The organism is Nocardia sp. NBC_01329 (assembly GCF_035956715.1).
Taxonomy (GTDB): domain Bacteria; phylum Actinomycetota; class Actinomycetes; order Mycobacteriales; family Mycobacteriaceae; genus Nocardia.
This window is the reverse complement of sequence record NZ_CP108381.1, coordinates 1551888-1667230: the sequence shown is the minus strand read 5'-3', so window position 1 is coordinate 1667230 and position 115343 is coordinate 1551888. Positions and strand designations below refer to the sequence as shown.

The 115343-nt window shown below is 67.4% G+C and carries 103 protein-coding genes, 2 pseudogenes and 2 riboswitches (2 of these 107 cut by a window edge); of the genes and pseudogenes, 64 read left to right on the top strand and 41 right to left on the bottom strand.

Annotated features, from left to right (window positions below; all coding sequences use genetic code 11):
* The 5 genes from OG405_RS07735 to OG405_RS07715 form a co-directional block, all read right to left on the bottom strand.
* A protein-coding gene (locus OG405_RS07735) for a PP2C family protein-serine/threonine phosphatase (protein WP_327150928.1) crosses the window boundary here: on the bottom strand, positions 1–396 show its start. The gene continues 714 nt to the left of window position 1, outside the view; 396 of the gene's 1110 nt are visible here — the first part of the coding sequence; the start codon lies at positions 394–396; its stop codon lies off the left edge, out of view.
* Between the two features lie 133 nt (positions 397–529).
* Positions 530–1903: an FAD-dependent oxidoreductase gene (locus tag OG405_RS07730; RefSeq protein WP_327150927.1), complete on the bottom strand. Its 1374-nt coding sequence runs from the start codon at positions 1901–1903 to the stop codon at positions 530–532.
* A 133-nt stretch (positions 1904–2036) separates the two neighbouring features.
* Complete coding sequence (locus tag OG405_RS07725; protein WP_327150926.1) at positions 2037–3578, bottom strand: flavin-containing monooxygenase; 1542 nt, start codon at positions 3576–3578, stop codon at positions 2037–2039.
* Between the two features lie 294 nt (positions 3579–3872).
* A complete protein-coding gene (locus OG405_RS07720; protein ID WP_327150925.1) occupies positions 3873–4073 on the bottom strand; it encodes a hypothetical protein in 201 nt (66 codons plus the stop codon).
* A complete protein-coding gene (locus OG405_RS07715) occupies positions 4073–5164 on the bottom strand; it encodes an SDR family oxidoreductase (protein ID WP_327150924.1) in 1092 nt (363 codons plus the stop codon). The genes OG405_RS07720 and OG405_RS07715 overlap by 1 nt, the downstream gene beginning before the upstream one ends.
* Before the next feature lie 123 nt (positions 5165–5287).
* Between OG405_RS07715 and OG405_RS07710 the strand changes: the two genes are divergently transcribed.
* From OG405_RS07710 to OG405_RS07700, 3 genes are all read left to right on the top strand, one after another.
* Positions 5288–5926: a TetR/AcrR family transcriptional regulator gene (locus OG405_RS07710; protein ID WP_327150923.1), complete on the top strand. Its 639-nt coding sequence runs from the start codon at positions 5288–5290 to the stop codon at positions 5924–5926.
* A gap of 159 nt (positions 5927–6085) precedes the next feature.
* Positions 6086–6394, top strand: a complete 309-nt coding sequence (locus OG405_RS07705; protein WP_327150922.1) for a hypothetical protein — start codon at positions 6086–6088, stop codon at positions 6392–6394.
* Positions 6395–6688: 294 nt separating this feature from the next.
* Positions 6689–7129: a DUF779 domain-containing protein gene (locus OG405_RS07700; protein ID WP_327150921.1), complete on the top strand. Its 441-nt coding sequence runs from the start codon at positions 6689–6691 to the stop codon at positions 7127–7129.
* 11 nt (positions 7130–7140) lie between these two features.
* On the opposite strand, the pseudogene OG405_RS07695 reads toward OG405_RS07700, so the two are convergent.
* Positions 7141–7404 (bottom strand): annotated as a pseudogene (locus tag OG405_RS07695) (aldehyde dehydrogenase family protein); the annotation flags it as partial.
* A 116-nt stretch (positions 7405–7520) separates the two neighbouring features.
* On the opposite strand from OG405_RS07695, the gene OG405_RS07690 reads away from it, so the two are divergent.
* From OG405_RS07690 to OG405_RS07675, 4 genes are read left to right on the top strand one after another with little or no spacing between them, the layout of a single operon-like run.
* Entirely contained in the window at positions 7521–9899 is a 2379-nt protein-coding gene (locus OG405_RS07690; RefSeq protein ID WP_327150920.1) for a sensor histidine kinase, read from the top strand.
* Positions 9900–10313: a roadblock/LC7 domain-containing protein gene (locus OG405_RS07685; RefSeq protein ID WP_327150919.1), complete on the top strand. Its 414-nt coding sequence runs from the start codon at positions 9900–9902 to the stop codon at positions 10311–10313.
* Between the two features lie 39 nt (positions 10314–10352).
* Complete coding sequence (locus OG405_RS07680) at positions 10353–10727, top strand: DUF742 domain-containing protein (RefSeq protein ID WP_327150918.1); 375 nt, start codon at positions 10353–10355, stop codon at positions 10725–10727.
* A gap of 10 nt (positions 10728–10737) precedes the next feature.
* The gene (locus OG405_RS07675; RefSeq protein WP_036512093.1) at positions 10738–11322 is read left to right on the top strand and encodes a GTP-binding protein; all 585 of its coding nucleotides are present in this window, start codon (positions 10738–10740) and stop codon (positions 11320–11322) included.
* Between the two features lie 39 nt (positions 11323–11361).
* Here the strand turns inward: OG405_RS07675 and OG405_RS07670 are convergent, their stop codons facing one another.
* Positions 11362–11769 carry an NUDIX hydrolase gene (locus tag OG405_RS07670; RefSeq protein ID WP_327150917.1) on the bottom strand — a complete coding sequence of 136 codons (408 nt, stop codon included), beginning with the start codon at positions 11767–11769 and terminating at the stop codon, positions 11362–11364.
* Between the two features lie 253 nt (positions 11770–12022).
* Here OG405_RS07670 and OG405_RS07665 point away from each other — a divergent pair, with 253 nt between their 5' ends.
* The 15 genes and pseudogenes from OG405_RS07665 to nuoN all read left to right on the top strand — a co-directional run bounded on the left by OG405_RS07665 (position 12023) and on the right by nuoN (position 28394).
* A complete protein-coding gene (locus OG405_RS07665; protein ID WP_327152263.1) occupies positions 12023–12358 on the top strand; it encodes a hypothetical protein in 336 nt (111 codons plus the stop codon).
* Between the two features lie 281 nt (positions 12359–12639).
* Positions 12640–13020: an NADH-quinone oxidoreductase subunit A gene (locus OG405_RS07660; protein WP_058855812.1), complete on the top strand. Its 381-nt coding sequence runs from the start codon at positions 12640–12642 to the stop codon at positions 13018–13020.
* 65 nt (positions 13021–13085) lie between these two features.
* On the top strand, positions 13086–13640 hold the full coding sequence (locus OG405_RS07655; RefSeq protein ID WP_058855699.1) for a NuoB/complex I 20 kDa subunit family protein: 555 nt from the start codon (positions 13086–13088) through the stop codon (positions 13638–13640).
* Complete coding sequence (locus tag OG405_RS07650; RefSeq protein ID WP_327150916.1) at positions 13637–14362, top strand: NADH-quinone oxidoreductase subunit C; 726 nt, start codon at positions 13637–13639, stop codon at positions 14360–14362. Before OG405_RS07655 ends, OG405_RS07650 begins: the two co-directional genes overlap by 4 nt.
* Positions 14362–15747 carry an NADH-quinone oxidoreductase subunit D gene (locus OG405_RS07645; RefSeq protein WP_327150915.1) on the top strand — a complete coding sequence of 462 codons (1386 nt, stop codon included), beginning with the start codon at positions 14362–14364 and terminating at the stop codon, positions 15745–15747. The genes OG405_RS07650 and OG405_RS07645 overlap by 1 nt, the downstream gene beginning before the upstream one ends.
* Positions 15748–15811: 64 nt before the next feature.
* Positions 15812–16531: an NADH-quinone oxidoreductase subunit NuoE gene (gene nuoE / locus OG405_RS07640; RefSeq protein ID WP_327150914.1), complete on the top strand. Its 720-nt coding sequence runs from the start codon at positions 15812–15814 to the stop codon at positions 16529–16531.
* The gene (gene nuoF / locus OG405_RS07635) at positions 16528–17856 is read left to right on the top strand and encodes an NADH-quinone oxidoreductase subunit NuoF (protein ID WP_327150913.1); all 1329 of its coding nucleotides are present in this window, start codon (positions 16528–16530) and stop codon (positions 17854–17856) included. The genes nuoE and nuoF overlap by 4 nt, the downstream gene beginning before the upstream one ends.
* A complete protein-coding gene (locus OG405_RS07630) occupies positions 17853–20309 on the top strand; it encodes an NADH-quinone oxidoreductase subunit G (protein ID WP_327150912.1) in 2457 nt (818 codons plus the stop codon). Before nuoF ends, OG405_RS07630 begins: the two co-directional genes overlap by 4 nt.
* Positions 20302–21570, top strand: a pseudogene (gene nuoH, locus OG405_RS07625) (NADH-quinone oxidoreductase subunit NuoH); the annotation flags it as partial. The gene OG405_RS07630 and the pseudogene nuoH, both read left to right, overlap by 8 nt.
* A gap of 6 nt (positions 21571–21576) precedes the next feature.
* Entirely contained in the window at positions 21577–22137 is a 561-nt protein-coding gene (gene nuoI / locus OG405_RS07620; RefSeq protein ID WP_442790736.1) for an NADH-quinone oxidoreductase subunit NuoI, read from the top strand.
* Complete coding sequence (locus OG405_RS07615; protein WP_327150911.1) at positions 22134–22979, top strand: NADH-quinone oxidoreductase subunit J; 846 nt, start codon at positions 22134–22136, stop codon at positions 22977–22979. Before nuoI ends, OG405_RS07615 begins: the two co-directional genes overlap by 4 nt.
* Complete coding sequence (gene nuoK / locus OG405_RS07610) at positions 22976–23275, top strand: NADH-quinone oxidoreductase subunit NuoK (protein ID WP_030519458.1); 300 nt, start codon at positions 22976–22978, stop codon at positions 23273–23275. The genes OG405_RS07615 and nuoK overlap by 4 nt, the downstream gene beginning before the upstream one ends.
* A 1-nt stretch (position 23276) precedes the next feature.
* Positions 23277–25163, top strand: a complete 1887-nt coding sequence (gene nuoL, locus OG405_RS07605; protein WP_327150910.1) for an NADH-quinone oxidoreductase subunit L — start codon at positions 23277–23279, stop codon at positions 25161–25163.
* Positions 25160–26782, top strand: coding sequence for an NADH-quinone oxidoreductase subunit M (locus OG405_RS07600; RefSeq protein WP_327150909.1), 1623 nt, complete (start codon positions 25160–25162; stop codon positions 26780–26782). The genes nuoL and OG405_RS07600 overlap by 4 nt, the downstream gene beginning before the upstream one ends.
* Positions 26772–28394, top strand: coding sequence for an NADH-quinone oxidoreductase subunit NuoN (nuoN, locus tag OG405_RS07595; protein WP_327150908.1), 1623 nt, complete (start codon positions 26772–26774; stop codon positions 28392–28394). The genes OG405_RS07600 and nuoN overlap by 11 nt, the downstream gene beginning before the upstream one ends.
* Before the next feature lie 32 nt (positions 28395–28426).
* On the opposite strand, the gene OG405_RS07590 is transcribed toward nuoN, so the two are convergent.
* Positions 28427–29059 (bottom strand): TetR family transcriptional regulator, encoded by a 633-nt coding sequence (locus tag OG405_RS07590; protein ID WP_327150907.1) that lies wholly within the window; start codon positions 29057–29059, stop codon positions 28427–28429.
* A gap of 62 nt (positions 29060–29121) precedes the next feature.
* Here OG405_RS07590 and OG405_RS07585 point away from each other — a divergent pair, with 62 nt between their 5' ends.
* From OG405_RS07585 to OG405_RS07555, 7 genes are all read left to right on the top strand, one after another.
* The gene (locus tag OG405_RS07585) at positions 29122–30069 is read left to right on the top strand and encodes a TIGR03564 family F420-dependent LLM class oxidoreductase (protein ID WP_327150906.1); all 948 of its coding nucleotides are present in this window, start codon (positions 29122–29124) and stop codon (positions 30067–30069) included.
* Positions 30066–30236 carry a hypothetical protein gene (locus OG405_RS07580; protein ID WP_327150905.1) on the top strand — a complete coding sequence of 57 codons (171 nt, stop codon included), beginning with the start codon at positions 30066–30068 and terminating at the stop codon, positions 30234–30236. Before OG405_RS07585 ends, OG405_RS07580 begins: the two co-directional genes overlap by 4 nt.
* A 441-nt stretch (positions 30237–30677) precedes the next feature.
* Complete coding sequence (locus tag OG405_RS07575; RefSeq protein WP_327150904.1) at positions 30678–31235, top strand: MarR family winged helix-turn-helix transcriptional regulator; 558 nt, start codon at positions 30678–30680, stop codon at positions 31233–31235.
* The gene (locus tag OG405_RS07570) at positions 31228–32880 is read left to right on the top strand and encodes an MDR family MFS transporter (RefSeq protein WP_327150903.1); all 1653 of its coding nucleotides are present in this window, start codon (positions 31228–31230) and stop codon (positions 32878–32880) included. Before OG405_RS07575 ends, OG405_RS07570 begins: the two co-directional genes overlap by 8 nt.
* Positions 32881–33033: 153 nt before the next feature.
* Entirely contained in the window at positions 33034–33561 is a 528-nt protein-coding gene (locus OG405_RS07565) for a hypothetical protein (protein ID WP_327150902.1), read from the top strand.
* A 255-nt stretch (positions 33562–33816) separates the two neighbouring features.
* Entirely contained in the window at positions 33817–34323 is a 507-nt protein-coding gene (locus OG405_RS07560; protein ID WP_442790735.1) for a copper chaperone PCu(A)C, read from the top strand.
* Complete coding sequence (locus tag OG405_RS07555) at positions 34316–35500, top strand: Dyp-type peroxidase (protein ID WP_327150900.1); 1185 nt, start codon at positions 34316–34318, stop codon at positions 35498–35500. Before OG405_RS07560 ends, OG405_RS07555 begins: the two co-directional genes overlap by 8 nt.
* A gap of 43 nt (positions 35501–35543) precedes the next feature.
* Here the strand turns inward: OG405_RS07555 and OG405_RS07550 are convergent, their stop codons facing one another.
* Complete coding sequence (locus OG405_RS07550; protein WP_327152261.1) at positions 35544–35849, bottom strand: hypothetical protein; 306 nt, start codon at positions 35847–35849, stop codon at positions 35544–35546.
* Positions 35850–35990: 141 nt separating this feature from the next.
* Positions 35991–36644 carry a GntR family transcriptional regulator gene (locus OG405_RS07545; protein ID WP_327150899.1) on the bottom strand — a complete coding sequence of 218 codons (654 nt, stop codon included), beginning with the start codon at positions 36642–36644 and terminating at the stop codon, positions 35991–35993.
* 119 nt (positions 36645–36763) lie between these two features.
* Between OG405_RS07545 and OG405_RS07540 the strand changes: the two genes are divergently transcribed.
* The 8 genes from OG405_RS07540 to OG405_RS07505 all read left to right on the top strand — a co-directional run bounded on the left by OG405_RS07540 (position 36764) and on the right by OG405_RS07505 (position 42696).
* On the top strand, positions 36764–37204 hold the full coding sequence (locus OG405_RS07540; RefSeq protein WP_327150898.1) for a nuclear transport factor 2 family protein: 441 nt from the start codon (positions 36764–36766) through the stop codon (positions 37202–37204).
* Positions 37205–37218: 14 nt separating this feature from the next.
* Positions 37219–37986, top strand: coding sequence for an alpha/beta fold hydrolase (locus tag OG405_RS07535; RefSeq protein WP_327150897.1), 768 nt, complete (start codon positions 37219–37221; stop codon positions 37984–37986).
* 109 nt (positions 37987–38095) lie between these two features.
* On the top strand, positions 38096–38866 hold the full coding sequence (locus OG405_RS07530; RefSeq protein ID WP_327150896.1) for a carbon-nitrogen family hydrolase: 771 nt from the start codon (positions 38096–38098) through the stop codon (positions 38864–38866).
* Positions 38863–39540: a DUF2848 family protein gene (locus OG405_RS07525; protein WP_327150895.1), complete on the top strand. Its 678-nt coding sequence runs from the start codon at positions 38863–38865 to the stop codon at positions 39538–39540. The genes OG405_RS07530 and OG405_RS07525 overlap by 4 nt, the downstream gene beginning before the upstream one ends.
* On the top strand, positions 39540–41018 hold the full coding sequence (locus tag OG405_RS07520; RefSeq protein ID WP_327150894.1) for a 4-hydroxyphenylacetate 3-hydroxylase family protein: 1479 nt from the start codon (positions 39540–39542) through the stop codon (positions 41016–41018). The genes OG405_RS07525 and OG405_RS07520 overlap by 1 nt, the downstream gene beginning before the upstream one ends.
* Complete coding sequence (locus OG405_RS07515; RefSeq protein WP_327150893.1) at positions 41015–41377, top strand: cupin domain-containing protein; 363 nt, start codon at positions 41015–41017, stop codon at positions 41375–41377. The genes OG405_RS07520 and OG405_RS07515 overlap by 4 nt, the downstream gene beginning before the upstream one ends.
* Positions 41374–41892, top strand: a complete 519-nt coding sequence (locus OG405_RS07510) for a flavin reductase family protein (protein WP_327150892.1) — start codon at positions 41374–41376, stop codon at positions 41890–41892. Before OG405_RS07515 ends, OG405_RS07510 begins: the two co-directional genes overlap by 4 nt.
* Positions 41893–42138: 246 nt before the next feature.
* A complete protein-coding gene (locus OG405_RS07505) occupies positions 42139–42696 on the top strand; it encodes a hypothetical protein (RefSeq protein WP_327150891.1) in 558 nt (185 codons plus the stop codon).
* A 54-nt stretch (positions 42697–42750) separates the two neighbouring features.
* Here OG405_RS07505 and OG405_RS07500 read toward each other — a convergent pair whose 3' ends face one another.
* Complete coding sequence (locus OG405_RS07500; protein WP_327150890.1) at positions 42751–43848, bottom strand: winged helix DNA-binding domain-containing protein; 1098 nt, start codon at positions 43846–43848, stop codon at positions 42751–42753.
* A gap of 285 nt (positions 43849–44133) precedes the next feature.
* Here OG405_RS07500 and OG405_RS07495 point away from each other — a divergent pair, with 285 nt between their 5' ends.
* From OG405_RS07495 to OG405_RS07470, 6 genes are all read left to right on the top strand, one after another.
* Positions 44134–44832 carry a hypothetical protein gene (locus OG405_RS07495; RefSeq protein WP_327150889.1) on the top strand — a complete coding sequence of 233 codons (699 nt, stop codon included), beginning with the start codon at positions 44134–44136 and terminating at the stop codon, positions 44830–44832.
* A 175-nt stretch (positions 44833–45007) separates the two neighbouring features.
* Complete coding sequence (locus tag OG405_RS07490; RefSeq protein ID WP_327150888.1) at positions 45008–46219, top strand: phospholipase D-like domain-containing protein; 1212 nt, start codon at positions 45008–45010, stop codon at positions 46217–46219.
* A 64-nt stretch (positions 46220–46283) separates the two neighbouring features.
* Positions 46284–46450, top strand: a riboswitch (FMN riboswitch).
* Between the two features lie 76 nt (positions 46451–46526).
* A complete protein-coding gene (locus OG405_RS07485; RefSeq protein ID WP_327150887.1) occupies positions 46527–46973 on the top strand; it encodes a 6,7-dimethyl-8-ribityllumazine synthase in 447 nt (148 codons plus the stop codon).
* Between the two features lie 57 nt (positions 46974–47030).
* Entirely contained in the window at positions 47031–47198 is a 168-nt protein-coding gene (locus tag OG405_RS07480) for a hypothetical protein (protein WP_327150886.1), read from the top strand.
* 64 nt (positions 47199–47262) lie between these two features.
* A complete protein-coding gene (locus OG405_RS07475; protein WP_327150885.1) occupies positions 47263–47610 on the top strand; it encodes a rhodanese-like domain-containing protein in 348 nt (115 codons plus the stop codon).
* A 293-nt stretch (positions 47611–47903) separates the two neighbouring features.
* Entirely contained in the window at positions 47904–49112 is a 1209-nt protein-coding gene (locus tag OG405_RS07470) for a hypothetical protein (RefSeq protein WP_327150884.1), read from the top strand.
* 27 nt (positions 49113–49139) lie between these two features.
* On the opposite strand, the gene OG405_RS07465 is transcribed toward OG405_RS07470, so the two are convergent.
* Entirely contained in the window at positions 49140–49793 is a 654-nt protein-coding gene (locus OG405_RS07465; protein WP_327150883.1) for a hypothetical protein, read from the bottom strand.
* A 507-nt stretch (positions 49794–50300) separates the two neighbouring features.
* Here OG405_RS07465 and OG405_RS07460 point away from each other — a divergent pair.
* Positions 50301–51143, top strand: coding sequence for a MaoC/PaaZ C-terminal domain-containing protein (locus tag OG405_RS07460; RefSeq protein WP_327150882.1), 843 nt, complete (start codon positions 50301–50303; stop codon positions 51141–51143).
* A gap of 10 nt (positions 51144–51153) precedes the next feature.
* Here the strand turns inward: OG405_RS07460 and OG405_RS07455 are convergent, their stop codons facing one another.
* The 3 genes from OG405_RS07455 to OG405_RS07445 are packed head-to-tail and all read right to left on the bottom strand — an operon-like array spanning position 51154 to position 60316.
* Positions 51154–51990 carry an alpha/beta fold hydrolase gene (locus tag OG405_RS07455; protein ID WP_327150881.1) on the bottom strand — a complete coding sequence of 279 codons (837 nt, stop codon included), beginning with the start codon at positions 51988–51990 and terminating at the stop codon, positions 51154–51156.
* A gap of 5 nt (positions 51991–51995) precedes the next feature.
* Positions 51996–59378, bottom strand: a complete 7383-nt coding sequence (locus OG405_RS07450; protein WP_327150880.1) for an SDR family NAD(P)-dependent oxidoreductase — start codon at positions 59376–59378, stop codon at positions 51996–51998.
* Complete coding sequence (locus tag OG405_RS07445) at positions 59375–60316, bottom strand: prenyltransferase/squalene oxidase repeat-containing protein (protein WP_327150879.1); 942 nt, start codon at positions 60314–60316, stop codon at positions 59375–59377. Before OG405_RS07445 ends, OG405_RS07450 begins: the two co-directional genes overlap by 4 nt.
* A 396-nt stretch (positions 60317–60712) precedes the next feature.
* Here OG405_RS07445 and OG405_RS07440 point away from each other — a divergent pair, with 396 nt between their 5' ends.
* Together OG405_RS07440 and OG405_RS07435 are read left to right on the top strand one after the other, a co-directional pair.
* Positions 60713–62350, top strand: a complete 1638-nt coding sequence (locus OG405_RS07440) for a class I adenylate-forming enzyme family protein (RefSeq protein WP_327150878.1) — start codon at positions 60713–60715, stop codon at positions 62348–62350.
* Positions 62350–63624, top strand: coding sequence for a cytochrome P450 (locus OG405_RS07435; protein WP_327150877.1), 1275 nt, complete (start codon positions 62350–62352; stop codon positions 63622–63624). Before OG405_RS07440 ends, OG405_RS07435 begins: the two co-directional genes overlap by 1 nt.
* Before the next feature lie 69 nt (positions 63625–63693).
* On the opposite strand, the gene OG405_RS07430 is transcribed toward OG405_RS07435, so the two are convergent.
* The 5 genes from OG405_RS07430 to OG405_RS07410 form a co-directional block, all read right to left on the bottom strand.
* Complete coding sequence (locus tag OG405_RS07430) at positions 63694–64200, bottom strand: flavin reductase family protein (RefSeq protein ID WP_327150876.1); 507 nt, start codon at positions 64198–64200, stop codon at positions 63694–63696.
* Between the two features lie 167 nt (positions 64201–64367).
* On the bottom strand, positions 64368–65222 hold the full coding sequence (locus OG405_RS07425) for an RNA polymerase sigma factor SigF (protein WP_327152260.1): 855 nt from the start codon (positions 65220–65222) through the stop codon (positions 64368–64370).
* Positions 65223–65526: 304 nt separating this feature from the next.
* Positions 65527–65874, bottom strand: coding sequence for a hypothetical protein (locus tag OG405_RS07420; protein ID WP_327150875.1), 348 nt, complete (start codon positions 65872–65874; stop codon positions 65527–65529).
* A gap of 115 nt (positions 65875–65989) precedes the next feature.
* Positions 65990–67078: an IS630 family transposase gene (locus OG405_RS07415; RefSeq protein WP_327150874.1), complete on the bottom strand. Its 1089-nt coding sequence runs from the start codon at positions 67076–67078 to the stop codon at positions 65990–65992.
* Between the two features lie 91 nt (positions 67079–67169).
* The gene (locus tag OG405_RS07410; RefSeq protein ID WP_327150873.1) at positions 67170–67505 is read right to left on the bottom strand and encodes a hypothetical protein; all 336 of its coding nucleotides are present in this window, start codon (positions 67503–67505) and stop codon (positions 67170–67172) included.
* A gap of 429 nt (positions 67506–67934) precedes the next feature.
* On the opposite strand from OG405_RS07410, the gene OG405_RS07405 reads away from it, so the two are divergent.
* The 4 genes from OG405_RS07405 (at position 67935) to OG405_RS07390 (ending at position 70408) form a co-directional block, all read left to right on the top strand.
* Positions 67935–68951: a sterol desaturase family protein gene (locus OG405_RS07405; RefSeq protein WP_327150872.1), complete on the top strand. Its 1017-nt coding sequence runs from the start codon at positions 67935–67937 to the stop codon at positions 68949–68951.
* Between the two features lie 163 nt (positions 68952–69114).
* Positions 69115–69567, top strand: coding sequence for an SRPBCC domain-containing protein (locus OG405_RS07400; protein WP_327150871.1), 453 nt, complete (start codon positions 69115–69117; stop codon positions 69565–69567).
* Positions 69564–69917 carry an ArsR/SmtB family transcription factor gene (locus tag OG405_RS07395; protein ID WP_327150870.1) on the top strand — a complete coding sequence of 118 codons (354 nt, stop codon included), beginning with the start codon at positions 69564–69566 and terminating at the stop codon, positions 69915–69917. The genes OG405_RS07400 and OG405_RS07395 overlap by 4 nt, the downstream gene beginning before the upstream one ends.
* A 47-nt stretch (positions 69918–69964) precedes the next feature.
* Positions 69965–70408 carry an SRPBCC family protein gene (locus OG405_RS07390; RefSeq protein ID WP_327150869.1) on the top strand — a complete coding sequence of 148 codons (444 nt, stop codon included), beginning with the start codon at positions 69965–69967 and terminating at the stop codon, positions 70406–70408.
* A gap of 9 nt (positions 70409–70417) precedes the next feature.
* Here the strand turns inward: OG405_RS07390 and OG405_RS07385 are convergent, their stop codons facing one another.
* A complete protein-coding gene (locus tag OG405_RS07385) occupies positions 70418–71269 on the bottom strand; it encodes a hypothetical protein (protein ID WP_327150868.1) in 852 nt (283 codons plus the stop codon).
* Between the two features lie 193 nt (positions 71270–71462).
* Here OG405_RS07385 and OG405_RS07380 point away from each other — a divergent pair, with 193 nt between their 5' ends.
* Positions 71463–72437: a phosphatase PAP2 family protein gene (locus tag OG405_RS07380; protein WP_442790674.1), complete on the top strand. Its 975-nt coding sequence runs from the start codon at positions 71463–71465 to the stop codon at positions 72435–72437.
* An 11-nt stretch (positions 72438–72448) separates the two neighbouring features.
* On the opposite strand, the gene OG405_RS07375 is transcribed toward OG405_RS07380, so the two are convergent.
* Positions 72449–73039 (bottom strand): TetR family transcriptional regulator, encoded by a 591-nt coding sequence (locus OG405_RS07375; RefSeq protein ID WP_327150867.1) that lies wholly within the window; start codon positions 73037–73039, stop codon positions 72449–72451.
* A gap of 97 nt (positions 73040–73136) precedes the next feature.
* Between OG405_RS07375 and OG405_RS07370 the strand changes: the two genes are divergently transcribed.
* The 4 genes from OG405_RS07370 (at position 73137) to OG405_RS07355 (ending at position 76961) form a co-directional block, all read left to right on the top strand.
* Positions 73137–73949 carry an SDR family NAD(P)-dependent oxidoreductase gene (locus OG405_RS07370; RefSeq protein WP_327150866.1) on the top strand — a complete coding sequence of 271 codons (813 nt, stop codon included), beginning with the start codon at positions 73137–73139 and terminating at the stop codon, positions 73947–73949.
* A complete protein-coding gene (locus OG405_RS07365; RefSeq protein WP_327150865.1) occupies positions 73946–74773 on the top strand; it encodes a TIGR03619 family F420-dependent LLM class oxidoreductase in 828 nt (275 codons plus the stop codon). Before OG405_RS07370 ends, OG405_RS07365 begins: the two co-directional genes overlap by 4 nt.
* Positions 74774–74796: 23 nt before the next feature.
* A complete protein-coding gene (locus OG405_RS07360; RefSeq protein WP_327150864.1) occupies positions 74797–75282 on the top strand; it encodes a nuclear transport factor 2 family protein in 486 nt (161 codons plus the stop codon).
* A gap of 352 nt (positions 75283–75634) precedes the next feature.
* Positions 75635–75757: riboswitch (cobalamin riboswitch) on the bottom strand.
* Between the two features lie 226 nt (positions 75758–75983).
* The gene (locus OG405_RS07355; RefSeq protein ID WP_327150863.1) at positions 75984–76961 is read left to right on the top strand and encodes a glycosyltransferase family 9 protein; all 978 of its coding nucleotides are present in this window, start codon (positions 75984–75986) and stop codon (positions 76959–76961) included.
* Positions 76962–76984: 23 nt separating this feature from the next.
* Here the strand turns inward: OG405_RS07355 and OG405_RS07350 are convergent, their stop codons facing one another.
* A complete protein-coding gene (locus tag OG405_RS07350; protein ID WP_327150862.1) occupies positions 76985–77302 on the bottom strand; it encodes an ArsR/SmtB family transcription factor in 318 nt (105 codons plus the stop codon).
* A 184-nt stretch (positions 77303–77486) separates the two neighbouring features.
* Here OG405_RS07350 and OG405_RS07345 point away from each other — a divergent pair, with 184 nt between their 5' ends.
* On the top strand, positions 77487–78200 hold the full coding sequence (locus OG405_RS07345) for a M23 family metallopeptidase (RefSeq protein WP_327150861.1): 714 nt from the start codon (positions 77487–77489) through the stop codon (positions 78198–78200).
* Between the two features lie 108 nt (positions 78201–78308).
* Positions 78309–79424, top strand: coding sequence for a hypothetical protein (locus OG405_RS07340; protein ID WP_327150860.1), 1116 nt, complete (start codon positions 78309–78311; stop codon positions 79422–79424).
* Here OG405_RS07340 and OG405_RS07335 read toward each other — a convergent pair.
* The gene (locus OG405_RS07335; RefSeq protein ID WP_327150859.1) at positions 79375–79698 is read right to left on the bottom strand and encodes a hypothetical protein; all 324 of its coding nucleotides are present in this window, start codon (positions 79696–79698) and stop codon (positions 79375–79377) included. The genes OG405_RS07340 and OG405_RS07335 overlap by 50 nt on opposite strands.
* Positions 79699–80124: 426 nt before the next feature.
* Here OG405_RS07335 and OG405_RS07330 point away from each other — a divergent pair, with 426 nt between their 5' ends.
* Positions 80125–80460, top strand: coding sequence for an RNA polymerase-binding protein RbpA (locus tag OG405_RS07330; protein ID WP_058855637.1), 336 nt, complete (start codon positions 80125–80127; stop codon positions 80458–80460).
* Positions 80461–80561: 101 nt separating this feature from the next.
* On the opposite strand, the gene OG405_RS07325 is transcribed toward OG405_RS07330, so the two are convergent.
* From OG405_RS07325 to OG405_RS07305, 5 genes are all read right to left on the bottom strand, one after another.
* Positions 80562–81296, bottom strand: a complete 735-nt coding sequence (locus OG405_RS07325; protein WP_327152258.1) for an ABC transporter permease — start codon at positions 81294–81296, stop codon at positions 80562–80564.
* A 167-nt stretch (positions 81297–81463) separates the two neighbouring features.
* Positions 81464–82453 (bottom strand): ATP-binding cassette domain-containing protein, encoded by a 990-nt coding sequence (locus tag OG405_RS07320; RefSeq protein WP_327150858.1) that lies wholly within the window; start codon positions 82451–82453, stop codon positions 81464–81466.
* Positions 82450–95994 (bottom strand): non-ribosomal peptide synthetase, encoded by a 13545-nt coding sequence (locus tag OG405_RS07315; protein ID WP_327150857.1) that lies wholly within the window; start codon positions 95992–95994, stop codon positions 82450–82452. The genes OG405_RS07320 and OG405_RS07315 overlap by 4 nt, the downstream gene beginning before the upstream one ends.
* 375 nt (positions 95995–96369) lie before the next feature.
* Complete coding sequence (gene lnt / locus OG405_RS07310; RefSeq protein ID WP_442790673.1) at positions 96370–98010, bottom strand: apolipoprotein N-acyltransferase; 1641 nt, start codon at positions 98008–98010, stop codon at positions 96370–96372.
* 29 nt (positions 98011–98039) lie between these two features.
* Positions 98040–99638: an amidohydrolase gene (locus OG405_RS07305; protein ID WP_327150856.1), complete on the bottom strand. Its 1599-nt coding sequence runs from the start codon at positions 99636–99638 to the stop codon at positions 98040–98042.
* Between the two features lie 123 nt (positions 99639–99761).
* Between OG405_RS07305 and OG405_RS07300 the strand changes: the two genes are divergently transcribed.
* On the top strand, positions 99762–100163 hold the full coding sequence (locus tag OG405_RS07300; protein ID WP_327150855.1) for a PPOX class F420-dependent oxidoreductase: 402 nt from the start codon (positions 99762–99764) through the stop codon (positions 100161–100163).
* Between the two features lie 59 nt (positions 100164–100222).
* Here the strand turns inward: OG405_RS07300 and OG405_RS07295 are convergent, their stop codons facing one another.
* Positions 100223–100942 carry a glyoxalase gene (locus OG405_RS07295; RefSeq protein ID WP_327150854.1) on the bottom strand — a complete coding sequence of 240 codons (720 nt, stop codon included), beginning with the start codon at positions 100940–100942 and terminating at the stop codon, positions 100223–100225.
* Positions 100943–101046: 104 nt separating this feature from the next.
* Between OG405_RS07295 and OG405_RS07290 the strand changes: the two genes are divergently transcribed.
* Positions 101047–101601, top strand: coding sequence for a PadR family transcriptional regulator (locus OG405_RS07290; protein ID WP_327150853.1), 555 nt, complete (start codon positions 101047–101049; stop codon positions 101599–101601).
* A 28-nt stretch (positions 101602–101629) separates the two neighbouring features.
* Here the strand turns inward: OG405_RS07290 and OG405_RS07285 are convergent, their stop codons facing one another.
* The 3 genes from OG405_RS07285 to OG405_RS07275 form a co-directional block, all read right to left on the bottom strand.
* On the bottom strand, positions 101630–102148 hold the full coding sequence (locus OG405_RS07285; protein ID WP_327150852.1) for an FxsA family protein: 519 nt from the start codon (positions 102146–102148) through the stop codon (positions 101630–101632).
* 131 nt (positions 102149–102279) lie between these two features.
* Entirely contained in the window at positions 102280–102939 is a 660-nt protein-coding gene (locus OG405_RS07280; RefSeq protein ID WP_327150851.1) for a response regulator transcription factor, read from the bottom strand.
* 27 nt (positions 102940–102966) lie between these two features.
* Positions 102967–104136 carry a sensor histidine kinase gene (locus OG405_RS07275; RefSeq protein ID WP_327150850.1) on the bottom strand — a complete coding sequence of 390 codons (1170 nt, stop codon included), beginning with the start codon at positions 104134–104136 and terminating at the stop codon, positions 102967–102969.
* A 68-nt stretch (positions 104137–104204) separates the two neighbouring features.
* Between OG405_RS07275 and OG405_RS07270 the strand changes: the two genes are divergently transcribed.
* From OG405_RS07270 to OG405_RS07260, 3 genes are all read left to right on the top strand, one after another.
* The gene (locus OG405_RS07270; protein ID WP_327150849.1) at positions 104205–104972 is read left to right on the top strand and encodes a TSUP family transporter; all 768 of its coding nucleotides are present in this window, start codon (positions 104205–104207) and stop codon (positions 104970–104972) included.
* Positions 104973–105071: 99 nt separating this feature from the next.
* Positions 105072–106577, top strand: coding sequence for a TldD/PmbA family protein (locus OG405_RS07265; RefSeq protein ID WP_327152256.1), 1506 nt, complete (start codon positions 105072–105074; stop codon positions 106575–106577).
* A gap of 17 nt (positions 106578–106594) precedes the next feature.
* Positions 106595–107971 carry a TldD/PmbA family protein gene (locus tag OG405_RS07260; protein WP_442790734.1) on the top strand — a complete coding sequence of 459 codons (1377 nt, stop codon included), beginning with the start codon at positions 106595–106597 and terminating at the stop codon, positions 107969–107971.
* Positions 107972–108233: 262 nt separating this feature from the next.
* Here OG405_RS07260 and OG405_RS07255 read toward each other — a convergent pair whose 3' ends face one another.
* Positions 108234–109301 carry a hypothetical protein gene (locus tag OG405_RS07255; protein WP_327150847.1) on the bottom strand — a complete coding sequence of 356 codons (1068 nt, stop codon included), beginning with the start codon at positions 109299–109301 and terminating at the stop codon, positions 108234–108236.
* Between the two features lie 184 nt (positions 109302–109485).
* Complete coding sequence (map, locus tag OG405_RS07250; protein WP_327150846.1) at positions 109486–110253, bottom strand: type I methionyl aminopeptidase; 768 nt, start codon at positions 110251–110253, stop codon at positions 109486–109488.
* A 73-nt stretch (positions 110254–110326) separates the two neighbouring features.
* Between map and OG405_RS07245 the strand changes: the two genes are divergently transcribed.
* Positions 110327–110590, top strand: a complete 264-nt coding sequence (locus OG405_RS07245; RefSeq protein ID WP_327150845.1) for a helix-turn-helix domain-containing protein — start codon at positions 110327–110329, stop codon at positions 110588–110590.
* A 212-nt stretch (positions 110591–110802) separates the two neighbouring features.
* On the opposite strand, the gene OG405_RS07240 is transcribed toward OG405_RS07245, so the two are convergent.
* The 6 genes from OG405_RS07240 to OG405_RS07215 form a co-directional block, all read right to left on the bottom strand.
* Positions 110803–111603 (bottom strand): polysaccharide deacetylase family protein, encoded by an 801-nt coding sequence (locus OG405_RS07240; protein WP_327150844.1) that lies wholly within the window; start codon positions 111601–111603, stop codon positions 110803–110805.
* Positions 111604–111773: 170 nt separating this feature from the next.
* Positions 111774–111977 (bottom strand): DUF397 domain-containing protein, encoded by a 204-nt coding sequence (locus OG405_RS07235; RefSeq protein WP_442790672.1) that lies wholly within the window; start codon positions 111975–111977, stop codon positions 111774–111776.
* Complete coding sequence (locus tag OG405_RS07230; protein ID WP_327152254.1) at positions 111974–112846, bottom strand: helix-turn-helix domain-containing protein; 873 nt, start codon at positions 112844–112846, stop codon at positions 111974–111976. Before OG405_RS07230 ends, OG405_RS07235 begins: the two co-directional genes overlap by 4 nt.
* A 718-nt stretch (positions 112847–113564) precedes the next feature.
* Entirely contained in the window at positions 113565–113807 is a 243-nt protein-coding gene (locus tag OG405_RS07225) for a hypothetical protein (RefSeq protein WP_327150843.1), read from the bottom strand.
* Positions 113808–113851: 44 nt separating this feature from the next.
* Positions 113852–114799, bottom strand: a complete 948-nt coding sequence (locus tag OG405_RS07220; protein ID WP_327150842.1) for an endonuclease/exonuclease/phosphatase family protein — start codon at positions 114797–114799, stop codon at positions 113852–113854.
* Between the two features lie 68 nt (positions 114800–114867).
* Positions 114868–115343: the 3' portion of a mycofactocin-coupled SDR family oxidoreductase gene (locus OG405_RS07215; RefSeq protein ID WP_327150841.1), read on the bottom strand. 352 nt of this gene lie beyond the right edge of the window; only the last 476 of its 828 coding nucleotides appear in the window; the start codon falls outside the window, past its right edge; the stop codon is at positions 114868–114870.

Here is a 115343-nt window from a genome sequence, read left to right as displayed (position 1 = left end):
CACGATGATCTCCGGCTGCCCCTTGTCATCGGGTACGACCGCGGCTGCCACGGCGTCCTCGTTGCGCGCGTGCAGGATTCCACGATCGGTGACCAGGCCCACCACACCCAGATCGGCCTCGAACCGATCCTGGACACGATGCGGATGCTCGCAGGCGGGACAGCGTGGACCCCGGCTCTGCGTCCCGCAGTTCACACAGACCACCTCGGCGAATTCGTCGTCGGGCAGTGCGACCCGATGAATACCGGAGACCAGCGATTGCCGCGGCACCGTGGCCTCGGCGGCCGCGGCGCGGCGGCGGGTATCCATCGTTTCCCGTACCCGCGGGACCGGTTCGGTCACCGCATCGAGAAATTCCGCCGGGTCGGCGCCTCCGGCGTTCGCGTCAGGGTTCATCCGGCCGCCACATTCATGAGTAGTTTCCGGTGCTCGCGATTCCGGATATCCCGGGTCCGCACACCGTCCCCCTTCGTTCGACCCGTTCCGTACTGACGATCGAAGATAGTACGCGGCATGTCGGCGAGCGAGTTCACCCGCGTTCCCCCACCGCACGCACCGCTTTGCGCGCCGCTACCAGCACCGGATCCCATACCGGCGAGAAAGGTGGCGCGTACCCCAGATCCAGTGTGGTCATCTGCGCCACCGTCATTCTCGCGGTCAATGCCACCGCGGCGATGTCGACCCGCTTACCCGCGCCTTCGCGACCCACTATCTGCACCCCGAGCAGTCTGCCGGTGAACCGTTCGGCCAACATCTTGACCGTCATCAGCGGGGCATCAGGGAGATATCCGGCACGGCTGGTGGATTCGATCGTGGCCGTAACGTATTGCAGGCCCGCAGCATGCGCGTCCTTCTCCCGCAGGCCCGTTCGCGCCACCTCGAGATCGCATACCTTGCTGACCGCGGTGCCGACCACGCCGGGGAAGGTCGCATAACCGCCACCGATATTGGCGCCGATGATCTGACCGTGCTTGTTCGCGTGGGTCCCGAGTGCGATATGCCTGCGCATCCCGGACACCAGATCCAGCACTTCCACGCAGTCCCCGCCCGCCCAGATGTTCTCGTACCCGATCACTCGCAGGGCCGTATCCGTCAGCAAGCCGCCGTGGTCACCGAGCGGCAATCCGGCCGCCTCGGCGAGCGTCGTCTCGGGAACCACGCCGATCCCGAGAACAACCACATCCGCCGGATATTCGCGTCCGGCAGCGACCACCGCCCGGGCGTGGCCGTCATCCCCGGTACGGATCTCGGTGACCGCACTGTCGCCGATCACCGTCACGTCCAGACCGCGCAGCGCCTCGCGCACCAGCGCGCCCATATCCGGGTCCAGCGTCGACATCGGCTCACGGCCGCTGTGCACGATGGTGACCTGGTATCCGCGCCGGATCAGCGCCTCGGCCATCTCGACGCCGATATAACCGGCCCCCACCACGACGGCCCGGCGGCCGGTACCGGCCGATAGCGCCGCGATCAGCGTCTCGCCGTCGTCGAGCGTCTGCACCCCGTGGACTCCGGGTGCGTCGATCCCGGGCAGCGGGGGGCGGATCGGCCGCGCGCCTGTCCCCAGGACGAGGTGGTCGTAATCGGTCCAGGTCTCGATGCCGGTGGCCGAGTCGCGGCTCCGCAACCGCCCGCCGGCCACATCGAGTTCCACGACCTCATTGCGCAGCCGGACATCGATACCGCGGGCCCGGTGCTCCTCGGGCGTGCGGGCGATGAGGTCGTCACGCGCGCGCACATGGCCGCCCACCCAGTACGGGATACCGCAAGCCGAGTAGGAGGTGAAGTGCCCACGTTCGAACACTACGATCTCCAGATCCGAGGTCTCCCGGAAACGCCGCGCCTGGGCGGCAGCCGACATTCCCGTCGCATCACCGCCGACGATCACCAACCGCTCGGTCATGAGATCAAACTACCCAGCCGAGGGGCGGGTGATACCCGGACCGGCTCCCACCCCGTGGTGGCACCGGCGCCGGAGCCACCGATGCCCCACCCGGGAGCTCTCCGACATCGTCGAGCGAACCGAGTTACGCGTGTCAGGCGGACCGGGTGCCGATCAGCGGTAACCGGCCCAAGGCGCCACCGGATCGGTGCCCGGAGATGGCGGTTTCGGCGCCGTCGTTGTCGGTGAAGGTCATGACGCCGTCTTCGATCGGGCTCTTGCGCAGGTAGGCGCGGTCCCGGAAATAGCTGTTGACCACCTTCCACGGGCCCCCGGTACCCTGACGCGGCATTACCGCGTCGCCGCGCTGGATATAGCCGGAACTCAGCGCGCCGCCCATCACCGAGACTTCGGAACGATCGGAAGCCTCGGCTCGGACCACGAACCGCGTGTATCCCTTGTCGCGCATCCGGTTGAGCACTCGGCTGAAGTACTCGGCAGCCAGATCGGCTTTGAGGGTCCAGGAGGCATTGGTGTATCCGAGAACCATCAGCGCGTTGGGAACCCCGTCGAGCAGCGAACCCTTGTACATGACCCGGTCCCGGGTCACGACCGGTTCACCGTCGACTTCGAGGGTGACACCGCCGAGGATCTGGATGGTCAGTCCGGTGGCGGTCACGACGATATCGGCCTCGATCTCCTCACCTGAGGAAACCCGGATTCCGGTCTCGGTGAAGGTCTCGATGGTATCGGTGACCACCGAAGCGTCACCCCGCCGCAACGCCTTGAACAGATCGCCGTCCGGTACCACGCACAGGCGCTGGTCCCACGGTGCGTATTCAGGGGTGAAGTGGCGCATGTCCACGCCTGCACCCACCGCCATCCGCACCCATTTCAGGAACATCTGCCGGGCCAGCTTCGGTTGCCGGCGCGACAGCTGGTAGCTGGCCTGCTGGACCGCGATATTGCGGGCCCGGCCGACCCGGTAGGTGAGCCCGGCGGGCGAGCCGACCTTCGTCATCCCGAGCGCGACGGGGTCCTCGCCGGGGATGGAGGCGATATAGGTGGGCGAACGCTGCAACATGGTCACGTGCGCGGCCTCGCCGACCATCGACGGCACCAGGGTGATGGCGGTGGCACCGCTGCCGATCACGACCACCTTCTTGTCGCGGTAGTCCAGATCCTCGGGCCAGTGCTGTGGATGCACGATCCGGCCGGTGAACGCGTCCTCGCCGGGGAACGAGGGACGATGACCGTTGTCGTAGTCGTAGTAGCCGGTGGCGCCGACCAGGAAGGTGCCGGTCCAGGTTTCCTCGGCGCCGGTCGCTTCGTCGAGTACCCGCACGGTCCATCGGTTGTCCGGGGTGGACCAGTGTGCCGAGACGACCTTGCGACCGAAATGGATATTCGGTGTCACTCCGTATTCGTCGGCGGTTTCGCCGATGTAGCGGCGGATACCGGCGCCGTCGGCGAGCATGCGGGTACCGCGCCACGGCCGGAAACCGTAGCCGAAGGAGTACATATCGGAGTCGGAGCGGATGCCCGGGTAGCGGAACAGGTCCCAGGTCCCGCCGACGGCGGTGCGGCGCTCCAGCACCGCGTAACTGCGGCGGGTTTTCTCTTTCTCCAGGTGGCAGGCCACATCGATACCGGACAGACCGGCTCCGATGATCAATACGTCGACATGCCGCGTCATTGCGTTCCTCGTCTGCTCGTCCCGGGGTCGTCGCCAACCGCGGCAAACACACCTTTTAGGTGTAACCGCCATTAGGCGTAACCGAGAGTACATGACACTTTGTCGACCCCGAGTCCCGACGGAACCCCGCTATACCACCTTCCTATGATCTAAAACACAGCCTTCCGCTGCTGGAATCACTGCTCGCCGCATCGGCCCGCCAACTGATCGAAATGAACCGCGAGCACCGCGCGGGCCGCTGAACGACCAGCGTGCGGCGTACCCGGACAACCGGTCGCACGACATCACGGGGACTCAACTGCAGACGACCGCCGCAGTCGCCACACCGGCGAACGAGACGACCGCAGCCGATGCCGCCACCGATACACCTCGCCACCCGGCGAAACCCGCCGCCCGGTCACGCGACCGGATCGACTCACCACCCCGGGGCCGCCGACCGTTCCGGGCCCGGCGCCCGAGCGCGCCGAGGGTGATCAACACTGTCGCGATCAGCATTACGCGCTCCTCATGCCCCGGTCGCGGGGAACGCGACGCCCATCCGGAGCGGAAGCGACCTTCCCCGGCAGGGGCACGATCCGCTCTCGCAGCAAACTCTCCGCCGTATCCCGGACCGTCACCCCCACCGGCCGCATCGTCCACCCCAGTTCCCGGTGGGCCCGAGCGGCACTCACCCGTTCGATCTTCCCCAGCGCCGGGACCGTGAGCCGCAGCCCGCGGTCGAACACCGCCACCAGGCGCACCAGCGGGCTGGGCAGAGCACGGGTGGCGATCCGGAACCCACGCGGTCCGTACTCCGCGGCCAGCACTCGCGCCATATCCTGCATCCACACATGCTCACCGGCGCAGATGTATCGATTGCCGGCCGCGCCCGCTGTCTCCAGCGCCAGACGGTGCGCGACCGCGAGATCCCGGACATCCACCACCGACCATCCGACCCGCGGCGACCCCGGGACGGCGCCGGCCAACAGTCGGCGCACCGGCTCGTGCGATGTACTCGTCTCCGGTGCCAGCAGCGGCCCGAGAACCATTCCCGGATTCACCACCACCAGTTCGAGACCCCGCACCGTGGGCAGCGACTCGGCGAATTCCCAAGCGGCCCGCTCGGCCAGCGTCTTACTGCGCTGATAAGCGGGACTACGTTCGACGACGGTCCAATCGGCCTCGGTCCGGATCCCATCGTCCAGGTGACCGTGGGCGATTGCGGCGATGGAGGACGTCAAGACCACCCGCCGCACCGCGGGAGCGTCAGCCGCCGCCCGTAACACCCGCAGCGTTCCGTCCACTGCGGTGCGGATCAACTCGCCCTCATTGTCGGGCGGGGCCGACGGGAAAGGTGATGCCACATGCAACACCTGCGTACAGTCGGAAACGGCTTCGGACCAGCCGTCGTCGGCGTTCAGATCGGCCGCGACGAATTCGAGGTCGCCGCCCACCCGGGTGGCGTACTCCGCAAGGTGCGCGCGTTTGCCGGTATCGGCGAGGTCGCGCACGGTGCCACGGACCGCGTACCCGTGATCCAGAAGTTCGACGATGACATGACCGGCGACGAATCCCGTCGCGCCGGTAACGAGTACCCGTGTGTTCATTTCCACCTGTCCCGGTGTCGGAGGGCAAATTATCTAAACGGTGCTCAGTTAATCTAAGCATTGCATAGATCTGCTGTCCAGCCCCGATCCGGGCAACGAACGCAACTCGCTTACCCTCAGAAGGTGACCCGGACCTCCTACCACCACGGCGCCCTTCGCGAGGCCCTGCTGGCCGCTTGTCTGCGGCTCATCGAAACGGAGGGCATCGCGGCGGTGAGCCTGCGGAGGGTCGCCCGGGAAGCCGGGGTGAGTTCCGGCGCCCCCTATCACCATTTCGCCGATCGCGCCGCACTCCTGGCAGACCTCGCCACCCAGGGATTCCGGCTGCTCACCGACCAGCTCACCGCCGCCCGCGCCACAGCCGAGTCCCCCAGCTCGGCACTCGTCGCGCTGGAACAGGGCTATATCCGCTTCGCCAGAGACCAACCGGGCTATTTCCGGCTCATGTTCCGCCCGGAGCTGTCGCAGCCGGAGAAGCATCCCGATACCCGCGACGCCGGCGAAGCCGCGTTCGGCGTGCTGGCCGACGCCGTCGCTGCCTGCGTAGCCACCGGTGAACTCGCGCCGGAGCGCGCCGCGCCGACCACCGTCACGCTCTGGGCACTCGGACACGGCCTCGCATCACTGTGGCTCGACGGTCAACTCGACAAGCGCGGCAGCCTCTTCGACACCACGGCAACGGCCCTGGTCGATTCGGTTCTCGACGGCATCACCGGTTTCCTCGGCACCGAAGGGCCACCGCCGACCCGGCCGCCGCGGTGACCCGATCCGTCAGCGCGGCCTTCCCGGATCAGCCACAGCTCTTCGGCCCGATACGCCACCTCTGATACCGGCCCGGATGACGGGGTATGCCCGGAATAGAGTGGACCGGACCCGGGTCTGCCTGCTGCCGACCCGAGCCGACCAGGAGGATTGTTTTCGATGAACGCCACGAAAGCCCGCGCAGGCCTGATGATCGCGGCCGCCGTGCTCGCACTGGCCGGCTGTACCGAGATCGAGCGGGTGATGAACAAAGGCGGTGATACGCCGTGCCGCGAGTACGTCCAGCAGGACCAGAAGACTCAGCGCGTCACCATCACCAAGTTCCTGGAGGAGCAGCGGGGCGGGGAACCGACCGGTACGAACGTGGATCTGTCCATCGCGGCGGTCAATGCGTTGTGCAGCGTCCAGGCCAATGCCGACACTCCGATCGAGCGGGCCGACGTCGCCGGTATCTTCATTCGGAAATAGACTGCAGCACAGTAGATTCGAAATCGGTCACCGGCGCTGCGGGCAAACCACCGCGGCGCCGGACGGCACCGACCGGAACAGCGCCATACCACAGTCGTTTTCGGCGAACCATGGACACCCTCTCGCTCCGGCGCGCGCAATACGCAAGAATGTGTTCGCAAAAGTGCCGGCCGCCGTGAGCCGGCGTATCGGACAGCGGCGGACCGGATTACCGGGCCCTGTTCGACTCGGGGCCGGACGCGATGTGCAAGGGAGCGATATGTTTCATCGAATCTATTCGGTAGCGCCACCGCGGTGCCGCAGCACACGGGGCTGTTGATGGCATATCGCAGCGACCGGGTCGCGGTGACCGATCGCGCCCGCAACGCGCTACGCGAGTTGATCGAACAGCACGGACCGATCCTGCTGTACCTTCCGCACCGCGACCTCACCGAACCACAGCCGGCCTGGCTGCCGATCCGCGATTTCCGTGCCGCCGAGGGCGATACGCTCTTCGGCCGCCTGGCGTGGCATACCGAGCTGTGGATGAGCGCGGCCGCGTATACCCGCTTCGAACGCGAACACCTCACCGTGGATGTCCCCGCCGACGCCGGTCCGGCGCCGGGCAGCGAATCCACCGGCGGGCCGGATTCGGAAGGATCCGCGATCTTCCTGCTCCGCGCCCGCCGGCTCAGTGCCGCGGAAACCGCCGCCCTCGACGGCCGCAGAAGAGGCGGCCGCGGCACCACCGGCTGAACCGGCAGGCGCGCCCAGCGGGCCTTACCCGTTTCGGCCTGGATCACATCCATCAACGCCGCGCGCTGCGCCACGATCAGCGACCGGTACCGGTGCAGTACCCGGGCGCGTTCGGATACCGGACGCTCCGCCCAATGGATCTGCGCGGCGCGAGCCCGGGAACCGGCCGCGACGACGTCCTCGGCCGTACCGACCGGTACCGAACCCAGCGGGCGCCCGGTGAAAACCTCCTCGATCACACTGGGTGGCCGCGAGGTGAGGACTGATCTTCGCAGGGTGAACCGGCCGACTACCGCGACGCCACTCCATATATGCCGGATCGGTGTCAAAGTGAGTCCTGTTCAATGGGATTCGATGTGCAAGAAACCTGGTGAACGGCTACTTTGTGGCGATGTTCAGAGCGAGGCTCGGTGTCCGCGCCCGGATCCTGGCCATCGCACTCATCCCGAGTCTGACCCTGTTGGTGGCCGGTGTGGGTGCGACGGGCTATCTGATCGACCAGGGACAGCACAACCGGCAGGTGACCGAGGCGTTACGCGAGGTTTCGGGCCCCACTCGCGATGTCTACGAGGTGGTCCAGAACGAGCGCCGCCTCACTTTGGCGCAGCTGGCCGGTGACCCCAGTGCGGCCGCCGCACTCGCTGCCGTCCGGCCCGACACCGAACAGGCACTGCGTGAACTGGCCACGGGAGCACAGCGGATCCAGGAGCTACAGCCCGAGGAGATCACCGACGACGTCGGTTCCTTCACTACCCTCACTCAGCAGCTCGGCAATATCCGCAGCGCTGTCGACGCCCGCGCGGTGCCGACCGGCGACGCCTATACCTTCTATGTCCGGGTCCTCGACGCCTTCAGTATCGGCGCCCAGCTCTCGAACACCTTCGAACAGAATCCGGAGGCGGTCGGCCAGCTGAGCCTCGTCTCCCGCATCATGCACGCACTGGAGGCGGCCTCACGCAGCCACGCCCTGGCCGGCGCGGCACTGCGCACCGGTAATCCCGTGGCACTGCCCGAGGAATACATCCAGCAAACGGGCTTCTACCACGTCGAGACCACGCTACTGGCCACCCAACTGGAACCGGAGATCGGCGAACGGTTGCGTGCCCTGGTCGAAAGCCCGGAGTGGCGGCTCCTGGACCGCACGGAGAACACCCTCATCGCACGCAGCGTCCCTGGCGCCGATTCCGCGGCCACCACCACCGGGCTCACCCCGGGCCAGCTGACGGCCTGGCAGGCGGCGGCCGACCACGTCAACCAGGAAATGCTGAACCTCTGGGACGACCAGAACCGGCTCATGCAAGAGATCTCGCTGGACGCGGCGGCCCGGACCACCAATCAGTCGCTGCTGATCGGCCTCGCGGTGCTGGTGGTCTCCGCAGCGGTCTTCGGGGTCTCGCTGGTGCTGGCCAACCGGTTCATCCACCGCCTGGTCCGATTGCGCGACCATACGCTGGCACTGGCCGACGAGCGGCTACCCGATATGCTCGAACGCCTGCGCGCGGGAGAGGACATCGACGAAACCGAGGCCGCCGCGAAGCTCGACTTCGGCCGCGATGAACTCGGCGCCGTGGCCACCGCCTTCGAGCACGCCCACGCCGTGGCTGTCAACGCCGCGATCACCGAGGCCCGCACTCAGGAGGGTGTCCGGGCGATCTTCCTGAACATCGCCCATCGCAGCCAGATCGTGGTCCACAAACAGCTCGAGATACTCGACGACGCCGAACGGCGCGAAGAGGACCCGGCAATGCTGGACATCCTGTTCAAACTCGACCATCTGGCCACCCGCGAACGCCGCAACGCCGAGAACCTCACCATCCTCGGCGGCGGGAAGCCCGGTCGGCAGTGGCGTGCTCCGGTACCCCTGGTCGACCTGGTACGCAGCGCGGTCGGAGAAACGCAGGACTACACACGGGTGCGACTGGCCCGACTCCCCGAGCTCCGGATCGCCGGCAACGCTGTCGGCGACCTCATCCACCTGCTCGCCGAACTCGTCGACAACGCCACCTCGTTCTCCCCGCCGCAGTCCCGGGTCCAGGTCACCGGTTCGGTCATCGGCAAGGGTGTGGCCGTCGAGATCACCGATCAGGGCATGGGGATCCCCGAGGACAACCGCGACCGGCTCAACGAACTCTTGGAGAACCCGCCGAATTTCGAGGTCGCGTCCCTGCAGAAGGACTCGCGGCTGGGTATCTTCGTCGTCGCACAACTGGGGGCCCGCCACGGCGTCTCGGTGCGGCTGTGGGAATCGGAATACGGCGGTGTCCGGGCAGTGGTCATCGTGCCCGGTACGCTGCTGACCGATCCAGCCCAGGAAACGACCCCGCTGACCGGTTTGCGACCCGCGTCGACCGGTCCGGACGGCGGGCCGGAGAACCGAACCGAGCCCCTTCCCGAAACCTCCGCGATCGCGACACTGCTCGCCGACCGGCCCGGGGAATCGGACCCCGTCGACGAGCCGGCCGGTGCGGTGACCGCGGCGCCGGATACCCGGCCGGAAGCCGCGGAGACGACCGCCGAAACGGCCGTGCTGCCCGACGGTCGTCCGGCTTTACCCCGCCGCAGCAGGCAGGCTAAAGTCGCACCGCGACCAGAAGTTTCGGACGCCCCCCAGACCGCAACGGCGCGGGCCCGTTCGGCCGAACAGGCCCGGGATCTGATGGCGGCGATCGAAAACGGCACCCGGCAGGGTCGCAGGCCGTTGCCCGCCGCAGAATCCGGTGCCGGGAACCCGGTGTCGGACGGCGCATCCCCGGATGAACAGGAAGGCTAAGTGTCCACTTCCACACAAGGTGACCTGAACTGGCTGCTCGACGACCTCGTCGAGCGACTCGCGGGGGTCCGCCTCGCAGTCGTACTGTCCACCGACGGAATGCTGCTGGGCCACTCCTCGAAAATGGACCGCACCGAGGCGGAGCATTTCGCCGCGATGTCGTCCACCCTGCACGGTCTGGCGCGCAGCGCCGGCGCGCGGTTCGAAGGTGGTGCCGTGCGGCAGGCCGTGATCGAACTCGATCGCGCCGTCCTGTTCGTCACCTCGGCCGGTGACAACGCCTGCATCGCCGTACAGGCCGCTGCGGACGCCAATCTCGGCATGGTGGCCTACGAGATGAACCTCACCGTCCAGCGGGTCGGCAGCCATCTGTCGACCGGCTCCCGCGGTGGGGCCGGGGCCGAACCCAAGTAACCGCGGGAACAGCAAAGACGCGATGACGGGTATACGGGCATGACCGGGCAGCGGGAACCCTGGTTCGACGACGACGCGGGACCTCTGGTGCGGCCGTACGCCATCACCAAGGGTCGTACTGTGGGCGCGGGACACGACCTGGATATGCTCACTGTCGTGGTCGAAGCTCGTGGTGCCCCGCCGTTGCGCCGGACCGAACCCGAGTACATCGATATCGTGCACCTGTGCACGCGAGCACAAACCGTGGCGGAGGTGGCAGCCGCCTTGAAACTGCCGCTGGCGGTGACCAAGATTCTCGTCGGAGATCTGATCGGTGACGGCCATCTGATCTTCCGGGCTCCCGTGCAGATGGAGTCCGGTCCCGGCGACTTCAACATATTGCGAGCGGTACTGGATGGAATCCGAAAAATTTGACCCTGCCCGGATGGACCCCGGGGCACCGGCACTTGCTGCGTCGGTGAAGGTCCTCATCGCCGGTGGTTTCGGCGTGGGCAAGACCACTATGGTGGCCTCGATCAGCGAGATCCCACCGCTGCGTACCGAGGAGATGATCACCGAACTCAGTACCGGCATCGATGATCTGTCCGGTGTCGAGTCCAAGACCACCACCACGGTGGCGCTGGACTTCGGCCGGATCACCATCGACAAAGACCTGGTGCTGTACCTGTTCGGCACTCCCGGTCAGGACCGCTTCTGGTTCCTGTGGGACGAACTGGCCCGGGGAGCGCTGGGCGCGGTGGTCCTGGCCGATACCCGGCGGCTGGGTAATTCCTTCGCCGCCATCGACTATTTCGAACGGCGCGGCCTGCCCTTCCTGATCGCGGTGAACTGTTTCGACGGCGCGCCGCGATACACGATCGACGAGGTCCGCGACGCGCTCGATCTCGATCCGTCCATCCCGGTGATGCTGTGCGATGCGCGCGACCGAGTCTCGGCGAAGAATGTGCTGCTCAGCCTCATCGAGCATCTCATCGAACGGGCCACCCGCCCGAACCTCACGACCAAGTAGACCGGTACGGCGGAGCCACCCGGCTCCGCCCACCGGGGGTCAGTGTGACAGGTGCCCCGCCGCATGGAGTTCGTCGAAGAGCAGCTGATCCACCGGTGGTACCCGGGGCCGGTCACGGTAGCCGAACCAGTCGAGTTCGGCTATCTCGCTGCTCGCGGCGAGCGTGCCACGATAATCCGCGCGGTAGCAGCTCATCCGCACCCGCAACGCGCCGTCGACCGCTTCGTAGACCCCCACCGGCGCGACAGTTTCCGCAACCAGGGCGACCGTCAACTCTTCGGTGATCTCGCGCAGTAACGTCTGCTCGTCGGATTCCCCGGCTTCGCGTTTCCCGCCCGGAATGTAGAACACATCCTTGCCACGCGGACGCGCACACAGGATCCGCCCGTCCTCGATGAGGACCCAGGCGACCGTATCGATGAGTTTCCCGACCAGCTCGTCTGTCACGCGGTCAGCTTAGGCGGACTACCGCGTTCGTCCCAGCAGACCACCGCCTTCGTTCCGACCGGCCGCGGCCGCATGCCGGCGGCCGGGTGCCGTCGCCGAACCGCCTTCCTGAGCCGCTCGCAGGCCGATCTCGGCCAAGCTGCCACGGAACGCGTGGTCGCGGACGTACCATGCGGACGTGGCCGATGCGAATCCTCCCGCCGCGCTGCGGGTCCTGGTCTACAGCAACGACGCCGACACCCGGAGCCAGGTGATGCTGGCGCTCGGGCGCCGCCCGCATCCGGACCTACCGCCCCTCGAGTACCTCGAGGTGGCCACGGCCCCGGTGGTATTGCAGCGAATGGACGCCGGCGCCGCCGATCTGGCCGTGCTGGACGGAGAATCCGCCCCCGTGGGCGGGATGGGCCTGGCCAAACAGCTCAAAGACGAGATCCACGACTGCCCGCCGCTCATCGTGCTCACCGGGCGCGCCGACGATGCCTGGCTGGCGAACTGGTCCCGAGCCGAAGCCGTGGCCGCACATCCGATCGACCCGCTGCGACTCACCGAGATCGTGGTCGATCTACTCCGCCGGAGCCCTGCAGCCTGACGGCGATTAGGTTCTTTCGCTCATAAATCTCAGTCGCGAATTCGATCAAAGCGGTCGATGAATCCGTGTTCGCCCTGCCACAACGGTTGTAGGCTGTGCTGTAGCTCACATGAGCGCGGGAGATGACATATGACCCGCGCCGCCTAATCCTTCCCCCAGCCCACTCGCGAATTCGGGGACGATTCGGCGGCGCGGGCCAATCCATCGACCGCCCGACCCCGTTCGCGGAACCCGGTGGCACCACCGCGGGGTTCCAGTTCGCAAGGAGGGGAAGCGCAGTCGTGAACACCGAACTGCCGATACTGGTCCTCGGCGCGGTAGCCGCCGCGTTCGCGGTGATCTCGATCCTGATCGCCGGACTGATCGGCCCCAAACGCTACAACCGCGCCAAACTACAGGCCTACGAATGCGGTATCGAACCGACACCGCACGCCACCGCCGGTGGCGCGGGAAGTATTACCGGACAACGCTTTCCGGTGAAGTACTACCTCACCGCGATGCTGTTCATCATCTTCGATATCGAGATCGTGTTCCTCTACCCGTGGGCGGTCCATATCGATGCGCTCGGGGTGTTCGGCCTGGCCGCGATGGCGTTGTTCATCGTCAATGTCTCGGTCGCCTACGCCTACGAATGGCGGCGCGGCGGCCTCAGCTGGGACTGAGCCGCGAACCTCCGATCAGCCGCACCGCGCCCCGGCGCGGGCAGATACCCAGGGAGTAGTCGGACATGGGTTTGGAAGAGAAACTGCCCAGTGGTTTCGTGCTCAGCACAGTCGAAGCCATGGCGGGATATATGCGCAAGGGGTCGGTATGGCCGGCCACCTTCGGCTTGGCCTGCTGCGCCATCGAGATGATGGCCACCGGCGGTGGCAGATTCGATTCGGCGCGTTTCGGGATGGAGGTCTTCCGTGCCTCGCCGCGGCAGGCCGATCTGATGATCGTCGCCGGACGGGTCAGCCAGAAGATGGCGCCGGTCCTCCGCCAGGTCTACGACCAGATGACCGAGCCGAAATGGGTACTGGCAATGGGGGTGTGCGCATCCTCCGGCGGGATGTTCAACAACTACGCCATCGTCCAGGGCGTGGATCATGTGGTACCCGTCGACATCTACCTACCGGGTTGCCCGCCGCGGCCGGAGATGCTGCTCAACGCGATCCTCGCGCTGCACGAGAAGATCCAGGCGACACCGATGGGCGTGAACCGGACCGAGGCGATCCGGGCCGCGGAGCAGGCGGCCCTGGCGGCCACCCCGACCATCCGAATGGAAGGTCTGCTGCGATGAGCACCGACCACCCCGAGTCCACCGACAGCCGCGCTGTAGAACCCGAGCAGCCGATCGGTTCCACCGACGAGGTCATCGGAGAGCGCCGGGGCATGTTCGGGATCTCCGGCAGCGGCGACACCTCCGGCTACGGCCGCCTGGTGCACAAAGTAGCGTTGCCCGGCGGCAGCGCCCCTCCCTACGGCGCCTATTTCGATACGGTGGTCGAGCTGCTGCGCGGGGCGCTGGCCGGCGGCGCCGGGTTCGACGCCGCCGTCGAGAAGATCGTGGTGGACCGGGACGAACTCACCCTGCATATCGACCGCGACCATCTGGTGGCGGTGGCGCGGGCACTGCGCGACGATCCCGAGCTACGTTTCGAGCTGTGCCTCGGCGTCAGCGGTGTGCACTACCCGGACGAATCCGGCCGCGAACTGCACGCGGTGTACCACCTGATCTCGATCACACACGGCCGCCGCCTGCGCCTCGAGGTATCCGCGCCGGACGCCGACCCGCACATCCCATCGCTGTACCGCGTGTACCCCACCTGCGACTGGCACGAGCGGGAAACCTACGACTTCTTCGGTATCCGCTTCGACGGGCATCCCTCACTGACCCGCATCACCATGCCCGACGACTGGCGCGGCCATCCGCAACGCAAGGACTACCCGCTCGGCGGGATACCGGTCGAGTACAAGGGCGCGCGGATACCGCCGCCCGATGAGCGGAGGGCGTACAGCTGATGAGCGAGACCGACTACCGGCCCGGAGTATCCGGCGGGCCGGACAACGACAACTCCCGAACCGAGCACTCGCCGACCGACCCGACCGGCCCGGAAGGCACCGCGCAAGTGCTGACGGTCGCCGGACAGGACTGGGACGAGGTCGCCGACGCCCTGCGCGGTGCGGGTGAGGAACGCATCGTCGTCAATATGGGCCCGCAGCACCCGTCCACCCACGGTGTACTGCGGCTCATCCTCGAGATCGAGGGCGAAACCGTGATCGAGGCCCGCTGCGGTATCGGCTACCTCCACACCGGTATCGAGAAGAACCTCGAATTCCGGGCCTGGGCCCAGGGCCCCACCTTCGTCACCCGGATGGACTATCTGTCCCCGTTCTTCAACGAGACCGCGTTCTGCCTCGGTGTCGAGCGACTGCTGGGTATCACCGACGATATCCCCGAGCGCGCCACCGTGATCCGCGTGCTGCTCATGGAACTCAACCGCATCTCCTCACATCTGGTGGCCCTGGCGACCGGCGGTATGGAGCTCGGCGCCCTCACTCCGATGCTGTTCGGCTTCCGGGAACGCGAACTGATCCTCGACGTTTTCGAGAACATCACCGGCCTGCGGATGAACCACGCGTACATCCGGCCCGGCGGTATCGCCCAGGATCTGCCCGGCGACGCGGTGGCCAAGGTGCGCGACCTGCTGGCGCTGATGCCGAAACGCCTGCGCGATATGGAGCACCTGCTCACCCACAACCCGATCTTCAAGGCCCGCACCCAGAACATCGGCTACCTCGATCTGACCGGCTGCATCGCACTCGGCATCACCGGACCGGTCCTGCGGTCCACCGGGCTGCCTCACGATCTGCGCAAGGCCATGCCCTACTGCGGTTACGACACCTACGAATTCACCGTTCCCACCACCGATACCTGCGATTGCTACGGCCGTTACCTCATCCGGATCGAGGAGATGAAGCAGTCCCTGGCGATCGCGGAACAGTGCCTGGACCGATTGCGCCCGGGACCGGTCATGGTGGCGGACAAGAAAATCGCCTGGCCCGCCGATCTGGAACTGGGCCCCGACGGCCTGGGTAACTCCCCGCGGCATATCGGCAAGATCATGGGCACTTCGATGGAGGGGCTCATCCACCACTTCAAGCTCGTCACCGAGGGCATCCGAGTCCCGCCGGGACAGGTGTACACGGCGGTGGAGTCCCCGCGCGGGGAGCTCGGCGTCCATATGGTCAGCGACGGTGGCACCCGGCCCTATCGCGTGCACTATCGCGATCCCTCCTTCACCAATCTGCAAGCCGTGGCAGCGATGTGCGAGGGCGGCATGGTCGCCGACGTGATCGCGGCCGTCGCCAGTATCGATCCGGTCATGGGCGGTGTGGACCGATGATGCGATACCTCCGCCTTCGCTGCGGCCTCCGCGAATCGCATGTAACCGCTTCGAAGGAGTACTCGTGACCGAGATTTTGTTGCGGCTCGGCAGTCGGCCGCAGCCCTTTCCCGATGATGTCCGCGCTCGGCTCGAACCGGACGCGAAGGAGATCATCGCGCGGTATCCGCAGCCCCGGTCGGCGCTGCTGCCGCTCTTGCACTTGATGCAATCGGAAGAGGGCTACGTCAGCAGTACCGGGATCGAGTTCTGCGCGGAACTGCTCGGACTCACCGGCGCCGAGGTGACCGCGGTCGCGACCTTCTACTCCATGTACCGGCGCACCCCCACCGGCAACTACCACGTGGGAGTGTGCACGAATACCCTGTGCGCGGTTCTCGGCGGCGATGCCATCCTCGCGGAACTGCGCGAACATCTGGGGATCGCGCACGGCGAGACCACCGACGACGGAGCCGTCACCCTCGAGCACATCGAATGCAACGCGGCCTGCGACTACGCACCGGTGATCATGGTGAACTGGGAATTCTTCGACAACCAGACCCCGGAATCGGCCCGCGCACTCGTGGACGCGCTCCGCGACGGGCGGACGGTCACCCCGACCCGCGGGGCACCCCTGTGCACCTTCCGGGAAACCGCGCGCGTGCTGGCCGGTTTTCCGGACACCCGGCCGGGCGTGCTCGACGGCGACCCGGGCGCCCCGACGCTGACGGGTCTGAACACCGCACGTGAGCAGGGTATGCGCGCCCCTGAAGTGCCGGACGGTATCGAGGACGGTGCGCGATGACCCTCACACCGGTCCTCAGCAAGTACTGGGACCTCCCGAATTCCTGGACGCTGGACACCTACCGGGCCCACCAGGGCTACGAAGCGCTGCCGATCGCGCTCGCCATGACCCCCGACCAGGTGATCACCACCGTGAAGGACGCCGGACTCCGCGGCCGCGGCGGCGCCGGATTCCCGACCGGGATGAAATGGGGTTTCATCCCGCAGACGCCGGAACCCGACGGCACGATGAAGCCGCACTACCTGGTGGTCAACGCCGACGAGTCCGAACCGGGTACATGCAAGGACATCCCGCTGATGCTCGCGGACCCGCACTCGCTGATCGAGGGCGTGATCATCGCCGCCTACGCCATCCGGGCCGAGCACGCTTTCATCTATCTGCGCGGCGAGGTCGTTCCGGTGTTGCGCCGATTACAGGCCTCGGTCGCCGACGCCTACGCGGCCGGACTACTGGGTCGCGACATCCTCGGCTCCGGGTACGACCTGGAACTCACCGTGCACGCCGGTGCCGGTGCCTATATCTGCGGTGAGGAGACCGCACTGCTGGATTCACTGGAAGGGCGGCGCGGGCAACCGCGGTTGCGCCCGCCGTTCCCCGCAGTCGCGGGCCTCTACGCGAGCCCCACCGTGGTGAACAATGTCGAATCCATCGCCAGCGTGCCGCCGATCATCCGCAACGGCCCGGCCTGGTTCCGTTCCATGGGCAGTGAGAAATCGCCCGGCTTCACGCTGTATTCGCTGTCCGGGCATATCGCCCGGCCCGGCCAGTACGAGGCGCCGCTCGGTGTCACCCTGCGGGAACTGCTGGGCTGTGCCGGTGGCGTGCGCGCAGGACGATCGCTGAAGTTCTGGACCCCGGGAGGTTCCTCCACCCCGCTGCTCACCGCCGAACACCTCGATGTCCCGCTGGACTACGAGAACGTGATGGCGCAGGGGTCGATGCTGGGCACCAAAGCCCTGCAGATCTTCGACGACACCACCTGCGTGGTCCGTGCCGTCCTGCGCTGGACCGAGTTCTACGCCCACGAATCCTGCGGTAAGTGCACACCGTGCCGGGAAGGCACCTACTGGCTGGTGCAACTGCTCACCCGCCTCGAATCGGGTCAGGGCACGCCTACCGACCTCGACAAACTCCTGGATATCGCCGACAACATCAACGGCAAGTCCTTCTGCGCGCTCGGCGACGGCGCGGCCAGCCCCATCGTGTCCTCGCTGAAGTACTTCCGCGACGAGTACCTCGCGCATATGACACAGGGCGGCTGCCCCTTCGATCCGGCCCGCGCGACCGCCTGGGCCGGATCCGCGGCCGGAGAGGGGAACCGATGACAGCGACCGTCCGTTCCGATTCCGCCGATCTGCAACCGGCCGACCTGGTCACTGTGACGATCGACGGCACCACGGTCAGCGTTCCCACCGGAACACTGCTCATCCGCGCCGCCGAACTGATCGGTATCCAGATTCCGCGGTTCTGCGATCACCCGCTCCTCGCCCCGGTCGGCGCCTGCCGGCAATGCCTGGTGGAAGTGGAGGGCCAGCGTAAACCCGTCGCCTCCTGCACCATGACGGTCACCGAGGGCATGGTCGCGCATACCCAGCTCGATTCCGCGGCCGCCGAGAAGGCGCAGCAGGGCGTGATGGAGCTGCTGCTGATCAACCATCCGCTGGACTGCCCGGTCTGCGACAAGGGCGGGGAGTGTCCGCTGCAGAACCAGGCCATGTCCACCGGTCGCGCGGAGACCCGCTTCGACGGGGTGAAACGCACTTACCCGAAACCGATCCCGCTGTCGACCGCGGTCCTGCTGGATCGCGAACGGTGTGTGCTGTGCGCGCGGTGCACCCGTTTCTCCCAGGAGATCGCCGGTGATCCGTTCATCGAGCTGCTCGACCGGGGCGCGTTGCAGCAGGTCGGGATCGCCGAGAACGAGCCACTCGATTCCTACTTCTCCGGCAATACCGTGCAGATCTGCCCGGTCGGCGCTCTCACCGGCACCAGCTATCGTTTCCGGGCCCGCCCCTTCGATCTGGTCTCCAGCCCGAATGTCTGCGAACACTGTGCGTCGGGATGCGCCCAACGCACCGATCACCGTCGTGGCAAGGTCCTGCGACGTCTCGCCGGTGACGATCCCGCGGTCAACGAGGAATGGAACTGCGACAAGGGCCGCTGGGCATTCGCCTATGCCGGCGAACGGGACCGGATCACCGGTCCGCTGCTACGCGGCGCCGACGGGGCCCTGGCCCCGTGTTCCTGGTCCGAAGCGCTCGCGGCCGCTGCCCGTGGACTCCGCGCCGGTGTGGGGAACGCGGCGGTACTCACCGGTGGCCGGGTCACCGAGGAAGAGGCGTACGCGTACACCAAATTCGCGCGAACGGTACTGGGCACCAACGATATCGACTTCCGGTCCCGGGCCCATTCCGCGGAGGAGGCGGAATTCCTGGGAGCCTGGGTCGCCGGTCATATCGGGACCGTCACCTACGACAGCCTGGCCGCGGCACCGGTTGTACTACTGGCGGGATTCGAACCGGAAGAGGAATCGCCGATCGTCTATCTCCGACTGCGCAAGGCGGCGCGGACCCGGGGCGTCCCGATCTTCTCGCTCGCCGCCTACGCCTCGCGCGGCGTGGAACGGATGTCGGGCACCCTCCTCCCGGCGGTCCCCGGCAGCGAAGCCCGGATCCTCACCGAGTTGACCGAGCCCGGAGCGGAGACCGGCCCGGCGCGGCTGTTGCGTGAACCCGGCGCGGTGATCCTGGTCGGCGAACGGCTGGCGACCGCACCGGGCGCGCTCTCCGCGGCGATCCGGCTCGCGGCCGATACCGGCGCCGCACTGGCCTGGGTACCCCGGCGGGCCGGTGAACGCGGCGCGGTGGAGGCCGGCGCACTGCCGGGGCTGCTGCCGGGCGGCCGTCCGGTCACCGACCCCGAGGCCCGGCGGCAGGTGGGCGAGATCTGGGGCGTCACCGATCTCCCCGATATGCCCGGTCGCGATACCGGCGCGATTCTCGACGGGACCGCGACTGTGGGCACCCTGGTGATCGGCGGTATCGAACTCGCCGACCTCCCCGACCCGGCCGCGGCTCGGGACACGCTGCGCGCGGCCGATTTCGTGATCTCCCTGGAACAGCGGCACAGCGAGGTCACCGCCTACGCCGATGTCGTGTTCCCGGTGGCCACGGCGATGGAGAAGTCCGGCACCTTCCGCACCTGGGAGGGCCGCCCGCGGCCGTTCGCCGCAGCGCTCACCGACAGCACGGTGCGCCGCACCGCCGCGCCGCTGTCCGATCTACGGGTACTGCACAGCCTGGCAGCAGAACTGGGCGTACCACTCGCGCTCCCCGATACCGCCGCGGCCCGCGCCGAACTCGACCGGCTTGGTCCCTGGACCGGCTCCACTGTCACCCCGCCGTCATATCCGGCCGCGCCACCCGTCCATCCCGAACCCGGTACCGCGGTACTGGCGAGCTGGCGGATGCTGCTGGACCGGGGCCGGATGCAGGACGGCGAAGCGAACCTCGCCGGCATCGCGCGACCGCCCGCGGTCAGGGTGTCGGCGGCCACCGCCGTGGAAGTGGGCGCCGCCGAGGGTGATCCGATCATCGTCGCCACCCCGCGCGGCGCGGTGACCCTGCCCCTCGCCGTCACCGAGATGCCGGACCGGGTGGTGTGGCTGCCGATGAACTCACCCGGATGCTCGATCCACACCGATCTCGGCGCCCGACCGGGCGATGTCGTAACCCTACGGCGCGCCGACCAGCGGACGGAGGCATCCGACAATGACTGATCTGTCCCTCTTCGGTTACGACCCACTGTGGCTGGTCGCCGCCAAAGCCGTCGCCGTTTTCGTGTTCCTGCTGCTCACCGTGCTGTTCGGTGTGCTGATCGAACGCAAGGTCGTGGCCTGGATGCAGATGCGGGTGGGGCCCGACCGGGTCGGACCCAAGGGCCTGCTGCAGAGCGCCGCCGACGGTGTGAAGATGGCGTTCAAGGAAGATATCGTCCCCGCGATCGTGGACAAACCCATCTTCGTGCTCGCACCGATCATCTCCGTGGTCTCGGCCGTACTGGCGTTCGCCGTGATCCCCTTCGGGCCGGAGGTCTCCATACTCGGGCAGCGAACCGCCTTGCAGCTCACCGATCTCCACGTCGGTGTGCTGTACATCCTGGCGGTCACCTCCGTCGGCGTCTACGGGATCGTCCTGGCCGGCTGGGCATCGGGCTCCACCTATCCGCTGCTCGGCGGTCTGCGCTCCACTGCCCAGGTGATCTCCTACGAGATCTCCATGGCCCTCTGTTTCGCCGCGGTGTTCCTGCTCGGCGGCACCATGGCCACCTCCGGCATCATCGCCGCCCAGCAGCCCACCTGGTACGTCTTCCTGCTGCTGCCCTCGTTCCTCATCTACTGCATCTCCATGGTCGGTGAGACCAACCGGGCGCCGTTCGACCTCCCCGAGGCCGAAGGCGAACTCGTCGGCGGCTTCCACACCGAATACTCCTCGCTCAAGTTCGCGATGTTCATGCTCGCCGAATACGTGAACATGGCGACCGTCTCGGCGCTGGCCACCACCATGTTCCTGGGCGGCTGGCGGGCCCCGTTCCCGATCAACCTCTGGGAGGGCGCGAATTCGGGATGGTGGCCGCTGTTGTGGTTCACCGCCAAGGTGTGGATGTTCCTGTTCGTTTTCATCTGGCTGCGGGGCACCCTGCCTCGACTGCGCTACGACCAGTTCATGAATCTGGGCTGGAAACTGCTCATCCCGACCTCGCTCGCCTGGGTGATGGTGGTGGCGACCGCCCGCGTCCTCGATCTGGAGGGCTATCCCGTGCGTACCCCGATCCTGGTGATCGGCGGTTTACTGCTCACCGGGCTCCTGATCGGTCTGTTCCTGCGGGCCGGTAACGCTCCGGCCCTCGCGCCGGAGTTCGGTCCCGAAGACGACCTACCGGCCGGGAACGCCCCACCCGGGGTGCCCGGGGTGCCCGGGGTGCCCGGGGGATCCCAGGTCTTCCTGGGATTCCCGACTCCCCCACTACCTGAACAAACCTCGACCATCACCTCCTCCCCCGGCCTGCTCGAACCACTGGCGGGTTTCGCGGTCACCGCGCTCACCATGTTCAAGAAACCCAATACCGAGTTCTATCCCGAGGAGAAGGTTCCCACCGCACCCCGATACCACGGCCGCCATCAGCTCAATCGTCATCCCGACGGCCTGGAGAAATGCATCGGCTGCGAACTCTGTGCCTGGGCCTGCCCCGCCGACGCCATCTATGTCGAGGGCGCCGACAACACGGACGAGGAGCGCTTCTCGCCCGGTGAACGCTACGGGCGGGTGTATCAGATCAACTATCTGCGCTGTATCGGCTGCGGACTGTGCATCGAAGCCTGCCCGACCCGGGCACTGACGATGACCAACGAGTACGAACTCACCGATGACAACCGCGCCGACCTCATCTACGAGAAGGACCGGTTGCTCGCGCCGCTCGCCCCGGAGATGCAGGCCCCGCCGCACGAGATGCAGCCGGGCACCACCGAGGCCGACTACTACCTCGGGCGGGTGGACGCCGCGCCGGAACGGCCCACCGCCGGGACCGCGCAGGGAGGCACCCGATGATCGGCATCGAATCGTCGCTGCTCGCGGCCCCACCGCTGACCGAGGCCGGAACCGGTGAAACGGTCCAGTTCTGGATCCTGGCCCCGCTGGCGGTACTCGGCGCGCTCGGTATGGTGTTCGCCGCGAAGGCCGTCCATTCGGCGATCTGCCTGGCCGCCACCATGATCACGCTGGCGGTGTTCTATATCGCCCAGGACGCGCTGTTCCTCGGGGTGGTGCAGGTCGTGGTGTACACCGGCGCGGTCATGATGCTCTTCCTGTTCGTACTCATGCTGGTCGGTGTCGATTCGGCGGAGTCCTTGCGTGAGACTCTGCGCGGACAGCGGATCGCCGCGGCGGTGGTCGGTATCGGTTTCGGGGTCCTGCTGTGCACGGGTATCGCGCACGGGGTCCGCAAGTCCGGAATCGAGTTTCCCGCCTCGGGTTTCCCGGGCCGCGATGTGATCGGCGAACTGGCCGAGCTGATCTTCGTGCGCTACGTCTGGGCCTTCGAACTCACCGGTGCGTTGCTGATCGCCGCCACCATCGGCGCCATGCTGCTGGCGCACCGCGAGCACTTCGGCCCGAAACTCGGCCAGCGCGAACTGTCGCGCCGGCGGTTCCGCGACGCCGGGCACCGGCCCACTCCGTTGCCCACTCCCGGGGTGTACGCCCGGCACAACGCCGTGGATATCCCGGCCCGGCTCCCGGACGGATCCTTCGAGGAACTGTCGGTGTCGACCATTCTGCGCCACCGTCGGACCCAGGCGCTCGCCGATGCGGCCGTGCTCTCGGTCGGCACCCCGGCCGATACCGGATCCGGCAGCACCGCTCGCCCCGCCGACGAGGAAGGTACCCGGTGAATCCCGAGAACTATCTGTTCCTGTCCGCGTTACTGTTCACCATCGGTGCCGCGGGTGTACTGCTACGTCGTAACGCGATCATCGTGTTCATGTGCATCGAGCTCATGCTCAACGCGGTGAACCTGGCGTTCGTCACCTTCGCCCGGATGCACGCGAACCTCGACGGTCAGGTTTTCGCGTTCTTCACGATGGTGGTCGCCGCGGCCGAGGTCGTGGTCGGTTTGGCCATCATCGTCACCATCTTCCGCGCCCGCCGCTCGACTTCGGTCGACGACGCCAACCTGCTGAAGTTCTGACGTGGATACCGCAACGCTGTGGCTGCTGCCCGCCCTGCCCCTGGCCGGCGCCGCCGTATTGCTGCTCACCGGGCGTCGTTCCGACGCATGGGGCCATCTGCTCGCCACCGTGACCGCACTGGCCTCGTTCGTCGTGGCGGTGATCGCGTTCTTCGGGATGCTGGGGCGTTCCGGCCCCGATCGCGCGGTGGCATCGGACCTGTTCAGCTGGGTTCCGGTAGCCGGGCTCCAGGTCGATTTCGGGCTGGCTCTGGACCAGTTGTCGATCTGCTTCGCACTGTTGATCACCGGTGTCGGATCGCTCATCCACATCTACTCTGTCGGCTACATGCGCCACGACCCCGGGCGACGCCGGTTCTTCGCCTATCTGAACCTCTTCCTCGCGGCCATGCTGCTGCTGGTACTGGCGAACAACTACCTGGTGCTGTACCTGGGTTGGGAAGGTGTGGGCCTGGCCTCGTATCTGCTGATCGGGTTCTGGTACCACAAGCCCTCGGCGGCCACGGCCGCCAAGAAGGCATTCGTAGTCAACCGGGTCGGTGATATGGGCTTGGCGATAGCCATGATGATCATGTTCACCACCTTCGGATCCCTCGATTTCTCGGCGGTTTTCGCAGCCTCGCCCGGGGCGAGCGATGCCACGCTGACGGCGGTGGGCCTGTTCCTGCTACTGGCCGCGTGCGGTAAATCCGCTCAGGTACCGCTGCAATCGTGGCTCGGGGACGCCATGGAGGGTCCCACTCCGGTATCGGCACTCATCCACGCCGCCACCATGGTCACCGCCGGTGTTTACCTGATCGCCCGCTCCAACCCGATCTACGACCTCGCGCCCACCGCCCGGGTCGCGGTGGTGGTGGTGGGTGCGGTGACCCTGCTGTTCGGCGCGATCATCGGTTGCGCCAAGGACGACATCAAGAAGGCGCTCGCCGCCTCCACCATGAGCCAGATCGGCTATATGGTGCTGGCCGTCGGTCTCGGCCCCGCCGGTTACGCGGTGGCCATCATGCATCTGCTGACCCACGGTTTCTTCAAGGCGGGCCTGTTCCTGGGCGCCGGTTCGGTCATGCACGCCATGGACGACGAAACCGATATGCGGCGCTACGGAGGCTTGCGCACTCTGCTGCCGATCACCTACGTCACCTTCGGTCTCGGGTATCTCGCGATCATCGGTGTCCCGCCGTTCGCCGGGTTCTTCTCCAAGGACCGCATCATCGAGGCCGCTTTCGCCGCCGAAGGCGCCGCCGGTCCGATCCTGGGGACCGTCACCCTCCTCGGTGCCGGGCTCACCGCGTTCTACATGACGCGGGTGATGCTGTTGACCTTCTTCGGTGCGCGGCGCTGGAAACCCGACACCCACCCACACGAATCCTCGGCTGTGATGACAGGTCCGATGATCTTGCTGGCGCTCGGCTCGGTCGGCGCCGGAGCGGTTTTCGTCTGGGGGTCCTCGCTGCAGAACTGGCTCGCTCCGGTCGTCGGCGAACACCACGGGGAACCGATTCTGCCGGTCCCGGTGATCACCGGACTCGCGCTGGCGGTGGTCGCGGTGGGCGTAGCGGTCGCCTACCGGCAGTACGGGCGCAGCGAGGTACCCGACAGCGCACCGGAACAGGTGACCGCGCTGACCGTGGCCGCCCGGCACGATCTCTACGGTGACGCGGTCAACGAAGCCACCTTCATGCGGCCCGGACGTCACCTGACCCGTGCCCTGGTCTTCCTCGACAACCGCGGCATCGACGGCCTCGTCAACGGCACCGCCGCGGTCATCGGCGGACTGTCCGCGCGAGCCCGCCGGATCCAGACCGGTTTCGTTCGTTCGTATGCCCTGTCCATGTTCGCCGGCGCGGCCCTGGTGGCCGCAGCCCTGCTGGCCGTGAGGATCTGGTGAGCGCCGTGCCCTGGTTGTCCGTGCTCTGGCTGTTGCCCGTGGTGGGCGCGGCGGTCGTACTCCTGCTGCCGGCCGCGCAGCGACTACTGGCTCGCTGGGTCGGCCTGGTGGTCGCGATCGCGACCTTCGGGGTGGCACTGTGGGTGGCCGCCGCGTTCCAGCCCGGCGGCGATCAGTTCCAGTTCGTCGAATCCCATTCCTGGATACCGGCTTTCGGAGCCGGATACACCCTCGGGGTGGACGGGATCGCGCTGGTCCTGGTGCTGCTCACCGCCGGCCTGGTGCCACTGCTCATCGTCGCCGGCTGGCACGACGATCGCGAGGTGGGCACCGGAAAACGGGTGGCACACACCTATATCGCGCTGACTCTGCTGGTCGAGGCCATGGTGCTGGTGTCCTTCCTGTCCCTGGACATCCTGCTGTTCTATGTGTTCTTCGAGGCCATGCTCATCCCGATGTACTTCCTCATCGGCGGTTTCGGGCCGCGCACCGACGATGCGCAGGTCCGGCAGCAGCGCTCCCGCGCGGCGGTGAAATTCCTGCTGTACAACCTCTTCGGCGGCCTGATCATGCTCGCCGCGGTGATCGGCCTCTACGTGCTCACCGTTCAGCAGGACCTCGGCACCGACGGCGCCGGAACCTTCGATCTGCGCGCAGTGGTGGCGGCCGCCAACTCCGGGCAGCTCGGCGCCGGACCGGCGGTCCTCAATGCCCTGTTCCTCGGTTTCCTGTTCGCGTTCGCGGTGAAGGCTCCCCTGTGGCCGTTGCACACCTGGTTACCGGACGCGGCCGTCTCCGCCACTCCGGCGAGCGCGGTGCTGATGATGGCGGTGGTGGACAAGGTGGGCACCTTCGGCATGTTGCGGTACTGCCTGCTGCTCTTCCCCACCGCGGTCGATACCTATGCGCCGCTGGTGATCACCCTGGCCGTAATCGGCATCATCTACGGCGCTCTACTCGCCATCGGACAGACCGATGTGATGCGGCTCATCGCCTACACCTCGATCTCGCATTTCGGTTTCATCGTGCTCGGTATCTTCGCGATGACCAGTCAGGGTCAGACCGGCGCGACCCTGTACATGGTCAATCACGGCCTGTCCACGGCGGCACTGTTCCTGGTGGCCGGTTTCCTGGTCTCGCGGCGTGGTAGCCGGGTCATCGCCGACTACGGCGGTGTGCAGAAGGTGGCGCCGGTACTGGCCGGAAGCTTCTTCATCGCGGGCCTGGCCACCCTGTCGCTGCCCGGGCTGGCTCCGTTCGTCAGTGAATTCCTGGTTCTGATCGGCACTTTCAGCAGATATCAGGTGGCCGCGGTCATCGCGGCCGGCGCCCTGGTCCTGGCCGCCGTCTACGTGCTGTGGCTGTACCAGCGGATGATGACGGGCCCGGTGGCGGAGGGCAGCGAACGGATCCGGGATCTGGTCCCTCGCGAACTCGTGGTCGTCGTCCCGCTGCTCGGCGCGCTGATCTTCTTCGGCGTCTATCCGAAGCCGATGCTCGACTTCATCGACCCCGCGGTGACCCAGACTCTCACCACCGTCGGCAGTATCGATCCATCACCGCCGGTCCCGGCAAAGCCGGAGGCGGCGAACTCCGGAGGTGTGCGCCATGAGCGCTGAGCTGCCCGCGAGCGCGGTAATCGCCGCGTCCGTACCCGCGCCGAGTATCGAGTACCACGTGCTGGCACCCATTCTCATCGTCTTGGGGGCGGCCGTGGTCGGGGTTCTGGTCGATGCGTTCTTCCCACGACCGTGGCGGTACCCCGCGCAATTGATCCTGGCCCTGGGCGCATTGGTGGCCGCGCTGGTGTCCGTGCTGCTACTTGCGGGAACCGCGACCACGGCCGCGGTCGGGGCGGTCGCCGTGGACGGGGTCACCCTGTTCCTACAGGGCACACTGCTGCTCGTCGGCATTCTGTCGGTGCTGTTCGTCGCCGAGCGGGGCCCGCTGCCCCGGCCGCGATCCGGTCCGGGGACCTGGAGCCGCGCCACCGCGACCGCGGACTACGGGATGGACGCCTTCACACCGCAGGCCTCGGCGGTCCCGGGCAGCGGCGCCGAACGGTCCGCGGCCACCGCCGGTATCACCCCCACCGAAGTGTTCCCGCTTCTGCTGCTGGCGCTGGGCGGCCTACTGCTCTTCCCCGCCGCCAACGATCTGCTCACCATGTTCGTCGCCTTGGAAGTGCTCTCCCTGCCGCTGTATCTGCTGTGCGGTCTGGCCCGCCGGCGTCGGCTGCTCTCGCAAGAGGCGGCGCTGAAGTACTTCCTGCTCGGCGCGTTCTCCTCGGCTTTCTTCCTCTACGGGGTTGCGCTGCTGTACGGCCAGGCCGGAACAGTCCGCCTCGCAGGTATCGCCGACGCACTCGCCGCCGACTCCGGCGCGCCCACCCTGGCGCTGCTGGGAGTCGCGATGCTGTCCGTGGGGCTGCTGTTCAAGATCGGCGCGGTGCCGTTCCAGGCATGGGTCCCCGATGTGTACCAGGGCGCCCCCACCCCGATCACCGCGTTCATGGCGGCCGCGACCAAGATCGCCGCACTGGGCGCGCTGCTACGGGTGCTGTCGGTGGGTGTGCCGGGGATCGCCGACGACTGGCGACCGGTGCTCGCGGCGATCGCGGTCGCCACCATGCTGGTGGGCGCGATCCTCGCGATCACGCAGACCGATATGAAGCGGATGCTCGCGTATTCGTCCATCGCGCATACCGGGTTCCTGCTCACCGCCCTGGTCGCCGCCGATGATCGCGGTGTCGCCGCGACGCTGTTCTATCTGTTCGTCTACGGGCTCGGCACGCTCGGCGCCTTCGCGATCGTGAGTATGGTGCGCGAGCCCGACGGGACCGAGGCGACCGCGCTGGCGCGCTGGGCCGGCCTGGGCCGGCGCGCCCCTTGGCTCGCCGGCATGTTCGCGTTGCTGCTGCTGTCGTTCGCCGGGATCCCCGTCACCGCCGGTTTCGTCGCCAAATTCGCGGTCTTCCAGGCCGCCGCCGGTAGCGACGCCGGACTGCTGGTGATCGTCGGTGTCCTGGCCAGCGCGATCGCCGCGTTCTTCTATATCCGGGTGATCGTGCTGATGTTCTTCACCGACCCACCGGCCGACCCACCCGAAGTGGTCGGTCCGCCCGCCGCGACCACGGTCGCGGGAGTCGCCGCTCTCGCGAGCGTGGTCCTCGGCATCGCCCCGCAACCGCTCCTGGACCTGGCCGATCGCGCCGGCGAATTCGTCCGCTGACCGGCCTCCGGCTCGGCGCGGACAGAGCTGCATCAGGCAACTGGGAACCGATCACCGATACCCCTGACGAGTAGGTCGAAGGCACGTTCCGCCTCTGCGACTGCCACCGGATGCCGCTGTGCTGCCGTGCGGCCGCTGACCAGTGCGTGCCAGTTGGCCTCGCTGAGGTTGCGTTGCACCGCGATGATCACGCTGGCAGCGAGCCGTGCGTCCAGGTCTCCTGGCGGTCCGAGTGCCTGGGCGAGTGCACATTCTCCGCTGGTGAGAAACCGGGCGAGCCGTGCGGTCAACGCCGGGGTATCCAGTACCAGTCGGTAGCAGGCCAGCACCTCGGGCGCCTCGCACAGGCCGGTGCTGGGTTCGCGGTTGTCCAGGCCGGTGCGGAATGCGGTGCGCAGGGCAGTCAGGGGCGCCTGCCCGTGTGCCCGGTTTCGTACCGCGTGGGCAGCCTCATCCACGTGGTCGGCGAACCGGTGCACAACGAGGTCCTCTTTGGAGGGGAAGTATTTGAACAGTGTGCGCTTGGATACCTCGGCGGCGGCTGCGATATCCACAACCGACACCGCGTCGAACCCGTCAGCGAGAAACAGCCGGAGGGCGGCGTCGGAGATAGCTGCGTGAGTGTGCTGTCTCTTGCGCTCGCGCAGGCCCGGTTCGGGGGTCATATCGGCAGTATAGCCAAAATGTAAACCGGGTGAATAAGTAAACTTGGTGTACTTTTGTTGGCATGCGAATCGGCGTTGCCCTGCCAACCGACTACTACAACCAGCTCACCCCGGGTGTGAATCCCGTCGACTACCTGCTCGACCAGGCCCGCACAGTGGCTGGGCTCGGCGTGTCCGCAGTCTGGCTCACCCAGCGGTTCGACTACGACGCACTGACAGTTGCCGCGCTGATCGGGCGCGAGCTACCGGACATCACGGTCGGAACGGCGATCGTCCCGATCCACCCACGCCACCCCAACGCACTGGCCATGCAAGCGCAAACAGCGCAAGCGGCCAGCACCGGCCGCTTCGAACTCGGCCTCGGTTCGTCGCTGCCGGAGATCGCCGCCGGCTACGGCAACACCCACCCACGGATCCGCTACCTACGCGAATACCTCACCGCCCTACGCGATCTGCTCCACACCGGCGCGGTCGACCACATCGGCGACACACTGGTGGCCAAATCACCGACACGCAGCATGATGCCGACGGTCAACTCTCCGGTCCCCATACTGCTGGCCACTTCGGGACCGCTGACCCTGCAGGTCGCAGCCGAATTCGCCGACGGTGCCCTCCCGCTGCTCACCGGTCCCGACACCCTGGCCGAATTCACGATCCCCACACTCGCTCGACACGCTGCGGCAGCAGCTCGGCCGACGCCCCGCGTGATAGCCGTGGTGGGCGGAGTAGTCACCGCCGACGTCGCCGCCGCCCGCGATCGCGCGGCGCTGCAGATGGACAGATACGGCAAGATGCCGACATACCGGAGTTTGCTGGACCGTGAGAAAGTGTCCGATCCGGTGGAATTGGCGGTGATCGGCGACGAGCAGACCATGGCCGACGCGGTAGCCCGCTACGCCGAGGCCGGCGCCGACGAACTGATCTTCACACTGACCGCGATAGGGTCGGCGCGCGACGAGGAGCGAACTTGGGCATTGCTCGGTGAATTGAGCAGAACCGGAAGCGCATGAAGGCGGTCTCGACCCGGACCGCCCGGTCGCCGGTATCCATGCTCGACACCGACACCGACACCGGCGACGGCGACGGCGACGGCGACGGCGACGCTATGAGCCACCTTGCCGAGCCGGCGGGCGATCTGCGGCGGCAGTCCGGATCCGCCGGGTACTTCGCCGCGTAGGTCGTGCGGTGCAGCGACCCGACCACCCCCGTCCCGCGCACCCCAGCCATGGCAGCGCGCAGCCGGCCCGAGCCGGACCACCGGCCCCGGCCGCAAGTGTTGCGCGCCGTGTTCACGGCGTTACCTGCGGACCCCGGGCATCCGAGGTCCCGCCGTCCCGTCCGTGCCCCTCACAGGTCGGCGCCTACTCGTCGAGGGCTACTCGTCGAGGGCTGGAACAGCGGGACGCCCCTATCGACCAGCTCGGCAGCAGCATCGGTCGCTCCGATCGCCGCCCATCGTGTAGCGAGAGATCCCAGGGGACGCGATGCGCGGTCCGCCCCATCAGTGCATCTTCCCAGTTCAGATGTGGGAATACGCACACTTCAGATTTATTGATTAGCGAAAGCAACGAATTTATAGTTGATTACCGCAAGTAACTGAACGAGGTCAGGAGTACGTATGGGAATTCCCCCCGGCACAGCACAGGGCATACTCGACGAACTCTTCCTCATCAGCCGGGCGCTCCGGCGTTCCCTCGCTCAGCCCGAAGAGGGCCGGCTGCTGCCGGGCGGAATCAGTGTCCTGGTCAACCTCGAATCGGCCGGTCCGTGCCGGCAGGTCGACCTCGCCTGCCAGATAGGTATCAGCGCGTCGGCCATGAGCCGCCACATCACCGAACTTGTCGCCGACGGTTACGTCCTGCGCAATACCGACCCCAGTGACGGGCGCGCCATTCGCGTCGAGGTATCCCCCACCGGTCTGGAACTGCTCGGCCGGATCCGGGAATCCCGGATCCGCGGTCTGCAGGAGGTACTGGCGGACTGGACGGTGGAAGACGCCGAGCACGCCCACCAGATCCTGAACACCCTCCGCAGTCGTCTCATCGACCGGGACAGTCGCAGTGCCGCGCCCGAAAACCACAAGCATCCGCACAGCTCACCATCCGCGCCCACGCAGCGCAGCGTCACGGAAGGACCCGAGCCGGAATCGAAAGAGAGTCAGGAAATAGATGTCTAGTTCAGTCGAGGCGGTGACGCGGCAAGATCCCTACGCGATGAGTCACCGTGAGATTCTCGAATCGCTCACCGGGCTGCTGGCCGCGTTGTTCACCGCGCTGCTCAGCACCACGATCGTGGCCACCGCGCTGCCCACGATCATCGGTGACCTGCGGGCATCGCAGACCGCCTACGCCTGGGTGATCACGACCGCACTGCTGGCCAATGCGGCGTCCACTCCGATCTGGGGCAAGCTCGCCGACCTGTTCAACAAGAAATTGCTGGTCCAGACCTCTATCGTCATCTTCGTGGCGGGCTCGGTCATGGCGGGTTTCGCACACAATGTGACCCTGCTGCTGGCCGCCCGTGTCGTACAGGGCATCGGGATGGGCGGTCTGACCGCGCTCGTCGTCGCCATCATCGGCAGTATCGTCGCGCCGCGTGAACGCGGTCGCTACTCCGGGTATATGGGCGCGGTGATGGCCGTGTCGATGTCGGGCGGACCCATCCTCGGCGGTGTGATCGTCGACAGCCCGCTCGGCTGGCGCTGGTGCTTCTTCGTCTGCGTCCCGCTCGCGCTGATCGCTCTGTTCCTGCTGCAACGCACCTTGCGTCTGCCCACCGATCGCAAGGACGACGTCTCCATCGACTGGTTCGGTGCCGTCCTGATGACCGCGGGTGTATCGATCCTGCTGATCTGGGTCTCGTTCGCCGGTAAAGCCGGGTACTACGAGTGGTTCTCCCGCGAATCACTGCTCTATGTACTGGCGGGTGTCGCGCTGCTCGCGGCGACCGTATGGGTCGAGTCGCGCGCGAAATCGCCGATCATGCCATTGCGGATCGTCACCGAACGGACCACCGGGCTGGCGATCATCGCGTCCATCGCGGTGGGTATCGGTATGTTCGGCGCGACCACCTTCCTCGGGCAGTACTTCCAGACCGCGCGGGGATACTCACCGACCGTCGCCGGCATCCTGACAATCCCGATGGTCGCGGGCATGCTCGTCGCCTCGGTGGGTTCCGGTCAGCTGATCACTCGCTTCGGCAAGTGGAAGCCGTTCGTCGTCGGCGGCGCCGGTCTGCTGGTCGTGGGCTTCGGTCTGCTCAGCACCCTCGATCACGCCACGAATCTCTGGCTGGTCGGCGCGTTCATCGCAGTCGTCGGCCTGGGCGTCGGCATGATGATGCAGAACCTGGTGCTGGCCGTACAGAACACCGTGAGCGTGCACAATATCGGCGCTGCGTCCAGCAATGTCGCCTTCTTCCGCACCTTCGGTGGCGCTATCGGCGTCTCGGTCCTGGGTTCGGTCCTGGCGACCCGCGTAAGCGAACTGTCCGCCCAGGGTTTCCACCGGCTGGGCATCCGGACCTCCGGGAGCGGCGGCAGCAACCTGGACCTGGACAGCCTGCCGGCACCGATCGCCACTATCGTGCGCGCGTCCTACGGCGACGCCACCGGCCGGATCTTCCTGATCGCCGCGGCCGCCGCGGTGGTGGCACTCTTGGCTACCGCCCTGCTGCCCAACCGCCCGCTGCGTCGCACGATCGATATCGATCCCGGGCTCGATCCGATGCGCTCCGACGACGGAGACCGACCGGAACAGCCCGGCGCGGCGGCGGCCGGCGAATTCGACCGTGGTCGAAGGGAGCCCGCGCTACAGCGCTGATCGTGTGACGCCATCGATACAGGCCCCGGGTATCGCAGAGATATCCGGGGTCTTCCCGTCTCCGATGGACCGGCGATCGACTTCCGTACCGCCACTGCGGTTCTCCCGGCCGACATCTGGCCGAACAGCTACGACCGGACGTAGTATCAGGGAGTGCCTCCTCCCACCTCGACCCCCGCGCGAGTACGCGGCGCGTTCGTCGGGGCCGCCTCGGGAACGGTGAGTATCGCCGCCCACGCGTTCGCCGGTGGGACGATAACACTCGGATACTCGGCGACAGCCCTACTTCTCGCCGGTTGCGCACTGGCCGGTGTACTGGCGAGCGCATTGCGCCCCGGACGCGGGCCCTTACCGCTGATGACACTTCTCGCCCTCGGCCAGACGATCGGGCACAGCGCGCTCGCCGCCGCACCGGGGCACCGGCACGGTTCGGCAGCGACCGCGCCGATGTTGGTGGCACACCTGCTCGCGATTCCGGTGGGCGCGCTGCTGATCCACACCGCGGAACGCGCGGTCCGGTATGCCGTATCGCGACTGAAGAGGGCGGTGCGCGGACCGGCCGTCCGCGATGTCGCCTTCCCACGAACCGTCGCCGTCCCGGAGTCGAATCACCAGTCGGCCCGGCGCCTGCTCCTGTCCTCGGGTCCCGGCACACGCGGGCCACCACAACTGGCCGTCTAGTTCTTTCCGACCGCAGCGTGTGCCCCACCTCCGTATCCGAGGCGGTGCGCGCTCCGGAGCCGACCTCGCCGAGAAGTCGCTTCTTGCCTGGCCCCACGGCATCAGACCGCCGGAAGCGCCCGGCACCGTTGTCGCGCGCAGCAGTGAACCCTGCCCGCCACCGGACTTCGACCGCAGCGGCACACCCCACTCTTCGATCGGAGCAGACCCGTGTCACTTCGTCTTCCAACGCCCCGTACCGGCGCCACCAGAATTCTGCGCGTGGTCGCCGCGGCGGCCGCGGCACCACTTTTCGCCATCGCCTGTTCCTCCGGGAGCAGCGCACCGTCCACCGCCGCCGATTCGGTGACGATCACCGATCAGTGGGCCAAGGCCGCCGACGGCGGGATGTCGGCTGCATTCGGCCGGCTTCGCAACTCCGGTGAGCACGAGGTCACCGTCGCCTCGGCGAGCAGTCCCGTATCCGCCACCGTCGAATTACACGAAGTCGCCACCGACGGTGGCGGCGCGAAGTTCATGCGGCCGAAGACAGGCGGTTTCGTCATCCCTGCCCACGGCGAACTGGAACTGGCCCCCGGCGGGGAGCACATCATGTTCATCGACCTGCGTGATGCGCTGCGCACGGGAACGGACGCTCCGGTCACCCTGACCTTCTCGGACGGTTCCACCACCACTTTCACCGCGCAGGTGCGTGATTTCTCCGGTAACCAGGAGGACTATCGGCCCGACGGCGGGGCCCGACCGCCCGCGCACGGTGGCTGAACACGACAGGCCCCGCTTCGACCGGCGTCGCTTCCTGGGCGGTGGCGCCGCCGGCGCGGTGGGCCTCGGGGTCGGCGCGGCGACCTCGGCCGTGCTGCGTGATACCGATGCGGGCGGACCGGTAGCCGAACCGTTCTACGGCGCACACCAGGCCGGAATCGCAACCGCTCCGCAGGCCCGGGCGGTTTTCTTAGCCATGGACCTGCGTCCCGGGACGACTCGCGACGACCTCGTCGGAGCCCTTCGGATCTGGACCGGCGACGCCGCTCGCCTGACCCAGGGCCGCCCCGCGCTCGCCGATACCGAACCGGAACTGGCCTTGCGCCCCGCTCGGCTCACCGTCACGGTCGGCCTGGGGGCCGGTGTATTCGAACGTTGCGGGCTCGAAGCCGAACGCCCGCCGTGGCTGGCACCGTTGCCGCCGTTTCCGATCGACCGGCTCGACCCCGCCTTCTGTGGCGGGGATCTGCTGTTGCAGGTATGCGCCGGGGAATCGACGACGGTCGCACACGCGGTGCGGGTGTTGTGCCGGAGCGTGCGCTCGCTGCTGTCGGTGCGCTGGGTCCAGCGCGGATTCCGGGACGGGGCACCGGGAACACCGCGGAATCTGATGGGCCAACTGGACGGCACCGCCGATATCGCCGCCTCGGATTTCGATCGGCTGGTCTGGGACGACGGGGCCGCACGCCCCTGGCTCGCCGGCGGCACCTCGATGGTGCTGCGCAGGATAGCGATGACTCTGGACACCTGGGACGAAATCGATCCGGCGGCAAGGGAACTCACCGTCGGCCGCACCCTGGCCACCGGCGCGCCGTTGACCGGCGCCAGCGAGTTCGACGAACCGGATTTCGCGGCGGTGGATACCAACGGCATCGCGGTCATCCCGCCCTCGTCGCATATCGCTCGCGCCCACCACCGGCACGAGGGTGAACGATTCCACCGGCGCGGCTACAACTACGACGATGCCCCGGCGGCCGGTGCAATCTCGAACTCGGGTCTGCTCTTCACCGCCTACCAGCGCGATCTGCCGACCCAGTTCCTTCCGGTCCAGCGGCGGCTGGCCGAGTTCGACGCGTTGAACGTATGGACGACGCCGGTCGGCTCGGCGGTTTTCGTGATTCCGCCGGGAGCCGGGGGGCCCGGCGAGTACATCGGCCAGGCCTTGTTCGAATCCTGACCGCGTGGCCGATGCCGGTGCCGGGCACGGGCATCGGCCACGATCAGGTCCAGAGCACGGCAATCAGCACGTTCACGACCGCCAGCCCGCCCGCGGCGTCCGGCATCCACGCGGGATCCTTACCGCGCCTGGCGTCGGCCCGGCCCATCTCGGCGAATGCGGCGACCAGCACCGAGACGACGAGTTTCACGCCGATCTTCACCATGTTCAGGTCTTTGTCCAGGGAGGACAGCGATTCGGCCATACCCACCAGGGCGACACCGGTGATGAGCTGCGCGCGAGCACCCCAGACCATCACCTCGTTCACGGTGGGCCGCCCGGCGGCATATCCACCGACCACCGCCGCCATACCGAGCAGGTGAGTGACGACCACGACGTTGTAGACGAACTCTGACACGTTCACGTTGCTGGATCTTGCCAGTAGGTGTGTTCGTAGACCGCTTCGACCCGATGGCCGGCAGGCAGGATGCCGCAGCCTTCCGCGGGTCGGTCAGAGGGAAACGGCAGCGGTGTTCGCGAGGTGCTCGCGTGCCGCTTCGGCCGCACGTTCGGGATCGCCGGCTTCGATGGCATCGACGATGGCGCGATGCTCTGCCACGACTGCCGCGTAGCGGCGTGGAAGCTTTAGTGCCTCGAATCCGATGAGCCACATAGCCCCACGTAGGCCGACCATCGTCGAGTGGGTGCGTTCCAAGCCGAGTGTCGCGGACTGGAGAAGGTGGAATTGCTCGTCGAGCGCCAGGAACTCCGATTGCTGTCCCTCACCGAGGCCTTCTTGTGCGTCGACGAGCCCGCGCAGCCGCGAGATATCGTCGGCTGTGGCGTTGAGTGCCAGTCGGCTCGCCACGAAACTCTCGAGTAGTGATCGCAGGTCGAAGATCTCGCGGCGCTCGGCCTCGGACAATTCACGGAGCCGGAACCCGCGCTGGGACTCGACGGTGATGATTCCTTCACGATTGAGCGTGAGGAGTGCTTCCCGGACGGGCGTTCTCGACATGCCGAGCGATTCGGCCAGCTCGTTCTCGGAGTACTGCTCACCGTGGGTGAGGCTGCCATCCCTGATCGCTTGCTGGATCTGCAGGTAGGCGCGCCGACCAAGTGTCGGTGGCCGTTCAACCGCCGTGATGCCGCCCAATCTCGCCATGCTCACAGGCTACCAGCCCTGTATTCCAGATTCCACACGCCACACACTTGTATACCGAATACTAGTGTCGTAGTGTGGTGGGTGTCATACAGCAATCCCCGCGACATAGGAGCACTCAGATGTCCCTGCCCATTGCAGATGAATTGGCGATCATCAAGCTGTCGAACACGCAGATGAGGGCGCTCGACAACCACGATGTCGATGCCTGGGTGGGCGCATGGATCCCCGAAGGGGAGTTCGTCGCCACCTATGGCACTTTCGTCGGACACGAGGCCATCCGGGAGTTCATCAACGGCCATATCACCGCCGGCAAAGAAGACGGCGCCCGGCATTTGATGACGAACTACGTCGTCAACGGAGACGGCGATACCGCGACTGTCACCAGCGCGGTCACGAAACTGCAGGTCGAGAAGCCACCGTTCATCATCGCGTCCGGTATCTACACAGATATCGCCGTACGTACCAGCGAGGGGTGGAAGTTCAAGTCACGCCGACTGGACATCGATCGTGGTGTGTTCGCGCGGGCAGAGGCCGAGGCCGCCGCGGCCTCGCAGCAGTGAGAAGGGAGACGACGATGTCCGAACTTGCTGCAGAGCGGTGGGGTAGCTCCGGACCCCGCATCGTGATGGTGCACGGCAGCTTGAACTCGGCCGCTGCCGCGTTCGGTGAGCAGCGTGTGCTGGCCGACCGATTCCAGATCATCGCGCCGTATCGGCGTGGCTACAGTCCGAGTCCCGGTACGCCGAAAATCGATCCGGACCGGGACGCGGCCGAAATCGCCGAGCTGCTCGGCGACGGTGCCCACCTCGTCGGAACTTCGATGGGTGGTGTCGTGGCATTGCGGGCGGCCGCCCTCGCCCCGGACAAGGTCTGGTCGCTCACGGTGATCGAACCACCCGCCCTCCCCAACGGCGCGGGCCGGCCCGCGGCGGACCACCTGTCCGCCGCGCTACGTATGCACTGGGATACGGCCGATACAACCGACCTGGAGTCCTTCGGGCAAGGTTTCCTCCGGGTGCTCGGCGTCGATATGGCACTGCCGTCGCCGCTGCCGGCTCCTCTCGCCGAGGCACTGAGCAACCTGACCACCGAAAGGCCCTGGGATACAGGTGTTCCGCTGGAGAAACTGTCGAAGACGACGTTTCCCAAGCTCGTCGTCACCGGTGGCGGTACCCCCGGTTTCGAGGATGTCGCCGATGCCCTGGCCGAGGCACTGTCGGCAAAGCGTGTCGTCTTCGAGGGCAGCCCGCACGCGGTGCAGCGCATCGGGCAGCGATTCAACGACGAACTCGTTGCCCACCTGCGCAATGCCGGCACACCGCCCGGACGCGAGTTCCGGTGACCACCGCTTGTCACCGGCTCGCGTGCCGTCCTCGGTTGCCATCCAGAAAGGTCTGAGTTGCGCTATGCGCGTAGCACTGTTTCAAATCGCGAGTCCGGACGACGAGTCCGTGACCGCACGGCTGCATCGCGTCGACGCCGCGATCGGCCGTGAGTCCGGGTTGCGGGCGGTGGATCTGCTGGTCCTGCCCGAGCTGTGGAACGTCGGATACTTCGCGTTCGACGACTATCCCGCGATGTCCGAGTCGCTCACCGGACCGACTGTGACAGCCGCTCGGGATTGGGCGGCAGCTCTGCACGTATCCGTGCATCTCGGCAGCATCGTCGAGATCGACGAGCTCGGCCGGTTGTACAACACGTCCGTGGTCGTAGCCCCCGACGGCTCTGTCCGGAGCACATACCGCAAGGTGCACGTCTTCGGTTACGGCTCCCGTGAGCAAGAGTTGCTCACGCCGGGCACGACGGTGACCGTCGACCCTGTCGCCGGGCTACCCACAGGTATCACCACCTGCTACGACCTGCGGTTCCCGGAGTTGTTCCGCAGTCTCACCGATTCGGGTGCGGAGCTGCTGGCCGTATGTGCGGCCTGGCCTGCTGCCCGCCTGGACCACTGGCGCCTGTTCACCAGCGTCCGCGCCGTGGAACAGCAGTCGTGGATGCTGGCCTGTAACGCCGTGGGCGAACAACAGGGAGTGGCCCTCGGCGGCCACAGCCGGATCGTGGATCCCTGGGGGGAAGTGCTGGTCGAAGCCGGCGCCGACGAAGGTTTCACCTTCGCCGACCTCGACCCGACGCTGCCGCAGCGGGTGCGCGCCGAATTCCCGGCATTGGCGGACCGCCGATGGCCCGTCATCGGATCGCCATCAGTGGAGGGCTCATGACCACCAGTACCACTCGGCTCCACCTGCGGACCGACTCCGGGCAGCCACTGGCCTTCACCCCCACCAGATTCATCGTGGGAGGCTACACCGGACGAGATTCCGCCGCGGTCGAACACCATGTCGACGAGCTCGCTGCCATCGGGGTACCGCGGCCCGAGAGCATTCCCGCGTTCTACGAACTCGCTGTCGACCGGCTGACGACCGAGGCCGCGATCGAGGTCGACGGGGCATCGACGTCCGGCGAGGTAGAACCGGTCCTCCTGTACGCCGGCCACCGCTACTACCTCACCGTCGGCTCCGACCACACCGATCGCGAGATCGAAACCCGCAGCATCCAGCTCTCGAAAGCCGCATGCCCGAAGCCGATCGCATCCACACTCATCGACTTGGGGAGCGACCCGAGCATCGTCGAATGGGATGACATCCTGGCGCGCTGCTGGGTCGACGGTGACCTCTACCAGGAGGGAAACCTGGCTTCGGTGCTGCCGATCGGCCACCTCCTCACCGCATGGGGCCGACCGGCCGCGGACACATCCGAACTGGTCCTCTTCGGCGGAACCATGCCGTTGCTCGACGGGGCTTTCCGATACGGAGAACACTGGCGTATGAGCCTCGAAGTCCCCGGTCACGCGCCTATCGAATTCAACTACCACGTAACTGTCAGGAGCAGCTGATGCGCACCGGTACCGATTATCTATCCGCACTGGACGACGGCCGTCAGGTGATCGTCGACGGCGTGCCGGTGGGCAATGTCGCCGACCACCCGGCGTTCGCGCCGATCGCCCGAACGATCGGCGACCTGTTCGACCTCGCCGCCGACCCGTACAACGGGATGCAGGTCAGCGACGAGACGACCGGGCGCGCCGTCAACCGGCTGTTCCTGCCACCGCGCAGCGCGGCGGACCTCGAGGCATACCGCACCGCGGCCCAGGTCTGGGCCGACCACACTCACGGCTGGGTGGGCCGCTCGCCCGATCATGTCGGCGCCTTCGTCTCCGCGTTCTCGCTGCATCCCGAGGCGTTCTCGGCAGAACGCGGGCTCCGCGACAATGTTCTGGCCTTCCACCGCCGAGTCGTCGAGAACGACCTCTATGTCTCCTACGCGATCATCCCGCCACAAGTCTCGCGCGCTACCACCGCGCATGCTTGGGAAGGCGAGTTCATCCAGGTGGGAGTGAAGCAGGAGCGGGCGGACGGCATTGTGGTCCGCGGTGCTCAGATGCTCGCCACCGGAGGTGCGGTCGCCGACGAGATCCTGGTCTCCTGTATCAAACCCCTGCAGGACGAGGACTCCGACTTCGCGATCAGTTTCACGGTCCCCGTCGGTGCGACCGGGCTGAAGCTCTACTGCCGACGGCCGTATGCCCCGAATGTGACGAGTGAATTCGACTATCCGCTCAGTTCTCGCTACGACGAGACCGATGCCTTGCTGGTGTTCGACGACGTGTTCATCCCGTGGGAGAATGTCTTCGTCTACAAGGATGTGCCGGGGCTGCGGAAGCAGTTCTTCGACACCGGCGCCCACGTACTCGGTAACTGGCAGGCTCAGATCCGGTTCGCGACGAAGCTGAAGTTCCTGGCGGGGATCGCCCGTAAGATCGCCGCGGTCAACGGCGTCGACAAGTTCCCCGGCGTCGTCGAGAAACTCGGTGAACTCGCGGGACTGGTCTCCATCGTGGAATCCGGGGTACTCGCCGCCGAACATACCGCAGCACCGGACGAACAGGGGCTGTGGAGGCCGGGCGCCGGATCCCTGTACGGCGCGATGGGCCTGCAATCCGAGATCCACCCGCGGGTGATCGAAATCGTGCGCGACCTCGCAGGCGGTGGCGTGCTGCAGGTGCCGTCGAGTGTCAACGAGCTCATCGGCGAGCCGACTCGCGACGATATGGACCGATACGTGAGCAGCCCCGACATTTCAGCCGTCGAACGAGTGAAACTGTTCAAACTCGCCTGGGACGCCATCGGAAGCGAATTCGCAGGCCGCCATCAGCAGTACGAACTCTTCTACGCCGGTGCCCCATTCGTCGTGAAGGGCTACGCGTTCCGCAACTTCGACTACGCCGGCTCGTTACGCACGGTCGAACGGTTCCTGGCCTCCTATGGTGTCTCGGACCTGCCGGTAGCCGAACTGGGCGAGGTGTCGGCATGAGTAAACCGGAGTTCGAATTCTTTCCGGTCAGTGACATCGGATTCACCATCTGTCCGGGTGGCGACCCGCTGATCACCGAGCGGATTCTGAGTAAGGACCCGCAGACAGGCATCGCCACTCGGATCCTTCGCTACGCACCCGGCGCCGACTCCACCCCGATGGGCGTTCAGCGCCACGATTTCTGGGAGGAGGTCTATATCCTCGAGGGCTCATTCGTGGACCTGAGCCTCGATCGAACGTTCAGCGCGGGTCAGTACGCCTGCCGGCCACCGGGTATGCCGCACGGACCTTGGCGCTCCGACGAAGGCGTGCTGACCTTCGAAGTCCGCTATCCGGCGCCCGAGGAGCAGGAAGGATGACAATGACACCGCTGGCCGTCGACGCCTCCGCGATGCGCAGAACGATGGGCAGGTTCGCCACCGGCGTAGCCGTGGTCACCACCGAATCGGACGGCGTTCCGCACGGCATGACCATCAACTCGCTCACCTCCGTCTCCCTGGAGCCGGCCCTGCTGCTGGTCTGTTTCAACCGCGGAGCTCGCAGTGCCGACGCGGTGGTGGCGGCCGGGCGGTTCGCGGTCAACATCTTGTCGAGCCGCCAGCAGACCATCGCTCTACGCTTCGCTCAGCGCGGAGAGGACCACTTCGCCGGCCTCGGGCTCGAATACGACGGTCATCGAGTACCGGTCGTTCCGCATGCTCTCGCTCACCTGGACTGTGACGTCGAGCGGGTTGTCGAAGCCGGCGACCACACAGTCGTCTTCGGCGCCGTCCGAGATCTCTGCTCACGCGAAGGCGGAGCACTCGGATTCTTCCGCGGCAACTTCAGCAGCATCGTGCCACACGGAAGCGAACCCGAGCACTGGTTCTTCTGACCACCCGAGCCCGAACGGAGCGATCACCCAGCTCCCCGCCGGGCAGATTTCGTTCCGTCCTCCGCGACCGAGCACAGTGACGGAACAAACGGGAGCCGGCCCCACCGGGAAGGGGCGGTTCGCGGTTGCCTGCGGGACGCCTACCTCGTCCCACAGGCAACCATCGGACAGTCGGCGTCCCGGCAACGCGGCCCGCCTGTGTTGAGCCAACCGGATACCGTACGACGACCGATCGGAGCATCGGCGATGACCATCGCAACACCAGGGGCCCACACCGAGACCACAGCGAGGCGCGCGCCCGTCGGCGACGTCCAGCGCCGATGGCGCGGTGGAACCGACGCCACCGATGAGTGCCGGCCGATTCTCACACCGGAGGCGCTGATAGCCGCGGTCCAGGGACACACCGGGTCCGGCGCCCCGATGGCTGTGCTGGCACGGGAACTGTCCGGCCTGTACCTCAGATGGATCGAGGCACCACACGAGGCCCCCGAACTATATGAACAGATCGGTGATCGGATCAACGCGATCGATGGTTCGGTCCAGGGCCTCCTGCCGCGTCCACGGCCCGGCGTAACCCCTGGGACCGATTCCGTCGGCGGAGTCGTCGCGCGCGTCGCGGAGGCATGGGCGTGCGCGCATTGGACTCTGCACCACGGCGAGGACGAGACCGAGCGTCACCGCGCCTGGGACCACCTGGCAGAGATGCGTCAGGGCTACGAGGGGCTGATCTGCCTCGTACTCGAAGGGCGGATCGTCCTGCCGAAATCCTGGCGGGGGCTCCGACGGCCCGGGATCAACGGATGATCATGTCCGTGTCGGGCCGGATGTGGTTCGGCTGCGCCGATGGTCCGCCGCCGTTCAGGGTGCGGCCGATACCTGTACCGGGTGGTTGTCGTCGTCGGTGAGGAATGTCGCCAGTTCTCGACCTTCCTCAGTGGCCGCGGTGCGTTCGGCTCGGTCGAGTCGGCGCAACGGAGTGACGGTCAGCGCGTCGGCCCGGAGAGACCAGGTCGCGGCGACCCGGCCGCTGATCAGCACGGTGCGCTCACCGGCGACCGACAGTCCGCGATGGGCATCGTCGATGATCCGGCTACGGTCGTGATAGCCGAGGATCGCGTTGTCGAACGCCGGCAGGAACCGCACGGGGACAGGTGTATCAGGATCGGGGCGTGGCGCATCCGGCAGGTCGAGGAGCTCACGGCCGCTCTCGTCGCGGAAAGCGATCAGCTTGTCGCGGATCGCGGCCACTGCGGCGGGAAACCCGGAGAGGCCGCACCACGCGCGTAGATCGGCCACCGCGGCGGGCCCGAACGCGGCGAGGTAGCGCAGCACCAGCGCTTGCCCGACCGGATCGGAACCGTCCTCGACAGGCCTGTCGATATCGTGACCCAGCCACGAGGAGAGTGGCACGGTGCGGGCGCCGGACTTGCGGCGCCACAGCCCGCGCGGCGGCAGTTGCACCGTCGGGACGAGAGCCGCGACCACCATCTCGCCCAAGGGCCGCGGTCCGACGGCCGGTCGGCGCGCTGCGAGTTCCCGGCCGAGTTCGGGCATCGTGCGGGGCCGCCCGTCTGCCAGTATCGCCCTGGCCGCCGTCGCGAGTTCGTCCAGGTCCACGCCGGCCAACTCGCGACGATAGACCCCGAGTACTCGTTGCCGCAGCATCGCGTCGTGACGCGCCCGCCACGCCAGCGCATCACCAGCGGTGACGAGATGGATCGTGCGACGCATGAGATGGATGCGTACCACGCGCCGTGTCGTCAGCACATCGTCGAGGTCCGCCGGATCGAAGGTGCGCAACCGCGACCAGAGGCCGACGAACGGCTCCTGCGGTTCCTGCGCCTGCACACCGCACAGATGGGCGACGGCATCGAGAACGGGCAGCTCGGCTCGGCCGAGCAGCAGCTGCCGGGCCAGCGTCGCCCGATTGAGCGCGCGGGTGGACAGTACGGTCATCGGGGCGGACCACCGCCCGCTGGGTGACCGACCACGGTGAGTTCCCGGTGGGTGGTGGTAGGTGACACGATTGCTCCAGATTCGGCTCGATGGCTTACATGAGCAATATTCGCAGGGATAGTGGCCAGGTTGTGTCCTCTACTCCGGACGGGGATGTTCTCGGCTATGCCTTCGCTGCGGCCGACAGGACCGGACTCGGCTCGGCGTCTGTGGTGGCGACACGCTTTGCCGGGGCGTTCCCGACCCGCCGGTTCCTGGTGAGCGCGGACCTGCATGATGGGGCGCATGCTCCGCACCGACAATCTGGCACAGGCAGACCGTCGTCCACCTGTGATCGACACCCCCCTCGGCATTGTCGAATTCTCCGTCACGCTCGGTTCGGAGGCACTGCCGGCCAAGCCGAATACCGTGTGGCGTTTGGCGAACGGCTCTTGCCTATACCGGTGGCGGCACCGAACCGCAACAGTTGATCTGCTGCTCGGAAGCATCGACGTGCAGCCCTGGGACGGCGGCTCACCGGTCCCGATATGGGCCGGAATCTGGCAGGTTCAGGCCCGCGACGGGTTGTCCGGACTGGTCGTATCGGCCGAACTGACCGATGTGCCGGCCAACGCATACGGTGGACCGGACTCCGGTGAATGTCTCGCGGCGGTGAGTGTCGAGAACGAACACTTCATGGTGTCGATCGGCGGACCGGATTACGATCTGCTCGCCATGCATGCCGCGGATGGTCGGCTGATGCCCGCCGATTGGGCGGATCTGCTGCCGATCGGTGCGGATGAAACGACCACCGAATACGGTGTGCGGTACACAGATCCGATCCGAATTGCCTGGCACCTGCCCGGCCTGACCACCGCGGAAGTCGCCCGGCTGTGTATCGCGACCGCTTGGTGCCCCCGCGATGACGATCGACCCGCGGCCTGGTTCGCCGTCGATATCCCGCTCGACACCGCGTACCACCACCTCATCACCGATCCGACCTGACCGGCACCCGAAGGTGACATAGAGGCGCGGCTCACGAGCCGACCGGTCCGGGATGTGATCCCCCGATCTCCGGGGGTATATCCGGAACTGCCCAGCCCGGATCTCGCATCGTGGCAGATGCCGAGAGCCGCTACCGGCAGAGTTCCACGAGATGGCGAAGCACAGAGGAGTTGTCATGACCGTTACCCGAGATCTGCGGGAGTCCGGCGAATCGCCGCTGCCCACAGACGCCGACACCGCGACTGCGCGTATGCGCAGGCGGCTGGAGCGGCTTCTCGGAGTGGCCGCCACCGAGGGCAACAGGCTGGTCGCGCTCCGCAACGGTGACGAGATCTTCCCGGCGATGCTGAGCGCCGTCGACGCGGCCGAGCACACCATCGACATGATGACCTTCGTGTACTGGCAGGGCGAGATCGCGCGCCGGTTCGCCCGCGCGCTCGCCGAGCGCGCCGAAGCCGGCGTCCGCGTGCGCCTGTTACTCGACGGTTTCGGCAGCCGGTCGATCGAGAAGGAACTCCTGACGATGATGGAGCGGGCGGGTGTGCAGATCGCGTGGTTCCGGAAACCGCTGCACCTGTCACCGCTCCAGCAGAACCATCGCTGTCACCGCAAAGTTCTCGTCGTCGACGAACGTTGCGCGTTCACCGGTGGGGTGGGCATCGCCGAAGAATGGTGCGGTGACGCGCGCGACGAGCACGAATGGCGCGATACCCACGTCCAGGTCGAGGGCCCGGCGGTGGACGGAGTCGCGGCCGCCTTCGCCCAGAACTGGGCCGAATGCCATGACGAACTCTTCGACGACCGCGACCGCTTCACCGCACAGGCGCCTGCCGGTTCGGCGATCGTGCAGGTGGTTCGCGGTTCGGCCGGCGTCGGCTGGCAGGATATGCAGACACTGCTACGAGTGGTCATCGAATCGGCCGAGCAACGGCTGCGGCTGGCCACTGCCTACTTCGCACCGGACGAGTACTTCGTCGAACTGCTCTGCGCCGCCGCCCGGCGCGGGGTCGAAGTCGAGATCCTGCTGCCCGGCCCGTATACCGACAAACGCGTCTGCCAGTTGGCCGGTCAGCATTTCTACAGCGCCCTGCTCGCCTGTGGCGTGCGAATTCTGCAGTATCAGCCGACGATGATGCACGCCAAGGTCATCACTGTGGACGGGATCGCGGCCCTGATCGGTTCGACGAACTTCAACCGCCGCTCGCTGGACCACGACGAGGAGATCATGCTCGTAGCCCTGGACCGGCAGTTCACCGCGACCCTCGACGGGCAGTTCGACACCGACAAGAGAGTCAGCGAACCGATCGAGGAAAAGCGATGGCATCGTCGTTCGCCCTGGCAGCGTGTCAAGGAAGCCGCGGTCCGGCCGATTCGCCGCTATCTGTGAGGCCTTATCACCCACCCGGACGGCTGTTGCGGTGACTTCTCGGCATTGTTAATGTCCGTTCTGTACACGTTCTCAGGGCGGGGTGGAATTCCCCACCGGCGGTGATGGCACCCGGATCGATCCGGGTGCACGAGCCCGCGAGCGCCACCGCATCCTCGGATGGGGTGGGTCGAGCAGATCCCGGTGCGATCCCGGAGCCGACGGTCACAGTCCGGATGAAAGAGAACGCGGCATCGGAGGGCCCGTGTGCGGGCCGCTCCCGTTCGCGTTGCTATGCCCTGGGTGACACAGCGAACAGGAGAAACCGATGTCACCCACACCCGACCGTATCGCTCTCGTCGCCGCGCGCTGGCACGCCGATATCGTCGACCGGGCCGTGACGGCCTGCCGAACCGGTTTGGCCGGGCACGGATTCGCCGATATCGATGTGATCGAGGTTCCCGGGGCGTTCGAGATCCCGCTACAGGTCAAGCGGCTGGCGACCACCGGCCGGTACGCGGCTGTGGCCGGCTGCGCTCTGGTCGTCGACGGTGGTATCTACCGGCATGATTTCGTCGCCGGGGCGGTGGTCGACGCGCTCATGCGGGTCCAGCTCGACACCGATGTGCCGGTGTTCTCGGCGGTACTCACCCCGCATCACTTCCACGAGCACGGCGAGCACCTGGACTACTTCACCCGGCATTTCGAGGTCAAGGGTGCGGAACTGGCCGACGCCATCGCAGCCACCCTGGCCTTGGACGCGGTCCCCGCCTGACGGCCGGGCGACCGCGCAGCGAAGTCCGCCGCGGCCGACGGCACATCGTCACCCGATGTGCCGTCGGCATCCATCACCACCATCCACCCCATGCGGCGCCAAGCCCTCGATACACCCGACGACGGCCGACGGCTACGGACCCTGAGTATGCTCGCCGGTTGCTACGACACGCTGTGGCTGATCGTGGTGGTGCTCATGATCGTCCGGCCCGGCACATCCGCCTGATACCGGCGGCCCATGAAGCACGGCCGGACCGCGAGTCGTGCCCGACGCAGCGAGGACAACACCCATGGGCATCCGCCACTACCTGTACCGCGCACCCTCACTTTCCGCCCGGGAAGCGATCGGCGCCGTCGGCAACGGAGCACTGATCGTGGATGTGCGCCGGCAGTTCGAGTGGAGTCGCACCCATATCCCCGGCGCCATCCATCTCCCGCTCGAACAGCTGACAGCAGAATGCGAAGAACTGCCGGACGACCGGCTGCTGATCACCTTCTGCACCGGCGGCCTGCGATCCTACGGTGCCGCCAATCTGCTCATCGAGTACGGCTTCGACGCGAAGAACATGTCCGGCGGACTGGTCGACTGGCGAGCCGCAGGCGGAGAGCTGGAAGGGGGGCCACTTCGGGAGCGGTGACCCGCGCACCGATCGAAGGCCTCGGCAGTCCAAGTCGTCAGCAATCCGACGGCCACCTTTTTGTACCGCGTACGGGCGATATCGGTCCCTGCACAAAATCATGCGAGCCGGAATTATTCACCAATTCAGAGCACATCCCTGCCAACATTCCGCAACTATTCTGAGTACCCAATCTTTGTCAATAACGGTTAAGTTCTCGTTGATCGCTTCATCTCGCGGTCGAGTAAGTGATCGAATGTTCCGAGGGAGAAATGAAATATCGTCCGAGCCCCGGACCCAGGAGGTTGTCCCCCGTGACCGAGACCAGCGACTCCGCGCTGCGTCCGTCCGTGCTGGACCGGCTGATTCGGCTCGACGAGAGCGGCAAACTGTCCATCGACGATGTGCGGGCCGCGGCGCGGAAACTCGGAGTTCCGGAACAACAGGTACATCAATGGCTGACCGGACGGCAGGCTCAGCACGCACCGGCCGCGGGCAAGGCGGTGCCCGAACCCATGACGCTCAAGATGGGCTACCGGGAGGCCGGGGGGACAGCGGGGATCCCCGAGGTAACGATGACCACCGGAGACGATCTTCTGACCTGCATACCCGACAGCGATGTCCCCACCTTCCGGGCCGACGCGTACCGCAGCCTGACATCGGAGGAGTTCGCCCGGCTCGATGCCGTTTATGCCGAGGGTATCGACGCGACCTGCCGCTGGCTCACAGCCCGAACCGGGCGACCGTGCCGCCACGCGACCCACTCCGCGGCAGGACACAACGCGGCCGACTACCTGTGGGACCAGTACTTGCAAGCCCCGCCCGGGTTGCCCGAGGCGGGGAACACCGGCGAGCAACGCGAAATCCTGGGGCTGTACCGGTTCCTGGGCGAACTCGTCTGTGGCAGCCCGGGCCGGGGGCACACCATCGCCCGCCTCCGGGGCGCGCAGGCGGGGTTCCTGCTGCACGGTATGCGGTTGGACCTGCCCGCGGATCTCAACTACTCGGTGGGGCCGGGATTGACCACCGAACGTATCGACGACGAGTTGCTCGAACGGATCCGGGCGCACACCCCGAACCCGGTCGACGCGGCGGCCCTCGCCATGGTGCTCTGCACCGGCGCCACCATGGTGGAGCTGAGGTCGGTTCCGTGTACGGCGATCACCCGAGGCGCGCTCGTCTTCACCGGACCGATCGGTTACGGGCAGGCTGCCGATGTGTATGTCTGGGTCGTTCCGCCGCCGGTGTGGGAACTACTGCACGCCGCCCGGATCTATCAGGAAGCACACGCGGGCCTCACGGCGAAACTGTTCGCCGGGGCCATCGGCGGGGCGGGCGGCCGCCTGCGCCGGACCGCCGCCCGATGCGGCATCACCGTTCCCCACTCCCACCACTGGCACCACAGCTGGATCCGCCGGGCCGGACTCCTCCGTGGCGTCGACCAGCCGGAGCATGTACGCAACACCGATCTGCTTTTCGCGCTGCGGCTCTGTTCGAACCCCGGACCGGCGCGCGGCCGGTGAACCGGGATGGCGTGCGGTCGAGGATGCTCAACCCGACCACGTCCCCACCGGCGCCCGGGTCGGGCCTTCGGTTCGCGCAGGTGCGGGGATCCCGACCGGGCCACCGCTCGCGGTGAGGACGGTCGAGAGGGCACCGAGCACATCAGCGGTCTGATCCTCGGGACTGCCGGCAGTATGCGCGGCCACCGAGAAACCGGGGCCGAACGACGCCGACGCGACCTCTGGCGGTGCCGCATCCGACCACCCCCATTTGGTGCCCTGGACACCGGGTAACACAGCCGTTCCCCAGTTCTGTTCGGTACCGTCCGCGGCGCGGGGAGCCGCGGTCGCCATCCAGGTCAGAATCGGCGAGGCCGCGTCGGTGCGTTGTTTGGCATCGAGAAAGTCGGCCACATCGGCAGTACTGGTGGTGGAGCTGCCCCAATTCGCGCCCGGCCGGGTTTCCGCCAACCCGTATTCCATGGCGACGATCGCGATGGCCTGCGGATATTTCGCCTCCACCGCGTCAGCGGCGGCATCGTCGGAGAAGCGGATCATCCGCTCGCCCAGCGCGCGGTCGTCCGCCGAGCCGTCGCCGCGGCGCAGCGCGTAATCGGTGAGATAGAGCTTGGCCAGCGATAAGGCGCTGCGCACCTGATGCTCCTCGGCGGAACCCCAGTGCAGGCCACTCTGAGTCCGCACCGAGATGACCGTTCGAGACGCGGTGGATTCGCTCACCGCGGTGGGAGGTACCGGTGCGGGCACCGGGGCCGCGCTCGCGAGGGGCGGGGTGAGAGCGCAACATGCGACGAGAGTGGTGAGAGCGAGGGCACGACAGTCCATGTCATTCTCCCGGCGTCGGTGCGGGGCGCGGACGACCCGCGGACACTCGCGGCTTTCCCCGGGGCGCACGGCACAAACTTCGCGGGACGCAACGGCCGGCAACAGTCGGATCTCGTACCGGCCGCCGAAACGACCCGTGCCGGACACAATGATGTGACGCCCCGGGCTGCCGGTGGATGCCCGGGTGGGCGCCGCCGCGGTGCCGGCCACCCACTGCCGAACAGTTCCGAGGCGCCGCGAGCACTCATCGGCAAGCCCGGACTTCCCCGGTCGCGGGAACGTACTGCGAGCACCCGCCGGGTAAGTTGCCTTCGTGGCCGGGAATTGCAGCATCGAGCAGCAGAGCCGCCGACTATGCCCATAGATGTGCCGACCGCGACCGGGCTGGTGCTCCCGGAACAGGTGTTCAGCTGGTACGCAGCCGACACCCAGCGCTATCGGCACGCTGTCGGGCAGCGGGATCGGCAATCAGGAGTGCTGCCCACCTTCGCCATGACCGCGCCCGGAGCCTTCGGTGTCGCCTCCCCGGATTTCTATCACCGGCAGCCCCCGGAGATCCGCTTTCCCGGCATCCGATTGCATCTGACCACCCTGCTGCAGCAGGAGCAGGAACTATGGGTGCACGCCCCGATCGAGAAGTCGGGGATCGCCCGCTGCCACAGCCGGTTGCTGGAGATCGAAAACCAGGGTACCGCCGCCGTTCTGGTGCAGCGTACCGAGCTGGTCGGACCCGACGGCGCACTACTGGTATCCGGGGTCTCCCGGATCCACGCGCGCGGCGAGGGCACCGCCACCGGATCGGCCGCACGCCCGGCGGACGTACCCGTCCCGGCCCGGCCGGCAGACGCGGAGATCGTCGTGCGTACCGACGATCGACAGGCCGTGTGGTACCAGCGCTGCGGGAAGAAGAACTCGATGCACGACAATGTGCACACGGATGCCGCCTTCGCACGCGCGGCCGGTCTGGACGGGCCGATCATGCAGGGGATGTGCACCTACGGAATGGTCTGCACGGCGCTGGTCGATACCGTGCTCGATGCGGATATCGCACGGGTGCGCGCCTACTCCGGACGGTTCACCGGCATCGTGTTCCCCGGTGAATCACTGCGCACGCGGATCTGGACCGGCGACAGCGAACACCAGTACCACACCACAGTTCCCGAACGCGGGGACAGATCGGTGCTGATCGGTGTCTTGCGCGCCCGATGAGCACGACCCCTCAGCCAGAGAGCAGGAATGCGGCGATCTCCCGCGCCACGGCCTCGACGTTCTCGATGTGCAGATGGTGTCCGCCCGGGAGGGTGACCTGACGCAGCTTCGGGACGGTACCGATCCGAGCTGGGTAGTAGGGCTCGACAAGCGCGGTACGTTCGGCCGCCACCAGCAGTGTCGGTGCGGTGATCTCGGCCAGGAAGGCGAGGACCTGCGACTCGGCGAGAGTGGGGGTGATCCCCCGATTGAGCCGCACATCGTGGCGCCAGGAGAAGCCCTCCGCTGCCTCGATCAGATCTCGCTCCACCAGCAGTTCCGCCGTGTCGAGGAGAATATCGGCGAGCTGGACCCGCGTTTTCACCGCGTGCATCCGGCTGCGGTACACCGGGTGCCGGTCGCCACGGAGATAGGTGTCGAGATATCGGGCGATACCGGACACCGCGTGTTCCGGATCGGCGGACAGCGGTCCGATGGCGTCGATGAGCACCAGCCGATCGACCTTGTCCGGATGGATTCCGGCGACGAGCGAGGACACCGCACCGCCGAGCGAATGGCCGATCAGCCGGAACCGGTCCCAGCCCTGCGTATGCGCCAGTTCGAGTACACAAGCCGCGTAATCGAGGTAGCCGCAGGTGACCGACGGCACCGGATCGGACAGACCGTGGCCGGGTAGGTCGAGCGCGATCAGGTCGGCACCGGGGAGGTGTGCGGCCAGCGGATCGAAACCGGCGCAGTTGTCCAGGATGCCGTGCAGGCACAGCACAGGCAGTCCGCTACCGCCTCGGCTGCGCCGGCCACGCATGGTGATACCGGCTTTCGGTAGCGGGAAGGAGACCTCGTCCATCCCGGTCACCGGCGGTCGAGCCGTTCCAGCACCAGATCCGATAATTGCAGCACGCTCGGTCCCTTCATCAATTCCATGATCGTGACCTTGGTCGCCAGCTCCCGTTCCAACCAGGCGCTGATCTCCACCGCGAGCAAGGAATCCAGATAGTCCATCAGCGGCATGTTCTCGTCCAGCGTGTCGAGTGGGATACCCAGCACCGCGGCGAGCCGGGTCTTCAGCGCACCGCTCAGCAGTTCGGCGCGCTCACCCGCACCGCACGCGTCCAGCTGCTGGCGCAGCGAACCGCCCACGGCCGACGCCACCGTCCCGGAGGCGTGGGCGGCCAGCCGTTCGTAGCGCGGGTGGGTCTGCGGGGTGATGCCGTGGTGGCCGAAGAACTGCGGCCAATCCATCGGCAGAACCCCGACCTGCGCGGCGGTACCGGACCACAGTGTCGTCAGCGCCCGGTAGGCCGCGGCGGCGCTGAACCCACGCATCCCGGTCGCGGCGACGAAGCGGCCGATATCGTCGTGTCTGGCCACGTATCCGGCATCCGAGATCGCGCCCCAGTTGACCGAGAGCGCCACCTGGCCACGGGCCCGCCGCGTATGGGCCAACTGGTCGAGGAAAGCGTTGGCCACCGCGTAGTTGCCCTGCCCCCGGTTGCCCACCATCGATGTCGCCGACGAGAACAGCACGAAGGCCTCCAGCGGCAAGCCGGCGGTCAGCTCGTCCAGGTGCCGCGCGCCGAACGCCTTGGCCGCCAGCACCTTACGCACCCGTTCCGCATCCAGATCGGCCAGCAACGCGTCGTCCAGCACCATCGCGCAATGCAGCACCCCGCGCAGCGGCGGCAGCCGATCCGCGATGCGATCGAGTACCGCGGCCAGCTCGGCGCGAACAGAGACATCCGTTGCTTCGACCGCCACCTGGACGCCCTGTTCGCGCAGAGCGCCGACCCGCGCCGCCTGTTCCTCGCCACCGATTCCGGACCGGCCGAGCAGGACGAGGCTGCGCACGCCGGACGCGGCCAGCGCCTCCGCCATCGCGAGCCCGAAACCACCGAGACCGCCGGTGATCAGCCAGGTCCCGCCGAACGAGGGCGTCCGCGGCGGACGCACCACCGCGACCTCCCGTTCGTTCATCGCCAGGACCACCTTGCCCACATGCCGGGCGGCGGCCAGATGCCGGAAGGCCGCCTCGGTCTGCGCGGGATGAAAGACCCGATAGGGCAGCGGCCGCAGTTCCCCGGCAGCGAAGCGCGCCATCAATGTCCGGAACACCGTATTGGTCGCCTGCGGGCGGTCCACCAGCAGCTGTCGCAGATCGAAGGCGAAATAGGTGAGATTGCGCAGGAACGGACGCAACCCCATCCTGCGGTCCTGCAGCAGATCACGTTTGCCCAATTCGACAAAGCGCCCGTAGGGGGCCAGGCAGGCCAGGCTACGCGCGGCCCCTTCCCCGGCGATGGAGTTCAGCACCACATCCACGCCCGTGCCACCGGTAGCCGCGCGGATCCGGTCGGCGAAATCCAGTGACCGCGAATCGAACACCGCACGGACGCCGAGGGCGCGCAGCAGGTCACGTTTGGCGGGGCTACCGGCCGTCGCGAACACCTCGGCTCCGGCCGCGCGGGCGATCTGCACCGCGGCCAGGCCGGTGCCGCCGGTACCGGCGTGGATCAGGACCCGCTCCCCCGCGCCGATCCGCGCGAGTTCGTGTAGGGCGTACCAGGCGGTGAGGAAAACGATGGGAACCGATCCGGCCGCGTCGAAACCGAGTGTTTCCGGTTTCGGGACCACATGGGCCGCGGAGATAGTGAGATGGGTACCGAGGCTGCCCTGGGCGGGGCTGACCGCCACGACCGCCTCACCCACACGCAAATCGTCGACTCCACTGCCGACCCGGGTGATCACTCCCGCGCATTCGGCACCGAAACGCAGCTCGGTGGCCGATTCCAACGGTGGGATCTGGCCGAGCGCGGTCATCACATCCAGGAAATTCAAGCCCGCCGAGATTACCTCGATCTCGACCTCCCCGGCCGCGGGCGCGATACGGTCGCGCTGGTGGTAACACAGCGAATCCAACGCGCCGGGCGCTGCCGAGGTCAGTACGAAGCCGTGTTCCGTCGGCACCGTCGTCCCGGAGACGAGATCCGGGCGCGTCGTCCCGGATTCGAGTCGGCGGACGAACCGTTCACCGCCACGGACCAGGACTTCCCGTTCGCGGCCGTCGGCCGATATCTCCGCCAGGATCGCGTCGAGATCTCCGGGTGCGGGCTCGGAGTCCAGATCCACCGCGGTGAAACGCAACCGCGGCAGTTCCACGGCGACCACCGCGGCCAGACCCCACACCGCGGCGCCGGCGGGGTCGGTTTCCGCGCACCGGAACGCATGCGCTCCACGGGTCACCTCGACAATTCGCGGCCATTCTTCGCGATTGTCGCGGCAGACGCGGCGCAGGAGATCGAGGACGGCTCCGGTCGTCGCGATCAGCTCCTCCTCGAAGGGACCGCCTAGCCCACGACGCAGGTCGATGATCGCGTCGGGCGCCACCTCGTCGATATCGATATCGCCCGGTTCACGCACCACGATCGCGCGTCCGCCGTGCCGCTCCGATTCGCCGGCCAGTTCTTCGGCCAGTGGATCGCCGTCGGCGAGCACGAGCCAGGTGCCCAGCGGCTGCGCCGGGACCGAGCGGGCCGGCAGTAGCTGTTCGGCGGCCGTGCGGGCCACGATCACCGACTGTGATCCGGCGCCGCGGTGCGCCGGATCTCCGAGTGCGACCACGTCATCGAAGTCCAGTGACCGCAGCAGTTCTTCCCAACCCGCCGCCGCCAGCAGCGGGGTCTGGGGGCGCAACCGCTGGTCCCGGAACGACCACCAGCCTTCGGTGAGGCCGAAGGTCAGGTCCAGCCAGGGGTTACCCGGGGTGGCCTCCAGCAGCATGAGCATGCCGCCGGGTGCGAGCATGTCCTGCAGGAAGAGCAATGTCTTCTTGGCGTCGGCGGTCGCGTGTACCACATCGGAGGCGACCACGAGATCGAATGTCGCGGCGTCGATTCCCTGAGCAGCCGGATCGTGTTCGATGTCCAGCACCCGATAGTCCACGAAATCGTGCCCGGCGAAACGTTCCCGGGCCGAGGCGAGAAATGCCGGGGAGATATCGGTGAAGACGTATTCGCATCGGTCGGCGGGCAGCACGGGCAGCAGGCTCGCGGTGAGCCCGCCGGTGCCGCCACCGACTTCCAGCACGCGGATGGTGCGCCGCCGGTCGGCGGAATCGGCCAGGCGGCGCACCACCTCGCGACCCAGTACGTTGTAGAACCGGGCGATCGGCGAATTCTGATAGATCGCCTCGAGATCCACCAGGGATCCGTCGGCGAACAGCAATTCGAGGGGGTCGGCGGCACCGGTCAGTACCTCGTGCAGATGCGGGCCGGTTCGGCGCAGCAGCAGCAGTTCCCACGCACAGGCGGGATATGCGGCGAACAGCGCCGCCCACTGCGCCTCCGCGTCGTCCTCGGCCGCCGCGGCGAGCCGGTACTTCTCACCGTCCTCACCCAACATGCCGTAATCGACGAGCAGCCTCAGCAAGCCTTGCAGGGCGCGATGATATTTCGGGAGCAGGCCGACGAGCTCCGCCACCGTGAACTCGTCCGCGGGTCCGAACGCCTGCAGGCAGCGGGCCACATAGGTCGCACACAATCGGGCTATATCGCGCTGATACCCGGTGGCGTAGGCCGTGCTGTCGAATCGCTGTGACAGCAGCTCCGCCAGCGGGGCGATATCGGCGGCGACGGCGCCGGGATCCGCGGTGAACGCGCTGCGCTCGGGTGGGGCCACCAGACCGGCCGACTGCCATTCGAGGGTATAGAAATGCTCGTCGAGGCCGGCATCCGCGCGGTCGGTACGGGTACGCACCGCCTTACCGGACAACGAGGTGTATTCGGCGACCACGGCACCCGAATCGTCGAGCAGGTAGATATCGACGAGCAAGGTGTCGTCGTTCCTACGGGGCCGGGTGTAGCACCACACCGGCACTTCGACCCGGTTGTACACCCGGACTCGCTCGATACCGGTGGGCAGATAGCTGATCGGGAGCAGGCGGCCCGGATATTGCGGGACGGGATGCAGGATGGCGCTCTGGAAGCAGGCGTCGAGTACGGCGGGATGGAACAGATAGTTGTCGCCGCGGCGACGCAGCACCCGCGGGACCGTGATACGAGCGAGCGCCTCACCCCGTCCGATATCGATTCGATCGATACCGCAGAAGGCAGGCCCGTAGGCATAGCCGCACTCGGCGAACCGCCCGTACACATCGATGGCTTTCGCGGTTGCCGTGCACCGTTCGCGGATCGCGGCCAGGTCGAAGACCTCCGGGCACTCGGCGCCGGAGTCCAGGGCGTGGAAACGACCGCGGGCATTGCGCAACCAGGTGTCACCGCGCACCGAGCGCTGACCGAATTCGAAGGTCCCGTTCTCCGGGTCGAGTTCGAGGCGGCTGACCTGCGGTTCGTCCGAGAGCACACACGCGCGCTCGAATTCGACGAACTCCAGTGCGCACGATTGCCCTGTCGCCTCGGCCGCCGCGGCCAAGGCCGCCTCGATATAGGCCGCGCCCGGCACGATCACCGAACCGAACACATCGTGTTCCCGGACCCAGGACAGCCGGTGGTCGTCCCAGCTGATCTCCCAGGTCGGCCGGGCTCCGTCCACCGGTTTGAGCATCGGATGGCGCTGCCCGCCCGCCCGGTACCGCTGCGAGACCTCGCTCTCGTTCCAGAACGACTGCCGGATCCACGGATTCCCGGGCACCTCGATCACCGGGGCACCGGCCGGATAGCGGCGCTGCCAATCCACTGCGTGACCGCCGGTGTAGAGCCGGGCGAAGGTGTCGAGGAATACCGCCCAGTCGTCCTTCTTCCGCAGGAGCGACGGCACGACGACGGCGTCGGCGGAGATCTCGGTGACCGAGTTGGCCAGTACCGGATGCGGGCTCAGCTCGATGAACGTGTCGTAGCCGGCTGCCAGCATTGCCCGGATCGCCGATTCGAACAGCACCGGTTGCCGGAAATTGCGCCACCAGTATTCGGTGCCGAGTTCCGAACCTTCGATACGGGCGCCGGTGAGCGTCGAATACAGCGGGATATCGGTATCGGAATGCGCGATCTCCCCGAGCGCTTCGAGGAGCTCTTCCCGCAGCGGGTCCATATCGCGGCTGTGGCAGGCACAGTTCACCCGAAGCAGGCGAGCGAAGATCCCACGGTCGGCCAGATCGGTGGCCAATGCCTCGAGTACCGGGCGTCGCCCGGACAGAGTGCTCGCTTTCGGGCTGTTCAAGGCGGATACCCACACATCGTCGGGATGCCGCGCGGCCAGTTCCTCGGCCTGTGTCTCGGAAACCGCGACGAACATCATGCCGCCGGTCGGGTCCGCCTCGTCCTGGATCCGCGCCCGGTGACAGATGACCTTCAGCGCCTCGGACAGGCTCAGCGCCCCCGAGACGTGCGCGGCGGCGATCTCACCCATGCTGTGCCCGACCACAGCGTCCGGCTCGATACCCCGGGACCGCCACAGCGCGGCGAGCGCCACCTGGAGTGCGAACATGGTCGGCTGCAGGTAGCGGGTCTCCCCGATGCGCGACGATTCCTCGTCGGCGGTGAGCGCCTCGTGAATCGACCAATCAATGTACTGCCGAGCGACTCGGTCGCATTCGACGATCTTGTCCCGGTACACCTCGGAGGTTTCCAGCAGGGTGCGCCCCATGGCGTACCACTGTGGTCCCTGCCCGTTGAAGACGAACGCGATCTTCCCGCTGCCGCCGCGGCGGGCCTGCCCGGTGACCACCAGGCCCGCGCGCAGTTTCGCCGCGGCCTCCGCTGTATCGCCGGCGACGACGGCCCGGCGGAACTCGTGGTGGCCGCGCCGCAGCGCTGAGGCCGCACTGTAGGAGGCCAGATCACCGGCCTCGTCGAGAGCCGCCGCGTGCCGCGCACCCAGTTCGTCGAGAGCCGCCGCGCTGCGCGCGCTGAAGGTGAGTACGGTCGGCGCCGGGGCGGATTCGGGTCCGCCGGGTTCAGCAGCGGGCTCGGGTTCCATGATCGCTTCGCCCAGGACGACATTTGCGTTCGTACCGCCGAAACCGAAGGAGTTGACGCTGGCGTAGGCCACCGCATGCCCGGTGGGCCACTGCTGTCCGGTCGCGGCCACCGCGATGGGCAGCGTTTCGAAATCGATATCCGGGTTGCCCTCGCGGTAGTGCAGGCTCGGCGGCACTCGCCGATACCGCACACACAGGGCGGCCTTGATCAACCCGGCGATGCCCGCGGCGGCCTCGAGGTGACCGATATTCGTCTTGATCGACCCCAACAGCGCGGCACGGCCCGGTTCCCGTCCGGCACTCAAGACCCGGCCGAGCGCGTTCGCCTCGATCGGGTCGCCCACCGGTGTACCGGTCCCGTGCGCCTCCACGTAGCCGATCTCGGCGGGCGCCACCCCCGCCGCCGCGAGCGCGGCGCGGAAGTTGGCCTGCTGCGATTCGCCACTGGGCACCGTGATGCCCTGGGTGCGACCGTCCTGGTTGACGGCGCTGCCGTGGACCAGTGCGTAGATCCGGTCGCCGGCGGCGCGGGCGGCACTGAGCGGTTTCAGCAGCACCAGCCCGACCCCTTCGCCGCGGACATAGCCGTCGGCCGCGGCGTCGAACGCCCGGGACCGGCCGCCCGGGGACAGCATGGCGGCCTGGCTCAGCGCGATACCGAACTGTGGTGTCAGCATCAGGTTCACGCCACCGGCCAGGGCCAGCTCGCTCTCCCCGCGGCGCAGGCTCTCCACGGCCAGGTGCACGGCGACCAGCGAGGACGAGCACGCCGTATCGATGGTCATACTCGGCCCGCGCAGATCGAATGTGTAGGAAAGCCGATTGGAGACGATGCTCATGAAGGTGCCGGTCGCCGAATGCGGCCCGAGCCCCTCCACTTCACTCGGCGCGGACTGAAGCGCACCGTAGTCCTGGCTGCACGCACCGATGAACACACCGGTCCGAGTTCCTGCGCAGGCGCCGGGCACGATACCCGCGTCCTCGAAGGTCTCCCAGGTCACTTCCAGCAGCTGTCGCTGCTGCGGGTCCATCTGTTCGGCGATACGTCCCGAGATTCCGAAGAAGGCCGCGTCGAAGGTGTCGACCTCGTCGAGGTAGCCGCCGTGGCGCGCGCTGATCCGGCCCGGCTGCTGCGGTTTCGGTGAATAGAACCGGTCGACATCCCAGCGGTCTTCGGGTGTGGGCGTGATCGCGTCCACACCCTGTTCCAGGAGATCCCACAGTTCCCCGGGTCCGGAGACGCCGCCGGGTAGCCGGCACCCGATCCCGATGATGGCCACAGGCTCGCTACCGCTGTAGTTCATTGCTGCTCCAGATATTTGAAGGCGGCGAGCACCTGCGCCGTGGTGTAGACGTCCTGAGTGGCACGAAACGCGCTGTAGCTCTCGGTCTCCGGGTAGGGGTACCTGCCGCCGAACCAGGAGCCGTCGTCGCGCCGCCGGTCCAGTAGCCAGTCCACCGCGCGCCGCACCGGAGGTTCGCCGACTCCCATTCCGGTATGGGCGAGTGTCATCAGCGCGAGCGCGGTCTGTAATTCGGGCGCCGACGGCTCACCTCGGAACCCGGCGACCTCGGAGAACCAGCTGCCGTCCGGCCGTTGCTGTTTCAATACGAAATCACGCGCTCGGGCCGCGGCAGCGTAGTTGCCGAACTGCACGAGGGCCGCAACCGCGGGGCGCATCAGGTAGTAGTGCGTGCAGTAGTAGTACCAGTTGATTCCGAAATGACCTTCGTCATCCTGCCTACCGGCGAGATAATCGAGGGCTTCGTCGAGACGGTCCGGGTCGACCCCGGCCTCGTCCAGTGCACACAGGGCAAACCCGGTAACCGAGGACTCCAGTTGAAAAGCCCGCGGGATATGACTGTGTACTTCCGCCCACGGACCCTCTGGTAGTTGCCTGCTCCGCAGGAATTCCGCTTTCCGGCGGGCCTCCGCACCGGATCCGAGGAGCGCGAGCGATGAGATGTACTCGCTACTGGTTTCCGTACAGTACTCGGCGGGTCCGATCTCGGCCGCGCCCCAGCTGAGCATACCGGTCGGCCTCTCGCGACCGGCCAGGAAGGCGAGTACCCGGTCGGTTACGGAGTCGAATTCAGCGGGTAACTCTCTGTGCCACAGCGCGATAGCCTTCAGCGCGTTGACCGAGTCCCACTCCTGGAACACCACGATCGAGGGGTCCTCCGCGATCGATCCGTCGGGCTGCTGGGCCGCGCGGAAATACTCGCAGGCATCCGCTACCACCTGATGAACCGATAGCGAACGGCTTTCGAAATGAGCGGAAAGCATGTCGGCTAACGCCGAGTGTTTTCCGGGAGAGTACCGCGACCAAAAGTATTTCGATTGTTCACATTCGCTCCGCGCACCACCGGGGACATTCATACGGCGAAGAGACGCCGACACCGGCGAAGCTAACACAACGCAACCACCCATACGAACCCCCAGCATTGGGAAAGTGCAAACTTGCATCAGCACGCGCAAAAGGACATGGAGAAGCCGTTCCGCGCCCCGACAACCCCCTGTGATCCATGTCGGGATTGCCCCATTCCCGGCTTTCGAGCTACCGTTTGCGGCACCGCATTCGGTGCGGTACGTTCCCGCCTGCCGGAGGCGCTGTTCCGGTGGATTCGGAGTCATGAAATGAACCGTGGAGATCTCGCACCGCTGCGCTGGGTCGATGTCACGACAGTGGGCGATCTACTGGATCGGCGGGCCCACGAACATCCCGATCGCGCCGCGCTGGTCTTCCCGGATGTCGAAGTGACCTATGCGCAGCTCTCGGCCCGAGCCGACCTACTCGCCCGCGGACTACTCGCCATCGGCGTGACGGCCGGCGATACGGTCGGCATCCTGCTGCCCAACTGCCCCGATTCCATTGCTGCGCTTTTCGCGGTGACACGGCTCGGCGCGCTGCCGGTTCCGATCAACAGCCGGTTCAAGGAACACGAACTCGCCCAGGTGGTGAACCACTCCCGAATGCGGCTACTGTTCGTGCATTCCGACACGCCGGTTCCCGATACGGTTCGGCAGCAGGCCGCACGGCTACGCGAGGTGGTCCGGTTGGGACCGGGCGAGCCGTCCTCCGGTATCCGCAGTGAATGCGACTTCCTCGACGCCGCAACGGAACTGGATCCCGCGGTGCTCTACGAGCGCAGCCGCTACGTCCGCGTCCGTGATACCGCGGTGGTCATGTACACCTCCGGCACCTCCGCCAGCCCGAAGGGCGCCATGATCAGCCACGAGGCGCTGATCCGGTTCGCGGCGGGCGCGGCGCACACTCGTCTCGGACTCGACGCGAACGACCGCGTGTGGACTCCGCTCCCCCTGTTCCACATCGGTGCGGTCGCTTTCGCGATCGCCAGCATCTATGCGGGCTGCACCTATTGCCACGTCGGCTTCTTCCGGCCCGATACCGCGCTCGATCAGCTCGAATCGCAACGCGCCACGGTCGCTCTGCCCGGTTTCGAGACGGTCTGGCTGCCGGTGCTGAACCATCCGGATTTCGCCACCCGCGAGCTGTCGGCGCTGCGCCTGGTGATGACGGTCGGTGTCCCGGAGCGCGTCCGCGAGATGGCGAACCGGCTGCCGCACGCGGTACAGGTCTCTTGTTTCGGCATGACCGAGGCCTCGTCCTTCCTCTCGCTGAGCGAACAGAGCGATACCCAGGAGCAGCGGACCACCACCGGCGGCAGGCCGCTGCCCGGTATGGAATGCCGGGTCGTCGATCCCGAGACCGGGCTCGATCTACCGCCCGGTTCCGAAGGCGAACTGCTGTTCCGTGGGACCAATTGTTTCGACGGCTACCTGCACGATCCGGAACTCACCGCACGGTGCTTCGACGAGCAGGGCTGGTTTCACACGGGTGATGTGGCGGTCATGGATGCCGAGGGCCGGGTCACCTTCGTGAGCCGCCTCAAGGACATGCTCAAAGTGGGAGGGGAGAACGTCTCCGCGGTCGAGGTGGAGGACTTCCTGCTTCGTCATCCCGCTGTTCATATCGTGCAGGTGGTAGCCGCGCCGGATTCCTACTACGTCGAGGTGCCGGCCGCCTTCATCGAACTGGCCCCGGGCGCGACGGTGACCGAACAGGAGATCATCGACTACTGCCTCGGCAGTATCGCGACCTATCGGGCACCCCGCTACGTCCGGTTCGTCGACGAATGGCCGATGTCCGGCACCAAGATCAAGAAATACGTACTGCGCGAACGTATCCGGGACGAGCTCGCCGCACGCGGGATCGAACGGGCCCCGAAACTGCGCGCACCGCAGGAGACCTGATGAGCGGCGAACTACGCACGATCGCCCGGTTGTACCGGAACTCGCTACGACTGCGCACCTCCACTGTTATGGGAGATCCGGTCGCCTCGATCCTGAACCTGCCCCGGGGGGCCGACGGACACACCCACTACGAGCGGATCCGGTCCGGCGGAGATCTGGTCCGCGGGCGCAGCGGCCTGTGTATGTCGGCCTCGCACGCCGTATGCAACGAGCTGCTGCGCGACAACCGGTTCAAGGTCGCGCCCACCTCCGCCGTCCGGTTGAAACTGCGCCCCCTGCCCGAGCAGCGGACCGATTTTCTGGTGCATCCGCTCGACGACTCTCTGGCCTCGGCGAACCCACCTGAACACACCGCATTACGCAGACTTGTCGCCCCGCTCTTCGGCGCTGCGCAGATGCGGGCGCGTCGCTCATTCGTCGAAGAACTGGTCGAGCGGCAACTGGACGCGCTCGACAGCACCGAACCGGTCGACCTCATCGACGCCTTCGCCCTGCGCATCCCGAGTCTGGTCATCGCCGAACTGCTCGGCCTCCCGGCCACCGACCACGATCATTTCGCCCGCTGGGGAATCGAATTCGGCGCGACCGTCGACGGAGCACGCGGTGCGCGCGAACGCCGCCGCACCCAGGTGCTGCTGGCCGAGCTCACCGACTATTTCGCGGCAGCGGTCGCAGCTCGCCGCGCCGCGCCCGGCCCCGACCTGATCACCGCGCTCACCGCCGCGGTCGACGAGGGCGCTATGACCGAGGCCGGTCTGGTGTCCACCTGTCAGGCACTACTCATCGGCGGTTTCGTCACCACCGCCAATATCATCGGCAATGCGGTGATCGCGCTGTCGGAGAACCCCGATCAGCACGAACTGCTAGCCGCCGACCCCGATCTGGCGGGCGCCGTCGTGGAGGAAACACTGCGGTGGGAAGCACCCGCCCAGTACAGCGTCCGAGTGGTCGGCGAACCTCTCGAACTGGCCGGTCGGCAGCTGCCCCGGGGCACCCCGGTGGTGGCCCTGCTGGCTGCCGCCAACCGCGATCCGGCGGTGTTCGACGAACCTGGCCGTTTCGATATCACCCGACCGAACGCCCGGGAGCATCTGTCTTTCGCAGCAGGTGTCCACTACTGCCTGGGCGCGGGACTGGCCCGGATGGAGGGCGAGATCGCGCTGCGCGCCCTCTACCACCGTTTCCCGCGAGTACATGCGGTGGGCAGACCCGCGTACTGCCCGTCGCGGGTTATCCGCGGGCCCCGCCACCTGCTGGTCAGCACAGGCCGCTGAAGCCTGGCACCCCACCTACGCCAGGCACCCGCCCGGCCATCGGCGACATTTGACCCACCGGCCGCGGCATCAAGCCGGATGACCGGGCCGCATCGCGGCGACATGGTGGAAACGGAGCACCGCCGGAGCATCCGCCGGTGCCTCGCCGTCCACCGGTGCGAGCAGGAAGCCGACGTGATCACCGAAGTCGTATCGGGTGAGGATACGACCGGAGAACCAGGCCACGGCATCGATCAGCACGGGGACCCCGTGCGGTCCCGGCCGCCACCGGCACCGGTCGAACTTGTCGATCTCGTCGCCGGTTTCGGCCCCGAACAACTCGGCGAGGCCGGTATTCTTCGCACTCACCAGATGGACGGCCATGAACTCTGCCCGTGGCGCGACCCGATAGGTGTGGTTCGCTTTCGACAGGCAGACCAAGAACCGGGCGGGATCGATCCCGGTCTGGGACGCGAACCCGACCAAGCAGCCCGAACGCTCATCGTCCGCGGCGACGGTGACCAGGTAGACAGGCGCGTCGGCAGCGGCCGCCAGGTCGTCGAGGACGTAGGACTCGGATTCCGAGTTCGCCAGCATGCGCCCTGTATATCAGGCCCGGTCGCCCGCGCGGCAAGCCCCGTCGCCACCGCGTGTGCACGCGCACCTGGTTGATCAAGTCCCGAGCGCGGGCCATGGCCTGGTTGCGTGCGGGGGTCGGAACCGAACCGGTGGACACCTGGTGAAGCCGGTCCGATCGCCGTAATTCAGGCGGCCGTGGTGATCGAATCGGCGTCCTCGGGTTCGGCCAGCGCCTGTTCGCGCAGTGTCCGCAATGTTTTGGCGAGGATCCGCGACACCTGCATCTGCGAGATATCGAGCCGTTCGGCGATCTCGACCTGGGTCATGTTCGCGAAGTACCGCCACACCAGGATCTGCCGTTCCCGCTGCGGCAGTTCCGCGATCAGCGGACGCATCGTCATGGCGTCCTCGAGCAATCGGTAGCAGGGGTCCTCCCCGCCCAGCCGGGCCAGTACCGCCGGTGGCGAGGTCTCGTTGTCCTGATCGTCGGTGCCCGCGTCCAGCGACTTGCTGGTGTGGGCGTTACCGGCGATGAGCGCACGGGTGACATCGGTGAGGTCGGCACCGAGCTCGGTCGCGATCTCCCGTGCGGTGGGCATTCGGCCGAGCCGCTGATACAGGGTTTCGGTGGCCGGGCCGATCCGCTGATGCAGTTCCTTGGTCCCCCGCGGCACCCGCACCGCCCAGGTGTGATCGCGGAAGTGGCGACGCACCTCGCCCATGATGGTCGGGATGGCGAAGGACAGGAAAGAACTGCCCCGTTCCTGATCGAAGCGGTCGACCGCCTGCACCAGGCCGAGCCGGGAGATCTGGAGCAGATCGTCGAACGATTCGCCGCGGCCGGCGAAACGCCGCGCGATATGTTCGGCCAGCGGCAGGCAGCGATGCACGATCTGCTCGCGCAATGCGCGCCGACGCGGGTCCTCGGGCGCCAGCGCCCCGAGGTCGGCGAACAGCGGTTCGATGTTGTCGTAGCTGTCACCGTCTCCGGGCGCATGGCCGGTGCGCGCCGGCCGGTCCGCCGGGCGGTGGTCGGTCATGGGTTCGGTCGTTTCGTTCACCGGAGGCTCCTCGGGTTTTCCCCATCGTCTCGTTACACCCGGGATACCCGCATCGCACGGTAATCGAAACGTGATCTGAAAATCTCGCGAGTGCGAATCGCGCCACAGGGGGACGCCGGCGCTGCCACCTGCCCCGCAGCCCCGCATGTTTCGGACGCGCGAAAACGGTCATGCGTCCCGTGGCGGGCGCCGAGGACTCCGGTGACGAGGCGGCGGCGGCCCGGCGCAATAACGACCGTGAACAGGCGGGGGCACACCGTACGGGTGCGCCCCCGCCGCGCACTCACCGTCCCGGTGGTGCGACCGTGGTCGTGCAGAAGCCCTGGCACCCGCCCGGGGTCGGCGTCACCTCCGCCGGATCACTGCCGAAATCCGCTGTGCTCACCAGGATCATCACCAGGATCGCACCCCCGATCACCAGGCCGAAGATGATCAGCGTGGGCCACAACCAGGTGCGCATCGGTTGCTCCTCGGTCAGCGGGACCACGGGAACCGCCGTGCCCGCGGGGTTGAGCGCATCCTCGGGATCCAGCGGACTCGCCGGATTCACCGGGCTCGTCGGATCGAGCGGATCCGCCGGATTGAACGGGCTCACCGAACTCGGCGCGGCACTCTCGTCTTCGGCCTTCACACACCACCTCCAGGGGTCTCACCGGCCGAATACCCCGAATTCCACTCCGCTCACGGGCAGAATCCGCCGGGAGCGTCACCTCTGCGCTCAGCCCGGTTCGCAGGCTAGTGCCTCGTCAAGCAACGTTGGATAGGTAATCGGGGCGCCGGATTGTGGAGTTGACGGCGAAGTCTCGTTTGGGTCGGGCGTGCTGGTTGTGCCAGCGGATGTAGGCGCCGATCGCGGCGTCTTGTTCGTTGTGGCTGCGGTGGTCGGTGCCGTTGAGGGCGAAGTACCGCAACGCGGCGAATTCCGATTCGATCCAGTTCAGCCAGGACGAATAGGTCGGCAGGAACACCAACTCCACGTTGTTGGCCGCGGCCCAGTCCCGAACTTCGGCCCGTTTGTGCGGGGAGAAGTTGTCGGCGATGACGTACAGCTTCTCGCCGGGCCAGCGGGCCCGCAGTGTTTTCAGGAAGGCCAGAAACTCGATCCATCGTTTGCGGTCCCGGATCCGGTAGTGAATACGGCCGGTGGCCAGGTCCAACGCCCCGAGTAGATGCCGCACTCCGTGGTCGCGGTGGTAGGTCGCCCGCAGCCGGCGCGGCTTGCGGGCCGGGAACCAGCCGCGCCCGGGGCGGGGTTGCAGGTTCAACGGCCCGAACTCGTCGACACAGATCACTCGCCCGTCGGCGGGTGGGTGGTCGTAGAGGTCCAGGATGCGGTTCATCTTGGTGGTGAAGTCGGGGTCGGTGCCTGCTTTCCAGGTCTTGGTGGCCTGCCAGGACACGCCCTGCTCGCGCAGGATCGTGCGTAAGGTTTCGCGGCTGATATCAGCGATTTTGCTGGTGGCCAGCATGTCTCGGAGTTTCGACAGGCTCCACGTCGAGAACGGATAGCCGAGGTCGCGGGGGCAGCACCGGGCGATGCAGGCGATACGTTCACGCGTCGCCCGATCGGTCTTCGGCGGTCTGCCCCCGCTCCATTTTGGGTCCAATGCTTCGAACCCCCGTTCGTTGAAGTCGTGGATCACTTGCCGCACATAGGCTTCCGAGACCTGCATCAGCCTCGCTATCGCCGGAACGGGTTGATGTTGCGCTGAGGCCATCACCACGATCGCGCGTCGGGTCCTGATCGGCTGTTTGCTGGTTTTGGTGATCTTCTGCAGTCGGCGTCCCTCTTCCGGAGACACCTCCCGCACGAATACTTCTGGTTTCCGGGCCATCGACACCACCTCCACGGGCAGCATCGCCGTCGGCAAGCACACGATCAAACCGACACCCCGGAATACCGGCGCAACCTATCTGGACGAGGCACTAGGACGAGATGTAGATACTCCAGTCCGGATAACCCCACCGACCGTTGCGCTCGCCGTGCTCGATACCGCCGCCATAGGTCCCGCGGCAGCCGATACCGTTCCAGAGTTTGACCTTCCGGTCGGTGAGATTGCGGACCGACGCCCGGCCGATCACGCCCACGGCACTGAGATCGATACAGCCGCTGGGGTTGTCGATGACCTTGTGCACCCGGCTCCCGTCGACCGTCCACCGCAGCGCGACCTGCCCGGTCGCGGCATGCGCGGTATTGCCCACGGCCGAGGTCGTCACCACCGCGAACACCACCGCACCCAGAGCCAGCACAGAACGACGCATGCAAGAACCTTCCTGTCAGGGAGGACACCACACTCGTAAACCGATCGGGCGCCGACCATTACAGTCGAACCGCCCCGTGGTCTACCGCCGACGCGCCGGTGTCCCCTGCCGGAAAAAGCGCGCGCACTGTGTTTTCGGGCCGGGCACGGACGGGGGCCTCCGGAAGATTATTGGCCGGTAGGCCATCTGACCAGCAAGTATCGGTCTACGTGCGGACCGGGTCGATCGTCGCCCCGCGCAGGCGCGGCGAGCGGTCCGGCAATGACCCTTGCCGGCCCCACGCGACCGGCTCCCGGAGCGCGGGCGGACTTGCCGGGGGCGGCCACGGCCACTTCCTCAGAGACTCCTCATCATGGCCATATCGCCGCCCCACCCTCGCGCGGCATTCTTCTTCATGACCAGCAAGCTCACCGACGAAAGGTTCGGCAGATGCACGATCTACTCTTCGCGGTCCCCACTCTGATCGCCTTCGTGCTCCTGATGCTCGCGGAGTGGATCGCGAGCCGGATCGATCCGGACACCCGGCCCGGCTTGCACGGTTACGACGGCAAGGAGGTCGCGACCAATATCGCGACGTTTGTCCTGAGCCGCGTCACCAAACCGATCCTGACCGCGATCAGTGTCGTGGGTCCGCTCGCGCTGGCCGCCGCTCTCGCCCCCTTCCATCTGGATACCGGCACCTGGTGGGTGTGGCCGCTGGCCTTCGTAGTGGTGGACTTCTTCTACTACTGGGCCCATCGCGCGGATCACCGGGTGCGGCTGATGTGGACCTCGCATTCGGTGCACCACTCGTCGCAGTATTTCAACCTCTCCACCGCGATCCGATTGCCGTGGTTGAACCCGTCGATGCTGGTGCGCGGCATGTTCTTCGCGCCGGCGGCGCTGTTGGGGATCCCGGTGTGGATGGTGCTGCTGATGCAATCGTTGAATCTGTTGTTCCAGTTCCCGATTCATACCGAACGGGTGGGCAGAGTGTGGGGTCCGATCGAGTACCTGTTCAACACCCCGTCACATCACCGTGTACACCACGGTTCGAACAACCCGTACCTGGACAGGAACTACGGCGGTGTCTTCATCGTCTGGGACCGCCTGTTCGGCAGTTATGCCGACGAGGTCGAGCCGGCCCGGTACGGGTTGGTCCACAATATCGACACCCGGAATCCGATTCGGGTGAACTACGCCGAATTCGCCGCGATGCTTTGCGATATCGCGAACGCGAAGACCTGGGCGGGCCGGTTCGGCTATCTGCTCGCACCGCCCGGATACCGTGAAAAGGCGCCCGCCGGTTCACCGTCCCGCAGGGCCGGGGGCCCGCACATCGGCATATCACTCCCCGTCGCGGCACCCGTGGTTGCCGGGATCCCGCAGCCGCCCACCGGGCCGTTCCCACCGACCCCCACTGCCGACTCCAGCACCGAACCGGCACTGGAGCCGTTACTGCGGTGAGGGGCCGAGGTGGGCGATCGAGCAGGTCGTTTTCGGCCACCCGCGGAGACCGGCTCACCTGGGGCACAGGACATGAAACAAGAATGCGCAACCTATGGTTGCGCATTGAACTGTCGCACGCTACCGTAATACGCAACCAACAGTTGCATATAGGAGGAAGCGTATGGAGTACGGCAGTGTCGAACGCGAGATCCATGTGGAGGCCTCCCCCGAGGTGGTCTTCGAGGTGGTCAGCCGGCCCGAGCACATCGCTCAGTGGTGGACCGACGATGCCGGTTTCGAACCGGTACCCGGCGCGACCGGCGAGTTCGTCTGGGGTGACCGCAAACAGGTCGCGCCGATGTCGGTCGTGGACGTCGACCCACCGCGCCTGTTCTCCTTCCGCTGGTGCTACCCCGGCGGAGCCGTCGATGATTCCGCCGGCTCACTGCTGGTCACCTTCGAACTCGCGCCCGCCGGAACGGGAACCAGGATCCGGCTCACCGAGACCGGTTTCCGGGAAATGGGCTGGGCGGACGCGTTGGCGCAGGAAGAACACCGCGAACATATCGACGGCTGGGACTTCTACCTGCCCCGTCTGGGCGAATACGTCACCCGGCTGGTCTCCACGCCGTGACCACCGCAGTCGACGACCGCCTGTGGTCCGCCATAGGCGACCCGACCCGTCGCCGCATGCTCGACCTACTGCTCGCCGCGGGCGAGGGCACCGCCACCGGCCTCAGCGAGCGACTACCCGTGACGCGGCAGGCCGTCGCGAAACATCTCGGCGTACTCGACCGCGCCGGACTGGTGCACGCCACCGCCACCGGCCGGGAACGCCGATACCGGGTAGACGAGGCCCAACTCGCCCGGGCGGTCGCCCAGCTGTCGTCGGTGGGCGCGGCCTGGGATGCCCGGCTGCGCCGGATCAAGAGCATCGCCGAGGCGATCCAGCGGGTCCAGGACCAGCAGAGCGGCCAGCAGTAAATCCTTACCGCAGATCGAAATACATCCGGAGAGAAGAGGTATCGACCATGGTGAACATACTGCACAGAGTCGGCGTCGAAGCGGCTCCGGCCGAGATATATACCGCCTTGACCACACCCGAAGGGCTGGCCGGCTGGTGGGCTTCGGATACCCGAGGCAAGGGCAGCGATATCGGCGGCCTGCTGCAATTCCGGTTCGTCGCGGGCGGTTTCGATATGAAGGTGGTCGAACTGACCCCGGGCGAGCACGTCCGCTGGGAAGTGATCGAAGGTCCCGCCGAATGGATCGGCACCCATATCGACTGGAAAATCACCCGGGCCGACACCTACACCGTCGTACTGTTCGAACACGAGGGCTGGCGGGAGCCGGTGGAGTTCATGTATCACTGCAGTACCAAATGGGCGACCTTCCTCCTGAGCATGAAATCGCTGGTGGAAACGGGTAAGGGCGCGCCGGACCCGCACGATGTGAAGATCGACGACTGGAATTGACCCACCGGTTCACCGCAACCGGCGCCGCGCCCGCTCCCATTCGACCGTTGCCGCCCGGACGGCGTCCCGGGCGGCCCGATCGGCGTTACGGGCGAACCGGCGCCGGGCTTCCACTGCGGTGAGCTCGTCGCGTAGTTCCGCCAGCCGGGCCTCGGTGGCCCCGAGGTGCTCGGCGGCCTGTCGCGCCTCCAGTTCCGCACTGGTGAGAGCCTCCTGCGCGGCCGCCTCCGCCGCCCGTGCCCGCTCCTGCTCACGCTGACGTTGTGCTTCGACCCGCGCCTCCCGATCATCCTGGTCCGCGGCAGATTCGGCAGAATGTGTCGTTTTCCGTCGCGCACCGGAAACGGCGGGGTTCGCCCCGTCCCGGACCACGCTGAGGTCCGGTTCCACCGGTCCGAACCCCGCGTAAGTCTCTGCGGCCACCAGGGTGCCGGTCCGGACCCGTTCGGCGATCTCCGGATCGGCCAGCGCCGCGGTCAGCGTTTCGCTCACCTGCCGCAGAACCGCATCCGAGACGGGCCGGCCCTGCCCGGCGACCAACTCTCCCGCCCGACCGGTGAGCGCGTCCACCACCTGCCGCCGCTGCCGGGTCAGCTCACGCAACTGTTCACCGGACAATTGCCGCTGCGCGGTCCGCAGATCGGCACCGAGCCGGAGCAGGGCGTCGACCTCGCCGGGCGCGGCGCGCACCAGCATATTCACCGTCCATCCCGCAACGGTCGGTTTGCGCAGGGCAGAAATCGCCGCCGCCAGCTCCCGATCACCGGATTCCCTGGCTGCAGCCGCCCGAGCGTCGCGCGCGGCGACGAAGTCCCCGGGCGCCAGCCCGTACAGATCGGCGGCCACCTCGCCCAGGCTCATAACGCCCGAGCCTAGAGGCTGTGCCCGCAGCGAACCAGGACCGTCCCGCGATTGCGATCACGGTGGTTCCATCTATCGCGGAGCGTTCACCGGGCCTATCGCGGAGCGTTCACCGGGCTCTGAGCCCGGCTGCGGCGGCGGTCTCGATCACGCGTCGTTTCCGCAGGTCGCGGCGGCAGCTCCGGTTCGGTTGATGAAAACTGTGGGGATGGGTGCCCCCACCACCGAGGTACCGGCCGCGCAACGGCACCGCAGACTGTTGCGCAGTGGCGTGTGGTCGGCGTACCTTCTCGCGCTCGTCATCGTCACCGTGCTCTTCGGCCCGCCGACCCAGCGGATCTATCAGGCGCTGTGGATCGTCGTGGGCATCGCGGCATTCACGCCGGACCGCCCGTGGCGCGACCAAGTGCGCATTCTCGTCGACTGGGTGCCGCTGATCGCCGCACTGGTCGTCTACGACCACAGCCGAGGGATCGCCAACACCCTCGGGATGCCGGTGCGAGTCCGGGAACCCGCCGTGGTGGAACGCGGGCTGTTCGGCGGCACCATCCCGACGGTCTGGCTACAGGAGCAGCTGGCCGACGACGGCGGGCGCCCCTGGTGGACCGTGCTCACCGGGCTCGTCTACACCAGCCATTTCCTGGTGCCGTGGCTGCTCGCCGCTGTCTTCTACGTACAGTCGCGGGAGCGCTGGTCGAAATATATGCGCCGGATTCTGCTGCTGTCCTATCTCGGTCTGCTGACCTACGTTCTGATACCCGCCGCGCCGCCCTGGTACGCCGCCCGTGCCGGGGTGATCGAGGCCGAGATCCATCGGAGCACCGGGTTCGGGTTCCAGTTGTACTCGGCCGATATCGGCGCGGACTGGCTGGCCGCGCACAGCAATCCCGTCGCCGCGGTACCGTCACTGCACGCGGCCTTCGCGCTGCTGGTCTCTGTCGCCTTGTGGCCGTTGGCCCGGCACTGGTGGTGGCGGGTTCCGCTGGCGGTCTTCCCGATCGCGATGGGGTTCACCCTGGTGTACGGGGGTGAGCACTATGTCATCGATGTGCTGCTGGGCTGGGTGTACGTCGGGTTGGCGATTCTGCTGGCCCGAATGTGGGAACGCCGGCGCGCACCCGCCGCACTACAACCGGCTCCGGCGACCGGGCCGGTCGGCGGTGGCTAGCCGGCCCGGCCCTACCGGCCGGCCCAGGGCCCGAGCAGCAGGGTGCAGGCCCGGCGGATGTCGGCCACGGCCTGATCCGCACTCAGCTGGCCGGCGGTCGCCCAGGTCAGGATGCCGTAGGCGCACTGCTCGGCCAGCCGGGCCAGTTGCTGATCCGCGGCATCCGGTTCGGTGATCCCGGCGGCGGCGATGATCCGATCACGCATCGTGGTGTCGACCGGCACCGTTCCGGCCGACCGGACCGCATTGGCCGAGACCAGCATGGCCCGCCCCAGCCGGGGTCGCCGGAGCAGGCCGGTCACCGCGGATTCGAGCAGGTCGGCGACGGCGCCCACCGGGTCGTCCGGCACCTGTGCCGCCAGCGGCAGATCGGCGACGGCCGACTCCAGGACGCCCGAGTAGAGGTGATGTTTGGACGGGTAGTAGCGGTAGAGCGTCCCCAGCGCGACCCCGGCCGCTGCGGCGATATCGGACATCTGGACTCGTTCGAGCCCCTCTTCGGCACCGAGCCGGGCGGCCGCGCGCAGGATCGCGCGGCGACGGGCGTGCTGGATGGTGGTGGTCGCCCGGCCGGGTTCCCGGGGTTCGGCAATCCGTGGCACTGTGTACCTCCGATCGGAAAAGTAGAATTCACTCTAGTATTTCCGCGTCGCCGGTTGTAGAACTGGGTGTGGCCGGAACTCGAACGGAGACATACCTATGACCCACCTCGACCCCGTGCGCTACGGCCCCTGGGCGGTGATCACCGGCGGCTCCGAGGGTGTGGGCCGATCGTTCGCCCTACGACTCGCGGAATCCGGACTCCACCTGCTGCTGGTGGCCCGGCGGCCCGGTCCCCTGGCCGATACCGCCGAGCAGTGCCGGGCACTCGGCGTAGAAGTCCGCACGCTGACCGCCGACCTCACCGAGCCGGACGCGGCGCGAGCAGTACTCGACGCGGCCTCCGATGTCGAGGTCGGGCTACTGGTGCACAACGCGGGCGCCAACACCCACAGCGCCGATTTCCTCGACGGCGACCCCGCCGCCTTCCAGCAGGTCATAGATCTCAACATCACTACACCGCTGACCCTGGTCCACGGCTTCGGCAACGCGATGCGTGACCGGCGACGCGGCGGCATCCTGCTGGTGGGATCGCTGGCCGGATATCTGGGATCACGGCGGCATACGGTCTACGGCGGCGTGAAGGCCTTCGGACGGATCTTCGCCGAGAGCCTCTGGCTGGAACTGCGCGAGGACGGTGTGGATGTGCTCGAACTCGTACTCGGCGTGACACGGACACCGGCGATGGAGCGCGTCGGCCTCGACTTCGACATCCCCGGGATGCCCGTCTCCGAACCCGCCGACGTGGCGTCCGAAGGCTTGGCCGCGCTGAGCCGGGGCCCGGTCCATGTCATCGGCGCCCATGAACATCTGGCCGCCCGGCGCAGCGAACCCGATCGCGCGGCGGCGGTCCTGGGAGCCGACCGGATGATGCGCCGCATCATCGGCGCCACCGAGGACCGGCACCGATGAGGGTCGGCCTGTCCACCCCGATCGTGGTACGGGTCCCCGGAATCGCCTCCTCCTGGGAAGCCGGCGCCGGACCCGCCGAACTCGCCCGGATCGCGGAAACCGCCGATGATCTCGGTTTCGACCATCTGACCTGTTCGGAGCACGTCGCGATCCCCACGGCCGAGGCGGGCGCCCGCGGATCGACCTATTGGGACCCGCTGGCGACTCTGTCCTATCTCGCGGCACGCACCGGCCGGATCCGGTTGGCGACCTCGGTCGTCGTTCTGGGATACCACCATCCGCTGGCACTCGCGAAGAGCTACGGCACGCTCGATCGGCTCAGCGGCGGCCGAGTCGTGCTGGGTGTGGGCGTCGGATCGCTGGAAGCAGAATTCGCGCTGCTGGACGCGGAATGGGCCGGACGCGGCGCCGCCGCCGAACGCGCACTCGCCGAATTGCGCGACGCGTGGGGTCGCCGGGAAGTCGGGGATTTCGTCATCGATCCGGCCGCGACCTCGACCACCGCACCCCTGTGGGTCGGCGGCCGCACCCGCCGGTCGCTGCGCCGGGCCGTGGCACTGGGTACCGGCTGGGTTCCGTTCGGCCTGTCCCCGGACGCACTGTCCGCGCACCTGCACGCGGTGACCCTGCCACCGGACTTCGAAGTGGTGCTGAGCCCGGGTCGCGCATTGAACCCGCTCACCGATCCCGACGGCGCCCGGCGGCGGCTGGCCGGGTTGCGCGATATCGGCGCCACCGTCGCCTGCTGTGCGGTCCGGGCCACCGATATCGATCACTATTGCGCTCAACTCGCGGCCCTGATCGCAGTGGCCACGCCGCTTTGAGACCCACGACGGAAAGGAAAGCTGTGGACGAGGAACGACTCGCACGCCTCGAGGAACGCATGCGTCGGCTGGAAGACGAAGGGGAGATCGCCCGGCTCCTCGCCTCCTACGGCCCGTTCGTCGATGCCGGCGCCGCCGCGGAAGTGGCGCAGCTGTGGACCGAAGACGGTATATACGACGTCGAGGGCTGGCATATGCGGGGTCGGGCGGATATCCACGCGATGGTCGAGTCGGCAGCGCACCGGTCCCTGATCGATACGGGCTGTACGCATTTCCTCGGCCCGGCGCGGATCGTACTCGAGGGTGACGAGGCGACGGCGGTCTGCGAATCGCTACTGGTACGCCACTACGACGACGGCTACCGCGTATGGCGTGCAGGTGCCAACAGTTTCCGGCTCACCCGCACCCCGGCGGGTTGGCGAATCAGCCGCCGGGTCACCCGCGCCCTCGACGGCGGCCCCGAGGCCCGGGACCTGTTGCTCGACAATACTTCTCGTACGGACGGCTGAGCACACCGGGAGTAGCCGTCGGCCTCGCCGCCGGTGAACCCGCCTCGATCTGATCGGCGATCTGCTCTGCGGTGCCGACGAACTGCGGCAGCAGCACACCCACGGCGGGCGATCGGTCTTCATGGCGAAGAATAGATACCGCTGCCAGGTGTGGATACCAAGGTGAGACCGGATCCACCCGCGAGTGTCCGGGCGGCCGACGGGGTTCCGCCGACTGCGGGAGCCGTGGGATAGGTGTCATCGAACCGTCCACTCCGAACAGACCGTCGTAGACCACGCGACGAAGACATGCGAAACGGGCCGCGAATCGAGCGGCTCGTTCGGCGCATCGATCGATACCCACGTGATCATGACCGTTCCTGGTTCATCCGCGGGTATCTGGTTGCGGCCCTACACGAGCCACACAATTGCGGGACAGCGCCGGATTCACACCGGACTTCCCCACGGACGTCGGACGCATACGCGAGCACCCCTCGGGTGACCACGGGCTCATCGCGCGCGACGCCCGTCTCGGCAGGTGGCGGGCGGTGCCGGCGCATGAGGCGAACGCACAGCGTGTGATCCAGGCCGCGACCGGTCCACGTTTGCCCACGAGGACCACGGGTAGTCATCCAAGGAAATGCTCTCGTCGTGTTCGGATCCTCACCAGGACGGTTCGAGAGGGGGCGGCGCAACGGGCAACAGGTGGCTAGGAGAGTCGGGTGTCGGTAGTTCTCGTGCTTCAGGCGCGCGGTCTCGGTGATCTTCTCACCGCGGTCCCGGCACTGCGTGCCCTCCGCCGGGCCCGTCGCAACGATCACCTGGTGCTGGCCGCCCCACATCATCTGCGTCCCATCGTCGATGTGATCGCCTGCGTGGACGAGATGGTTCCCATCGCCGATCCGCAGGGTCTGCGCTGGGACGGTCCGCCGCCGAAATTGGCGGTGAACCTGCACCGCCCCGGTGCCCTCCCGATCGTGCAACTCGGCAAAACCGGCGCCGAACGTATCCTCACCTATCGGGATCCGGCGTTTCCGGAGATCCCGGCACCGGAGTGGCGGCCCGAGCATCACCCGATCGACCGCTGGTGTCATCTGCTCGAGTTCGACGGGATCGGCGCGGACCGGCGCAATCTGGGGCTCCTGCCGCCGGTGGCCACTACCGATCACCGTGACAGCGTGGTCGTCCATGTCGGGGCGGGCGCACCGGCCCGACGCTGGCCCGCCGACCGCTTCGCGGCGGTGATCCGGCATCTACTGGTCCTCGGGCACGAGGTGGTGCTGACCGGCGACGAATACGATCGCGAGAACGCGCTGGGGATCGCGGCGCGCGCCGGGCTGTCCGGGCGCCGGGTACTGGCCGGCACCCAGAACCTCATCGAATTGTCGGCGACGGTGGCAGAGGCTTCGGTCGTCCTGTGCGGCGATACCGGCGTGGCGCATCTGGCCACCGCCTTCGGGACCCGCACCGTGCAGTTGTTCGGTCCCACCCCCCCGGAGCAGGGCGGGCCGCCGAGCCATCTGCTGAACCGGCACGAAGTGCTGTGGGCGGGACGCACCGGCGACCGCTTCGCCGGCACTCCCGACCCGGGTCTGCTGCAGATCGGATCGGCCGAGGTGATCGCGGCGCTGGACCGGCAGCTGGACAAACGCCGTGGGGAAGCGAGCGTAACCGGCGCGGCGTTCCGCAGGGTCGGCTGAGGCGCCCGGTTCCCGCGGAACTGTTATCCCTGCTCACGTGCATCGCTGAGCGCGGCCGCGTAGGCGGCCAGCGCACTCTGCCAGAACTGTTCCAGGTAGTCGCGGGCGTCGCCGAGCCCGCGCGGGTCCAGGGAGTACAGGCGCCGATTGCCCATCGGCCGCACCATCACCAGCCGCGCGTCCCGGAGAACTCGCAGATGCTGGGATACCGCCGAACTACTGATTCCGACCTGTGTCGCGAGTTCCCCGACCGAGCGTGGCCCGGCGGGCAGCGCTTCGAATATCGCGCGCCTGGTGGGGTCGGCCAGGGCGATCAGGGGCGCAACTCTGTTAGCGACCACTGAAATAGTGTCGATCTTCTGGCACACTCCGGTCAAATCTAGATCAATGTCTCATTTGTGCAGCTCGTCGACCGATTTCCAAGTTTTCGTTACCGTTCGGTAATACTCGACCTGGGCTTATGCGCAAACGTGACGGTTGCCACATGCTTGCTGGATCGGCGTGTCGGTCCCCTAGCTTGTAACCATGCCCGTGACCCTTCCGTTACCTTTCCGTAAGTTCACGGTGCCGCCGATCGGCCGTCGCAACATCACGACGCAGGTCGTCGCCACCTCGACCGCCCTTTGCGCCGGTTTCGGCCTGTTCGCCGCAGGAGCCGATTCCGGTAACGAACAGATCACCCCGGTGGCCGCCACCTCGGAGGCCCCGGCCGACCGGGCCGACCGCGCGCCCGCCGAGCGGCCCGCCACCTCGCACGACCCCGCCGCCTGGGATCCCCATCAGGCCGCTCAACCCGCCCCGGTCTCGTTCCCGTTCCCGTTCTTCGAACCGCCGCGACCGACCACGGTATACCCGGCCGACGGCGTAGTGTCCTCGGGCTTCGGGGCACGCTGGGGCACCGCCCACAACGGCATCGACTTCGCCGCCAATATGGGTTCACCGATCCGGACGGTCACCGACGGTGTCGTGATCGAGGCCGGCCCCGCCACCGGATTCGGGCTGTGGGTCCGCGTCCAGCAGGACGACGGCAGCGTCGGCGTGTACGGCCATATGCAGGACATCCTGGTGTCGGTCGGCCAGCCCGTGCGCGCCGGTGACGTGATCGCCACCGTCGGCAGCCGCGGCCAATCCACCGGACCGCACCTGCACTACGAGGTCCACCAGCCCGGTATCGGCCCGGTCGACCCGGCCCCCTATCTCGCCGGGCGCGGCCTCGATCTGGGCAATATCCCCGACTGACCCTTACCTCTGACCCACCCGACGGGGCCCCGGCGTACCGGGGTACCGGCCGCACACAGTCCCGTAGCGGGACGCAGCGGCCGGATCCCCGTTCCTACCGTCGGTTGCATGTCCGTAGTCCTGCTCCGCGGCGTACCGGCTCGTTCCGAACGCCCCACAACTTCCGATCTCTGTCGGGTGATCGGACGCCTGCACCGGCCTTTGCTGCTCAGTTCCGCGGCAATGGCCGGTCTGGTGATTGTGGGCCTGATCGCGATGGTCGTCGACGATCGCGTCCTGCTCGGCGAGTCGGTGTGGCTCAAACCGGTCAAATTCGGGGTGGCGTTCCTGCTCTATTCGTTGACCTTGGCATGGCTGCTGTCACTGCCGCACCGCGGCCGGCGGGTCACCTGGTGGCTGGGTGTCGTGTTCTCCGCCACCGCGTTCGTGGATGTCGGATTCGTCGTGATCCAGGCCGCACGCGGTACCTTCAGCCATTTCAACACCGAAACCGATGCGGTCAACGAGATCGGGCAGAAAGTGTTCGCCTCCGGGGTACCGGGACTCTTCCTGGCGAATCTGTTGATCGCCGTGATCGTTTCGATACGTCCGGGCGCGGATCGGCCGACGGTCTGGGCGATTCGTGGCGGCCTGGTCATGGCGGTGGTCTCGATGGCGCTGGGCTACCTCATGGGTTTCACCGGTACTCAGCTCACTCGCACCTCGGACGGCCGCCTCGTAGAACTGGCTGCCGGGCATACCGTCGTCGACGCCGCTACCCGGCAGGCGGTGGGCGCACCGGACGCGGTGGCGGGGATGCCGATAACGCACTGGAGCACCCTGGGCGGGGATCTGCGCATTCCGCATTTCATCGGCTTGCACGGAATCCAGGTGGTATTGGCCGCAGTGGTGGTGCTGGCGTGGTGCGCGGCGCGCTTCCCCCGGCTGCGACCGGCCCGGACCCGCAGCCAGTTGATCGGGGTGGTGATCCTCGGCTGGGGTGGGTTACAGGCGATCACATTCTGGCAGGCGATGCGCGGACAGTCTCTCGTAGACCCTGATAACACCACCCTGCTCACTGCGCTCGGCCTGGGGGCACTGGTTACGATTCTCACCGCCACGGTCCTGCGGTTCACCTCGGAGCCGGAAACCGAGCACGCCACGCACCCGGTCCTACAGCGCGTTTCGACCCAGGTCAGCGCAACCGTTCCGCGTCCCGAGCCAGTTCGACCAGCACCACGCTGAGTCGAGCGAGCTCGTCCCGGTCGGCGCCCTCGTCGACCGCGGTCGCCACATCCTCGGCGGCACAGCGTGCGGCGAACCAGCGGTCGGCCAGCGCGGTGGCCTCCGCGGCACTGAGCACCACCGAATCGGCGGGGATCCCAGTGCCCTTCACATTGTTGCGATGTTCATAGGCACGCTGACGACAGGACTGCCGACAGTAACGGCGCCGCCGCCCCGCTTCGGCATCCACTATCTCCCGACCACACCACAGGCACGACTCCAACCGGCGCGACATGACCCGACACCCTAATAGGCACTCTCGCAGGAGCACACACCGCACACCGCGCAACCCCTGTTCGCGGAACCCCGTACAATTACAAGGCTCTCCCGAACTGGGAACGGAAAGACCCTCACGAACGTTGACATGAACAGGGCGCACGGCCTGGACCGGCACGAGTCCACGATTCGTGACACAGCGAACGGACCGCGCATGTGACCCGAACGGTCGGCGGACGATAACGGCCGGCGAAACGCGACCCACGAGGACGCGGTAGCAGAACGACAGGGGTCGACCCACCGGTTCGCGCCCCGGCACGGGTTCCGGTGCCCGCGCAGCGGATACGCCACAGGTGTTTCCGCTCCGGAACACCGGAGCCGAGCGGCAGGGAACTGCGAGCCCGCGCGCGGCAACGCGCCGACAACACAGAGAGGACCTGTACAGATGGCAGATCGCGTACTCCGGGGCAGCCGGCTCGGAGCGGTGAGCTACGAAACCGACCGCGACCATGATCTGGCACCCCGCCGGATCGCCCGGTACCGGACCGACAATGGCGAAGAGTTCGATGTCCCCTTCGCCGACGACGCCGAGATCCCGCCGACCTGGTTGTGCCGCAACGGCCAGGAAGGCGTGCTGCTCGAAGGCACCACGCAGGAGGCGAAGAAGGTGAAGCCGCCGCGCACACATTGGGACATGCTGCTGGAACGGCGGAGTAAAGAGGAGCTCGAGGAATTGCTCAAGGAGCGGCTGGAACTGCTCAAGACCCGTCGCCGGGGCTGAGTGCCCGGGCAACTCGTCGACGGCAAAGGCCGTGTCCGCCGGAATTCCGGCGGACACGGCCTTTGTCGTGGTCCGGGCTCAGTTGTTTCCGTGAGCAGGGCTCAGTGGCTGGCCACCCGGCGGTACTGCAACAACGCCAGCGGGATGGCGATCAGCAGAATAGCCCCCGAACACATGATCGCGTATTCGACGCAGTGCTCGGCCGGCCAGCCGGTCGCGGGGACGAAGGTCGGGGGTGCGCTGTTGTCGAACAATTTCCGGCCGGTCGCCGCGACCGCGGTGATCGGATTCCATTCGGCGATGGTGGCCAGCGGACCGGGCAGGGTCTGGGCCGAGATGAACGCCGAAGAGATGAACGACAGCGGGAACAGCCAGATCAGACCGGCGCTCTGGGCTACTTCGACGTTCGGCGCGAGCAGACCGGTGAGCGCGCCGACCCACGACATCGCGAACGCGAACAGCAGGAGCACCGCGTAGGCGAGTACGGCACCGGCCACGGTCCCTTCGATGCTCCAGCCGACGATATAACCGCATATGGTCATCACCAGCAGGCTGACCATGCTCACCACCAGGTCCGAAAGCGTGCGGCCCATCAGCACCGCCAGCCGGGACATGGGCAGTGAGCGCATCCGGTCGATAATGCCCTTCTCCAGGTCACCTGCCAGCCCCACCGTGGTGAACGCGGCGCTGAAGGCGACGGTCTGGGCCATGATCCCGGCGATCAGGAACTCGCGGTACTCACCACCGCCGAGTGAGGCGCCGAACACGTAGGCGAAGAGGAAGACGAACATCAGCGGCTGCACCGTGGCGGTGACCAGCAATGTCGGCACCCGCATGATGGTGAGCAGATTGCGATGCGCCACGATCGCGCTGTCCCGGAAGAACCGGAACCGGGGTTCGGTGGACTTCGGAATTCGATGCGAGCCCGTCGCGTGTGCCAGTTCCGCCTCCGTCTCATCGGTCGGGCTGGTGGTTTCGGATTCGACCGCGACTTCTGCGGTGCTCACGACATTATCTCCTCGGGTACGTCACTGGCTTCCGGCTCGGTGTCCGGCAGCGCCGGGGAGCCGGTGATGGACAGGAAGACATCGTCGAGGCTGGGCCGGTGCACCCGGGCGTCGACGACATTCACATCTGCGTCGTCGAGCCGGCGCAGCGCTTGGACCATGGTTCGGGAACCGCCGGCGACCACTACCGACACCTCGTCGACACTCGCCTCGTGCGCGGGTTCACCGATACCGATTTCGGCGAGGACCCGCAGGGCCGGCGCCGGATCCTGTCCGGGGCTCAGGGTGACGGTGAGACGGTCCCCGCCGATCGAGGATTTGAGTTCGTCCGCGGAACCGCGAGCGATCACCCGGCCTTTGTCGATCACCGTGATCTGATCGGCCAGCCGATCGGCTTCCTCGAGATACTGAGTGGTCAGCAGGACCGTGGTGCCGTCGCTGACGAGTTCGCCGATAACCCGCCACATATCGTTGCGGGCCCGGGGATCCAGTCCGGTGGTCGGCTCGTCGAGAACCACCACGGGCGGGCGGGCGACCAGGGCACCGGCCAGATCGAGGCGCCGGGTCATCCCGCCGGAGTAGGTTCCGGCGCGGCGATCCGCCGCGTCCTCGAGCCCGAATTCGCCCAGTAGTTCCCGGGCCCGGGCGATGGCGCGTTCGCGCGACATCCCGTAGAGCCGCGCGACCATGCGCAGGTTCTCGTAACCGGTGAGGTTGGCGTCCACCGCCGCGTACTGACCGGACAATCCGATGAGCTTGCGCGCCCCGGCCGGATCGTGCAGCACATCGATATCGGCGACCCGGACCGACCCGGCGTTCGGCCGTAGCAGGGTGGTGACGATCCGGACCGCGGTGGTCTTACCCGCGCCGTTGGGGCCGAGTAGCCCCATCACCGTGCCTTCGGGGATTTCGAGATCGAAGTCGTCCAAAACGCAGACCCGGCCGTAGTTCTTCACCAGACCGGTGATCTGCACTGCGGGCTTCACTGAGCGTTCTCCTTCGTTTCGACATCGGGCTGTGATCGTTCGTCCGTCGCGGGGCCCCGATCACCGAGATGCTTCCGGAGCACGGGTCCGATCACGGCCAGCGATTCCGCGGTCGTCATCTCCGCGTGGGTGCAGGCGATATCGTGCGGGTGCACCGAACCGGTGACGAAGCCCCGCCAGGCCCCTGGTTCGCGGTCGGCTGCGGCGAGGTTCACCGGATCGGTCGCGGCGGCGAAGAACAGCAGGTCACCGTGGAACACCCCCGGACTGAACCCGTTGGCCTGGACGGTGCCGTCGGCGTAACCGGCGTACAGCCGTTCCAGGTGGTCCAGGGTGAGCGCCGCGAACGGTCCCGGACGTGACCGCAGCAGTTCGGCGGCCTCGGCCAGGGTCGGTTCGGTCCCGTCGGCGAGGAGATCGCCGCCGAATTCGCCCAGGATCTCGGCGACGGTGGGTACGGCGTCGGCGGCCAGTTCGTCGGAGAGCCGGTAACTGTCCAGCATGCTGAGCAGCGCGACCTCCTCCCCGGCCGCCTGCAATCGGACCGCGATCTCGTGCGCGATCAGACCGCCCAGCGACCAGCCGAGGAGCTGGTAGGGGCCGTGCGGCTGCACGGTCTTGATGTGGGCGATGTAATGCTCGGCCGCCTCGCCGATCGAACCGAATCCGGGTTTTCCGCTCGCCTGCGGCGCCTGCAGGCCGTAGACCGGCTGATCGGCGGGAAGTTCGGCCAGCAATCCGGCATAGCACCAGGCCAGGCCGATGGCGGGATGCACACAGAACAACGGCGGCCGGCCGGTGCCGGTATCCGGGCGCAACGGCAGCAGTGGGGCGAGGGCCATCGCCATCGCGTCGGCGGCGGTACCGTCGCCCAGCCGTGCGGCCAGTGCCGCCGGGGTGGATTCGCCGAACAGCAGCTGCATCGGCAGTTCGTATCCGGCCTCGCGGGCCCGGGCGACAACCTTCGTGGCGAGCAGCGAATTACCGCCCAGTTCGAAAAATCCGTCCCCGGCACCCACGCGTTCGACCCCGAGCACATCGGCGAAGACCTGACACAGCGCGGCTTCCACTGGGGTGGCGGGTGCCCGGTAGCCCTCGGCGGTGGTGAACACCGGATCGGGCAGGGCGGCCCGGTCGAGTTTGCCGACCGGGGTCAGCGGCAGCCGGTCGATCAGCATGATCGACTGCGGAACCATGTAATTGGGTACCAGTTCGGACACATGCGCGGTCAGCTCGGCCGCGGTGGTGTCCGATCCCGCCTTCACATACGACACGAGTGCGGTGGCCCCCGCGGCGGTGCGATGCCCCGCGGTATAGGAGAACTCGACCGCCGGATGCCGGCTCAGCGCCGCGTCGATCTCACCCAGTTCGATCCGGAATCCGCGAATCTTCACCTGATGGTCGGTCCGGCCGACGTATTCGATATCGCCGGGACCGCCGTGCTCGCCGGTGCGGATACGCACCAGATCGCCGGTGCGGTACATCCGCTCCCCCGGCTTCCCGTACGGGTTGGCCACGAACCGCTGGGCGGTGAGGCCCGGCCGGTCGTGGTACCCGCGGGCGAGTGCGCCACCGGCCAGATACAACTCGCCGGTGACGCCGAGCGGGGCCGGGCGCAGCCGGGCGTCGAGCACCATGGCCGCGACACCGCGGATCGGTTCACCGATCGGGATCGGTCCACCGGGTACCAGCGGCGGTGACATCACAGTGACGATGGTGGTTTCGGTGGGCCCGTAGACGTTGTGCAGGTTACGCCCCGGCGCCCAGCGCGCGACGACCTCGGCCGGCAGTGCCTCGCCGCCGACCAGGACGTGCCGGAAATCGGTGATGCCCTCCGGATCGACGGTGGCGAGCGCGGCCGTGGTGATGAAGGCGTGCGTGATCCGTTCCGCGATGAGCACCCGAGCCAGTTCCGCTCCACCGACCACTCCGTGCGGGGTGAGTACCAGGGTGGCCGCACCACCGAGCGCGAAGAGCAGGTCCAGCATGGCGGCGTCGAAACTGGGGGTCGCGAAATGCAGGATCCGGCTTCCCGGCCGGACATCGAAGCGGTGCGCGGTCTCCGCGGCGAAGTTGGACAGCCCGCGATGAGTGACCACCACGCCCTTGGGTGTTCCGGTGGAACCGGAGGTGTAGATCACGTAGGCCGGGTTGTCCATCCGCAGCGGGGCGATCCGCTCCGCGTCGGTGATCGGCGCGCTGGATGCCCGCAAGACCTGTTCGCGGATCTCGGAATCGTCGAGCGCCAGCCAGCGGACCTCCTCCGGCAACCGGTCACGGTATTCGGCCAGGGTGAGGCCAAGGGCCGCACCGGAATCGGAGAGCATATGGGTGATCCGGGCGGCAGGGTAGCCGGGATCCACCGGGACGAAGGCGGCGCCTGTCTTGGTAACCGCCAATACCGTGGCCACCGATTCGACGGTCCGCGGAATACCCAGTGCCACCAGTGTTTCCGGTCCCACACCGTAGCCCACGAGCACTCGGGCCAGTCGATTGCTCCAGCGATCGAGCGCGTCGTAGGTGATCTCCACCCCGGCCCCCGCCAGCGCCACGGCCTGCCGGTCGGTGCGCACCGCCGCGGCGAACACCTCGGCCAGCGTGCACGGCTGGTCGGGATCGGCGCGGCGCAGCGGCGCCAGAGCCGACCACTCCTCGGGTTCCAGCAGTTCCAGGTCACCGACGACCACCGCCGGGTCGGCGGCGATGGCGGCGAGCAACCGGACCAGGCGACGGTTGAGCCTGGCCGCGGTCGGTTCGTCGAAAAGGTCCCCGCTGTAGTTCACGGCCACGCTGATGCCGTCCGGCGAACGATCGGCGGTCCGGGATTCGGTGAGAGTGAACTGGAGATCGAACTTCGCGATACCCGCGTCGATATCCACCGCCTCGATACTCAGCCCCGGCAGCTCCAGGGCTCGCACCGGTTCGTCACGCACCGACAGCATCACCTGGAACAGTGGGTGGTGGGCCTGGGAACGCGCCGGATTGAGCACCTCGACCAGCCGTTCGAACGGCAGGTCCGCGTGCCCGAACGCGTCGAGATCGGTATCGCGCACGGTATCGAGCAGTTCGGTGAAGCGATCGTCGTGCGCCACCGGGGTCCGCAGGACCAGCGTGTTGACGAACATACCGATCATCCGGTCGAGTTCGGGGCGGCCGCGTCCGGCGACCGGGGTCCCGACGGCGATATCGCCGACTCCGGTCATCCGGTGCAACAGCACCGCCAGCGCGGCGTGCAGCACCATGAACAGGCTCACATTGTGGCGCGCGGCCAGATCACGCAGTTCCCGGTGCACCCGGGCGTCGACCCACTGTTGCACGGTGCCGCCGCGATAGGACGGCACCGGCGGGCGCGGTCGGTCGGCGGGAACCGCGAGCAGTTCGGGCAGTCCCTCCAGCCGGGTGCGCCAGTAATCGAGCTGGCGGCGGATAGGCGAGGCCGGATCGGCCTCGTCACCGAGCAGTTCCTGCTGCCACAGCGTGTAGTCGACGTACTGGAGCTGCTCGGTATCGGCCTGCGGATCGCCACCGAGCCGGATCGCCCGATAGGCCGCCGCCACATCGGCCGCGAGCGGTTCCAGCGACCAGCCGTCCATCGCGATGTGGTGGACCACGAGCACCAGGACGTGCTCATCCGGTGCCACCACGAACAGTGCTGCGCGCAAGGGTATTTCGGCGGACAGATCGAAGCCTGGGGCGATGAACCGTTCTATCGCGGCGCCGTGACCCGCGTCGTCGGCCACCGGTGTCTGCAGCGGCAGAGCGGCTTCGGCGGGTTCGAGTACCACCTGGGCCGGCTCCCCGTCGATCTCGGGGAACACCGTGCGCAGCGTTTCGTGCTGTTCCTGTAGCAGGTGCAGCGCGCGACGCAGGGCCGGATGATCGAGCGGGCCGCGCAGCCGCAGCACAACCGGGATGTTGTAGGCACCACCGTCCGAGCCGCCGAAGTGGTTGAGGAACCACAACCGTCGCTGCGCAGCCGACAGTGGAATCCGCTCGGGCCGTTCCCGGCGGACCAGGGCGGCCCCGGTACCGGCGGTTTCGCCGTCGAGGCGGGCCGCGAGTTCGGCAACCGTCGGTGCGGCGAACACCGCACGCACCGGCAGCCGGACCCCGGTGGCCGCGTCGAGGCGCCCCACCAGCTGAGTGGCCAGCAGCGAGTTGCCGCCGATATCGAAGAAACTCTCGTCCGCGTCGGTGATCGTGGTTCCGATCAATTCACCCATGACGGCGGCGACCCGGTGTTCGGTATCCGAACCGAGTGCGCGGCCGGAGGTGGCCGGCGACAGCGGCTCGGGCTCGGGCAGGGCCGCGATATCCAATTTGCCGACCGGGGTCAGCGGGATCTCGTCGAGCAGGGTGAACGCGGCCGGGACCATATGCCGGGGCAGACGCTGATTCAGATGATCCCGCAGTTCCTCGGGTTCGGGCCGCTGTGCGGGATCGGCCGGGTGCACATAGGCGACCAGCCGGTCCGAATCGCCGAGTCGGCGCACTTCCACATGAGCGAAGTGCACGGCCGGATGCGCGGTGAGCGCACCGGCGATCTCACCGAGCTCGATCCGGAAACCGCGCATCTTCACCTGGTTGTCGCTGCGACCCAGATAGCGCAGACCGCCTTCACGGGTCCAACGAACGACATCACCGGTGCGGTAGAGCCGGGCACCGGACGGTCCGTAGGGGTCGGCGATGAACCGGGCAGCGGTGAGCCCGAACCGTTCGTGATAGCCGCGGGCCAGCCCGGGGCCGGCCAGATAGAGCTCGCCCGGCACTCCCGTGGGTACGGGCCGCAGGCGTTCGTCGAGGACCAGGGCGCGGGTCCCGCGGATCAGTCCGCCGAGTTCGGCGGGACGGTCCACGGCCACCGGTGTCATCGAGACGACGACGGTGGTCTCGGTGGGCCCGTAGGCGTTGAACATGCGGCGACCGGGTGCCCAGCGCGCCACCAGCTCCGGCCCGAGATGTTCGCCGCCCACCATCAGACCCCGCAGCGCGGGCAACGGCCAGCGCTCGTTGTCGATGGTGGCGAGCGCGGCCGGAGTGATGAAGGTGTGCGTCACCTCGGCACGGGTCATGAGCTCGGCCAGCTCGTCGCCGCCGTAGACCTCCGGCGGCACGATCACCATGGCGGCACCGGCGCCGATCGCGAGCAGCAGGTCCAGGACCGCCGCGTCGAAACTCGGCGAGGAGAAGTGCAGGGTCCGAGCGCCGGGGTTCACCGCGAGCCGATCCCGGAACTCGTCGGCGAGGTCGGCGAGCGATCCGTGGGTCGCCGTGACGCCCTTGGGTTTTCCGGTGGACCCGGAGGTGTAGATGAGATAGGCCGGATCGCCGACCCGGACGGGGCGTACGCGGTCCCGGTCGGTCACCGGGCCCGCTGTCTCGCCGCCGATCTCGCTGCGACCGGCCGGGGAATCCAGCAGCAACCAGTCGATCTCGGCGCCGCCCGCCGCGCGCAACCGTTCGGCGTGACCGGTCCGGGTGATACCGATCGAACAACCCGAGTCGGCGAGCATATGGGCGACCCGTTCGGCCGGATAGTTCGGGTCCACCGGTACGAACGCGGCACCGGATTTGGTGATGGCGAGCACCGCCGTCACCGAATCCGCCGACCGGGTGAGCCCCAGCGCGACTTTGTCACCGGTGCCGAGCCCACGCCGGATCAATGCCCGCGCCAAACGGTTGGCGCGACGGTCGAGTTCGGCGTAGGTGAGCACTGTCTCGTCTTCGTACAGCGCCGGACGCGGGCCGTGGGCCAGCACGGTGGCACCGAACAGGGCGCTCAGGGTACGCGGGATCCCGGGGACGGGGCCGCGGGCCGGGCACAGTGTGTCGCGTTCGGTATCGGTGCGAGTGTCGATATCGCCGACCGGCGCAGTGGGCCGCGCGGCGATCGCGGTGAGTACCCGGAGGAAACGGTCCGCCAGGGTTTCTACCGTCGCCGCGTCGAACAGTTCGTCGGCGTAGACGAATTCGAGCTCACCGTCGGCGAGATCGCCGGCCCGCAGCTCCAGGTCGAATTTGGCGCGCGCGATATCGAGCGCGGCCGCGTCCACCGAGAGCCCGGGGAGTTCCAGCGTGGGCACCGGCGTGTCCTGCACGGTGAGCGCGACCTGGAACAGCGGGTGGCGACCGGTGGCGCGGGGGTCGTGGCCGAGAGCGCCCACGACCTGCTCGAAGGGGATATCGGCGTGCGCGAGCGCGGCCAGTTCGGTATCCCGGTCGGCGCGCAGCAGATCGGTGAACGGACGAGCCGGGTCGACTTGTGAGCGCAGTACGAGCGTGTTGACGAACATCCCGACCAGCTCGTCGAGCCGGCGATCGGTGCGGCCGGCGACCGGAGTACCGATGGCGATATCGCGGCCACCGGTGACCGAGCGCAAGAGCGCCGCGAGTGCCGAGCGCAGCAGCATGAACGAGCTCACGCCCTGTGCCCGCGCGACCTCGGCGAGTGCGCCGCGCACCGACTCCGGAATCGCGCGGCGCACCGATGCGGCCGTGTGTTCGGGTTCGGCCGGGCGGGGCCGGTCGTAGGGCAGCGGCAGTTCGTCGGGCAGACCCGCGAGCTGCTCGCGCCAGTAGCCGAGCTGACGCGCGGCCAGGCTGTCCGGATCGCCGGCGTCACCGAGGTGCTCACGCTGCCAGAGCCCGAAATCGGCGTACTGCACCGACAGCGGCGACCACTGCGGTCGGTCACCGGCTCGCCGGGACTGATAGGCCAGGGCCAGGTCGCGGGTCAGCGGGGCCAACGACCAGCCGTCGGCGGCGATGTGGTGCACCACCACGCCGAGCCGATACCGGTCGGCACCGATACGCAACAGTGTCGCGCGCAACGGTGTTGCCGCCGTGAGATCGAAACCGGTGGTGGCCGATTCCCGGAGCGCCGTCTCGGCCCCGGCCGGATCGGTCTCGCGTAGTTCCAGCGCGGGTAGCGCCCATGCGGCCGGGAGAATCCGCTGCTGGGCGCCGTCACCGTCGTCTGGGAAGACGGTGCGCAGCACTTCGTGCCGGTCGACGATATCGCCGAGCGCCGCCCGCAGCGCCGGGACATCCAGCTCGCCTTCGATATCGAGAACGAAAGCGATGTTGTACGCACTGGATTCGGGTGCGAACCGGTTCAGGAACCACAGCCGCTGCTGCGGCAGTGACAGCGACAACCGCTCGGGTCGCGGATCGTAGGCCGCCAGCGGGATTCGGGTGGTGGCCGGAGTCCGCAGGAGCTGTTCGGTCATCGCCGCGACGGTCGGCGCCTCGAACACCGTGCGCACCGGCAGGTCCACCCCGAACCGTTCGTAGAGGGCAGACACCAGCCGGGTGGCGAGCAGCGAGTTGCCGCCCAGATCGAAGAATCCGTCCTCGGCGCCGGTGACGTCGGAACCCAGCACTTCGGAGAAGACCTCGGCGACTCGGCGTTCGGCCTCGGTGGCGGGCGCCCGGGAGGTGGCGATCGCGCTCAGGAACACCGGTTCGGGCAGCGCCTTGCGGTCGAGCTTGCCCGAAGGCGCTTTCGGGAACTCCGGCAGCACGGTGACGGCGTCGGGGACCATATAGCCGGGCAACTGCCCACGTACGGCCGCCCGGACCTCGGCGGGGTCCAGCCCGGCGTCGGCGACGATATAGGCGGCCAGCCGCTGCCGGGCGTGTGCGTCGGTGTGGACGACGGTCAGCGCGGAGCGCACCCCGGGATGACCGCGCAACACATGGTCGATCTCGGACAATTCGATGCGGAAGCCCCGCAGCTTCACCTGATCGTCGGCGCGGCCGAGGAACCGGAGCCGGCCGGACCGGTCGGCCACCACCAGATCGCCGGTGCGGTACATCCGCTCGCCGCGCCGACCGTACGGATTGGGGACGAAACGTGCCGCGGTCAGGACGTGCCGGCCCAGATAGCCGCGTGCCACGCCGAGCCCGGAGACGTACAACTCACCCGGAGTGCCGGGCGGGACCGGACGCAACCGGGAATCCAGCAGGAACAACCGCATACCGCGCACCGGATGGCCGAGTGGAACCGGCCGGCCGGGGCGCATGGGTCCGGATATGGTCGCGGCCACCGTCGCCTCGGACGGACCGTACATATTGTGCATGCGGTACCGGTCGCCCCAGGTCGCCACGAGTTCGGGACTGCAGGCCTCACCACCCACCATGACGGTGTGCAGATCCTCGAGTCCCGACGGATCGACCGTGGCGAGCGCGGCGGGGGTGACGAAGGCGTGGGTGATGCCCTCGGTGCGCAGCAGGTCCGCGAGTTCGTTACCGCCGTAGATATCCGGCGCCGCGACCACCACGGTCGCACCACAGGCGAAGCCGAGCAGCAGTTCGAGAACCGATGCGTCGAAGCTGGGCGAGGAGAAGTGCAGGGTCCGCGAATTCGGGGTCACGCCGAACAGGTAGCACTGTTCGGCGGCGAACGAGGCCAGCCCGGCGTGGGTGACGACCACGGCTTTCGGGGTGCCGGTGGAACCGGAGGTGTAGATGAGGTACGCCGGATGCGTGGTGCGCAGCGGTGTGATCCGATCGGCGTCCGTGACAGGTGCCGAAGAAACCCCGGCACAATATTTTTCGAATTCGGGCGAACCGAGAATCAACCACGATTCGACGGCGCCGGGCACCTCGGCCAGCGCGGGGGCCTGATCCGGACCGGTGACCGCGAGCCGGGCGCCGGAATCGGTGAGCATATGGGCGATCCGCTCCGGCGGATAACCCGGGTCGACCGGCACATAGGCGGCGCCGGTCTTGGCGACCGCCCAGACCGCGGTCAGCGCGTCCAGACCGCGTGGTAACGCCAGCGCGACCACGGTCTCGGGCCCGGCGCCCCGCGCGATCAGCGACCGCGCGATCCGGTTGGCGCGTTCGTCCAGCTCCCGGTACGTGGTATCGCTGCCCCGATAGCGAACGGCGACCCCGTCGGGATCGCGGCCCGCGGACCGGCCGAACAGGTCGGCCAGCAGGGCCGGCGGTTCGGCGGGGCCACCGGCCAGTGGGACGAGATTGCCGCGCTCCCGCCGCTCGAGTACCTCGATATCGCCGACGGGCCGCCGCGGATCGCCCACCGCCGCATCCAGGACCGCGACGAACCGGCGGGCGATCGCGCCGATGGTCCGCTCGTCGAACACATCGGTCGCGTAACCGATCTCGGCGCGCAGTTCGCCGCCGGAGTTGTCGTCGTGCACTTCGAGTTGGAGATCGAATTTCGCGACGGCGCCGTCGAGCGGGAGGATCTCGGTGCGCACCCCGGGCAGTGCCAGTTCGAGTTCGCCGGCGTTGTCGTAGGACAGCATCACCTGGAAGAGCGGATGACGCGCCCCGGAGCGTTCCGGGTTCACCACCTCGACCAGCCGCTCGAACGGCACATCGGCATTGGCGAAGGCGTTGAGATCGGTTTCCCGGACGATATCGAGCATCCGGTCGAAATCGGCACCGGGATCGACCTCGGTGCGCAACACCAGGGTGTTGACGAACATCCCGACCAATTCGTCGAGCGCCGGATCGGTACGGCCCGCGATGGGGGTGCCGATCACGATATCGGTGCTGCCGCAGATCCGGGACAGCAGTGTGGCCAGCGCCGCGTGCACCACCATGAACATGCTCGCGCCCCGCGCGGCGGCCAGTTCCGCTGCCGCGCGCCGGGTCCCGGCCGGGATGGTGAATTCGACCCGGCCGCCCTCGGTGGAGCGACGAGCGGGCCGCGGCCGGTCCAGTGGGAGGTCGAGTTGATCGGGCAGGCCGGCGAGCTCGGCCCGCCAGTGATTCACCTGCCGACTGAGGGCGCTCGCCGGATCGGTTTCCTCACCCAGCAATTCCCGCTGCCACAACGCGAAATCCGCGTACTGCACCGGCAGTGGGGTCCACTGCGGTGCGCGCCCGGTCGCCCGCGCCTCGACCGCGGAGGTCAGATCCCGGACCAGCGGCGCGACCGACCAGCCGTCGCCACAGATGTGGTGGAGTACCAGAACGAGTACATGGCAGTCGTTGTCGGTGGCGTACAGGGCCACCCGGACCGGGAACTCGCTGCGCAGATCGAACGGGCGGGAGACGAATTCGGTGGCCAGGCCGGCGATCTCGGCACCGGCCGTTTCGATCACCTCGAGCGCCCGGCCGAACGCGGTGGCCGGATGGATCCGCTGGTACGGCCCTTCACCGGTGTCGGGGAAGGTGGTGCGCAGGCTTTCGTGCCGTTCCAGTACATCCAGCAGACCGGCCTCCAGCGCCTCGATATCGAGGATGCCGTCGAGCTGGACCGCGAGCGGCATGTTGTAGGCGGCGGCGTGCTCGGCGAAACGGTTCAGGATCCACAGGCGCTGCTGGGCCGGCGACAACGGGATACGGTCGGGCCTGGTCATCGGGACCAGCTGCGGCGAGGCGGGGTCCAGTTCGTGGTCCGAGAACCGGTCGGTCAGGGCGGCGATGGTGGTGGCCTCGAACAGGTCGCGGATGGTCAGCGCGGTGCCGAGCGCGGTATTGATCCGCGCGACCGCGCGAGCGGCCACCAGCGAGTTTCCGCCCAGTTCGAAGAACCCATCGTCGATACCGACCTCCGGGACGCCCAGAAGGTCGGCGAATATCGTCGCCAGCGCGGCTTCCACCTCGTTGCGCGGTGCCGTCCGGGCGCGCCGGTCGGTGGGGCCGGGGGCGGGAAGCGCGGCCCGGTCGATCTTGCCGTTGCTGTTGAGCGGCAGCTCGTCCAGCACGGTCACTGTGGCGGGCACCATATACCCGGGCAGCGAGCGGGCCAGGCTCGCCCGGATCACCTCGGTGTCGAGATCGGCGTCACCGCGAACCACCACATAGGCGGCCAGCTGGTCGCCGGCGGGGGCACGGTGGGCCACGCAGATGGCGCGCGCGATCCGGGTATCGGCCAGCAGGGCGGATTCGATCTCGCCGAGTTCGATCCGCAGACCGCGAATCTTGACCTGGAAATCGGTGCGTCCCAGATACTCCAGGACCCCCCGGGAGCTATCGGCGGTGCCGAGCTGCCAGCGCGCCAGGTCACCGGTGCGGTACATCCGGGTGCCGGGGGCGAACGGATCCGCGACGAACCGTTCGGCGGTCAACGGCGCCTGCCCGAGATAACCCCGGGCCAGTTGCACACCGGACAGGTACAGCTCACCCACCGCTCCCGGTGCGACCGGGCGCAGCGCCGCGTCGAGAACGTAGGTGCGGGTGTTCCATACCGGGGACCCGATCGGGACCACGTCGGGTTCGGGCGGGCAATGCCAGTAGGTGACGTCCACCGCAGCCTCGGTGGGTCCGTACAGATTGTGCAGTTGCGTACCCGGTAGGGCGGTGTGGAAATCGCGCACGGTCGCCGGGGGCAGCGCCTCCCCGCTGCAGAACACTCGCCGCAGCGATACGCACTCGCCGGCCTCGGTGTCGGTGACGAATACCGACAGCATCGAGGGTACGAAATGCGCCGTGGTGACCTGTTTCTCGCGGATCACGCGGGCCAGATAGGCCGGATCGCGGTGCCCGTCCGGGCGCGCCACGATCAGCCGGGCGCCGGTCTGTAACGGCCAGAAGAACTCCCATACCGAGACGTCGAAGGTCGCCGGGGTCTTCTGCAGTACGGCGTCGGTGTGGTCGAGCGGATATTCGTGCTGCATCCAGCGGAGCCGGTTCACGATGGCCGCGTGGGTGACACCGACCCCCTTCGGGGCGCCGGTGGAGCCGGAGGTGAACAGCAGATAGGCGAGATGCTCGACGCGCAGGGCCGTGGTCCGGTCGGCATCGGTGACCGGCGCCGGATCGAGCCCGCGGAGATCGACGGTGTCCACCGGGACGAGATCGGCATTACCGGGTAGTTCGAGGCCGTCCTGTTCGGCCACCAGGAGCACGACCGGACGGGACCTGGCCACGATCTGCTCCAGTCGCTGGACCGGATGCTCCGGATCCAGCGGTAGATAGGCGGCCCCGGTCTTGATCACGGCGTACATGGCAATCACCAGTTCGGTGCTGCGCCGTAGGCACAGCCCGACCACGCGTTCAGGTCCGGCCCCCGCCCCGATCAGCAGCCGGGCCAATCGGTTCGCCCGGGCGTCGAGTTCGCGATAGGTCAGCGATGCGCCCTCGAACTCCAGGGCCACGGCATCCGGACTCCGGCGGACTCGTGCGTCGAAAATATCTGCCAGAGTGCCGGATTCGACGGTGGCGGCCGTATCGTTCCAGGTGTGCAGCACCTGCCGTTGTTCGGAGTCGGTGAGGACGGGCAGTTCCCGGACGGCGGTGTCCATCTCGGTGGTGAGGAAGCGATCCAGGAACCCGAGGAACCTGCGGTGGTGGGTCTCGACTTCGTCGTCGCTGTAGAGGAGCGGGTTGGCCTCGAAATCGAGATGGACCCGGCCGCCGTCGCCGTTGTACAGATTGACCGACAGGTCCTCGACCGGGCCGGTGGCCAGGACGTGCACTGTCACATCGCATTCGGCGAAACGCAACGGCTTGCTGAACAGCATGATGTTGATCATCGGACCGAAGAACCCGCGGGTGTCCCGGTCATAGCCGCAGTCCCGGCGGATATCGTCGTGCCGATAGCGCTGGTGCCGTAGCGCGCCCGTGATCTGGCGTTCCACCACCCGGACGACGTCCTCGATCGTGGTATCGGGTTCGAAGCGGATCCGCAGCGGCACCACATTCGATACCACCCCGGCGGAGCGGCGCAGCGAAACCGTGGTGCGCGCCGACACCGGGAGGCTCAGCACCACATCGTTCTCACCCGTCATCGACCGGACGTAGCAGGCCGTGGCCGCGGCGAACAGGGTCGGGTCGGAGGCGTTGCGCTCGGCGGCCGCGGCCGCGACGGCCGCCTCCGTGGTCTCGCTGAGAACCGTGGTGGCCAGCCGGCGGCCCGCGTCCGCGGTGGCCGGTGGATTGGCGACCGTGGACAGGCTGACGACCTGCCCTGCGCCGTCGAGGATTTCGCTCCAGTAGGCGCGGTCGTTGTCGAACCGCTGCGAGTGCCGGTATTCGTTCTCCCCCGCGTACAACTCGGCCAGCGGTGTGGCCCGCGAAACCGACGGTTCCCGGGACTCGTAGTAGGCGGTATAGATCTCCGCGGTCCGGACCAGGGCGTTCATCGCCGCATATCCGTCGATGACGATGTGGTGGGCGCGGGAGTACCAGATGTAGTCGCGCTCGCCGGTGCGCAGTACGGCGTTGAAGATGAGAGGGTCGTGGTCGAAATCGATCGGAGTGCGAGCATCCTGCTTCATCCATGCCAGGGCCGCGGCGTGCGGGTCCGGTTCGGATCGCAGATCCAGTCGCGCCCAGCCGGGTCGCGCCGTCGGGTCGATCACCTGGTGGGGTACTCCGTCGACCTGCACGATGCGCTGCAGCCCGACCTCGGTCTCCACCCCGAAACGCTCGATCGCGTACAGCAGCAGACCCGGATCCAGATCACCGTGGAACTTCACGTACTCGACGACGACGAGGGGAATCTCCGGCTGGATCCGCTGGGCGTACCACATCGCCGTCTGAGCGGGTGTGAGCGGAAACGGTTCGGCCGAAATTTCTTCCGGCGAACTGCTATCGACCCCGGTGGCCGACGATCTCATCAATCACTCCGTTCTACAGCTCGACACTCCCCGAACAGCCCGCAACCGGCCTGTACCGGCCGTGGGGTGTGATTCACGACTGGTTATTCGGAGCATGAGGGTGAATGGATTGCAGTCGAAACCGAATGGTTACCTGGAGGCCGGAACAGCCATCGGACCACAGTGTCCAATTCCGGCACGCTGGTGACGCCGAGACGCGGAAGATCGCTTCACTTCTTACCCGGCAGGGCCGGGCGCTGCCTAGATACTACGCACAAAGGGCCAGCATTTTTACCCCTCGCTACCAAAAAATAAACGCGGTGCAAAACGGAAGAACCACAGGCAGCCACGCGTCATCGCGGACCCGCCGCCGACGACGAGAAAGCGGTTCGGCGCTCAGCCGAGCACGGGCATCGCGGCGGCCTGCGCCCGGCGGCGGGCGGCTCTCCGCTCGACGATCGAGATCAGCACACCGGCCACCGTCACGAGCACGGCGACCCACTCCGGCCACACCCCCAGCACAGTCGCCGGGGTGTGCGAATCACGTAGCGGCACCTCGGCGACCAGTGCCTCGGGCACGAACAACGCGCTCTCCTGCCGCACCGATCCGTCCGCGGCGATGATCGCGCTGACCCCCGAGGTGGCGGCCACGACCAGCGAACGCCCGTGTTCGACAGCCCGCACCCTGGACATCGCAAGTTGCTGGTAAGTCATTTCACTATCGCCGAAAGTCGCATTGTTCGTCGGCACTGCGAGCAATTGTGCACCCGAGTGCAGCGAATCTCGAAAAGCACGATCGAAAGCGACCTCGTAACAGGTTGCCACCCCGATTTCCGTACCTGCGGCCCGAATTGTCCCGTCCCCGTGACCAGGTACGAAGTATCCTGCCCTGTCCGCATAGTCCGAAAAGAGACGAAAGAATCCGCGCATCGGCAGGTATTCCCCGAAAGGTTGTACTATTTTTTTGTCGTGGCGGTCCTCCGGACCGCTTTCCGCGGTCCAGACCATTACCGAATTGGTGGTGGTTCCATCCCCGTTGACCAGCACAGCACCCACCAGGATCGGTGCCGAGATCCGGCGGGCCGCCGCCGAGATCAGCGCGGCCGCGTCGGGATTGCGCAACGGGTCGATATCGGACGAATTCTCGGGCCAGATGACCACATCCGGGGCCGGAAACAGACCGGTTGCCACCTCGTCGGCCAGTTGTTCGGTCCGGCGGACATGATTGTCGAGTACGGCCCGGCGCTGTGCATTGAAATCCAGTCCCAGCCGCGGCACGCTGCCCTGGATCGCGGCCACCGTGATGGTCCGGTCACCGTCCATCGGGCCGGGCAGCGTCGCACGGAGTCCGAACCCGGCCCCGGCGAGCAGTACACAGGTCGCCGCGGCTGCCGCCGCCGTTACCCGGGCGCCGTGCCACGCAGCGTCGTTGCGCACCGCCGCTCCCCCGAGCAGACCGGTCTCGCGAAGCAATCCCAGCACCACCGCCGCCCCGCAGGTACCGCTGAGCGCAACAGCGAAACTCACCAGCGGCGCACCGCCGTAAGCGGCCAGCGACAGGAACCACCCGTCGGCCTGCCCGAAAGCCAGCCTTCCCCAGGGAAACCCACCGAACGGGAAACTCGACCGCCCCCATTCGGCGGCCGACCAGGCCAGAGCCAACCACAGCGGCCATCCGGGCAGGCGTCCGAGTAGCCGGCCGAGGACACCGAACAAGCCCAGATACACCGCGCACGCGGTGGACAGCGCAAGCCACGGCAGCGGACCCACGTAGATGCCGGTCCATGGCAGAAGCGGTAGGAAAAAGCCGAGTCCCGCGAGGAAGCCGTAACCGAAACCGGACCGCAACCCGCTCCCGCTGCGTACCACCAGTGTCAGCAGCGCGATTCCGGCGGGCGCGAGGAACCACCACGGCCGCGGCGGGAAACTGCCGAACAGCAGGACACCCGCGAGCACCGCGGCCACCGACCGCACCAGCGTCGGGTGGCGGGTGAGCCCGCCGATCCACCGAATGGCCGAACTATCACCCTGTTCCACTGCTGCGTCCTGTTCCGCTCGGGCCGAGATCACGCGTTGTAGATGGTGGCGCCGTCGTGCACGGTGCGCAGGCAGCGCGGCAGTTCGGCGTCCGGGGCCAGCGACGGCAGGCCGGGCACCCGCGACCGCGGGTCGGTGGACCACCGCTGGACCGAATCGGCGGACGCGGCGACCACCAGCTCACCGGCGTCCCATACCGCGTACGACGCGGGCGCTCCGGGTACCAGGGTGCCCGCGACCCCGTCCCGCACGCCGCCGGCCCGCCAGGCACCGCGGGTGGCACCGGCAAAGGCCGCCCGTGGGGACAGACCGTGCCCGGGGGTTCGGTGATGAACGGCCGCGCGAACCGCCGTCCACGGGTCGAGAGCCGTCACCGGGGCGTCCGAGCCGATGGCCAGCGAGATCCCGGCGGCGGCCATAGCGGAGAACGGGTTCAAGGCGGCGGCGCGGGTGGCGCCGAGGCGTTCGGCATACATACCCTCCGTGCCGCCCCAGGTGAGATCGAACGCGGGCTGCACACTCGCGATCACCCCCCAGGAGGCGAGGGCCTCGATATGCGCCGTGTCGAGCAGTTCCGCGTGTTCCACCCGATGGCCGCGAGCGGCGACGGCCGGACCGCCGAGTTCGGCGACGACCTGCCCGAACCCGGCTACGACCGCTTCGAGCGCGCCGTCACCGATCGCGTGGAAACCCGCCTGCACGCCGGCCTCGGTGCAGGCCCGCACATGCGCCGCGATATCCGCGGCATCGAGATAGGAGATACCGGTCCCGGGCCGGTCGGTGTAGGAATCGCGCAACCAGGCGGTATGCGAGCCGATCGACCCGTCGACGAACAGGTCACCGGCGAGGCCGTGCGCGCCGAGTCCGGACAGCAGCGTGCGCGCTTCGTCCGCGGTGCGGACCGCCTGCCCCCAGTAGGCCCGCACCTGCACGCCGTGTTCGAAGGCGAGCAGCTCGCGCAGATCGGCGTCTCCTTCTATATCGGGGCCCGCGCATTCGTGCACCACCGCTACCCCGTGCGCGGCCGCGGCGTCCAGTGCGGTCCGCCGCGCCGCGTCCCGTTGTTCTCGGGTGAGCTGGGCCCGGGCCGCCGCGCGCACGAGATGATGAGCCTCGGCGCGGACCGGCTCGTCGGCCGCGAAGCCGGCTGCCGAACTCAGTCCGGGGACCGCGTCCAGCAACGCCGACGACGCCACCGCCGAATGCGCGTCCACCCGCGCCAGATAGACCGCCTGACCGGGCCGGGCGGCGGCATCCACTTCGGCGACCGTCGGCGGGCGGCCTTCCGGCCAGCGGGTCTCGTCCCAGCCGTCGGCCAGGATCGCGCCGCCGGGATGGCGGGTGGCGTACTCGGCGACCAGTTCCAGGCAGTGGGTGAGCGAATGGGCCGCGGACAGATCGAGACCCGAGAGTTGCAGGCCGAGCGCCGTGGTGTGCAGATGGGGTTCCACGAAGGCGGGGGTCACGAAAGCGCCGTCGAGGTCGACGACCTCGGCTTCCGGATGCAGTGCGCGGCCCACATGGTCGGCGCCGAGCCATACGACGACCCCGTCGTTCACCGCCATGGCGGTGGCATCGGGCGCACTCGAACTGTAGATCCGGCCTCCGACCAGCAGCTGCGTACTCACGAGGAACCAGTCTGCCGCACCGCCGTGCACGTTGCGCGGCCCGGTCCCGCCGTCGTGCGCCCGGAGCCCGGCCATCGCGGCGCGAGATCACCCGCTCGGGGACGGCGAATTACGCTGGATTTCATGAACAACACGCTGGGTGCGGTCGGCGCGGCCGACTATGTCCTGCTCACCACCTTTCGCAAGGACGGCACCCCGGTGCCGACCCCGCTGTGGGCGGTGGCCGCGGACGACAAGCTGTATGTGTGGACCGTCACCGACAGCTGGAAAGTGAAGCGGTTGCGGCGCAACTCGAAGGTGACGCTGCAGCCGTGTGATTACAAGGGCACACCGCGCGGGGAGGTCGTCCACGGGACCGGTCGAGTCCTCGACGCCGACGACAGTGCTCGCGTACGCCGTCTGATCCGCCGCAAGTACTGGCTGACCGGCCCGCTGGTGGTGCTGGGCAGCACGCTGCGCCGCGGGAAAACCGGCACTGTCGGAATCGAACTCACCCTCCACGACGAAACGGCCACCCCGCAATAGCAGCGACCAGCCGAGCCGACGCTGCCCGCAGGGGAACGCGACGACTCGGACACGACGGGTCATTCGGCTCGTGGCTGCAACCAATCTTCGAGATCGTCCGCCGCCCCGAGTTCAGCGGCCAGTTCCGCCCGCTCGGCCTCCGTCAGCGCGAGCGCCACCAGGTCCGCTCGGCGCTCGGCGGCTTTCTTCGGGTTTTCGCGTGCGACGGCCAGTTCGGCCAGTGCCGCGAATGCCCGGGCCCGGTCCAGCGGGCCGGCTTCGGCACCGTGCCGACGCAGCCCGGATTCGAGCGCCCGTTCGGCAGCCTTGTCGTCGTTCTTGGAATCGCGCAGAATCCGGGCGATGTCGAGCACACGGGCAAGGCCGGTCAGTTGCGCTGATCCGCCGTACTCGAGGTGCTCCGGTTCAGTCTGTTCGATATAGATCAACCGATTGCCGTCCGGATCGATGAGGCTGAAGCGGGTCTGCCCGGAACGGAAGCGGGTGATCCGCCCGGGCCCCTGTGCGGGGATCTTCCCGAATCGCTCCCGTATTGCCGCGCTGAATCCGCGATGACGGTCCGCGACGTCTTCGACCATGATCAGGCATCGCGTCTGTTCCGGCGGCCCGTCCCCGGCAGGCGCGGCGGTGAAGTGGAGTTCGCAGTCGTGGGCCGTGACGGCGCCGTATACATAAGGCCTCGTCTGTTCGTGGGTGATCGTGTATCCGAGCACCCCGTAGAAATCGAGCGTGCGAGCCAGGTCGTGGGTGGGCAGCACCGGTACCGCGGTATCTCCCATGAGACCCCTTCCAATAGTCAATTTTGACTACCTGAGACTAAATCGGACTTCGTTCGGAAGTCAAATTTGAGTACCGTACTGTTCCGGTAGCGGAAGGAGCGACGATGGCGGCGGTGCGGTTGCTGGTTCTCGGGGTGACACGGCGGCAGCAGCCGACCCACGGTTACGCGGTGCGGCGCGAACTACTGTCCTGGCGCGCCGACACCTGGACCAATGTGCAGCCCGGTTCCATCTATCACGCCGTCAAACAGCTCACTCAGGAAGGAAAATTGCGCACGCTGGGCACCGAGGACGGCGGCCGCGGACCGGGCCGGACCCTGTTCGAACTGACCGACGCCGGCGAGGCGGAGTTCTTGGAACGGATGGACGAGGCGCTGACCAGCGTGGACATGGAGGAACTCGGCGCCGGAATCGCATTCATGGACACGTTGCCGCGCGCCCATGTGATCGCGAAACTGCGCGAACAACGCGACAACAGCCGCGCTATCCGTGACGATCTGGTGGCCATGGCCGACGACTACCCCGGGCGCTACGAACCCCCGCACGCCATCGATCTGCTGGAACTGTGGAGCGGCGTCTTCGACAATCTCACCGGCTGGACAGCCGGGGTACTCGCCCGATTGGAACGGGGCGAATACCGCATGGCCGACGATTCATAGCCCAGCCGCCGTTCGCCCGTGGCCCGGGCTATACCGGATCGCCCTGGTCCCGTTTTTCCAGTAGCGGCGGACGCAGCTCCAGAGCGGTGCCGGATTTCGGCCGTTCGTCGGCGTACCACTCGCTCACCACGACACCGTCGACGATATCGGCGTCGATCACCGTCGGCCGGTACTGCGCCGCGGCGGTGATCTTCGCGACCCGTCGCGCGGCCATGGCGGCCAGAACCGGGCGGAACAGGGCGCGGGTCGGCGGAAGCAGCATCAGCAGGCCCACCACCGAGGTGACCAGGCCGGGCACGAACATCAGCAAGCTGCCCAACCCCACCAGCGCGCCGTCGGCGACTGCGGCACCGGGGGTGATCTCGCCGCGAGAGGCACGGCGGAACTGTTCGGCCACCCGTCGCCATTGGGATCCGAGCAACAGCATGCCGGCAGCGGAGCTGACGATCAGCAGCAGAATCGCGGGAACCGCGCCGAGCCAGGTGACGGCGGCGGTGAAGGCGGCGATCTCGACGACGAGATAGACGAGGAAACCGAGGACGGGCATGAGCGAACCTTTCGGTCGGACTACCCCGGACAACGAACGAGATGTCCGATTTTCTCCCGAGTTCTTGTGAGCCCGATCCCGAACCCGACGGCCCCGGACTCTCAGATCTCGGCCCCTCGGTTCCCGGACTCTCAGCCGCCCGGCCGCACCAGCCCGGTTTCGTAGGCCAGGACGACCGCCTGCACCCGATCGCGCAGGCCCAGCTTCGTCAGAACTCGCCCGACATGTGTCTTCACGGTCGCTTCGGACAGGAACAGCTCGCCGGCGATCTCGGCGTTCGACCGTCCGGCGGCGATCTGTTCGAGCACCTCACGTTCCCGGGCGGTCAGCACCTCCAGCATCGCCGGGTCGCGCGACGGTACGGACTCTTCGGCGATCAGCCGGTCGAGCAGGCGCTTGGTGACCTTGGGCGATACGACCGCGTCCCCGGCCGCGACACTGCGGATGGCCGAGATCAGGTCCTCGGGCGGGGTGTCCTTGAGCAGGAATCCGCTCGCACCGGCACGCAGCGCGCCGAGAGCATGTTCGTCGAGATCGAAGGTCGTCATCACCAGGACCCGGGTACCGCGAACGGCCTCGAGGATACGGCCGGTAGCGGTGACCCCGTCCACGACCGGCATCCGGACATCCATCAGCACCACATCGGGGGTCAGCTCGGCGGCACGCGCCACCGCGATGGCACCGTTCTCCGCCTCACCGACCACTTCGATATCGGGGTGGGCGCCGAGCACCATTTTCAGTCCTACGCGCATCAGTTCTTGGTCGTCCACAACGAGCACGGTGATCGGCACGGAATCCAATGTAGCGGCGGGCACCGCCTATTCCCGATCCGGTGCGGACAGCGGAATCCGGGCGTATACCCGCCAGGCGCCGTCGGGCCGGCGTCCGGCCTCGAGGCTGCCGCCCAGTACCGCCATCCGTTCGCGCATACCGGCCAGACCCAGGCCGCTGCCCTCGATCCGGTCCTCGGGCCGCACCGGGACCCCGCCGGAGTCGGTGACCTCGACTTCGATGTGGTCGGCGTGACGTCGCACCCGCACCCACGCCTTGGGATGGGCACCGGCGTGCCGCAGAGTGTTGGTCAGCGCCTCCTGCACGATGCGGTGCATGCCCAGACTGGTCTCGGGCGCCACGCCGTCGAGCTCACCGGCGAGTTCCAGTTCGACTGCCAGACCGGCGTCGCGCATCAGCTGGACGACCGCCGCGAGCCCGGCGGTGCCGTGCTGCGGGACCTCGTCGGGGGCATGTTCGGTGCGCAGCAGGGCGACAGTGCGGCGTAGTTCGCGCAGGGCCTCGCGGCCGGTTCCGGCGATGGTGACCAGCGCCTGCTCGGTGGTGTCCGGATCGGTGCGCAGGGCGAATCGGGCACCGTCGGCCTGGACGATCATCACGCTGACCGCGTGCGCGACCACATCGTGCAGTTCGCGGGCGATGCGGGTGCGCTCGGCCGAGACCGCGTCGTGTGCGCGGCGTTCCCGGTCGGAATCGGCAACGGCCAGCCGAGCCGCCACCTCGGCGTCGTAGGCGCGGCGGGCGCCGGTGAACTCGCCGAGCGCCCAGCACAGCGCGAAGAATATGGATACGAACGCCGCGTCGCCAACCTTGAAACCGCTCACCAGCGCCATGCCGTAGGCGGTATCGGCGACCAGCGCCACTGCGTACCAGAGACCCGCACGCCTGCCGGCATAGGCCACCAGGGTGTAGAGCATGATCCCGTGGCCGAGCAGCGCGCCGTGCACTGTGGGATCGCCCACGATATAGCCGATCGTGGTCGCGCAGAACGAGAGCGCCATGAACGTCACCGCCATGGCGCGCGGGTAGATCCGGCGCAGGGCGATCGGCAGCGGGATGAGCACGGAGAACACCAGGAACGCGACCGGGCTCGTGCTGTCGCGGGCCACCGCGAGGTCGAACAACAGCAGTAAGGCCGCGAGTACGGAATCGGCGAAGACGGGGTTGTCTCGGAGCCACAAGCTGAACCGGCGCACCCGCCCAGCCTAGGAGGGCGACGTGAGCGGGCGACCGGAACCCGCAAACCGTCTGGTTTGCTGGACGGGTGGATGTGACCGACTGGCTGATGCTGCTGCCGGCCGCGGCTGCCGCCGGCTGGGTGGATGCCGTGGTGGGCGGCGGCGGACTGATCGTGTTGCCGACACTGCTCCTGGTGGCGCCCGGCCTCGCCCCGCAGACCGCGCTGGGCACCAACAAACTGTCGGCGGTCGCGGGGACGGCCGCCGCGGCGGTCACCTTCGCCCGGAGGGTCCCGATCCAGTGGCGGCTGCTGCTACCCGCCGCGGTGCTGGCGGCGTGCACCGCTGCGGCGGGCGCGGCGGCGGTATCGCTCATCGACCGGGAGCTGTTCATCCCGATCGTGCTGGCAGTGCTGATCGGTGTGGCGATCTTCGTGACGGCTCGGCCGTCGATCGGGATCACCTTGGCCACCCATCCCCCGTCGCGGCGCAAGGTCGTCCTGGTGGTGGCGCTGGCCGCCGGTCTCATCGGCGCCTACGACGGGCTGCTCGGGCCCGGTACCGGGACATTTCTCATCATCACCTTCGCCACCCTGCTCGGCACGGAGTTCGTGCGGGCGGCTGCGATGGCGAAGGTGATCAACTGCGGCTCGAACATCGGGGCGCTGATCTTCTTCGGTTCTACCGGTCATGTGCTGTGGGCGCTGGGTGCGGCGATGGCACTGGCCAATATCGCGGGCGCGGTGGTGGGTTCGCGGATGGCCCTGGATCGGGGCGCGGAGTTCGTCCGGGTGGTGTTACTGGTGGTCGTGGTGGCCATGGTGATCCGGTTGGGCTGGCAGCAGTTCGGCTGACCGGGGCGCACCGCCCGGGATCCGCTGCGGCGGACTAAGTTGTGCAGGGTGACGGCGACAACCTCCACCGAATCGGGCGGCCTACCGTCCGGGCACGCTATCGATCCGGAGTTCGCGGACCTACCGTTGACGGCGCTGGCGGAGGCGGCCCTGTCGGCGGCCCGCGCGGCGGGGGCCGAACACGCGGATCTGCGGGTACACCGGTTGTGTACGCAGACACTGCGGTTACGCGACGGCCGGGTGGAGGCGCTCACCGATACCGTCGAGCTCGGGTTCGCGGTCCGTGTCATCGTCGACGGAACCTGGGGTTTCGCCTCGCACGCGGCACTGACCCGGGAGACCGCGGCCGAGGTCGCGCGCTCGGCGGTGGCTGTGGCGACCACCCTGCGCGCGCTGAATCGGGAACGTGTCGAGCTCGCCGACGAACCCCGCTACGAGAACGCGCGCTGGATCTCGGACTACCGGATCGATCCGTTCACCGTCGGTTCGGCGGACAAGGTAGCGCTGCTCCAGGACTATTCGGGCCGGCTCACGGCCGCCGACGGCGTCGATCATGTGACCGCGACCCTGCTCCAGGTCAAGGAACAGACCTACTACGCCGACACCGCCGGCTCCTCGATCATCCAGCAGCGGGTGCGCTTGCACCCGCAGTTGGAGGCGATCACTGTCGATACCGCCTCGGGCGGTTTCGAGACCATGCGCACCTTGGCGCCGCCGGTCGGCCGCGGCTGGGAGTACCTCACCGGCGCCGACGGAGCCTGGGACTGGGATACCGAACTGGCCCGGATCCCGGAATGGCTGGCCGAGAAGGTGAAGGCGCCGACCGTCACCGCGGGGCCGACCGATCTGGTGATCGACCCGACGAACCTGTGGCTCACCATCCACGAATCCATCGGTCACGCCACCGAGTACGACCGGGCGATCGGTTACGAATCCGCCTACGCCGGTACCTCGTTCGCGACCCCTGATCTATTGGGTACCTTGCGATACGGCACACCGATCATGCACGTCACCGCCGACCGTGTGCAATCGCACGGGCTCGCGACCGTCGGTTACGACGACGACGGGGTGGCCGGTCAGCGCTGGGATCTGGTGCGCGACGGGGTGCTGGTCGGCTATCAACTCGACCGGGTCTTCGCGCCACGGCTGGGGCTGGAACGTTCCAACGGATGTTCCTACGCCGATTCCCCGCATCATGTGCCGATCCAGCGGATGGCCAATGTTTCGCTGCAACCCGACCCCGATGTCGATACCAGTACGGCGGAGCTGATCTCACGGGTATCCGACGGTATCTATATCGTCGGCGACAAGAGCTGGTCGATCGATATGCAGCGCTACAACTTCCAGTTCACCGGGCAACGTTTCTTCCGGATCCGCGGCGGTGAGCTGGCCGGGCAATTGCGCGATGTCGCCTATCAGGCGACCACCACGGATTTCTGGGGTTCGATGGAGGCGGTCGGTGGTCCGTCGACCTGGCAACTGGGTGGCGCGTTCAACTGCGGTAAGGCTCAGCCCGGCCAGGTGGCGGCGGTGAGTCACGGTTGCCCGTCGGTGCTGGTGCGCGGAGTGAACGTACTCAACACCCGGACGGAGGCAGGGCGATGACAGTGACCGGTGCGGGTGTGCTGCCCGCGGGCGCGGTGGTCGAGCGAGCGCTGGCCGCGTCGCGGGCCGACGAGGCGATCGTCATCGTCACCGACGAATACGAGGCCTCGCTGCGCTGGGCCGGGAACTCCATGACCACCAACGGCGCCTCGATATCGCGGCGCTGGTCGGTGGTCTCGGTGTTCCGGGACGGGCCGCGTTCGGCGCGGGTCGGCAGCGTGGCGTCGACCAGCGTCGACCCCGCCGATATCGAGGCCGTGGTGCGGGCGAGCGAGGAGGCCGCCCGGACGGCCGAACCGGCCCGCGACGCTATGCCGCTGCCCGAGTCGGGGCCGGGGGCCCCGGATTGGGAGCAGGCGCCGGCCGGTACCGGAATCGAAGTGTTCACCGACCTCGCCGCCGATCTGTCCACCGGTTTCGACGGCGCCGACCGCCTCTACGGTTTCGCGCATCATCAAGTGCAGACCACTTGGCTGGGCACCTCCACCGGTGTCCGGCGCCGCTACACCCAGCCCACCGGGTCGGTGGAGATCAACGGCAAACGCGGTGACGGAGCGGACCTGGCCAGCGCCTGGGTCGGCGCGGGCACCACCGATTTCACCGATGTGGACACTCCGGGGCTGCTCGCGGAACTGGCCCGGCGGCTGGACTGGTCGGCGCGACGGGTGGAGCTGCCGGCCGGACGCTACGAAACGCTGCTGCCGCCGTCGGCGGTCGCCGATCTGTTGATCTACATGTACTGGTCGATGGAGGGCCGGGGGGCGCAGGAGGGCCACACCGCCTTCGCCGCCGCCGGTGGCACCCGAGTCGGCGAGAAGCTCACCGATATTCCGCTGACGCTGTTCTCTGACCCCGAGGCTCCGGGTTTGCAATGTCTGCCCTTCGTGGCCACCCAAGCGTCCTCGGAGACGGTATCGGTCTTCGACAACGGGCTGCCCGCGCAGCGGGTCGACTGGTTGCGCGACGGAACGATCTCCGACCTCGTGTACCCGCGGGCCACCGCCGCCGATTACGACGCCGCCCCCACTGTCGCGGTGCAGAACCTGGTCCTCACCGGCGGTTCCGCCGCGACGCTGGACGAGATGATCGCCCGGACCGAACGCGGGCTGCTGCTGACCACCCTCTGGTATATCCGCGAGGTCGACCCGGCCACTCTCCTGCTCACCGGCCTCACCCGCGACGGCGTGTATCTGGTCGAGAACGGCGAGGTCACGGGGGCGGTGAACAATTTCCGATTCAACGAGAGCCCATTGGACCTGCTGCGCCGGGTCACCGAGGCCGGGGCCACCGAGCCCACCCTGCCCCGGGAGTGGAAGGACTGGTTCACTCGCACTGCCATGCCGCCACTGCGGATCCCGGATTTCCACATGTCGTCGGTGAGCCGAGCGACCTGAGCCCGGCCCGACGATTCCGTTCCGGGGCACGGGCGGCACATACGGCATGCCCGAACGGTGTGAGTCGCGGCGGACAGTGGCGGTGTTTTCGTGATGCCGATTGGCGCCGATCACGAGGTTCTGCGGGCGTGCGTGCGGCAGGGACGGCTCGGGTTACCGACGCTGGGCCGAGCGCGGCACAGCAATCGGTGGCGATATCCGTCGATCCGGTTACCTGCTGAAACGTTGCCTGATGCGGCGACCCAGGCGTGCCGGCTCGGCTTCAGAGGCGCTGAGTCCCCCACTGCACGAGCTCCTCGACAGGGATGTTCCATGCTCGCACCGCGGAGTTGGGGACGAACGTCGTGATTTCTGGAAGGTCCTCCAGGTCCGCGACCGTGGCGAGGAAGTGGAGGTATCTGCCGTCCTCGAGCCGGGTCGAGAAGGGTTGCTCACTATCGTCGGGTCCGGTCTCGAACAACAGCTCGGGCTCATCGGCCAGCCACGGTTCCAGCAGATCCTCAGCTTGGGCGAAAGAGACTCCGGTCAGCCAGTCCCGTTGCGGCTGTCCTGTGACGTAACCGTCGATCACGGAGAAGCAGAGAACCGACCAGTCTTCGATATCGCTTGCTCGGCACTGGACGGCCAGTCCTTCGATGTCGAAATACTCCACCTCGGGATCCGGATCGCCCGCAGCCAAGCTGACAGAGCCGCCGTCGATGTCCTGTCCGTCGGCACCGAACGCCCCCAAGGCGGAGTCCACCTCTTCGGCGAACCTGCGATACTCCTCGAGTGTGAAGAATTCACACCAGTCCGGAACTGCGTCGCGCGTGAGGGGCGGGTCTGCACGCTCGGCATGCCGGCAGGCGGCCCGCAGCGGGGCAACGGATTTCTGCAGGGTGCCCCGATCTCGGTCTCGGACCAGCTGACGCAGATAGAATTCCGGGATCACACCTGTCGTGAACTCCGCCGGGGTGTTGGAGCGGATGACCGGGGTGCGGTTGTAGGGGTTGAGGTCGTCACCTGCACGATCCTGATAACCCCAGCGGGCCGGGGTGACACGCAGCAGGACTTCACCGATGTATCGCACCGTGCCGGTGGTGAACTCCGCGTTGTCCTCGATGTCGAGGGCGGCCTGGTCCGGATAGCGCGCGAGCACGATCGGTTCGAGCGCGTCCAGGGAGTCGAGGGTGAAGTCGAAAGGAAAGTCCGCGGGCAGATGGGAGCGGCGCCACTGCGCCAGCGCACTTCCCATGTCGGCCAGCCAGCTGTCCAGAAAGACGCGCGCCGGCTCGGTCATGTCCTTGCGGTCCTCGGCCATGTACGCCTCGGGGCGGTCATCCTCATGCACGATATCCATCCTCGCGTACTGCCGGCGGTTTCCCATCTTTGAGTAGCGCGCTCGGTCTCTGACCCGAACGTCGGTCGATGCTCCGACCGTGCCCGGCGATCATGCTGGTATCCGGACGAAAACACCGCCACTCAACGCTGCGAGTCACACCCGAACGGCATGCGGCGTGCCGGTCACCACAACGTCAAGCTGCCACGGTGAGGACCCGGGGGCCGTCCGCGGTGATGGCGACGGTGTGCTCGGAATGAGCCGTGCGGGAGCCGTCGGCGGAGCGGATGGTCCAGCCGTCCGCGTCGGTGACGATCCGGTCTGTCGTCGCGGCGAACCACGGTTCCAGGGCGAGGGTAAGGCCGGGCCGCAACCGGAAGCCCCGGCCCGCGCGCCCGGCGTTGGAAACGTGCGGATCCTCGTGCATGGTCCGGCCGAGCCCGTGACCGCCGAATTCGGTGTTCACGGGATAGCCGTGGGCAGCGGCGACGGCCGAGATGGCGGCCGAGATATCACCGATCCGGTTACCGGGCTGCGCGGCTTCGATCGCCGCGGCCAGGGCTTCCTCGGTGGCCCGCACGAGGCGCGAATCCTCGGCGTCGGCCGTCCCGACGATGACGGTGGTGGCTGCGTCGGCGACCCAGCCGTCGATACTCAGTGCCAGATCCATGGTCAGCACATCACCGTCGTTCAGGGTGTAGTCGAAGGGCAGACCGTGCAGAACGGCATCGTTGACCGATAGGCAGACCGTATTGCGGAACGGCCCGCGCCCGAACGAGGGCGCGTAGTCCCAGTAGCACGACACCGCGCCCCGTCGCCGGATCCGTTCGCGCACGATCAGCTCCAGGTCCAGCAGATTCACGCCCACGGCCGCGGCCGCGCGTAGTTCCGCCAGGATCTCCGCGACGAACGCGCCCGCGACGCGCATCCGCTCGATCTCGTCCGCCGATTTCAACTCCACCATCACAACCTCCACAGTCTATGGTATTTCTATACCGTCCTTGCGGTACATTAATACCACTCCTAGAGTGGAGCACATGGTCCGCCTACCCCTCACCGCTACCCAGATCGACGCCGGCCGCCGCCTCGGACTCCGATTGCGCACCGCCCGCGGGGGACGTGACCTCGCCGAGGTCGCCCGCGCGGCCGGTATCTCCCCGGAAACTCTGCGCAAGATCGAAACCGGCCGCCTTCCCTCACCGGGCTTCGGCACCGTGGTTTCGCTGAGCCGGGTCCTCGAACTCCCCCTCGCGGAGCTGGCCGAGATCTGGACCGCGGACAACCTCGCCGAATCCGCCTGACCGGTCGGGCACAATTCACCACGGCCGGCTCGCCCGGCGTCACCATGGCTACATCCGGTGACAATCGGGTTCACCGGTACGGGCCGCGAGGCTTCCGGATCGGCGAGGTCGCTCCCGGGCCCCGCACAGCGTGCCGGCGTCGGCCGTCGGCGTAACCTGCGCCCACCGTGTACCCCGACTCTTCCGCTGAGCACGACCCATCGCGGCCCGGCTCACACGACGGTCAGTACGTCGTCGAGCGTGACCAGTGACAGCGCTCGCTCGCGAACGATATCCACCAGCTGCCTGTAGCACCGGGTGACCGGCGGGAAGTTCGCGTGCCCGATGACGATCGTCTGCGGGTTGAAATATTTGTGCGCACACTCGACCAGATATTGCTCGGTGATCAGGCCGGAATCCGACAGCGAGCCGTACCACATGACCGGGACGGTGTACCCCAGATCGCCCGCTATCCGATCGACCGTGGCATTGTGCCGACCGAACGGCGGTCGATAATAGGGCGCGCCGGTCACTCCGAAAGTATTGTGCAGGAACAATTTACAGCGCGACAGCTCATCCGCGACGGTGGACTCCGAGACCGCGGTGAGGTCGGCGTGCGCCCAGGTGTGGTTGGCGAGCTGGATCTGACCGGCCTCAACCAGGGGACGCAGTTCGTCCCGGTGCACATGCCAGGAGTCGTAACAGGCGGTGACGAAGAAGGTGAGGCGGGCGCCGGTATCCCGGGCGAACCGGATATAGGCGCCGACGACCTCGGAACTCACCCCGTCGTCCACCGTGAGCGCCATACTGCTCCCCGGCCCCGGAAGAGCGGTGATGGTGCCCGCCGGAATCGGCCTACGCGGACCACCGGGTGGCGGCCGCAGCAGCGGAGACGGCGGCGCAACGGGCGGATCCACCGCTTCCGGTGCATACACCTCGTCTGCCACGGCCGATTCACCCTGCGCGGCGTGACACCCGGTCAACACCGCCGCGGTGCCCGCCGCCAGCAACGACAACATCCGACGCCTGTCCATCGCCACCCCGATCGAATCGTGCTACCGACAAGATCCATTGACGTGCGGTCGAGCGTTCCGGACTCTACCGGCGCGGTCGGAACGGACCGCGGACCGCCACGCAGGGGTTTCGATGGCGAAGCGACGAGCTGGGCTCCCGGCTCACGCGAACCGGGAGTGCGTCGGCCGGGTCAGCGGTGGTCGAACCCGCCGTTCTTCGCGGCGCTCAGGAACGCATCCCACACGCCGGGAGCGAAGACCAGAGCGGGACCATCCGGGTTCTTGCTGTCCCGCACACCGACCATGCCCCGGATGAGGTGGGCGGCTTCGACACAATCCTGCCCACCGGCGCTCCGCGAACTCTTGAACCACTTCGCGTCGGACAGATTGATCATGATCCGAACTCCTTCAGTGCCCGTAGCATCAGGTCCCTGGATGCCATCGGGGACAACGCTACACGGCGGATCAGGCTTGCCTCGCGGGAAAAACGGGACACCTCGGCATCTCGTTCCACGTACAGACCGCCGGTGAGGCCCTCCATATAAGCCACTGGCGGCGTTCCCAGCCTCGAAGTGGGCAGCGGCGGAAAGCTGAAGAGCACAAAGCTGTTTGCGACCAAGCCCACCGGGTTCGCTTCACCGAACGGCACGACCCTGATCTCCACGCCGGGGGCTTCCGACAGTTCCAAGAGGTGTCCGATCTGCTCGGAGATCACCGACGAGCTGCCCACGCGGCGTCGAATCACCGATTCGTAGAGAAGTGCTTCGAATCGGAAACCCTCGCGCTCCAGCGAATTCTGCCGCTCCGTGACCAAGTCGAGTTGTCGCTCAACCTCGGCCGGGGAGCCGTTCGGCAGCAAAGCCCAGGTCAGAGCTCGGCGATATTCCCGTGTCTGAAGCAATCCCGGGACCACTGTGGTCTGCCACGATGTCACCCAGGTAGCCGCCTCCTCGAGCGCCAGATAATGGTCGAAACCCTGAGCGATTGCATCGGAGTAGGCCCGCCACCAACCTGCACCCGAGGCCGTGGTGGTCCTGATCTCCACTGCGAGATCCAGCAGCAGACGGCGCTCTTCGTCAGTGGCCCGGAAAGCATTGGACAAGGCGTTGAGGACGAGGTCGGTCACTTTGGTCACCAGACCGTCCTCGAGGCGTCCGTAGGTCTGCGGACTCGTCTCGGCCACCCGGGCCGCCGCCGCCTGACTCATATCGTTGCGTTCCCGCATCTTTCGGAGCTGCTGCCCCAGCGCTCGGCGCGGCAGCATGGATCCTGCGGCCATAATCGTTTCCCTCGCTAACCGGTTGCTCGAAATATGGAATGCCCCGCCGTGGAAGTACGGGGGGTTCGGCGAATTCGACCACGATGCCGCTGCGAAAAACGGTGCGGCAACGCTCTACTGAACAGGCGCTCGGTGCAGGCCCTCCCCCGATGCAACGGGGGAACATCGACTCGACGCCCGGAATGCCGAGAGCAGATGGTCCGTATCGGTCACCTCGATACTCCTGTCGGACCCTGCACCGAGTGCGCACCAGAACTATGCCAGGAGAAATACCGCCGTGTCACGCGATCGCCCACGCAATTCGATCGAATTACGTACTACTACAGGTCTTCTCGCATTGAGTGGAATGGTCGCCGGGTCGGCTCATACCGCATCGAGACCGCCCCGACCCGAACTCCAGCCGGTCCATACCGCCGATCGAAGTGGGATCTGCTCGTGCACTTTCGACCCGTCCGGTGCAGTCGATCTCCATATCGGGATCGGCGGCGATGCGAATGAGGCCACCTGGCGCGTCGGCACGTTCCTCGGTTGTCTCGGCCAACTCCTTGTACCTGTCGACGTACCTGTCGACTAGGACGTAGCACCCGCCTCGACTCCCGGACGTGATTCGGCCGACGATCCCGTAGAACCGGCTTGATATCGGCCACCCGCGCGCCGGGATTCGCCTTCACCGCTCCGGTGGCGCGATGCCGATCACGCGGGCTCAGTGCTTATGTTTGGAGGTGGTGGGCTTGCTCGGCTTCTTCTTGCTGTTGTTCTTGCCGTCGCTGTCGGGTTCCCATTCGTAGCCGGGAGTTCCTTTCTCGCAGTACGAATCGGCGACCCTGGTATCGGTCGCGTCGAATTCGCACCAGCGGTCACTGCTACAGGCGACCGAACCCAGACCGGCCGCGAGGGCGATCACCACAGTGCCCGTGACAGTGCGCAAACGGGTGCCGGAATACATTTTCTCTCCTGGGTTTTCGGACGGATTACGGATATGCGTGCGGATCAGGGGGTGAGCCGGAGGCGGGCCACGACGGCGCGGTGGTCCGTACCGGCGAGGGTGAACGTGCTGATGTGATCGGTGGTACCGCCGGATACCAGAATATGATCTATACCGATCAGCGGCCCCCACGGTTTATCGGCCGGATAGGTGAGCAGCCTTCCCGCTCCCGCTTGTTCCGCGGCGGCCGCGAAATCTCCGCCCACCAGACGCCGGAATGCCGCGTGGTCGCTGGTGGCGTTGAAATCGGCGCCGACCACCGCCGGGCCGCTCGATTCCCGCAGAATCGTGTCGACCGCGCTCATCTCCCGCGCCCATATCTCCGTGTCCGCTGTGGGCGGCAGCGGGTGGAACGCGTAGACCGTGACCGGTCCGAGGGCGGGATGGGTGAGTGTCGCGGACAGATTGCCCAGGACGAACTCCTGGTGCCGCACCGGATCCGACAGCGGGAAGCGACTGTAGATGCCGGTGCCCCCGCCGCCGGGACCCGGATCCAGATAGCTGTACGGCAGGAGATCGCCCAGACCGTCCGCCGTCAGCGCGTCGACCGCTTCGGGAGTGAGTTCGTCCACGGTGAGCACATCGACGGTGCGTTCACGGACCGCGGTCACGAGCGCGTCGGTATCCGCACCGCCGAACAACAGATTCGATTGCAGCACTGTCAGTTCGGCGCCGGTGGCGGCCCGGCTGTCCGGGACGAACAGCGGCAGCTGGGTCCACAGCACCCCGGCGAGCACGACCGCCGCCGCCGCGGCGCTGCGCCAGCCGCGCGCGGTCAGGAACAGCAGCAGCGCGATTACGGTCGCGAGCATCAGATAGGTCGCGCCCGAGGCCAGCAGGATCAGTTCCCGGCGCTGCCAGCCCCCGAGGTAGAGGGCGATCCCGAGCACCCCGGCCAGCAGCGCACACCAGCCCGCGCCGAGCAGCACCCGGCGGACAATTCTGCGCGTCATAGCCGCAAATCTATCCGGCGCGCTCGAGAGAACCTTTCGAAGACCTTGCAGTCACATCGGACCGGTGGTCAGAGAGCCCCACCGGCGTCGATCAACTGAGTAGTCCCGGTGGTGTAGCGGGCCTCGTCGGAGACCAGGTGCAGCACTGTAGCGGTGATGTCCTCCGGTTCCAGGGCCGCGACCGGGAGCCGGTTGAGAGTGCGGGCCGCTTCTTCGAAATCGGCACGGTCCGGGTCGGCAAGGTCGGGACGGAAGAGGCGATAGGTCGCGTCGTTGAGGATCATTTCCGTGGCCACGGTTGTCGGGTGCACGGTGTTGACCCGGATATTGTGCGGGGCGAGTTCTTTGGCGAGTACTTTCATCAGCATCACCAGACCGGATTTGGCCGCCGAGTAGTGCGCGGTGTACTCGTTGGCGTGGAACGCGGCCAGCGAACTGGTGATCACCACGGAACCACCGCGGCCACCATCGATGACATGTGGAACAGCGGCCTTCAGCGACTTCCACACACCGGTGAGGTTGATATCGATCATGTCCTGCCAGA

Excerpts from the sequence above, each read along its gene's own strand:
- OG405_RS07545 (WP_327150899.1), bottom strand. The coding sequence starts at position 36,644 with ATGGCGAGATTGGGCGGCATCACGGCGGTTGAACGGCCACCGACACTT.
- OG405_RS07715 (WP_327150924.1), bottom strand. The coding sequence starts at position 5,164 with ATGAACACACGGGTACTCGTTACCGGCGCGACGGGATTCGTCGCCGGT.
- OG405_RS07330 (WP_058855637.1), top strand. The coding sequence starts at position 80,125 with ATGGCAGATCGCGTACTCCGGGGCAGCCGGCTCGGAGCGGTGAGCTAC.
- OG405_RS07655 (WP_058855699.1), top strand. The coding sequence starts at position 13,086 with ATGGGTTTGGAAGAGAAACTGCCCAGTGGTTTCGTGCTCAGCACAGTC.
- OG405_RS07490 (WP_327150888.1), top strand. The coding sequence starts at position 45,008 with ATGACCGTTACCCGAGATCTGCGGGAGTCCGGCGAATCGCCGCTGCCC.
- OG405_RS07240 (WP_327150844.1), bottom strand. The coding sequence starts at position 111,603 with ATGGACAGGCGTCGGATGTTGTCGTTGCTGGCGGCGGGCACCGCGGCG.
- OG405_RS07730 (WP_327150927.1), bottom strand. The coding sequence starts at position 1,903 with ATGACCGAGCGGTTGGTGATCGTCGGCGGTGATGCGACGGGAATGTCG.
- OG405_RS07380 (WP_442790674.1), top strand. The coding sequence starts at position 71,463 with ATGAAAACTGTGGGGATGGGTGCCCCCACCACCGAGGTACCGGCCGCG.
- OG405_RS07575 (WP_327150904.1), top strand. The coding sequence starts at position 30,678 with ATGGGAATTCCCCCCGGCACAGCACAGGGCATACTCGACGAACTCTTC.
- OG405_RS07440 (WP_327150878.1), top strand. The coding sequence starts at position 60,713 with ATGAACCGTGGAGATCTCGCACCGCTGCGCTGGGTCGATGTCACGACA.
- OG405_RS07630 (WP_327150912.1), top strand. The coding sequence starts at position 17,853 with ATGACAGCGACCGTCCGTTCCGATTCCGCCGATCTGCAACCGGCCGAC.
- OG405_RS07295 (WP_327150854.1), bottom strand. The coding sequence starts at position 100,942 with ATGGGAGATACCGCGGTACCGGTGCTGCCCACCCACGACCTGGCTCGC.
- OG405_RS07590 (WP_327150907.1), bottom strand. The coding sequence starts at position 29,059 with ATGACCCCCGAACCGGGCCTGCGCGAGCGCAAGAGACAGCACACTCAC.
- OG405_RS07500 (WP_327150890.1), bottom strand. The coding sequence starts at position 43,848 with ATGACCGTACTGTCCACCCGCGCGCTCAATCGGGCGACGCTGGCCCGG.
- OG405_RS07400 (WP_327150871.1), top strand. The coding sequence starts at position 69,115 with ATGGAGTACGGCAGTGTCGAACGCGAGATCCATGTGGAGGCCTCCCCC.
- OG405_RS07345 (WP_327150861.1), top strand. The coding sequence starts at position 77,487 with ATGCCCGTGACCCTTCCGTTACCTTTCCGTAAGTTCACGGTGCCGCCG.
- OG405_RS07690 (WP_327150920.1), top strand. The coding sequence starts at position 7,521 with ATGTTCAGAGCGAGGCTCGGTGTCCGCGCCCGGATCCTGGCCATCGCA.
- map (WP_327150846.1), bottom strand. The coding sequence starts at position 110,253 with ATGGTGGAGTTGAAATCGGCGGACGAGATCGAGCGGATGCGCGTCGCG.
- OG405_RS07705 (WP_327150922.1), top strand. The coding sequence starts at position 6,086 with ATGAACGCCACGAAAGCCCGCGCAGGCCTGATGATCGCGGCCGCCGTG.
- OG405_RS07245 (WP_327150845.1), top strand. The coding sequence starts at position 110,327 with ATGGTCCGCCTACCCCTCACCGCTACCCAGATCGACGCCGGCCGCCGC.
- OG405_RS07315 (WP_327150857.1), bottom strand. The coding sequence starts at position 95,994 with ATGAGATCGTCGGCCACCGGGGTCGATAGCAGTTCGCCGGAAGAAATT.
- OG405_RS07290 (WP_327150853.1), top strand. The coding sequence starts at position 101,047 with ATGGCGGCGGTGCGGTTGCTGGTTCTCGGGGTGACACGGCGGCAGCAG.
- OG405_RS07425 (WP_327152260.1), bottom strand. The coding sequence starts at position 65,222 with ATGACCGACCACCGCCCGGCGGACCGGCCGGCGCGCACCGGCCATGCG.
- OG405_RS07585 (WP_327150906.1), top strand. The coding sequence starts at position 29,122 with ATGCGAATCGGCGTTGCCCTGCCAACCGACTACTACAACCAGCTCACC.
- OG405_RS07370 (WP_327150866.1), top strand. The coding sequence starts at position 73,137 with ATGACCCACCTCGACCCCGTGCGCTACGGCCCCTGGGCGGTGATCACC.
- OG405_RS07450 (WP_327150880.1), bottom strand. The coding sequence starts at position 59,378 with ATGAACTACAGCGGTAGCGAGCCTGTGGCCATCATCGGGATCGGGTGC.
- OG405_RS07225 (WP_327150843.1), bottom strand. The coding sequence starts at position 113,807 with ATGTATTCCGGCACCCGTTTGCGCACTGTCACGGGCACTGTGGTGATC.
- OG405_RS07485 (WP_327150887.1), top strand. The coding sequence starts at position 46,527 with ATGTCACCCACACCCGACCGTATCGCTCTCGTCGCCGCGCGCTGGCAC.
- OG405_RS07675 (WP_036512093.1), top strand. The coding sequence starts at position 10,738 with ATGGACCCCGGGGCACCGGCACTTGCTGCGTCGGTGAAGGTCCTCATC.
- OG405_RS07515 (WP_327150893.1), top strand. The coding sequence starts at position 41,015 with ATGAGTAAACCGGAGTTCGAATTCTTTCCGGTCAGTGACATCGGATTC.
- OG405_RS07235 (WP_442790672.1), bottom strand. The coding sequence starts at position 111,977 with ATGATCAATCTGTCCGACGCGAAGTGGTTCAAGAGTTCGCGGAGCGCC.
- OG405_RS07340 (WP_327150860.1), top strand. The coding sequence starts at position 78,309 with ATGTCCGTAGTCCTGCTCCGCGGCGTACCGGCTCGTTCCGAACGCCCC.
- OG405_RS07300 (WP_327150855.1), top strand. The coding sequence starts at position 99,762 with ATGAACAACACGCTGGGTGCGGTCGGCGCGGCCGACTATGTCCTGCTC.
- OG405_RS07410 (WP_327150873.1), bottom strand. The coding sequence starts at position 67,505 with ATGCGTCGTTCTGTGCTGGCTCTGGGTGCGGTGGTGTTCGCGGTGGTG.
- OG405_RS07335 (WP_327150859.1), bottom strand. The coding sequence starts at position 79,698 with ATGTCGCGCCGGTTGGAGTCGTGCCTGTGGTGTGGTCGGGAGATAGTG.
- OG405_RS07650 (WP_327150916.1), top strand. The coding sequence starts at position 13,637 with ATGAGCACCGACCACCCCGAGTCCACCGACAGCCGCGCTGTAGAACCC.
- OG405_RS07725 (WP_327150926.1), bottom strand. The coding sequence starts at position 3,578 with ATGACGCGGCATGTCGACGTATTGATCATCGGAGCCGGTCTGTCCGGT.
- OG405_RS07645 (WP_327150915.1), top strand. The coding sequence starts at position 14,362 with ATGAGCGAGACCGACTACCGGCCCGGAGTATCCGGCGGGCCGGACAAC.
- OG405_RS07390 (WP_327150869.1), top strand. The coding sequence starts at position 69,965 with ATGGTGAACATACTGCACAGAGTCGGCGTCGAAGCGGCTCCGGCCGAG.
- OG405_RS07365 (WP_327150865.1), top strand. The coding sequence starts at position 73,946 with ATGAGGGTCGGCCTGTCCACCCCGATCGTGGTACGGGTCCCCGGAATC.
- OG405_RS07510 (WP_327150892.1), top strand. The coding sequence starts at position 41,374 with ATGACAATGACACCGCTGGCCGTCGACGCCTCCGCGATGCGCAGAACG.
- OG405_RS07520 (WP_327150894.1), top strand. The coding sequence starts at position 39,540 with ATGCGCACCGGTACCGATTATCTATCCGCACTGGACGACGGCCGTCAG.
- OG405_RS07495 (WP_327150889.1), top strand. The coding sequence starts at position 44,134 with ATGCTCCGCACCGACAATCTGGCACAGGCAGACCGTCGTCCACCTGTG.
- OG405_RS07430 (WP_327150876.1), bottom strand. The coding sequence starts at position 64,200 with ATGCTGGCGAACTCGGAATCCGAGTCCTACGTCCTCGACGACCTGGCG.
- OG405_RS07230 (WP_327152254.1), bottom strand. The coding sequence starts at position 112,846 with ATGCTGCCGCGCCGAGCGCTGGGGCAGCAGCTCCGAAAGATGCGGGAA.
- OG405_RS07525 (WP_327150895.1), top strand. The coding sequence starts at position 38,863 with ATGACCACCAGTACCACTCGGCTCCACCTGCGGACCGACTCCGGGCAG.
- OG405_RS07615 (WP_327150911.1), top strand. The coding sequence starts at position 22,134 with ATGATCGGCATCGAATCGTCGCTGCTCGCGGCCCCACCGCTGACCGAG.
- OG405_RS07415 (WP_327150874.1), bottom strand. The coding sequence starts at position 67,078 with ATGGCCCGGAAACCAGAAGTATTCGTGCGGGAGGTGTCTCCGGAAGAG.
- OG405_RS07570 (WP_327150903.1), top strand. The coding sequence starts at position 31,228 with ATGTCTAGTTCAGTCGAGGCGGTGACGCGGCAAGATCCCTACGCGATG.
- OG405_RS07325 (WP_327152258.1), bottom strand. The coding sequence starts at position 81,296 with ATGCGGGTGCCGACATTGCTGGTCACCGCCACGGTGCAGCCGCTGATG.
- OG405_RS07665 (WP_327152263.1), top strand. The coding sequence starts at position 12,023 with ATGCTGGCGCTCGGGCGCCGCCCGCATCCGGACCTACCGCCCCTCGAG.
- OG405_RS07385 (WP_327150868.1), bottom strand. The coding sequence starts at position 71,269 with ATGAGCCTGGGCGAGGTGGCCGCCGATCTGTACGGGCTGGCGCCCGGG.
- OG405_RS07220 (WP_327150842.1), bottom strand. The coding sequence starts at position 114,799 with ATGACGCGCAGAATTGTCCGCCGGGTGCTGCTCGGCGCGGGCTGGTGT.
- OG405_RS07505 (WP_327150891.1), top strand. The coding sequence starts at position 42,139 with ATGACCATCGCAACACCAGGGGCCCACACCGAGACCACAGCGAGGCGC.
- nuoF (WP_327150913.1), top strand. The coding sequence starts at position 16,528 with ATGACCCTCACACCGGTCCTCAGCAAGTACTGGGACCTCCCGAATTCC.
- nuoN (WP_327150908.1), top strand. The coding sequence starts at position 26,772 with ATGAGCGCTGAGCTGCCCGCGAGCGCGGTAATCGCCGCGTCCGTACCC.
- OG405_RS07550 (WP_327152261.1), bottom strand. The coding sequence starts at position 35,849 with ATGGCGGCGGTGGTCGGTGGATATGCCGCCGGGCGGCCCACCGTGAAC.
- OG405_RS07435 (WP_327150877.1), top strand. The coding sequence starts at position 62,350 with ATGAGCGGCGAACTACGCACGATCGCCCGGTTGTACCGGAACTCGCTA.
- OG405_RS07285 (WP_327150852.1), bottom strand. The coding sequence starts at position 102,148 with ATGCCCGTCCTCGGTTTCCTCGTCTATCTCGTCGTCGAGATCGCCGCC.
- OG405_RS07455 (WP_327150881.1), bottom strand. The coding sequence starts at position 51,990 with ATGGACGAGGTCTCCTTCCCGCTACCGAAAGCCGGTATCACCATGCGT.
- OG405_RS07535 (WP_327150897.1), top strand. The coding sequence starts at position 37,219 with ATGTCCGAACTTGCTGCAGAGCGGTGGGGTAGCTCCGGACCCCGCATC.
- OG405_RS07720 (WP_327150925.1), bottom strand. The coding sequence starts at position 4,073 with ATGCTGATCGCGACAGTGTTGATCACCCTCGGCGCGCTCGGGCGCCGG.
- OG405_RS07540 (WP_327150898.1), top strand. The coding sequence starts at position 36,764 with ATGTCCCTGCCCATTGCAGATGAATTGGCGATCATCAAGCTGTCGAAC.
- OG405_RS07405 (WP_327150872.1), top strand. The coding sequence starts at position 67,935 with ATGCACGATCTACTCTTCGCGGTCCCCACTCTGATCGCCTTCGTGCTC.
- OG405_RS07680 (WP_327150918.1), top strand. The coding sequence starts at position 10,353 with ATGACCGGGCAGCGGGAACCCTGGTTCGACGACGACGCGGGACCTCTG.
- OG405_RS07580 (WP_327150905.1), top strand. The coding sequence starts at position 30,066 with ATGAAGGCGGTCTCGACCCGGACCGCCCGGTCGCCGGTATCCATGCTC.
- OG405_RS07475 (WP_327150885.1), top strand. The coding sequence starts at position 47,263 with ATGGGCATCCGCCACTACCTGTACCGCGCACCCTCACTTTCCGCCCGG.